This window comes from Natronobacillus azotifigens (assembly GCF_026805325.1).
GTDB classification, from domain to species: Bacteria; Bacillota; Bacilli; order Bacillales; family Amphibacillaceae; genus Natronobacillus; species Natronobacillus azotifigens.
Window position 1 is genome coordinate 1 of the sequence record NZ_JAPRAT010000017.1, and the last position, 81,296, is coordinate 81,296.

The following is an 81,296-nucleotide window of genomic DNA, read 5'->3' on the forward strand; positions in this document are numbered from 1 at the left end:
CCTCTGTCTGCGCTTTTCAAGCTTGCCAATCGGCGAGTTTTCTTTACATGAAATTGTCTATTACATAGGAGGCGATTTCTTCATATCGTTTACCAATCGGATGGTCGGCTTGATAAACGGATCCCCTAACTCCCGATTCTTCATCTGGTTGGCCAAGAGGTAATTGGGCAATCAACTTTGTTTTCAGTTCAGCTGCTAACTTCTCTCCTCCACCTTGTCCAAAGATATATTCACGCTGATTCGTTACCTTACTTTCAAAATAACTCATGTTTTCAATTACACCAATAATATGATGGTTTGTATTTCGAGCCATTTGACCTGCACGTGCGGCGACAAAAGCAGCAGTAGGGTGAGGGGTCGTAATAATTAACTCTTGTGACGACGGAATTATCGTATGAACCGCTAGCGCCATATCTCCCGTTCCAGGCGGAAGATCGAGTAGCAAATAGTCTAGCTCGTCCCATTCTACCTCCGTAAAGAAACTCTTCAGCATTTTCCCTAGACGCGGGCCACGCCAAATAACCGGCTCATTATCTTCTACGAAAAAACCCATAGAAATCATTTGAACACCATGTGCCGTGACAGGAACAATACGATTCCCCCGTAGCGTCGGTCGTTTGGTTACACCCATCATATCTGGAACACTAAAACCGTAAATATCCGCATCAATAATCCCTACTTTTTTTCCTAACCTAGCCAAAGCTACTGCGGTATTCACCGTAACGGTTGACTTACCTACGCCACCTTTTCCACTAGCAATCGCCAAAAACTTTGTCTTCAATTTTCCATTTAACAATGTCGGAGCTTCATCATCGACCGATTTATATCGTTTAATCACTTCTTCTGGTAGTTGAGCGAATCGCAGACCTACCGTTTGAAACCCATGTTGCTTTAATTTCGCTACAATTTCTTGCTGCAGATCCATCTGCTCTTTTGTGTTTACCTTTGCAAGAGCAATTTTTAAACTAACATGCTGTTTCTCTTCTTTTATTACTATTTCTTCTATGCCTGAGGTTTCAGCTAATGGTATAGCTAAAAACGGATCTTTTAATACCCCTATCTGTTCTATTACCTGCTCTTTCGTCAACAAATCGAAACAACCCTTTCTAGTTAGATACTCTAAAATGAGTATATCACATCCGGTTTGTTTCCATGAAATGCCGCGCTTTACAGATCTGGGGCAGTAAGAAAACTTAAAATGCCTTGATAAATACTGGCTGCCATTTGATCTTGGTAAGCATCTGTTCTTAATAACTCTCGCTCTTCCGGGTTTGACAAAAAACCAATCTCAACTAACGAAGCCGGTCGATTCGCATGTTTTAATACATAGACACCATTAATCGCTAAAGCATCACGATTCGTATTTTCTAAATTATATTTGATTTGTTCTTGAATCAGTTCAGCTAATTTCTTACTTTCGGATAGTGTTGGATGATAAAAAGTTTGTGCTCCTCTCCACCTTGAAGAAGGAAGGGCATTTAAGTGGATGGTGATAAACACATCTGGATCTTTCTCCTCAATAAATGCAACACGATTTTTTATATCCTCAACCTTTCTTCTTGATAATCCCGTTGTATCTTCCGCGGCCAGATCTTTGTCCGTTTCTCTAGTCAAGTAGACTAACGCCCCGGCCTGTTGTAAATAATCACGAATTTTTTCACTTACCTCTAAAGCAATATCTTTCTCAAACGTATCTTCATCGCCAACCGCCCCACCATCCGGACCACCGTGACCAGGATCTAAAACAATTTTCTTTCCAGCTAACGGAAGGTTCCACGATTCCCATGAATCAGCTGATTGTTGGATTGGATATCGAATCAAATATATTAGCAATATTGCTCCTATTATCCATAACAAAACTGATACCAAGCGCCTCACAACGATCACTCCCAATCCACTTCTTCTATTTAACTATATGGGACAACCGGAATTTTTAGAACGGAAAGGCGAAAACGCGGTCTCCAGTTTACAGCTCACTTAGCGGGCACATCAAGGACAAAGAAAAAGACTTCCAACGCCATTAGCATCGAAAGTCTTTCTACCTGAATTTTTTCCACTTCTATTTCATTTCTTCTATCCAATCCGTGATCCGCCCATATTGTTGTAGATTTTTATGTTCGGTTTTATGCGGATGTTCGGACAGATAGACAGCCTTCATTTCTAACAACAACGCCGGAGCAATCTCATTGATAAAATTATCACCAACAGAAATCATTTGTTCAAAAGGCAAGTCATAAGTTACATGTAGTTGTTCAAATAGCACCGTAGTTTTTGATGGTTTTCGAGCAGAAGAAATCACATGATCAAATACATTTGTCAAATCCAATTCACCAAGTAAACGATTTACATCTTCTCGGTCACTATTTGTCATCAATATAATGTCATGCTCTTTCTTTAAATCCAACAAAAATGTTCGCAGTCCAGGAATCTGTTCCAATTGAAACTGATCACTGACCATAAATTCCTTTGTAGCCATATAACTCGGTTGAGACTCTTTTACACCATAGTGTTTCGCGCAAGCAAACGGCAACCACCATCCATCACCTATCGCAACAATATTTTCAAAATCAAAAGAAACTTGTCCATCACCGTATAAGGAATCAAGATCGTCTACCGTACTACCATCCCATCGATGTGCCTCCACTACTTTTAAGGTCATCGGATCAATTGTTAATGATAAATCATGGTTCACATCATACGCCTTACCAATCTGTACAACATGATTACCTGCCTTCATTTTCTCGTAATCATTCCAATAGTCTTCCTGCTCAGCTGAGGTTACGTCCGCACTTAATAACTTTGCATAATAATCAAAGTGTTGACTACCTTCGTAAAGCGTGCCATCTAAGTCAAATATATATAATTTTTTCACAAAAAAACGCTCCCTTCTACGTTAGCCTGTTATTTAAGCTCTATGTATCGAGACTGAATCGTTCCATGCAGTGTCTTTGTAGCCGTCAAAACAGACGAATGCTTAAAAACATTCACCGGATCACCGGAAACTGTTGTGAATTTGACCCCTTGTTCTTGCAATAATACAGAAGCTGCTCCAAAATCCCATGGTCCCAACCCGTTAAAAATTGCAGCCTCAAAACGGCCAACCGCAACATAAGCTAGTTCCAGTGCAGCTGATCCAATACAACGAAAACCACGAATTTCTTGTACCATTTGTTGCAAAGGCTGCTCAGCCAAATAATCGTTTGGCGCTAACCAAAGGTGGTTCATTGCAATTAAAGCTTGCTCGTATGTTTTCTCTTCACCAAGCGGTTCTACTCTTGTTTCGTTCACATAAAGCCCATTACCTATTAAGACATGGAACATCTCGTCAGACATTACATCGTAGATAATACCTACAAGCGGTTCTCCTTCATGATACACACCAACAGAAATAGAGAAATTCCGTTTGTTGTGGACAAAATTTGTTGTTCCATCAATCGGGTCGACCAACCAGACCGTTTCTTTTTGCGGATCATATGCCGACTGTCCTTCAGAAACCCCTTCTTCTCCTAATAAAAAATGATCCGGAAAGGCTTCCTTAATTTTTTTCGAAAAGAAACGCTCAATTTCTTTATCCTTTTGTGTAACAAGATCAGCTGCAGATGTTTTATATTCCACTTCAACCTCTTGCACCACAGCTTGTCTTAAATTAGTTCCCGCTTCAAGCGTCCATTCTTTCGCTAGTCGATATAACTCATTAACATCCATCTTATGAACTCCTTTTTAAATATAAATAGAGATGAGGAATAATAATCCCTCATCTACATAACCGTTAAACCATTTTCTTACGTATTTTACCACTAATTATGTCAATCAAACTTACAAAAACAACAACTACAATTAAAATCATCCCAACTTCTTCCCAATTTCTCTGATAAGTTGCGAAAATAAGCGGGGTACCAATACCACCAGCACCTACAACACCTAATACGGTAGAGGCACGTACATCTATTTCAAAACGATAGATCGAATACGAAGAGAACTCCGGTAAAACTTGTGGTAGCACACCATACCAAATCGATTGGATACGATTTCCACCACTTGCTCTAATTGCATCGACATTACTCATATCAATCGACTCGATGACTTCTGCGTATAACTTCCCAAGCATACCAATGGAATTAATACTGATCGCAAGAACACCTGCATATGGACCAATCCCAACAGCCGCAACGAAAATAATGGCAAAAATCAGCTCCGGTATCGCACGAATGATGTTAAGAATAGCTTTGCCAACATAAGAAAAATTCCTTGAAATATTGCGCGCAGCTAAAAACGATACTGGAATCGCTAAAATCGTGGCAACAATTACACCAGCAAAAGCAATCGCAATCGTTTCAATCATAAGTTCTATATAACTCGGGAATTGTACAATATATTCCATGTTTGTAATTGGCACAATAAAGATCCGTCTTAGCGTATCTAAGGGCGAGGCGGCTGAACTAGAAACACCAAATGGCGTAGTTGCAAACGCCGCAATATACAACGCACTCAAGATTAGCAACGTTAAGCAAAAGTAAATTCTTCCTTTTCTTGTTGTCGCTTTTCGTAAAGCTACTTTCGGTTGTTCGCTCATTATTCTAATCGCCTCCTTATGCTATTACTCACAAAGTCAATCAATGAAATAGCTAAAAATGTTACGAGTATTATCGTTGCTACATTATCAAAATTAAACATGTTTAATTGCTGTCTTAGAATAATACCAATCCCACCTGCTCCAACAAAACCAAGTACTACAGATGCTTTCACATTAATTTCCAACACATATAAAGTGTAGGAAGCAAATTGAGGAAGGATCTGTGGCATGATTCCGAACATAATTACTTGGAGGGAATTTCCGCCGGAAGCCCTAATCGCATCTAGTGGTCCAGGATCGATCGCCTCGATCGTTTCACTAACTAATTTTGCTAAGATGCCCAGCGAAAATACGGTTAATGCCAAAATACCAGATACTGCCCCAATCCCTACTAATGCAACAAACAATACAGCAAGGATGATCTCAGGTATGGTTCGCAAAAAGTTAAGGAAAACACGAACACTTTGATAGAAATATTTATTTCGATTCACATTACTAGCTGCTAAAAAACTAAATGGTAGTGCAAATATCATCGAAAACGTTGTACTGAATAAAGCCATATTCCATGTCTCAATAAGACTTAATGCCACTCGGTTAAAATACCCCCAATTTGGCGGCCATAAGTCTTCTACTACAAACAGAAAGATAATCGGCAATCCTTCAATAACACGATCCGGATAGGCTCTCGTCTGAATAGCGGAAAGAATGTAAAGTCCAACGACAATGAATATTACAATCGCAAGATACCATTTAAAACGTTTAGGCGTGAGCGGATAGCGTTCTAACTCTGCTGCCTGCTTATTTCCCTGGTTCTGCATTAGGCTTCATCTCCTCCGAGAAGATCGTCATCTTTTATCGGACGACCATAAATTTGTTCAAATGTCTTCTCAGATACTTGATCGATTGGACCATCAAATACAACTTCCCCATCACGCAAGCCTATTATACGATCTGCATATTCCATTGCCATATCAATAAAGTGAAGGTTTACAAGAGTGGTTAAATTATCTTCTTTACTTACACGCTTTAAATCTTTCATTACGCGGTGTGAGGTTGGAGGATCTAAACTCGCTACAGGCTCATCCGCTAGAATCACTTTCGGTTGTTGAGTGAGGACTCTGGCAATACTTACCCTTTGTTGCTGTCCACCACTTAATTGATCTGCTCGCACATAAGCCTTTTCGCCAATTCCAACCCGATTCAAGTTCGCCATAGCTAATTGTAAATCTTCTTGAGGAAATAGCCCTAACATACTACGAAATGTTCCCGTATAGCCAAGACGTCCTGCCATTACGTTTCTTAACACAGACATCCGTTTAACCAAGTTATAGTTTTGAAAAACCATCCCAACATTGGTTCTTAGGTGTCTTAATTTTTTCTCTTTGAACGCTAAGATATCTTCACCATCTAATAGCAATTCACCGTCTGTCGGTGTTACCATTCGGTTGATACTACGAATTAATGATGATTTACCCGCACCAGACATACCAACAACAACGACAAATTCACCGTCGTTTATTTTCAGGTTAATATTTTTCAAAGCGTGATGTCCGTTTGGGTACACTAACGACATATCTTTAAATTCGATCAACTGTACTCACCATCCCAATCATTAAATTCTCTTTCCTATACAGAAAAGAAGCACCTAGTCATCACTACACATAGTTCATGATTCGTGACGACAGGCACTCTTTTATTTACAAATCATTAACAAATGAAAATTAATTTGAAAGCTCATCTTCGAATTGAGCGAATACTTCTCGTACGATATCATAGTCTGAAGATTCAGCTACTGCGATACCATCCCATGTGTAGATTTCATTCATTATTGCAAGCATTTCTTCATTTTCATTTAAACTCATGAATGCATCCGTAATTTGTTGTTTCAAATCATCGGAAAGTTCACTTCTTACCGAAATTGTATCATTTGGAATTGCATCTGTATATCCAATTACTCGGAGATCTTCATGAATATTAGGAAACTCTTCTTCTAATGTGTCACGAGCATCATTAAACGTTGTTGCAAAGTCTGCTTGACCATCAACTAGTTGCATCATTGCATTGTCATGACCACCAACTCTTAAGCGTTGGAAGTGATTATCTAAGTTTTCGATACCCATATCCATTAACTGTTTTGCCGGGAAAAGGAATCCTGAAGTAGATAGATCATCAGGGTACGCCCATACAAGCCCTTCAGTTGCTATTAAGTCATCTAGTGTTTCAATAGGAGAATCTGCCGGAACTGTATATTGTGCTACATAGAAATCGTCACCATGACGGATTGATTTTAAGATAACTTCTACATCGGCACGATCTTCTGCTTGAACAAAACCAAACGGATTTAAGAACCCGATGTCTACTTGTTGTGTTCTCATTGCTTCAATTAGACCACTAAAATCAGCCATAACTTCCGCACGAACAGGAATACCTAGCTCTTCAGAAAGAAACTCTTCTAATGGCTCGGCTGTTGTAGCAATATTACCTGCATCTTGTGATGGAATAAAACCCATTACTAGCTCGTCCACTTCATCTCCACAAGCTGATAAAGTAACGACACTTAATACTAATGCGAATAGAAAAACAAAACGTTTTAACAAAATAAATCCCCTCCAAGTATTTTATATTTCGCTCTTACAATATCCTATTATTATCTACAATTTTCTGTAAGTCAATGCGATTTACAAAACTTTTACGTAAAATAATTATTTACCCTGTTAGATCTCTTTACATGGATAAATACGGTTGCTAATTCCCATTATTAACCGACGGAAAATACATCATATATAACGAGAATATGCTAAAATTGTCAAAGAAAACTAACTCTAGGGGTGATCGTAAATTGACTGCATTTGAGAAATTGTATTCATTCGTTATTCTTTTTGCTGTGATTATCGGGTTAAGTGTTGGACAAGTAGGCCAGATTCGTACTTCTGCTGAACACTTCATCGTACCTTTATTACTTGTTATGCTATATCTTACTTTCATACAAATTCCATTTTCGGAGCTTAGACAAGCGTTTCAGAAAAAGAAATTCACCTACACTGCTCTCGCGTTAAACTTTTTATGGACTCCGTTCTTCACTTGGTTGCTAGCAATTTTATTTTTATCAAATAATCCAGAATTATACCTAGGATTTATCCTATTAATGATTACACCTTGCACGGATTGGTATTTGATTTTCACAGGAATTGCTAAAGGAAATGTGGCCGCCTCCGCAACAATTTTGCCTTTGAACTTGTTGTTACAAATAACCTTATTGCCACTTTACCTCTATATTTTCGGAGGTACAACAGGAATGCTTGAAATATCTTTTCTTGTCGAAAGTGTTCTCATTGTGTTATTTATTCCTCTATTACTGGCGATTCTAACAAATTATTGGTTGAAAAACAAACAAAAAAGAAGAGAAGCATTTCTTAGGAAAACAAGTACACTTCCCATTCTGTTTTTAAGTCTGGCGATTGTGGCGATGTTTGCCTCTCAAGGTCAACTATTATTTCAACACCTAGACCTGTTGTGGAAACTAATAATACCTATTTTGTTATTCTTTTTGATTAACTTTTTCATTGGTCAAAAACTTGGCCACATCATGTGTTTCTCTTATAAAGACCGTGCTAGTCTAAGTATGACTACTCTAGCTAGAAACTCACCAATTGCGCTCGCGATTGCAATGACCGCATTTCCCGATCAACCGTTAATCGCACTGACACTTGTAATAGGTCCATTAATAGAGTTACCGATCTTAACAATAATTACTCAAGTATTGTTGTTCAAAAGAAGAATTTCGATAAAGTGAAACTTCAATCACAGTGGGGGGTTTAGTTATTCCCCCACTGATTGTTAGCCCTAAAGGATGACCTAAAGGCCTTTGAACCATTCGGGGTGCTGGCGTCCGTTACTCACACTTAAATTACTTGCTTTTCTCGTTGTTTTGAAGTGGGAGTCTTACGAACGGTTGCTCCGGGATAAATGGAAATGTCCATTAATTAGTTTTTTTATCTATGATCATTTTCAAAAAAATTACATGGACAATTTACCTTTGGGCCACTCCTTGAATAAATTATCAAGAATATTTTCTAGGAGGATGAATTATGGAGAAAGTAGCACAACAACCGGAACATCTTGCATGGCATGAAACATTAGAAATTCATGAATTGGTAGCATTCCAATCCATCGGTTTATTAAAATTAAAAGATAGCTATGCAGACATAACAGCCCCCGCATTGAAGAACCTATACAAACAAGCGATAAACGGTTTGAGTACAAATGTGGAAGAATTACTTGCATTTTTCCCGAAAGCCCCTTATCACAGAAATGATACGACCGATGAAATCGATCGTAACGCCAAGCATTCGATTTATGTTGGAGATCTCTTAGCTTTATTTAAATCAGGCATTAAAAATTATGCGATTGCACTTTCGGAAACAGCAACTCCTTCTTTGCGAGAGGTATTAAAGAAACAATTCTGTTCGACTGTCGATATGCATGCAAAAATCTTTACTTATATGCAAAAAGAAGATTTGTATCCAGCTTACGACTTAGAAAAATTGTTAACAAACGATACCCAACTTGCAAAGAAGGCACTAAGCAAAACGTTTTAGTTAGCAGAGATAGGAAACGGTGAGCCTATTCATCCATTTCACCGTTCCTAATCATACATAAATTAATTGTCAACACAACCGAACAAACTGCCTTCTGATAAAGAAAAAGACAGTTTGTTTTCATAACATTATAAAGTAGCGTAGTAGGATTCCTTAGCTCCCCCTGATTGTTAGGGCTAAAACTGAAAGGCCTTTGAAGCCTCGGGGTCTAGTGTTCGTTCCCGCTTAATCTACTTTGATCTTCTTGATGCTTGGTAGTGATCGGGTTACGAACGATTACTCCGGATAAATTAAAATGGTTTACCGATTGTTGTAGGTCTTCGGCCATCTGACTAAGCGTTTCGGAAGAGGCTGCAATCTCTTCCATCGTTGCGTTTTGCTGTTGAGCTGATGCAGCAACGTTCTGGGTGTTCCCTGCTGCATCTACTGCAATTTTTTCTGATTCTCTTACCGAGTGTAACACCGATTCTGTACTTGAATTGATTTCCTCCATCGCAGCCGACACTTCTTCCACTTGTGTCTTCACATCATAGATCGCCTTTGAAATATCACCAAAAGCTGCACCAGCATTGTTAACTAAAACAATTCCACCCTCAATAGCATCTTTCCCTTCTCCCATATAGGTTACGGAATTTTTGATGCTTTTTTGAATGTCTGCAATAAGTGAACCTATTTGACCCGCAGCTGTGCCTGTTTGCTCTGCTAGTTTCCGAACTTCATCAGCTACCACCGCAAACCCTTTTCCTTGTTCTCCTGCTCGCGCCGCTTCAATCGCCGCATTTAACGCTAATAAATTCGTCTGTTCCGCAACATCGGTAATTAGGGCAGTGATCTTACCAATCTCCTCTGATTTCCCCCCTAACTCTCCGATACTCGTTACTGTACGGGTTGCCCTTTCATTAATTTTTTGCATTTGACCGTCCACTTTGTTAATTACCTGTGCACCTTCCTCGGCCTTCTCACTCGTTTTTGCCGCAGAGTCATTCGCCACTTCCATGCTAAGTGAAATTTGATCCATTCCTTTTGATATTTCCGATACCGTAGTAGTAACATAATTACTGCTCTCCACCTGCTTATCCGCACCCACTGCCATCTCTTGCATGGCTACAGCGATACTGTCTGTTGCTTTGCTTGTTTCTTCTGCACTTGCAGATAACTCTTCAGATGATGCAGCCACTTGTTCGGAAGTTTCTGCTACATCGTTAATCAATGTCACTAAACTATTTCTCATTAAATTATAGCTTTTAGCTAATTGACCAATTTCATCTAGTGATTGGTCCGTTATTGTCGCTGTGAAATCACCTTGACCAGCTTGTTCCATCGCACCAGCAACGTGTTGCAACCTTTTTTTCAGGCGCCTTGTAAATAAAATAACAATCATCATCACAACAAAAATGATTATCAACACTGCGATGCCAAAGGATTGAATCGTTTGATTGATTGTAGTATCAATAAATTGTTGGGAGGCACCTACATACCAAATCCCAATCACTTCCCCGTTTTGATCTCGAATTGGTTGATAGGCTGTTTGATACATATTTCCAACCACTTCTGCTTCGCCAAGATAAATTTCTTCATTAGTCAGTACTGTTTCAGCTACATCATCAGAGACTTGCGTACCAGTAGCCCGTTCTCCATTAATTTGAACATTTGTTGTCACTCGTGTATCACCAAGAAAAATCGTGACGGTTCCACCTGTCATGTCCCCAATTTCATCAACCAGTTCGTTATTATCATTAATTTGTAGCGATCCTTTAAATAAAACTCCATCTTGAACATTCCATGGTCCAGGATATTGTGCATCAAGATAACGATACCCCAGTTCCAAATCAGACTGCGCTTTATCTATCGCAGCTTCTTTTATCCCAGCAGTGATTTGATCTCTTGCAACCCATCCTAAAGCAATAGCTAGTAATACTATTACTCCCATTACTAATACATTGAGTTTCGTGCTAAACTTCCATCGTTTGATCAGGCCTTTCATCGTTCATCCCTCATTTCTCGTTTAGTTGTAAAGCACTTCTAATCTTCGTTCTGTTGAATAATGGTAGTAATAAAGTAAAACTCCAACAGTAGGGTTTCTTGGTGCTTGGTATTTCCACCCTGATTGTTATGCCTAAAAGACAATCGAAAGCCCTTAAATCCTTGGGGTGGAACGATAAGTTATTTCTACGTAAACAACATAGCTCTTCTTTAAGCGAGAATCGTGTAGGGGTTGCTTGGGGTGAGTCACAGAATATTTTGAACATTACTATATTTATATATAATACTACATAAATCGACAAAATCCTTCAAATTAATTTCAAGGTCCATTTTACCCCTCATTCGTTTCATCTGTATAGTACCTGTGAAGAATGATATAATCAGAGGAGATTATTGCAATGATTGGTTGTAGATTCTAATGTTTGCTGTATTTGTATAGGTATAAGTAAGAGAAAGGAGGGAACTTTATGGATTGGTTAACAGACTGGGGACCACTTATCCTCATTATAATCGTAGCAATTTTCGTTCTTCGGACCGTTGTTAGCTTTGCTATGAAAGTCCTTACTAGTATTGTTTTCTTAGCTTTGGCAGGTTTTGCTGTTTATTATTTTATTCTTTAGTAAGTTCTATAATTTTTATTTTGTCCATGAGAAGAGAGGATTGTCTTCGCATGTTAACTATTCTTATAAGCAAACGAAAAGATGATCCTTTATGAATGAGGATCATCTTTTCGTTTACCTGTTATACTTCTTTCATCAGATCTTTGCGTCTTCCTAATGATTATTAATTATGCTAGATAGATTCGGTTTCATATGGCTCTTGTATTTCCTGCGCGGCATAACGACTAGACTGACTGATAGCATTTGAGCCAGCGATAATAAAGAGTATGGATGGTATTAAGTGGAATATATTTACGAATAATAAGATAATACCTGAAACCAACAACCACGTACCAGTATTCTTCAATTGCACAAAATTATTAGCTCTTATCGCTTTTACCAACCCAATTACAAATAAAGTTATCGCAATTACAGTTTGGATTCCCGCAACAGTTAATCCAATTTGAAGGGCTCTATCCGTTAATGGAGCATCAAGCGGTTGATCATAATCCACCATTCCCCCAATGAAAAACGTCCCCATAAACATCCAAAACAGTGATCCAACCATCCCCAAAATTGCACCAATTAAACTCATAACAAAAACAGGTTTTTTATTCAATGTATTCTCCTCCCTTTTAGCAAATATAGTATACATACATTGCATTTGCATATTATAACATATTCCTGTTTTTTCTTTCCATGATTCATTTGAATCAATATTTCATTGTTCTTTTGGTAATCTATAGGGCGATCGAACCAAACTAGTGAGGCGTAGCTTATCCTTTGCCTGATTTTCGCATAACAAGGCAAGACAAGCTACAACTCTTTACTCTTTCTTACTACTAAACAATCTATTTTATCGAGATCTTCACTTCCTTCGTTATCCAATTAGGGTATCCGTTTAATCTCACATCAATTATGGTCTCTTCCGTATAAATGACCTTTTCAAATATTTGTAGGTCCCCCACCTGCTTCATCGCACTATCTAGTTGATTCTCAATCTCGTTTCCGTTCTGATCATATATTTGACCTAGTGGAAAATTAATATCTGCTACTGGCATCGTTAAAGCTAATTTGTTATTTTCATATTTCATGTCGATAAAAACCCCGTACGGATCATGCAAGATTTGCTCGTTTTCTAAATCGAGTCGTAAATAATTTTTTTCTTTTTCTACTGCTTGAATTTTAGAAAAAGCAAGTGTAAGATTATCTGGATTCTCAAAATAGTTACTTTGTAGGTACACTTTGTAGTTATTCTCTTCCATAGAACCACTAGCCGTAATACCGCCTGAAATCCCACTCCAGATTTCCCCGCTTTCGTTAACGATCGCTAAATCATCAATCGAAAAAATATGCATCGTATTACTTGGATCTGTTTGTAGCTTCACCTCCACACGTAATGGATGAATCGTTACTGATTCCACGTGAATCTTCTGATCGTCCACTTCAACTGTCTCATCAATGGAATAATACTTCGATTCTTTCGTTGCCAATGCTTCAAATGCTATTTCAAAAGTTTCCTCTACTTCCTCTCTACCGCTACTATTTTCCGCTACTATTTTCGTGGTAACCTTAAATTGATCAAAAGGTATTCGTTGTTCTGAGAATATTTCAACCACACCACTATACTCATCAAAGTTACCCTCTCCTGGCGAATAATAGGACATCGTATAGTCAGATAACTCTTGCCCTTCCCCGGATAGTATTTCAATTTCTTTTATTCTTAACTGTTCCCACGCTTTTTCGCTTTCGATTGTATAAAAGATTACCAAACCTTTTTCGTCTCGAATTACTCCATCAATAGTTAGGGCAAGCTCGTCTTTTTTCTCTGCTCTATTTAATATTTGATAATACTCATTTTCAATCGCCGCTTTCTGACCTTTATTAAACTGCACCAAAGAAATAAGCTTCTCCATCCCAGGAATGTTCTCCAATTGTTGCGCAAAAACGGGCGAGATATTTACTAATGTAATGACCGATAAAAAGAAGATTGCTGCAACAACTAACGTCCCGACACGATAGTGTACACGTTTCTTTTTTTGCTTAGCCTTATCTAGACCGATTTCCATTGCTTGATTCAATTCTAATTCTGTAACATCGAGCGCTTGATATTTGTTTCGCCATTCATTTAATTGTTCACTCATTGTAACACCTCTCCTTCATCTGCTAAATCAACTCTCAACATGGTTAATGCGCGATATAACCTCGTCTTCACCGTGCTTATCGGTAGATTCATTTGCTCTGCCAGCTCTGAAAATGTCATGTCGTGAAAATATTTTAAATAAATGAGTGCTTGATCATCTTGTTTTAATTGTTGAATGGCCTCTTCCAGCCAAATAAAAGTCGTATTATCGTATGTTGCTTCTTTAGCCAAGCTACGATCGTCGATCCAATGTTTTTCTTTCTTGATAACATCATTGCAATAGTTAATCATTATTCGAATCAGCCATGTTTTCACAAAACGCAACTCTCGTAATTGCTTCCGTTTCGTATACGCGCGATACGTTACTTCCTGGATCGCCTCAACTGCTCGTTCTTTGCTTTTCAAAAATGCCAGTGCTGTTCGATACAAATCGATTTTGTATTCTGATATAACTTGTATAAAAGCTTCATCATCCTTACGAAAATCTTTTTTCGTTATGTCGCCCACCAATGTCACTCCTCTCTATTTGTTTTCCTATTCATTAGACACGAGATTGGCAAATAAGTTTGCAAAAAAATAAAAAAATTTATTCTCTAATCAAAAATCCCGTGACATTGGTTTTCGGGTCTCACCCTTCCACGTCCATTTCTGGTGATTTTTTTGATTGTCTATCTATGTATTTGTTCGCGTCCTTGTAATGCCATTAAAAATAGCCTATACCCTAATAGAGTAAAAGCTATTTTACCGTGCAATCGCATTCCATTTTTTCTTACCTATTTACCCATGTGGTGGTTCCTCAAGAACAATTGTACAAGCAAAAAAGTCGTGAATCGAACGTCGATCTTCCCGATTAGCCACCATGAGGAGACTAACCATTCCAATGCCAATCATTGATAATGAAAAAGCGGAAAGTTCACGTAACAACATAATAGTTACAGTAACATCACTACCATCATCTTGAACAATTCTCACATTCATGATCTTTTTTCCTACCGTATAACCCTTCCAAATAACAGGTAGTATGATAAGGTAACTTAGAAAGAGGATTAGTACGATCGTTTGAGAAATAACTGTTATACCAAATACTAATACAATAAAAAGGTATAGCGGGACAAGTATAATAAGGTCATCTAAAAGAAGAGCACCAAATCTCGGTGCCATCCCCGCTAGCCGAAAATTCTCTACGATCTCCATTTCATCCATATGAACCCCTCCCAGAAACTTCACACGTACAATAATCATACTAATTAACAGGTTTTTACACAATTATTTTTTGCTAACATGGCTTTCCTTCCTATGGGATTCAATTACTAAGCCGCCACGGCGCTGGCAAAGCAAGTCTTTCCATTGGACGTTTATTCTCTTGTTCGTTAACGATATTTTCTAAAAATAACCGATGCCGATACAATGATTAAATAGATAACACTTGAAGTAACACTAGCTAAAACAACCCCTGTTAAGGCGATGTTCATCACGATGGATATAACGGAACTTATGACCGTGCCAATAACTAGTGATATCCCAGCCCATATTAGTACTTCTTTTAGAAAAAAGCTTTTTATCGCTTTTTCCGTCCAACCAACTACAAAGAACATGTGAAATTCGTCTTTACGTGCATAAATCAATCCTTGTATCGCCTCGAGCAGAACGAGTACACTTAACATAACAGTAGAAATGACAATGAGTATTCGGATAGATAAACCTTGATCGAAAACAAACATGCCCAGCGTTGTTTCCGTGGAGGTTGTCCATAGCTCATAAATGGAACCGATTTGTAAGTGTGTGATGCAAACTGCCAAGATTAACGCAAGCATGGTAGGTAGTAAAAGGTTTTTATAATAACGAATGCTGGCAAGCCATTTGTACTTATTGGAACGATCGTTTTGACGTGTATTCGAGTAAAATATCGTTGCAATTAGAATTATGCTGATAACCAAGAAGCAACCCAAGACGATAAGTGCCAATGAGCTTAACCTTAGACTAATAGCTAATCCCAAACTGAGTAAGATAGAGATGGATACGAGTAGGAGTTGCTCCATCATATTTTTGCTTCGTATCGTTCGCTGTTGCCATCCTAATGAAAGTAAAATATCATTCTCTTTATCTAAACGGTTACGTTCAAATCCCAGGTGACCAAAGAACCAAAAAAAGCCAAAAAGGCTAAACAAACCGATACTAAGTAACGTGTCTATCTCCCATGCGTTAGCCAATAATTGTGAGATACCTAATGTAGTCCAGGGAGAAACAACTTCTCCGATTCCTTCCACATTCATCTTTTCGCTTTTAAATGATGATCCTGCCACAATATCTACTACATACCCTGCATGTGATAATTCTGTTGCTAGTGATTCCATTCTTTCTTGCGCTTCCTTATTATATTTCGTTATGTGATTTAACTTAATTCTAATTGCATCAATAGGCTCGTCACCTTTTATCAGGCTAGCAGCTTCCATTGTCGTTACCCCGGCAGTTGGTGCGGCTAAAAAGCTTCCTGGCGTGATGGTAGGGGTTAACTCCTTACCATCCACCACTGTCTTCACTTCTTTCGTGCTATATATTCCGAGGGGACTCGAAGTTAAATCGTTCTCTTCTTCACCTGCTTGAAACGTCCCCATTTGCCATATCATAAAAGGTGCCTCCCAATCATATAAATAACTTTGGCCCGATTCTTCAACTCTTTTATACGCAGGTGGCGATCCTTCTTTTACAATTGGCACACTTATCTGATTGTTGTTAACAATATAATCGATTTTCGAAGCAGTATAGTATTTTCCAGAATCGTTATATAGCGTTCCTCCTTCCCCCTCTTTTAAAATTTCGATATTAAAATCCTCATCTAACTTTAAATGCGTACCATCAAAGGGACTTTGTAAATTTGTTAGGTCAAGATTGTAACTATCTTGAGGCACCCTTTTCACTGATTGCAAAAATTCGCTAAAATCTTGTAATTCATCTTGCTCTCGAAACTGCAGCTCATAACTAATTGTTTCATTTTCGGGTATATTAAATTGATCATATATTTCATCAAGCTTCATATCTAATTTTTCCACCGTTACATGTAAAGAAAGCGGAATACGAAAACTTTCCCGTTGTAGGATCGGTACTATTGGTGCATTTCCTCTAACTTCAGAGAAAGATTCGATTAAAAATTTTTCTTCTTCTGTATGTTCTCGAAATAGTTCAGAGAAGTCAATTCCTGTCAGTAAATGTTCACTTTTCGGATCAATAGCTGTTAATAAGTTATAATTTTGAGGATAAGAAACAGTCATTCCACCGTCAAATATACTTACGTCCATACTAAAGTCCGGATAAGTATCTTTCGAATATAGATAGTCGTTATCAATAAATTGAAAATAGTAGACACCACGGGGTGGAGTAACTGGATAGTCATTTACCCCATCACTTGTATAAAAGAGCCACTCAAAACGCGCAGGATAATCTAATGTGGGTAAGTCTATCGAAGCTGTGTTACTACAAAATAGCCTAAAGAAGCCACTGGAGCAGCAATCTCTACTTCTGGGTGATTTTTTATTTTTTCCCACTCTGCTATCGAGATTCCGCCTGTTCCATCCCCTATGTAATTTTCTTCTACCGTTTGTAAATGCTCTTCTATTATCGTTCTAGAACCTTCAGGCCTAACTAAGATATCATAGCTACCTCTGCTGTAGTTCTCCAAATTATCCATAACGATTACCTGTGTTTCTTTAGATGCCTGTATTCCATATGAAGTTAAGAGAAGGATTGTTGCCATGGCAATGATCGTTATTACTGATTTGAATTTCTGATTACGAATTCTCTTCCAACTTATCGCGAACATCCTTGACCCCCACCTCATTTAATGAGTGATTTTTCAACTCATATATTCTATCACCTTCCCTAGCTACTTCTTCATCATGAGTCACTACAATGATGGCGTGTTCTTTTTGCTTTAATGTATGCAAAATATGAAGAACTTGTCCTTTGTTATCGTTATCCAAGTTCCCGGTAGGTTCATCACAAATGATTAGTTTGGGATCATTAATTAATGCCCTCGCAATCGCTACTCTTTGTTTTTCCCCTCCAGATAAGGCCGAGGGTAATCGATGATAATACCCTTCACCTATACCTACTTGCTCTAGCAAACTTTTTGCTTTAGCTGTTAACTGTTCCTTTTTTTTATCCCTAGCTAACGGGAGAATAACATTTTCCAACACGCTATAATAGGGTAATAATTTAAAATCTTGAAAAACAAATCCGATATGTAGTCTTCTCACATTGGACCTTTCATCATTGGTTAATTGGTGAATTTCCATGCCATCCAATTCAATGGATCCTTGATCACCCCCCTGAATTCCCGCTATACAGTTTAAGAGCGTTGTTTTCCCTGCTCCAGATGGACCAACAATACTAACCCACTCTCCAACTCGCAACTGTAAAGAAATATTCCGAAACAAAACAACATCCGTGTGCTGTGATACACTTTTTTTGATATTAGTTAAGGTTAACAAAGCATAGATTCCTCCTTAAATAGAAGCATGAGTAAGATGAACAAATAGAAAATTACTCCGGAACGATACGGAATGTGTAAGCAGAAGTATGAGTTCATTAGAAGTAATAACTTAGAGGGGAACAGGTTCTTAGAAGTTGAGTATATTTCCGGAGTAGAAAAGACTTGATTTATATTGCTATGCACACACTGACCATTTTTGTATTTGTCTTGGTTAGTTAGGTGCGCTAATTTTTCCTGACATTGATGTAGTACCGTAACGCTTGTTACACTACTTTTAATATTCGGTGGTGGTGAATAAATGGACAACGGTATATATAAGAGAGAAATTTCACCCTCTTTTTTCCATTTTATGTACTATACAATGATACAGAAAAAAATGGAAAAAACAATGGATTTGATCGAATATTTTTAATTATTACATAAAGGGAAGCTGCAATCAGTGGGGTTTTTAGTTATTCCCCCACTGATTGTTAGCCTTAAAGGATGACCTAAAGGCCTTTGAACCCTTTGGGGTGCTAGCGTCCATTACTCCCACTTAAACAACTTGGGATTCTCCTTGTTTGGAAGTGGGAGTCTTACGGACGGTTGCTCCGGGATAAAGGAATCACGGTAAGCTTGCGAACCGATGATGACTTATCGTAGATTGCTTCGTGAAGTTGCCTAGTTTTTGGCGCTCGAATCTAGACGTGGCTATATCCTATAAGGGGAATTTATCCACAACTAACGAATGTTTTAATTTCCTAAATAACAAAAAAGCCTTCCGCAAAAGCGAAAAGCTAGTTTCCTTGCCATACTCTATGATGAAAGCCTTATTGATAACTCCGTTTAAACGTTTACCACCGTCATTTATAGAGTGAAACTTCAATCAATGGGGGTTTTTAGGTATTACCCACTGATTGGCCTTTGAACCATTCGGGGTGCTAGCGTCCGTTACTCCCACTTAAACCACTTGCTTTTCTCGTTGTTTTGAAGTCGGAGTCTTACGGACGATTGCTCCGGGATAAATCCTCACACCATTTCATCAACTCATCACATCATATTTCTCAATTAAGTTACTTAACTCTTGATTCAAGTGCGTAAGTTGTTCTGCAGATTCCGCAACATTTCCCATCACACGAACTTGTTCATCAATCGAAGAGGTAATTTCTTCAACCGATGCTGCTGTTTCTTCTGACACACTAGAAGCACTCTCTATTGCCGCACTCATTTCTTTATTATGATCTGTGATTGTATCAATCTCTTGCTTTACTAAGTTTAAGGAGCTAACAATGTCTTCAACAGAGAGGGATAGTTGACCAAACTTACTTCTCGTACTAATAACATCAGTGCTCAACTCTTCTGCTGTCTTCATCGTACCTTCTACTGTTTTCACTGTGCTAGCTGTTTCATTAACAATCGCAGAAACCACTGATTGTACTTGATGGGTCGCGCCCTTAGATTGCTCAGCTAATTTTCTGATCTCCTCTGCAACAACGGAGAACCCTTTACCATGCTCACCAGCACGTGCTGCCTCTATACTGGCGTTTAGTGCTAATAAATTCGTCTCTTCAGCAATATTCTCAATCGTATCCATCACTTTGGTAATTTCTTTCACTTTATCACTTAAATCCTTAATCTCATTGCTAACTTGCTGAGAAGCAGTTAAAGACTCGGCATTAGAAGTTTGGAGCCTTTCAATAATTTCACTTCCTTCTGTCGAAAGTGTTGCCGTCTTGGTCGTCAACGTGCTCATCTTTTCATTTTGCGATGCCATTGCAGTGATTGCTTTTGTCAAAAGATCTACTCGTGAGTTAATATCTTCAAGATCATTTGCTTGCTCTTGTGTCCCTGTGGCAATTTCGGCAATTGCTTCGCCAACTTCTTGACTACTAGCAGATGTTTCTTCAGATATAGCTGATAAATCAGTTGCTGAATCAAGTAGATGTGTACTTGTTTTTTGAACATTAGTAACTAAAGTCTTTAATTCCACCGACATTTTATTAAACGCTGTTGCTAATTGTCCAATTTCATCGCTAGATTCTTTAAGGTTTGTTTGATAGATCTTACCTTCCGCGATGTTATTTGACACATCTGCTACATTTTTTAACAGCTTAATTTTAGAGCGTGTTAAGAAATAAAACACCAATGTACTTAAAATGACCAATACAAATGTAGAAAGGAGAATAAAAGTAGATAGTGTGTTCAAGTCTTCATAAAATTCATCTTGAAAAACAACCATACCGATCGTCCAATCCCATGGTTCAAAATGTTGCATGTAAGCAGTCTTGTCTCGATAAGAACCATCTTCCTGTAAATCTGCATAGATCACATATTGATCTTCGATACCACTAGCTTGCCCAGCCGCCACCATCATGGCACGATTATTTCTCGTATGCTCATTGGGTGGTTCTTGGCCGACACGACTCGGGTGTATTTGTAACACATAATCTTGATCATAAGCTAATAAATAGCCATCTTGTTTATACGAAAATTGGGAGGATAAATAATCATAATTACCTTCTTCATTTACGGGACCACCTAAAACTAGCCGTGCTTGTTCTTGTGCTTCCTCTAATGAAAATATTCCTAATTCCACATTTTCATTCAAAAGCTCAAGGGATGCTAAAGAGCCGTCTACAATACTTTTCAAATCGCGTTCACCAGCTTCTAGCAATTGACTTCTTGCTATATAATAGCTTGTTGTTCCAACTAATGCTCCTGTAATGAGAATAATAACAGTAACAAGTAACATCAACTTTGTTGAGATTGAATGAAACATATTACTAAATTTCGACATCGTTTTTCCTCCTTTTAAGAAACCCTTTCTCTTTTTATCGACAAATTTAAACAAAATTCAATTCGTTTTCCCAATAAAAATCGACAATTATTTTCGGAGCTTTTTAAATAGGATATAAAACCCCTGCTTCTTTTCGAATGCAAGGGTTTTGTGCTGTGAATATAGGATCGTTTTGTTTAGTAATCGACTGTAAAAAATGCTTCAACATTTCCTATGAAAAATGTTTTACGTAACAAGCACATTGATGGATTCTATTCGTTTTTTCGCTAAATTGTTCAATATCGTCCCCAACATAATGAGCAAAGCTATTTACTAAAAATAAATCGGGAACCTTCGTGTGCATAATCTCATTCATTTGATTTCCTTTAAAATAGACATGATAATACGTTTCCGTCTGTGAAGAGTTCATTTTTTCATACCAATTTCGAACCCACTGGTCATCTCTTGTCCAGGCCTCGAAACGATTTAATTTGCGCTCTATCGCTCTTTTTTCCGCTTCTTTTAATAAGGCTTCTCCTATACCTCTTCTGTGATAGTCTGGGTGGATAGCAATATGAGAAATCATCCCCCCAAGTCCGCTTCCTTTAGAGCAAACGGTAGATTCCTCTTTTTCTTATTCAACATCAATTAGCCCAACAATTTGACCATTCAACTCTGCCACAAGTTTGATTGCAGGATTTTCATAATGTTCCTTCTTGTTTAACACATTATCAAATATGCAGTCTATAGAAGGATTAATTAATATTAATGATCCCAATACTGATATTTATAAAACTATATATAATGAAGGAATTAATCATTACAAAAACACTCATTAATACGAAAGACCACAAATGCTTTTAATTAATTTTTTCTAAAAGATCACTGTTTTCATAAAGTTTGTTGTTTTATAATAAAAATTATGATGTTTTAATTTGGAACAAGGTATTTTATGATTTAAGCAACTTCAGATAGATTCTATAGTAATTATGACTGTCGAAAAAAGGAGGAGTTGAATATGAATCTGTTATTGTTTATGGTTATTTTAATTTTTGTTATACCTATCTGTATTTTACTTCACGAGGTAGGTCATGGGATAGGAGTAATATCTTTTTCAAAATCTGATGTACATATCTATTTAGGGGTAATAAATGAGAATAATAAAGAAAACTTCAGGCTTGGAAGACTTCATTTTCACATTAAATGGGGTTTTGTAGGGTACGCCCATTGGGGTATGTTCTGTACTTATAGAGGATAATTATGTAAGTAATTAGTAAATAAAGGTGGTAACACGAGTTAAACCTCGTCCTTAGACATTACGTTTGTCTCAGAGCGAGGTTTTTTAATTTTTTTCCAGATAATCTTAGGGGGTATAATCTATTCTAATGTATTTAAATCAATGTTTATCTCGTCGCTTCGTTCATTTATAGCCTGGATTAACTCTGGCTCTGTCAATTCATCTAAACCAGTATCATCCAAAGGACTAACCTGTCTGACAAAGATATCGTCTACCTTATTGTACCTTCCTTGGGGACCACCGGTGCCCCCTAATACTTCGCCGAACTCGGAATCCACCTCATTTAAAAAGATAATATAGGTTTCTCCCACTTCAAATAATGGATCGTCATCAAATAGGAAATTTGGGCTTCCAGATTGAATGAAATTTATCTCTTCACCATAATCAAGGTTATCATAAAAATAATGGTTAATGGTTGCTTCATACTCTGTGAACTCAATAAACATATCTTCATCATATTCATGTTCTAAAACATCAACGATCTTAGTAACGGTGATATTTGCGATGATATCGGCTTCTTTAGCTGTTTGTTCAAGTGTGTATGTTGGTCGTGATGCATGCATAATTCTTGGCTCTGGATTCTCATCAGTCGATGCATTTTCAGGATTGTTGCATCCAACGAGTAACAATCCAACTACAAGAAAAACTAATAAGCTTCTTTTTCGCATAAATTAACCTCCTGATAAATTGTATTTATTGTGAATTTATCCAGTCGACTGCATTGAGTTCATCATAACTAGGCGTTTTTATCCAATTCGTTGTTGGGTCGGGACGCATAATTTGATAGGGATCATCAAAGTGTCCTAGCCCAAGCACGTGTCCAAACTCATGTGTTGCTACTGCATGTTGATCAGTAATGCTTAAATTCTGCATAAAATAATCATTGTAGATTATTCGCCATACTGTAACATATTGTCCACTAGTTGCTAAACGTTGGTACACAGCATACCAAGGAGATAACGAGGAATGAGTTCCTCCAATTGTATTTTGAGTATTAGTTCCTTCACTTAAAAAGACTTCACTTACTCCATTATTCCAACGACTACTTGCGGTATTGGTAATACTACGTTAATTTGTATTGTAATCATTTAGGGATGAGAGTTTTTCATATGGAATAACAAAACTTGCTCTTAACTCAGGACGATAACCCGAGTAAGTCCAATTTCCAACTGGCGGGTTATTAATTGTGTATGACGATACTTCATTTGTTAGAATGAATAATAATACTAAAGATAGTATAGTTGTAAATAACTTCTTATTGAATTTCAAAACTGATAATCTCCCTTCTAATATTAAGATTTAACGATTTAAATAAATAATAGAAATCATTGATCGTGATATTATAAGTTATGATTAACAAGCTCTGGGTGATTTGTGGAAACAACGGAATCCATAGTGAGGTAGCATTCTCAATTTGCGTCAGTGGGGAATAGTCATTTCATAAAGTGTTTACTACTTTTTATACAGGAAATTAAATCAATTCCTTCTTGAAATTATGTTACACATTATACATTAGTTTTAAAAAACATCAGCACCATCGACTGAATTAGTGTATTTTTAACAAAACTAGTTATAGTTCGACAAACAACTCAACTAAAGACTCTTTTCTTAAAATCTAGCTATTAATTTGACTTGGAAAGCCAGCAAAAAAATGTGTTTACTGGCGTTTAGTTTTGCTATTCAAAAATATTCAAATAAATATTTAGCTCTTCGTTCCGTTCAGGATTAATTCCCCCTTCAGTCAACCGTCTTAGACCGGTATCTCCTGTAGGAGTTAGCTGTCTTAAAAAATACATCATCTGATTTATTATACCTTCCTAACAGGCCGCCGGTCATAACCGAATTTGTTCCAAGGTTGGGGTGTTCATGATTATCTAAAAAAATATAGGTTTCGCCGACTTTGAGAAGTGGATCATCACCAAATCTCCAATTTGGTTCGCCAGCTTGTAAAACGTTTATTTCTTAATCGTAACCCGCCTTAATATAAAAAACTAACTAAAACATTTCCGACTAAGAAAGAAGCGAAACTTTGGGCTTTAGAAATGGAATTAGCGAAAGGGGAAGAAAAAGAACTTGCTCACAGAACAACGCCATTTGCAGAGTTCTTTGAGAATTGGATTTATCTTGTTAAGGTTAATGATGTCAAAGAAACGACATTTCAAAATTACATTCGTACTTTAGGGTTTATTAGAAACTTATTTCAGGATATCCAATTAAAAGATTTAAATGATATTGTTGTTCAGAAGAAAATTGATGAATATGCAAAAACCCACTCTCTCAAGACAACACATGAAGTGCTGCTTAAAATTAAAACATCTTTACGCGATGCATATGCTCGTGGTTATATTGCAAACGACTTTGCACCATTAGTAAAAACACGTGGTGTAAATCCACCAAAGCGAAACAGATCTTTATCTATTACGGATTTTAAAAGCTACGTAATTACGTTTTACAGCATCCAGAAGACGAATTAAACTTACTTGTATTACTTGCATTAGAAACAGGTATGCGACGTGGAGAACTACTAGCAATACGACCAGGGATCCTTTATGAATACGGAATGAAAGTTAGAAATTCCATCCGCCCTACTTCTGATGACACTTCGCTAAAGACACAAATTGCAAAATGTGATGTTTCTATTAACAAAGAAGTATATGAACTCATTCGTAAAATTCCTGTTAAAGAGAATGGTTATATTTTCAACTTTGGAGGTTTTAAACAGTCGGAACAATTAGCGGAGAGTTATTGAAGAAATTAGATATTAAGAAAACAACGTTTCACGGTTTAAGAGATACCCACGCGTCATTTTTATTTGCTCAAGACATAGATATTACTTATGTATCGAAACGGTTAGGACATATTAACATCCAAACCACACAAAATTATTATCTGGAATTAATGCCAGAAAAAAAACACCAGCAAGATGCTGATGCTTTAAATCTGTTAAATGCTTTATAAGATTAACGTTAATTTGCACCAACTTGCACCAAAAAACCTTTGCAAACGTTGGTATATCAACAAACCTATTAACGTTTTGAGAACTGAGGAGCTCTACGCGCGCCTTTAAGACCGTATTTTTTACGTTCCTTCATACGAGCGTCACGTGTTAAGAATCCAGCGCGTTTTAATACTGCGCGGTATTCTGGGTCTGCTTCTAATAAAGCACGTGCTACACCATGACGAATTGCACCAGCTTGTCCGGTGAATCCTCCACCATGTACGTTAACTAATACATCATAGCTACCTTCAGTTTCTGTTGCAGCTAATGGTTGTTTGATGATCGTACGTAGCGTTTCGTATGGGAAGTAGTCTTCCGCATCACGATTATTTACAGTAATACGTCCAGTTCCTGGTACTAAACGTACACGAGCAGTTGAACTTTTACGGCGTCCGGTACCGTAGTATTGTACTTGTGCCACTATTCGTTACCTCCTTTTAATTATCCGCGAAGTTCGTAAACTTCTGGTTTTTGTGCTTGATGATTGTGTTCTGATCCTTTAAATACGTGCAATTTCTTGCCCATTTTACGACCAAGGCTACCTTTTGGAAGCATGCCTTTAATAGTAAGTTCTAACATTTTTTCTGAATGGTTTTCACGCATTTCACCAGCCGTACGTGCTTTAAGCCCGCCTGGGTGGTTGGAGTGACGGTAATACATTTTATCGTTCAATTTATTACCTGTTAATTCGATTTTTTCCGCATTAATAATAATTACATGATCACCAGTGTCTACATGCGGTGTATACGTTGGTTTATGCTTGCCACGAAGGATGGAAGCTACTTCACTTGCTAAACGTCCAAGTGTTTGGCCTTCTGCATCAACTACAAGCCATTTGCGTTCAATGTTCGTTTCATTTGCCATGAAAGTTGTGCGCATGGTTCTTACCTCCTGTATATAAAATTCATCTTGTCTTGTTCATTTCCAAATACTATGAGTCGTTTGGTTTGATCTTATATTCTACACAATTAACTTTCCGGGGCTAATCGTGGTATAGAAATAAAATGCCATAAACCATCATATAATAACTACAGTCTAATGTCAACAGCTGTTCACCCGGTTACGTTGTTTTTTATGAAAAAAATCAACGATTTAGTGAAAATCAGACTGATAGTGTACTTTACTTAAGTATAAACCTTGAGGTGGCACGGTTTTACCCGCTTCCGCCCTTTGTTTACTATCTATAATCCTCTTCAACTTTTCAGCAGGATAACGACCTGTTCCGATCTCAAGTATAGTACCAACAATAATCCGTACCATATTATATAAAAAACCGTTGCCAGTGAACGTAAAAACGATCTTTCCTTCTTCCTTTTCGCATGATGCATGATAGATTTCTCGTACTTTACTTCCCTTGACCCCTGCCTTCGCTGCACAAAAGGCAGAAAAATCATGTTCTCCGATGAGATACTCGCAAGCCTTCTGCATTGCTTCGATGTCTAGTTTCCCTCTCACGTGATAATTGTAATTCCGCTGAAAAGGATCATGTTCCCGCTGATTGAACACCAAATAACGATATGTTTTTGCGGTTACATCATAACGAGCATGAAAATCATCTGCCACTTGCTTCACTTCTTTAACCAAAATATCATCTGGCAATAAAGCATTCAAGGCTCGCTTCCAGTTCTCAATCGGTATCGTTAACGTTGTATCAAAGTGAAACGTTTGGCCTACAGCGTGTACCCTCGCATCGGTTCGACCTGATGCTGTAATCAGAACAGACTTTCCTTTATGGATCATCTTCAATGCTTGTTCGATCGTCGATTGGATCGTTACTTTATTCGGTTGGACTTGATAACCAGCATAGTTTGTCCCGTCATAGCTGATCACGCATAAGTAGCGCATAGCTCCTTACCCCTTTAACTTCTTAATAAAAATAGCACGACAATAACGAAGGCGAATAATCCAAGTGCGATTATATCTTGCTTTCTAATCACTAGCTCCCGCAGTTTCGATCTTCCTTCTCCACCACGGTAACCTCTAGCCTCCATTGCCATCGCAAGATCTTCCGCTCGCTTAAATGCACTAACAAAAAGAGGGACCAATAAAGGTACAACCGCTTGAATTCGATCTTTTAGAGGGCCTGTTTTAAAATCCACCCCTCTAGATGCTTGAGCCTTCGATATTTTTTCTGTTTCCTGCATTAAGGTTGGGATAAATCGTAAAGAAATAGACATCATTAATGCTAACTCATGAACAGGAAACTTAATTTTCTTTAATGGGTGCAATAAACTTTCGATAGCATCGGTAATTTCAATCGGTGTTGTCGTTAACGTAAGTAAAGAAGTCACTAAAATCAGTAAAAAGAATCGCAACGAAATGGAAAAACCTTGAATAAGTGCACCGCTATAGATTGGGAAGGTAAAAACCTCAAATAATACCGTTCCTTCTCTTGTAACAATCAAATGTAAGACAAAGGTGAATATAATTAAAAACCAGACCGGTGTTAGTCCTTTCGCGATGAATCTAGCTTTTATTTTAGTAGATGCAGCTGTTGCAATCGCAAATAAGGTTAGCCAACCATAGCTTAAAGCTGTATTTGCGAAGAACACGAATACAACAAAGCAAAAAATGATCACGATTTTTATTCGTGGGTCTAATCGATGAATCCAAGAATCACCAGGGACATATTGCCCAATAATGATGGAGTTAGACATATTTCTGCTCTCCTTTCAGAATTTCTTGCATCAGACGCGCTAATTCTGTTAAGGTTTGTCCTTGATAAGGAATGGTTTGACCAAACTTGGCTTCAAAGGCTTGCAAAAATTGAATCACTTCGGGCACGTCGAGTTGAACTTGTTGAAGCTTGTCCTTCTCAACAAAAACCTCGTGTGGTAATCCTTCCATATACTTTTGACCATGATCCATGATAATCACATGGTCTGCATACTTCAAAGCATCTTCCATACTATGTGTTACAAGAATTGTTGTTAGGTTTTTCTTTTTATGCAACGTTGCAAACATATCCATAATCTCTTGTTGCCCTTTTGGATCTAGACCGGCTGTTGGCTCATCCAAAACGAGAACAGATGGCTCCAATGCCAAAACACCCGCAATAGCAACACGGCGCATCTGACCACCACTTAAATCGAATGGCGAACGATCCAACAAGGTTAAAGGTAAATGAACTGCCTCCATCAAAATAGGAATGCGACGATTAATTTCCTCTTCGTCTACACCAAAGTTTTTCGGGCCAAAGGCAATGTCTTTCGCAATCGTCTCTTCAAATAATTGATGTTCTGGATATTGGAAGACAATTCCTACTTGTCGACGCAATGCTTTTACTTTCGCGATTTTTTCTTCTGCACGAATATGATAGTCACCAATCTTGATCTCCCCTTTTGTCGGGCGCAGTAATCCATTTAAGTGTTGAATTAAAGTAGACTTCCCAGAACCCGTATGGCCAACGATAGCTACAAAAGAACCAGAATCAATCTGAAATGACAAGTCGATTAATGCTTTGTGTTCAAAAGGACTATTCGGTTGATACGTATAGCTTACTTCGTTAAATGATATGTCCATAGTGATTCTAATAGCTCCTTCTGATGTAATGGTTGTTGATCAAGTTTCACGTCGATCGCAATTAGTTCATTTGCTAACTTAGCAACAAACGGTACGTCCAATCCGATTGCTCTCAAATCCTTCTCTTTTGTAAAAACTTCACGAGGGAGCGCTTCTAACCATATCTCTCCTGCATTCATCACAATCACTCGATCTGCTTTTGTTATCTCATTTAAATCGTGTGTAATGGTTATCAAAGTTAGCGATTGCGATTCCCTTACTTGATTGATCGTTGCAAGTATTTCCTTTCTCCCTTTTGGGTCTAGCATTGCAGTAGCCTCATCCAAGATCATCACATGTGGAGATACAGCTAACACGCCTGCAATGGCAACGCGTTGTTTTTGCCCACCAGAGAGTCGGTGTGGTTCATGAAGAAGGTAATCACTCATTCGAACAGCTTCTAAGCTTTGTTCAATTCTCTTGAGCATTTCGTTACGCTCAACACCTCGATTCTCCAGTCCAAACGCAACATCGTCTCTGACGGTTGTGCCGACAAACTGGTTATCTGGGTTTTGAAAAACCATCCCAACATTTGTTCTTACATCCCAAATCGATTCCTCTGTTACTGGAATCCCATCTACAATAATCTCTCCCTTGTCAGGAAATAATAGTCCATTCATCAATTTTGCAATCGTCGACTTACCCGAACCGTTATGACCGATGATTGCCACCCACTCATCAGAAGCGATTGTAAAGCTTACGTTTTTCAACACCCAATCTTCTGTTTCACTATAACGAAAATAAACATTTCTAAATTCGACCCTATGTTTCAGCATTATAAACCCCCAGATATGTTAAATTATTTCCCCGGAAATGATCAATATCATTGAGGGAATATTTATTCGCTATTCTAGCTATTCATTTTAACATAATTCATTCCCTGACAAAGAAAATATTATATTATCTTACACTTGAAAAAGTCGTTCACCACCATATTGGCAGCAAACGACCGTGCTTCATGCATTGGCTTTCTTACACTAGCAAAAAAGGGCTTGGATTCACCTCAGATCGAGATTCAGTCCTGCCCTTACCCTTACATTATTAAGTTATACTAACTCAATAATCGCCATTTTCGCTCCATCACCACGACGTGGTCCAAGCTTTAAGACACGTGTGTAACCACCTTGGCGGTCTTCATAACGTGTAGCGATATCATTGAAAAGTTTTTGAACTGCATCTTCTGTTTCGCTAGCATCTTTTTTGTAAAGAAATGCTGCTGCTTGACGACGAGCATGAAGATCTCCACGCTTACCAAGCGTAATCATTTTTTCGACTGTTGAACGAAGCTCTTTTGCTTTCGCTTCTGTTGTTTCAAGACGTTCATGAATAATCAAATCAGTAGCAAGATTTCTTAGTAATGCTAAACGAGCATCTGTTGTTCGTCCTAGTTTTCTAGCCATAGATTATCCCTCCTTTTTCGGAATCTATCAAGGTTTAATATGACTACTCTTCTTTACGTAATCCTAGTCCTAAATCCACTAGCTTGTGCTTAACCTCTTCTAGAGATTTACGTCCTAAATTGCGCACTTTCATCATATCATCTTCTGATTTATTCGCAAGTTCCTGCACGGTATTAATACCGGCACGTTTTAAACAGTTATAAGAACGAACGGATAAATCTAGTTCTTCAATTGTCATTTCTAACACTTTTTCTTTTTGATCTTCTTCTTTTTCAATCATGATTTCAGCGTTTTGCGCTTCATCTGTAAGACCCACAAAAATATTCAAGTGTTCTGTGTAAATTTTCGCACCTAATGAAACTGCTTCTTCTGGACGAATGCTTCCGTCTGTCCAAACATCTAATGTCAATTTATCATAATTGGTAATTTGTCCGACACGTGTGTTTTCCACTTGGAATGTAGCACGTGACACGGGGGTGAAAATAGAGTCGACTGGAATAACACCAATTGGTTGATCATCATGATTGTTAGAATCAGCCGGGCGGTAACCTCGACCACGTTCGGCAGTCATTTTCATGCGTAAAGTTGCATTACTTCCTAATGTGGCAATATGGAGATCTGGATTTAAGATTTCTACATCACTATCATAAGTAATATCCGCAGCTGTTACAAGACCTTCTCCTTGTACATCAATCTCTAGCGTTTTCTGCTCTTCTGAGTAGATTTTTAATGCTAGTTTTTTTAGGTTAAGGATGATCGTTGTCACATCTTCAACAACGCCTTCAATCGTTGAGAACTCATGAAGCGCGCCATCAATCTGGACGGATGTTACCGCAGCCCCTGGAAGTGAGGATAATAGGATACGACGCAAGGAGTTTCCTAGTGTAGTTCCATATCCACGTTCTAGCGGTTCTACGACAAACTTTCCAAATGTAGCATCATCATTGATTTCTACAATTTCAATCTTTGGCTTTTCAATCTCGATCATTAATAAAACCCTCCTTCGAACGTCGAAACCCCGGTTAGACATTTGTCTAACCGAAATTCCTCAGGTAGGCAGTTCCCGTTTCTGCACTATGTTCTATTCGTATATTTTACGTCTGTCTGTTCGATGCTGTTGAGAATGGTCAAAATAGATGTTAATTATCTGAATTTCGGACGTTCTACTTTAAGCTATCATAATCCATTATAGACAGGCTGATGAAATCTATACGGATAAAATTATACACGACGACGTTTTGGTGGGCGACAACCATTGTGAGGAACTGGTGTTACGTCAACAATGGCAGTAACTTCTAATCCTGCCGCTTGAAGTGAACGAATTGCTGCTTCACGTCCTGCTCCAGGTCCTTTAACGGTAACTTCTAATGTTTTTAAGCCGTGTTCTTGCGCACCTTTTGCAGCTGTTTCAGCAGCCATTTGGGCAGCGAATGGCGTTGATTTACGTGATCCTCTGAAACCTAGTGCTCCTGCACTGCTCCAGCTAATCGCGTTACCTTGAACATCTGTAATCGTTACAATTGTATTGTTAAAAGTTGAACGAATATGTGCTATACCAGTGTCAATATTCTTTTTCACACGTTTTTTACGTGTATTCGTTTTACGAGCCATTAGAATAATAAACCTCCTTTAATGCTTATTTCTTTTTGTTTGCAACTGCTCTACTTGGGCCTTTACGTGTACGAGCGTTATTCTTCGTTTTCTGTCCGCGAACTGGTAGTCCTCTACGGTGACGAAGCCCTCTGTATGAGCCGATTTCGATTAAACGCTTGATGTTTAATGATACTTCACGACGAAGATCCCCTTCAGTTGTATATTCGCCAACTGCTGTACGAATGCGACCTAATTCATCTTCTGTTAAGTCACGAACTCGTGTATCTTCTGATACGCCAGCTTCTTTTAGGATTTCTTTCGCTGTTGAACTACCAACACCATAAATATAAGTTAATGAAATTACTACACGTTTCTCACGTGGAACATCAATACCTGCAATACGTGCCATTCTCGCCTTGCACCTCCTTATTGATTAACCTTGTTTTTGTTTATGCTTCGGGTTTTCGCAGATTACCATAACTTTTCCGTTACGACGAATAACCTTACATTTTTCGCATATTGGTTTTACAGATGGTCTTACCTTCATCATCCATACCTCCTCTAGTATCGGAGCTTATCATTATTTATAACGGTACGTAATACGTCCTCTAGTTAAATCGTACGGAGAAAGTTCAACCGTTACTTTGTCTCCTGGTAAGATTCGAATAAAGTGCATACGGATCTTTCCTGAAACATGAGCTAAAACGGTATGACCATTCTCTAATTCAACTTTAAACATTGCGTTCGGTAATGTGTCAGTAACAGTACCTTCTACTTCAATTGCATCGTCTTTCGCCATCGAGTTGATCTCCCTTCTTCACATTAGTCACTACCTCATTGACAAACTTTGATATAGCAAAACGCAGCTTACCATTTGTAACGCGACCAGTTTCCAGAAGGCTATTTTGAACCTCAGGAGAAACAAAATCCATCGGAATAATATGATTGAAATTTTTCTTCTTCGGCCGATCATATTTTCGTTTTTCTCCATCTGCAAGCAGAACAAAACGATCATCGACAATGTTAATGACAATGGCATATTGACCTGCTTCTCGTCCTTGCAAGATTTGAACAACTTGCCCTATCTCGGGACGCGACTCCGTATCATTCAAACATGATCACCTTCACTTAAGTTCTTGTTATCATTTAACATAACCAACTTATCCATTGTAAAACATGTTCAAAACGAGCATTAATTTTACCATGTTATGTGACAACCGTCCAATTATCCGCAAAAGTAGCTGCCTGACAAATTCCTTAATTACCAATGAAACATTGGATTTTCATGATCGATCATTTGCACTTTGATTTCAGCAGATGGAAATCATATGCGATATATTGGAAAGGCGGGCACCTGGTTTTGCTTGATTGAGACTTGCTTAATGAGATCTTAGTCTCTCTCATTTATGAAATAAGTGATCGAATCGTATGTTCTTGTTATATGAGCTTTACGGTATCGATCCTTAATTCGTTTATTTGGTGCAAATGCTACCACGATACTTTTTACTTTCTTATCCTGTATAAAACGGCTTTAAAAAAGAGTGATTCTCGTGGTAATAATTTTGCACGGTATAAGTCTATGCATATGTTTGAAGAATTTGATCAACATCTTCGAACACAGCATCAATGTCCTGTTCGCCATTTACGGAGACAAGATATCCCTTGTCATGATAGAAGTCAATTAGCGGTTGTGCTTGTTCTACGTTTACTTCTAATCGTTTAGTAACCGTTTCTGGACGATCATCCTCACGTTGGATTAACGTTGCACCATCGTGATCACATTTTCCATCCACTTTCGGAGGATTGTAATCGACATGATACGTAGCACCACATGTAGGACAGATTCTTCGACCGGTTAAACGATCTACTAATTTCTCTGTAGGTACATCTACATGAAGAACAGATTGTAAAGAACGCCCCATGTCTGATAGAAGGTTTTCTAGAGCCTCTGCTTGCGCAATTGTTCTAGGAAAACCATCTAACAAGAAACCTTTATCACAATCGGGTTTGCTTAATCGCTCCCGAACAATACCGATAGTGACTTCGTCAGGAACAAGTTCCCCTTGATCCATAAATGATTTTGCTTTTTTTCCGAGATCTGTTCCTTCCTTAATTGCTAATCGGAACATATCACCAGTTGAAATATGAGGGATCTGATATTTTTCTACGATTTTTTCAGCCTGTGTGCCTTTTCCAGCCCCAGGTAGACCCATAAGAATCAAATTCACTGCAATTCCCCTCGCTCTCGTCATTCCATAACAAATCAAGTGATTCGCTACTATTTAATAAAACCTTTATAGTGTCGTTTTACTAATTGGCTTTCCAATTGTTTCATTGTTTGTAGAGCTACCCCTACGACAATCAAGATACTTGTTCCACCAATTTGAATGGACTGTGGCAGATTAGCAATACTACCCAAAGCGAGTGGCAGCACAGCTACAGCTGCTAAGAAAAGTGAGCCCACAAAAGTTAAACGGTATAGTACACGCGTTAAGTATATTTCGGTTTTATTTCCAGGTCTTATCCCAGGAATATATCCACCTTGCTTTTTCAGATTCTCTGCCATTTGTTCAGGGTTTGATTGAACGAATGTGTAAAAATAAGAAAATGCAATAATCAACGCGACATAGATTACCATACCAATTGGTTGTGTGTAATCAAAAGTGGTTTCAATCGCATTAGCAAATCCTCCATCAAAGAATCCAGCTATCGTTCTCGGTGCCATAATAAACGAAACAGCAAAGATTACTGGAATAACTCCTGCTGTATTAACCTTTAAAGGCAAGTGTGTCGATTGACCACCGACTGATGAACGATTAACTAAGCGCTTTGCGTACTGGATGGGTATTTTTCTTAGTGCTTGTTGAATAAAAATAACACCAACCGTTACGGCAAGAACAACTAATGCAATTAAGGTAACAATGACAATGTTAATGAATAAATCATCACCTGTATTGCCACCAAAATATTGTTCATATATTTGATTCAGGTTGTTCGGGATTGCTGCAACAATTCCGGCAAAGATAATGATTGAGATTCCATTTCCCACACCGTGTGTAGTAATCTGTTCCCCGAGCCACATTAAAAATGCAGTACCCGCAGTTAAGACAATGGATATAATAATGAACTTTCCAACAGTAGGGTCTGCAATTAGACCACCACCTGCCATCGCATTAAATCCAATCGCCATAGCGATTGCTTGAATAAAAGCTAAGACAATTGTTGCATAACGGGTGAATTGAGCTAACTTTCTTCGACCAACTTCCCCTTGTTTCTTCCATTCAGCAAACTTTGGCACGATATCCATTTGCAGAAGTTGCATGATGATGGAAGCTGTAATGTAAGGCATAATCCCCATTGCAAGAATAGAGAAATTCTGTAATGCCCCGCCTCCAAATGTATTCAAAAATCCAAACACGTTTTGTTGATCATTCATAAAACCAATTGCTTCTCGATCTGTAAACGGAACAGGAATAAATGTACCGAGTCGGAATACAATTAGCATTAATAGCGTGAAAACAATTTTGTCTCTGATATCCTTGACACGTACGAAGTTGGAGATTGTACGGAACATTAAATCACCTCAGTTTGACCGCCCGCTGCCTCAATAGCTTCTTTAGCAGAAGCTGAGAACTTGTGAGCTTTTACAGTAAGTTTCTTTTCCACAGTACCATTTCCAAGAACTTTAATGCCGGCTTTTAGCTTGCTTACTAAACCTGTTTCAAGTAATAGCTCCGGTGTTACTTCTGTACCTTCTTCAAAACTATTTAATTTTGATAAATTAACTACTGCATATTCTTTACGGTGAATATTTGTAAAACCGCGTTTTGGTAAACGTTGGAACAATGGCATTTGCCCACCTTCGAATCCTGGACGAACACCGCCACCTGAACGAGAGTTTTGACCTTTATGTCCTCGACCAGATGTTTTACCGTTACCAGAGGACATTCCACGACCTACACGATTTCGCTCTTTACGAGCTTGTGATGGCTTCAATTCATGAAGTTTCATGCGAGCACCTCCTCTTTGCGCTAATGTGATTATAATTCTTTGACCGCTACTAAATGTGATACTTTATTAATAATACCTCGAACCGCAGGCGTATCTTCACGGACAACTGATTGGTTTATTTTGTTTAAGCCTAATGCTTTGACAGTTTGTTTCTGTGTTTCCGTTCTGCCAATAACACTGCGCGTGAGGGTAATTTCTAACTTATTAGCCATATGATTTCCCTCCCTATCCTAACAGTTCTTCTACTGATTTACCACGTAGTTTCGCTACTTCTTCAGCAGGTTTTAAGTCATTTAGTCCACTGATTGTCGCACGAACCATGTTGATTGGTGTGTTCGATCCTAATGATTTAGAAAGGATATCACCTACACCAGCAAGTTCAAGTACAGCACGAACTGGTCCACCAGCGATAACTCCAGTACCTTCAACAGCTGGTTTCAACAAGATGCTTCCTGCACCAAAGCGTCCAGTTGTTTCATGTGGAATAGAAGTTCCTACGATTGGTACTTTAATTAAGTTTTTCTTCGCATCGTCGATTGCTTTTTTGATCGCATCTGGTACTTCTTGTGCTTTACCAGTACCAAATCCTACATGACCGTTCTTGTCTCCGACTACTACTAATGCGGCAAAACGGAAACGACGTCCACCTTTTACTACTTTAGCTACACGGTTAATCGTAACTACGCGTTCTTCTAAGTCTAATTTATTCGGGTCGATATGAGTACGCAATATATGTCCCTCCTTTTACTATTAAAATTCAAGACCTGCCTCGCGGGCAGCATCTGCTAATGCTTTGATACGTCCGTGATATAAATATCCTCCACGGTCGAATACTACGTTTTTGTGGCCTTTATCTAATGCGCGTTTCGCAATTAATTCTCCAACTAATTTTGATGCTTCAACATTTCCGGTTGTGTCATTGTTGAATTCTTTATCAACAGTTGACGCACTTGCAAATGTTACACCATTTACGTCATCAATTAATTGTGCATAAATGTGTTTATTTGAACGGTATACGTTTAAACGAGGACGCTCGGCAGTACCGAATAGGTTCTTGCGCACGCGTAAATGTCTCTTTTTACGTACCACATTTTTATCTGGCTTTGTGATCATCTAGGTCACTCCTTTCTGATACCTAACTAACCTTGTTTAGTAGAAATAAGGTTAACTTGCCTTATTTAGCTGTTTTACCTTCTTTACGACGAACATATTCGCCTTCATAACGAATTCCTTTACCTTTATAAGGCTCAGGTTTACGAATCGCACGAATGTTTGCTGCAACAGCACCTACCAATTCTTTATCAATACCTTTTACGACTACTTTTGTGTTTGCTGGGACTTCAATTTCAATTCCAGCAGGAGTATCGATTTCAACTGGGTGAGAGTAACCTGCATTCACCACAAGTTTGTTACCTTGTTTTTGAGCACGGTAACCAACCCCTTGAATTTCAAGTGCTTTTTCAAATCCTTTGTGTACACCTTCAACCATATTTGCAACTAGGCTTCGAGTAGTACCATGTAAAGCACGGTGTGTTTTACTATCAGTTGGTCTTGCTACTGTTAATTCGTTACCATCGATGTTGATTGTCATATCCTCGTGAAGTTGGCGAGTTAATTCTCCTTTTGGACCTTTAACTGTCACCTTGTTGTTGTCATTTTTAACTTCAACACCTTCAGGGATTTCAATAATCTTAAGACCTATACGAGACATCTATCTGGCACCTCCTATCTTATTGAAAAAATTATTACCAAACGTATGCTAGCACTTCTCCACCAATAGCTTGTTCCCGTGCTTCTTTGTCTGATAGAATACCTTTTGAAGTTGATACGATCGCGATTCCTAAGCCGTTAAGTACTTTTGGTAGTTCACCAGCTTTCGCATAAACACGCAATCCTGGCTTACTAATTCGTTTAAGTCCAGTAATAACACGCTCATCGTTTGTACCATACTTTAAGAAAATACGAAGTACACCTTGTTTATTATCTTCTACGAATTCATAATCGCGTACAAATCCCTCACGTTTTAAAATATCTGCAATCTCTTTTTTCACTGTTGATGCAGGAAGCTCTAGCTTCTCATGGCGGACCGTATTTGCGTTACGAATACGAGTTAACATATCTGCAATTGGATCTGTCATAACCATTAAATATTACCTCCTTCCCTTATCGGGTTTTACCAGCTTGCTTTTTTGACACCAGGAATTTGACCTTTATAGGCAAGTTCGCGGAAACAAATACGGCAAAGTTTAAATTTACGAATTACAGAATGTGGACGCCCACAACGTTCGCAACGAGTATACTCTTGAACTTTAAACTTTGGTGTGCGTTGTTGTTTCGCAATCATAGATTTTTTAGCCACTATTTTCCCTCCTTGTATTAGCGGTCGCGCTTATTTTTGGAAAGGCATGCCAAGTTGAGTTAACAATTCGCGTGCTTCTTCGTCAGTGTTAGCAGTTGTAACGATAACGATATCCATCCCACGAACTTTACTTACTTGATCATAATCTACTTCTGGGAAAATCAATTGTTCTTTAACACCTAATGTATAGTTTCCACGACCATCAAATGCTTTGTTTGAGATACCACGGAAGTCACGTACACGTGGAAGTGATACATCAACAAGTTTTTGAAGAAACTCATACATACGCTCTCCACGAAGGGTTACTTTTGCCCCGATTGGCATACCCTCGCGCAAACGAAAACCTGCAATTGATTTTTTTGCTTTTGTGATTAGTGGTTGTTGACCTGAGATGAGTGCCAATTCCTCCACTGCACTATCCATTGCTTTTGAGTTTTGTACAGCATCTCCAACACCCATATTAATTACGATTTTTTCTACCTTTGGTACTTGCATTACAGAATCATAATTGAACTTTTCTACTAATGATGACACGATGTCATTTTTATATTTACTCTTTAGTTCGTTCATCGAGTAGGCCTCCTTTCGTCGCTAAGTTATTTATCTAACGCTTCACCGGATTTTTTAGCGATACGAACTTTCTTTCCGTCACGTTCTTCATATCCTACGCGAGTTGGCTCGCCGGATTTCGGATCAATCGGTAATACATTAGAAACATGGATTGGCGCTTCTTGAGTAAGAATTCCGCCTTGTGGATTATCTTGTGAAGGTTTCGCGTGTTTCTTCACAATATTTATTCCTTCTACAAGTACACGATCTTTTTTCGGATAAGCAACAAGAATAGTCCCTTGCTTTCCTTTATCTTTCCCAGAAATAACCTGTACTTTATCACCTTTTTTTACATGCATGCTAGACGCACCTCCTTACAAGGCTTTTCATTCGTTCTTCATTTTTTATGGTCTTACAATACCTCTGGAGCTAATGAAACAATCTTCATAAATTTCGCATCACGAAGTTCACGTGCTACAGGGCCAAAAATACGTGTACCTCTTGGGCTTTTATCATCACGGATAATAACTGCTGCATTTTCATCAAAGCGAATGTATGAACCATCCTTACGACGAACACCACTTTTGGTACGAACAATAACCGCTCTTACCACTTCACCTTTTTTGACAACGCCACCAGGTGTTGCTTGTTTCACCGAACACACGATAACGTCTCCGATATTCGCAGTTTTACGTCCTGAACCACCAAGTACTTTAATCGCCAATACTTCACGTGCACCAGAGTTATCTGCTACTTTCAAACGACTCTCTTGCTGAATCATACTGTGTTACCTCCCTTCGGAATCATTCCGAGCGAACTTTACGCTTATTAGATAATTACTGCTTCTTCTACTACTTCGACAAGACGGAAACGTTTAGTAGCTGAAAGTGGACGAGTTTCCATAATTGAAACGATATCGCCGGTTTTCGCTTGATTGTTTTCATCATGTGCTTTAAATTTCTTTGAATACTTCACACGCTTACCGTAAAGCGGGTGAAATTTATATGTTTCGACCAATACTGTGATCGTTTTATCCATTTTGTCAGACACAACACGACCAGTATATAATTTACGATTATTACGTTCAGTCATTTTGAGGCTAACCTCCTCTCAAGTTTACTAGTTATTTACACTAAGCTCTCTTTCGCGGACAACAGTTTTCATACGAGCAATGGATTTACGCACTTCTCGAAGACGAGCTGTATTCTCCAGTTGACCAGTAGCTAACTGAAAACGCAGATTGAAAAGCTCTTCTTTTAATGACTTGATTTTTTGTTCAATTTCGGCAGTGGTTAGTTCTCTGATTTCATTAGCCTTCATTGATTTCACCACCAATTTCTTCACGTTTTACGAACTTAGTTTTCACTGGCAATTTATGTGATGCAAGACGTAACGCTTCACGAGCTACTTCTTCAGAAACCCCAGCGATTTCAAACATAATCTTTCCTGGTTTTACAACTGCTACCCATCCTTCAGGAGCACCTTTACCAGAACCCATACGAACCTCTAGAGGTTTTGCTGTATAAGATTTGTGTGGGAATATTTTAATCCATACTTTACCGCCACGTTTCATATAACGAGTCATGGCAATACGTGCAGATTCAATTTGACGACTTGTAATCCAAGAAGCTTCTACAGCTTGCAATCCGTATTCACCGAATGCAACTTCTGTTCCGCCTTTTGCTTTACCTCTCATTTTACCACGGTGTTGTTTACGATGTTTTACACGTTTAGGCATTAACATAATGCGTGCCCCCTTCCTTACTTTTTGTTTTTAGTTGGAAGGACTTCTCCACGATAGATCCACACTTTAACACCTAGTTTACCGTAAGTAGTATCTGCTTCAGCAGTACCATAATCGATATCAGCACGAAGTGTGTGTAGTGGAACAGTTCCTTCACTATAGCTTTCCGCACGAGCCATATCAGCGCCACCTAAACGGCCAGATACTTGTGTACGAATACCTTTAGCTCCTCCACGCATAGCACGTTGAATTACTTGCTTTTGCGCACGACGGAATGAAATACGTCCTTCAAGTTGACGAGCAATGTTTTCTGCTACTAACTTAGCATCAACATCTGGTTTTTTGATTTCGACAATATTAATATGAACTTTTTTACCTGTTAGTTCGTTTAATGATTTACGAAGTGCTTCTACTTCTGAACCACCTTTACCAATAACCATACCCGGTTTAGCAGTAGAGATGGAAATATTCACACGGTTAGCTGCACGTTCAATCTCAATTTTCGAGACAGCCGCATCTTTTAAACGTTTTTCAACATATTCACGAATTTTAATGTCTTCATGTAATAAGTCTGCATAATCTTTACCAGCGTACCATTTTGATTCCCAATCACGGATAACGCCGACACGAAGTCCTATCGGATTAACTTTTTGACCCACAGATTATCCCTCCTTCTTTTCTGATACAACCACAGTGATGTGGCTCGTTCTTTTGTTGATCTGACTAGCTCTACCTTGTGCACGTGGGCGGAAACGTTTAAGTGTTACGCCTTCGTTAACGTATGCTTCAGATACATATAATTCATCTACATTCATTTCGTAGTTGTGTTCTGCATTTGCGATCGCAGAGTTTAATACTTTTTCAACAACAGGGCTAGCACCGCGTTGTGTGTTTTTTAAAATTGCAATGGCTTCTCCAACATTTTTTCCTCGAATTAAATCAATTACCAATCGAACTTTACGAGGAGCAATTCTAACAGTTTTTGCAACAGCTTTAGCTTGCATCAAGAGCGCCTCCTCTCCAATTAGCGTTTTGTTTTCTTGTCATCGCTCGCGTGCCCTTTAAAAGTGCGAGTAGGAGCGAATTCACCTAATTTATGTCCAACCATATCTTCTGTAACATAAACTGGTACATGCTTACGTCCGTCATATACAGCGATTGTATGCCCAACAAAATTAGGGAATATAGTAGAACGACGTGACCAAGATTTTACCACTTGTTTTTTGTCATCTTCGTTCAGTTTTTCAACTTTTTTCATCAAATGGTCATCTACGAAAGGTCCCTTTTTTAAACTACGACCCATACATAAACCTCCCTTCGTGATTGTAAGACGGGTGTTATTGCCCGCCGTTCAACCCCGTTATTTTTTGCGTTTACGTACAATAAACTTATCTGTTGTTTTGTTACGTTTACGTGTTTTCTTACCAAGTGTTGGTTTACCCCATGGTGACATTGGTGATTTACGACCGATTGGTGCGCGTCCTTCACCACCACCGTGTGGGTGATCATTAGGGTTCATTACAGAACCACGAACAGTTGGGCGGATGCCTTTCCAGCGTGAACGTCCTGCTTTACCTACACGAATCAATTCGTTTTCTAGGTTTCCTACTTGACCTACTGTTGCACGACAAGTTCCAAGTACTAGGCGAACCTCACCAGATGTTAGACGTACAAGAACGTATTTGTCCTCACGACCTAAAATTTGTGCTTGAGAACCTGCTGAACGAGCAAGTTGCCCTCCGCGTCCTGGTTTTAATTCGATATTGTGGATGATTGTACCCACTGGAATGCTCATTAATGGTAAAGCATTACCTGTTTTAATATCTGCATCTGCACCAGAGAACACTTCTTGACCTACTTGGATTCCTTTCGGTGCAAGAATATAACGTTTTTCACCATCTGCATAGTGAAGTAAAGCGATATTAGCAGTACGGTTTGGATCATACTCTATTGTAGCAACGCGTCCTGGTATACCATCTTTATCGCGTTTGAAATCAATCACACGGTATTGACGTTTGTGTCCACCGCCTTGATGACGAACCGTTAATTTACCTTGGTTGTTACGACCGCCACGTTTTGATAGTGGTTGTAGAAGTGACTTTTCAGGTTTATCTGTTGTGATTTCAGCAAAATCAGATCCTGACATGTTACGTCTACCATTAGAAGTTGGTTTATACTTCTTAATCGCCATCTTTATTCCCTCCTTCTCTAAATACGTTTAATTATACACTCTCAAAGAAATCTAGTTCTTTACTGTCTTCAGATAACTGAACAACAGCTTTTTTACGGTCTGGGCGATAGCCGCTGTGGCGTCCCATACGCTTTAATTTACCTTTAATGTTTGAAGTGTTGATTTTCACTACTTTTACATCAAAAATCAATTCAACAGCGTCTTTGATTTGTGTTTTGTTAGCTTTTGGATTCACTTCAAATGTGTACTTTTTATCAGCCATTTGATCGGCAGAGTGCTCTGTAATTACCGGGCGCTTAATAATATCACGTGGATCTTTCATTATGCAAGCACCTCCCCTGCTTTTTCCGCTGCTTCTTTAGTTAAAATCAGCTTGTCATGCGTAAGCAAGTCAATGACGTTTACTCCGCTTAACGGTAAAACTTTAGCATTTGGTAAGTTGTTAGCGCTTTTTGCAACTACTTCGTCTTTATCAGCTGTTACAATTAACGCTTTAACATCTACGTTTAATGCAGATAATAGTTTTACTACTTCTTTTGTCTTTGGTGTATCGATCGCTAAGCTTTCCAATACAACTAAACTATCTTCTTTCACTTTAGAAGAAAGTGCTGATTTTAAAGCTAGACGACGAACTTTTTTCGGTAATTTATAGCTATAGCTACGTGGTGTTGGTCCGAAAACAACGCCACCGCCAACCCATTGTGGGGAACGAATAGAACCTTGACGGGCACGACCTGTACCTTTTTGACGCCATGGTTTACGACCTCCACCGCTTACTGCTGAACGATTTTTCACAGCGTGTGTTCCTTGACGTCTTGATGCTTGTTGCATCACAACAGCGTCATGTAACACATGCTCATTTGGTTCAATACCAAAAACTGCATCGTTTAATTCTACATCCCCTACTTGCGATCCGCTTTGGTTATATAGTGCTACTTTAGGCATGACATATCCTCCCTTCAATTAATAATTAGTTAGCCTTTATTGCACTCGTAATTTTAACGAATGATTTTTTCGATCCCGGTACGTTACCTTTTACTAATAAAAGATTACGTTCTGCATCTACTTTAACTACTTCAAGGTTCTGGATTGTCGTTGTATAACCACCCATTTGACCAGGAAGTTTCTTACCTTTCATAACGCGCATTGGTTCAATAACACCCATTGAACCTGGCCCTCTATGATAGTGGGAACCGTGGCTCATCGGTCCACGAGATTGATTGTGACGCTTGATCGAACCTTGGAAACCTTTCCCTTTAGAAGTACCTGTTACATCAATTGCATCTCCAGCTTGGAAAACCTCTACGCTTAACTCTTGACCTACTTCATACTCGTCAAGGTTCACGTTACGGAATTCACGAATGAAGCGCTTAGGGTTCGTGCTCGCTTTTGCAGCATGTCCTTTTGCTGGTTTGTTAGAACGGTTATCTTTCTTATCAGCAAAACCTAATTGAATCGCTTCATAGCCGTCGTTTTCTAATGTTCTTTTTTGAAGAACTACGTTTGGTTCAGCTTGAATAACTGTTACTGGTGTTAATTCACCGTTTTCAGTAAAAAGTTGTGTCATGCCGACTTTGCGACCTAAGATTCCTTTCGTCATCCGTTACACCTCCTGTAAATTTCAATTATAATTTAATTTCAATGTCCACACCTGATGGTAAATCAAGACGCATTAATGCATCAACCGTCTGTGGTGTAGGACTAACAATGTCAATTAGACGCTTGTGTGTACGCATCTCAAACTGCTCACGAGAATCTTTGTATTTGTGCACCGCACGTAATACAGTATAAATAGATTTCTCTGTTGGTAACGGAATTGGACCCGATACCCCTGCACCCGAACGTTTCGCAGTGCTTACGATTTTTTCAGCTGATTGATCTAGAATACGGTGATCGTATGCTTTCAAACGAATTCTAATTTTTTCTTTTGCCATTATTTTCCCTCCTTCTCGCCCATTTTATAATAGACATTCTCCGCGAAAATTTCTTCGACTCCCAACCCATGGCAAAGGGTCCGGGTGTGCCAACAACCTTCCGCATCATCGCCTTTTATGACCAACATTTCATATTATATATAAACAACTATTGAAATGCAAGTTTTATTCATGTTTTTTTCGTATTTTTTCTAACCAATTTTTTCATTGATGTTTTTGAGGGGGAGGCAGTAAAAAAATCTAAGGGAAAACTTTCAACATTTTATTAATTACTCTTTATGTCACGAAGCCAGTTTACTAATTGGTTGATAACCTTCACCTGTTGTTCTTCAGCTGTGATACTAGCCTCATTATCTCCTTTTTGTGAACCATACAAACCGAATTGCGCATGATTTCCACCATCAATTTGATAAAATACTGCCTGTTTCGATAACAACTCCTTGCTCTCCAGTACTTTTTCTGGTGTTGACAAGCCGTCTTTCTCCGCATATATCGAGAGCATTGGAAGTTCGAGGGAAGGGAAGTCGTTACCGCTCGATGGATAAGAAGCTAGAAAAAACACCCCTTTGATCAAATCTAGATTTTCTATCGCGTAACTTGCCGCTGCTACACCTCCCAATGAGTGCCCACCAATATACCAATCCTCTATGTTCGGGTAATCCTCTATAAAATCATTGGCTTTATTGATATCGAAAATGGGTAAATTAAATCTCATTTCCGGAATGCTGACTACGTATCCTTGTTCACTTACCTTCATTGCGATATAGCTATACGCTTCAGGATCAACTTTCGCGCCCGGATAAAGAATCACACCAGTATCTACGGAAGTTTCTGGTTCAAAGATAATCCAACTTCCCTCTTTACGGATCTCTGTTACTCGCCGATATAGCTCTTCGCTTGCTTGATAGGTTTGCTGTGACCAAATATAAAAGCCAATAAAACCGATTCCGATCAAACTCCCTACTATTATGAATAGATATTTAACAATCCGCTTGCCCAATCTTTATCACCCTCCTCTTTGTAAGGGAAACTTCAATCAGTGTGAGTTTTAGGTCTTCCCCATTGATTGTTCGCGCTAAACGATGACCTAAAAGTCTTTGAACTAATTGACGGTACTACCGTGAATCTCTTCCGCTTAAATATCACTGGTTATTTTGTTACTATGAGTTTTACGAACAATTGATCCGAGAGAAAATCAATCCACCTTTATATAGTAGAAACTTTTCAGCTTAGATAAAGTTTCTCTTTGTCTTTACAGAAGTAAGGTAGTTGTTGTCGATAAACCAGGGAAGTTCACCCGGTCCTGTAAAAGCTTCTACACAGTGTCTGCGCGGGCATTCCGCACTCCAGTTACAGACGGTCGTTTTCCACCGGAGCGGCCTCAGCTAACTTGGTTAAGAAAAGCACTTTGCCAAGTGAATCTTCGGACTCGTGGGACTGCGATTACTCGCCCCATCAAAGAGATTCGCTTTTATCCCGTTGGAGTCGTCGTCTTTCACTTCTGATTCCCCATATTTATTTAAGATATCAAGAAGAGAAAATCTCTTAGGAAACATAAAGAAATGTGTGCAGATTGCTTAGAGAACGTCAAATTAAAGTTCTTTTTCTTTTTTGATTTTTTTGTGTTTTTCAAGTTTAAAAGAATCTAAGCTCTTTTCTTTATGCATCAAGAAAAATTTATCCTTTCTTATTGAAATCAAAAAATCCGATTCCCAAGATAGGAAATCGGATTTTTATCAACGTAGCGATTATTACGCTTCGATTCTAGCTACAACACCAGCGCCTACTGTACGTCCACCTTCACGGATTGAGAATTTTGTTCCATCTTCAATCGCGATTGGTGAAATTAAGTCTACAGTCATCTCAACGTTGTCACCAGGCATAACCATTTCCACACCTTCTGGAAGTTGGATTACACCAGTTACGTCCGTTGTACGGAAGTAGAACTGTGGGCGGTAGTTATCGAAGAATGGAGTGTGACGTCCACCTTCTTCTTTAGATAGTACATAAACTTCTGCTTTGAACTTCGTATGTGGAGTGATTGTACCTGGTTTAGCAAGTACCTGTCCACGGTTGATGTCTTCACGAGCTACACCACGTAAAAGTGCCCCGATGTTGTCCCCTGCTTCTGCATAGTCAAGAAGCTTACGGAACATTTCAACACCAGTAATTGTTGTTTTAGTAGGCTCTTCAGCAAGACCGATAATTTCAATCTCGTCACCCACTTTAACTACACCACGCTCAACACGTCCTGTAGCAACAGTACCACGACCAGTAATTGAGAATACATCCTCAACTGGCATCATAAATGGTTTTTCAGTATCACGGTCTGGACGAGGGATATACTCATCTACAGCATCCATTAATTCATAGATAGCATTAACATAGTTTTCTTCGCCTTCTAACGCTTTAAGCGCAGAACCTTTGATTACTGGTACATCATCACCAGGGAAGTCGTACTCAGATAATAGATCACGAACTTCCATTTCTACTAATTCAAGAAGTTCTTCGTCGTCTACCATGTCGCATTTGTTTAAGAATACAACAACTGCAGGTACACCTACTTGACGAGAAAGTAAGATGTGCTCACGAGTTTGTGGCATTGGACCATCAGCAGCAGATACTACTAAGATCGCGCCATCCATTTGTGCAGCACCAGTGATCATGTTTTTTACATAGTCAGCGTGACCTGGGCAGTCAACGTGTGCATAGTGACGGTTTTCTGTTTCGTACTCAACGTGTGCAGTTGAGATTGTGATCCCACGTTCGCGCTCTTCAGGAGCACCATCGATTTGATCATAAGCCATTGCAGTACCTACACCAGAACGCTTGTGTAATACTGTAGAGATTGCAGCAGTTAAAGTTGTTTTACCATGGTCAACGTGTCCAATAGTACCAATATTAACGTGGTCTTTGGAGCGGTCAAATTTTTCTTTACCCATTATATAGTTCCTCCTTTAAATAAATAAAAGTAATTTTTTATATGACATGTACGCTTGCTTAGAAACATAAAAATTATATTTCTAAGCTTACAATACAAGTTATACGTTAGAATTTCAAGAAAATCAATTATTCACCAGCGTTTTTCTTAACAATTTCCTCAGAAATACTTTTCGGTACTTCTTCATAGTGATCAAAGAACATCGTGTATGTTCCACGACCTTGTGTGTTAGAACGTAGCGCAGTTGCATATCCAAACATTTCAGCAAGTGGTACAAACGCTTTAACTACTTGCGCATTACCGCGTGCTTCCATACCTTCAACGCGTCCACGACGAGAAGTAACATCACCCATGATATCACCCATGTATTCTTCCGGAATAACTACTTCAACTTTCATCATTGGCTCAAGTAGGACTGGATTACATTTGTTTTTCGCATTTTTCAATGCCATAGAAGCTGCTACTCTAAATGCCGTTTCATTGGAATCGACATCGTGGTAACTACCGTCATAAAGTGTCGCTTTTACATCAATTAACGGATAACCAGCGATAACCCCGTTTTGAAGTGATTCTTTAATACCAGCTTCAACAGAAGGGATATATTCACGTGGTACAACACCACCAACAATGTTATTAACGAACTCAAAGCCAGCACCTTCTTCGTTTGGTTCGAATTTAACCCAAACGTGACCGTATTGTCCACGACCACCTGATTGTCGAACAAATTTACCTTCAACTTCAGCAGAGCCTCGGAACGTTTCACGGTAAGATACTTGAGGAGCACCAACATTTGCTTCTACTTTAAACTCACGCTTCATACGGTCTACGATAATATCAAGGTGAAGCTCACCCATACCTGAGATAATCGTTTGGCCAGTTTCCACGTTTGTTTCCGTTTTAAATGTTGGATCTTCTTCTGCAAGTTTACCTAAGGCAACAGACATTTTATCTTGATCCGCTTTTGATTTCGGTTCGATTGCAACCGAGATAACTGGATCTGGGAAGTCCATTGATTCAAGAATAACTAGACTCTTTTCATCACATAATGTATCCCCTGTACTTGTATCTTTCAAACCAACAGCGCCAGCGATATCACCCGCATACACACCATCAATTTCTTCACGAGAGTTTGCGTGCATTTGTAGGATACGACCTACACGTTCACGTTTATCTTTCGTTGAGTTTCTTACATAAGAACCAGACTTTAATGTACCTGAATAAACACGGAAGAATGTTAATTTCCCAACGAATGGGTCTGTAGCTACTTTAAATGCTAACGCAGAGAAAGGCTCGTTATCGTCAGCTTTACGTACTACTTGTTCTTCTGTTTCAGGAACGTGTCCTTCGATAGGTGGAATATCAACTGGAGATGGTAGGTAATCAATAACGCCATCAATTAATAATTGTACACCTTTGTTTTTAAATGCTGAACCACAGAACACTGGATAGAATTCAACGCTTAGCGTTGCATTACGTACAGCAACTCTTAATTCATCATTTGAAATTTCTTCACCTTCTAAGTAGCGCATCATTAGATCTTCATCTAATTCAGAAACTGCTTCTACTAAACGAGCACGAAGCTCTTCAGCCTTATCTTTATACTCAGCAGGAATTTCTCTAGATTCTGTACGAGTACCAAGATCATCTTCATAGAAGAAAGCTTCCATGTTAATTAAATCAATGATACCTTCAAAATCATCTTCTGCACCAATCGGGTATTGAACAGGGTGTGCATTTGCACCAAGTCTGTCGGAAAGCGTTCCAACTGAATACATGAAGTCTGCACCTGTTTTATCCATTTTGTTAACAAACACAATTCTTGGTACACCGTAAGTTGTTGCTTGACGCCAAACAGTTTCTGTTTGTGGCTCTACACCAGATTGAGCATCAAGTACTGTAACCGCACCATCTAGTACTCGTAATGAACGTTCTACTTCAACTGTGAAGTCTACGTGACCAGGAGTATCAATGATGTTGATACGGTGTCCTTTCCATTGTGCAGTCGTTGCAGCAGAAGTAATGGTAATACCACGTTCCTGCTCTTGTTCCATCCAGTCCATTTGTGAAGCACCTTCGTGTGTTTCACCAATTTTATGAATACGACCTGTATAGAAAAGGATACGTTCAGTAGCTGTTGTTTTACCGGCATCAATGTGTGCCATGATACCGATATTACGTGTTTTCTCCAAGGAGAACTCTCTAGCCATATGTCTTTCTCCTTCCTCTTAATCGGAATTCAATTATTACAAAAATAGTTTTTGCGATTGCACGATTCAACCTACCAACGGTAGTGTGCGAATGCTTTGTTTGCTTCTGCCATTTTGTGCATATCTTCACGTTTCTTGACAGCTGCACCAGTATTGTTTGATGCATCTAGAAGTTCATTTGCAAGACGTTCTTCCATCGTTTTTTCTCCGCGTAGACGAGAATAGTTTACGATATAACGAAGCCCTAGTGCTTGGCGACGTTCAGGACGTACCTCAACTGGTACTTGGTAATTCGAACCACCAACACGACGAGCACGAACCTCAAGAACTGGCATTACATTTTTCATCGCTTGTTCGAATACATCGATAGCGGGTTGACCACTACGTTCTTGAACAAGTTCAAATGCACTATAAAGAATTTTTTGAGCTTTCCCTCTTTTTCCATCAACCATAATTTGGTTGATCAAACGAGTTACTAGCTTAGAATTATATAACGGATCTGGTAAGACATCACGTTTTGCTACAGGACCTTTACGTGGCATAGTCTAACCTCCTTTCTGAAATCAATAACAAAATTTAACTTATTTATTTTTCGGTCTTTTCGTACCGTATTTTGAACGACCTTGCGCACGACCTTCAACACCTGCTGTGTCAAGAGCACCACGAACAATATGGTAACGAACACCTGGTAAATCTTTTACACGTCCTCCACGGATTAACACAACACTGTGCTCTTGAAGATTGTGCCCAATTCCAGGAATATATGCAGTTACTTCAATTCCGTTTGTCAAACGAACACGAGCATATTTACGTAATGCCGAGTTTGGTTTCTTCGGTGTAAGTGTACCAACACGAGTACAAACGCCACGTTTTTGTGGAGATGATTGATCAGTTAGTGATTTTTTGAAGCTGTTGTAACCTTTATTCAAAGCTGGTGAGTCAGATTTTTTGCCTTTGCTCACACGACCTTTACGAACTAATTGATTAATAGTTGGCATGTCTATTTCCTCCTTCCCTTGCGTTATTGTAATACCACACATCCAGGTGGTTCATTTATAAGCAAAAAACAAAGTCTTCACAGATTAACTTCTCTAATCTGTCAAAACTCTATTGCTTTATAGCTACCGTCGCTGTGCCCACTTCAATTCCACACGCTTTACCAAGTTTCTTTTTGGAATCCACTTGAGTATAAGTAATGTTCATCTTTTCAGCAAGTTGCGACACTTTTTTCGCTATCTCAGGATCAATATCCTGTGCGATAACGACTTCTTCCACCTCGCCACTTTTCATGGCTTTGACTGTTTGTTTCGTGCCAATGATCAGTCTATCCTTTGCTTGTGCTACTTTTTCATAAGACATTCGCATATCCTCCAAAGCAACAAGGATAACAGAAGCACCTTGAATATAGTACCACCCTCAAATTATAATGTCAACTTAAATATCTACATAATCAAGAAAACATTAATAGAATGATCCGACCTCAAGGTTACTTCTTTTCCACCCCTGCTTGTTAGCTTTTTATTGTAGTGTTGATTCGTCTACTGGTAATTCTTCTACTACTTCTTCAACAGATTGTTCCGTCTGAGCCTGGATCTTACGATATCTCTGCATACCCGTTCCAGCCGGAACTAATTTACCGATGATAACATTCTCTTTCAAACCTAGTAGCTCATCGCGTTTTCCTTTAATCGCTGCATCGGTTAATACTCTTGTTGTCTCTTGGAATGACGCAGCCGATAAGAAGGAATCTGTCTCTAGTGATGCCTTCGTGATTCCTAACAGCACTGGTCTTCCTACTGCAGGTTGTGTCCCTTCAAGAAGGACTTTTTTGTTCGCTTCTCGGAATTGGTGAATTTCTAATAAGGAGCCTGGCAAGACATCCGTATCACCGGCATCAGCAATACGTACTTTACGTAGCATTTGCCTTACCATTACTTCCACGTGCTTGTCACCAATCTCTACCCCTTGCATACGGTATACTTTTTGTACTTCTTTTAATAAGTACGATTGTACACCATCAATACCTTGAATTTTCAGTAGTTCTTTCGGATCAATCGAACCTTCCGTCAGTGCTTCTCCAGCTTTTACAGTATCACCCACGTTAACTTTTACGCGCGAACCATATGGAGCTGTGTACGTACGGGTCTCAATGTCTCCTTGTACGATAACTTCTTGTTTATCTTTCACTTCACTGATATCTTGAACGGTACCGTTAATCTCTGTTATTACCGCTTGACCTTTTGGATTACGCGCCTCAAAAATCTCTTGAATACGCGGTAAACCTTGGGTAATGTCACTTCCCGCAACACCACCAGTGTGGAATGTACGCATCGTTAACTGTGTACCCGGTTCCCCGATCGACTGTGCAGCAATGATACCCACTGCTTCACCAACTTCAACCTCTTGGCCAGTTGCAAGATTTCGACCGTAACACTTTTTACAAGCTCCATGTTTTGTATTACATGTGAACACGGTTCTTATCGTCACTGCTTCAATGCCTGCCTCGACAATTTGCTTGGCAACATCTTCATGAATGACTTCATTCTTATCAACTAAAATTTCCTTTGTTTCCGGATGGCGTACCGTTTGGAATGAAGTACGACCAATTAAACGGTCGACTAATGGCTCGATCATCTCTGTTCCTTCCGTAATCGAACGAACTGTTAAGCCTTTATCTGTTCCACAATCATCATCTCGAATAATTACATCTTGCGCAACGTCAACAAGGCGTCGAGTCAAGTAACCGGAATCGGCTGTTTTTAACGCTGTATCGGCTAGACCTTTACGCGCACCGTGTGTAGAGATGAAATACTCTAGTACGGTTAAACCTTCTCGGAAACTTGATTTGATCGGTAACTCAATAATTCTACCAGCCGGATTGGCCATCAATCCACGCATACCCGCCAACTGTGTAAAGTTCGACGCGTTACCACGTGCTCCTGAATCACTCATCATAAAGATTGGATTTCGAATACTTAATGATCTCATCAGTTTTTCTTGGATAACGTCTTTCGCTTGAGACCAGATCGAAATAACACGTTCATAACGCTCTTCATCCGTAATCAAACCACGACGGAATTGTTTTAAGACTTTATCTACCTTCTCTTGTGCTTCTTCTAAAATTTTCTCTTTTTCAGCTAATACCACAATATCAGCTACCCCTACTGTTATTCCTGCTTTTGTAGAGTATTTGAATCCTAGATCTTTCATCAGGTCAAGCATTTTAGAAGTTTCACTAATCTTAAATTTCTTAAACACTTCTGCGATAATATCCCCAAGAATACCTTTTTTAAACGGTAAAATGGCATCTCGATTTTCTAACTCTTCTTTAATGTTCGTTCCTTTTTCAACAAAATACTTATCTGGTGTTTTTACCTCTAAGTTTGTTTGTGTTGGTTCATTCATATATGGGAATGACTCTGGAAGAATATCATTAAAGATCAATTTACCCACTGTAGTTAAAAGTAGCTTCCCATTTTGTTCTTTCGTGAAATTGTCTTTTCCTAAGGATGCTACTTGCACCGCTACTCTCGTATGCAAATGAACATAGCCACTTTGATACGCAATCAAAGCTTCCGATAAGTCTTTAAAGACCATACCTTCACCGATCGCACCTTTGCGCTCTATAGTCAGATAATAGTTACCTAAAACCATATCTTGGGATGGTGTTACAACAGGCTTACCGTCTTTTGGATTCAAGATGTTCTGTGCTGCTAACATCAAAATACGTGCTTCCGCTTGTGCTTCTGCAGATAATGGAACGTGAACAGCCATTTGGTCACCGTCAAAGTCGGCATTATATGCCGTACACACTAATGGATGCAGACGAATTGCCCGGCCTTCTACTAGTGTAGGCTCGAAAGCTTGAATACCTAATCGGTGTAATGTTGGTGCACGGTTTAATAGTACTGGGTGTTCTCGAATAACATCTTCTAGAACTTCCCATACTTCAGCGTTCAGTCGTTCTATTTTACGTTTCGCAGATTTAATGTTGTGCGCTAAACCCCGCTCAACTAACTCTTTCATTATAAACGGTTTAAATAACTCGACTGCCATTTCTTTAGGTAAACCACATTGGTACATCTTCAAGTGTGGACCAACAACAATAACAGAACGGCCAGAATAGTCAACTCGTTTTCCTAATAAGTTCTGGCGGAATCGCCCTTGCTTACCTTTTAACATATGTGATAACGATTTTAATGGACGGTTACCTGGTCCAGTTACCGGACGTCCACGGCGACCGTTGTCAATCAACGCATCGACAGCTTCTTGTAGCATACGTTTCTCATTTTGAACAATAATACTTGGTGCCCCTAAATCTAATAACCGCTTCAGACGATTATTACGGTTAATGACACGACGGTATAGATCATTCAAATCAGATGTAGCAAATCGACCACCATCTAACTGAACCATTGGACGCAATTCAGGGGGGATAATCGGAAGCACATCTAAGATCATCCATGATGGATTGTTCCCAGAGTTTCTAAATGCCTCGATAACTTCCAATCTTTTAATTGCTCTGGTTCTTCGTTGTCCTTGCGCGGATTTCAATTCTTCACGCAAAAACTCCATTTCTTTGTCTAAATCAATGTCTTGAAGGATCTTTTTAATCGCTTCTGCTCCCATTTGCGCTTGGAAGGTTTGACCATACTTATCTCGATAAGCACGATACTCTTTTTCTGAAAGCAATTGTTTTTTCTCAAGCGCTGTGTCACCGGCATCCGTAACAATATATGCTGCAAAATAGATGACTTCTTCCAATGCTCTTGGTGACATATCTAAAACCAATCCCATTCGACTTGGGATACCTTTGAAATACCAAATATGCGAAACAGGGGCAGCTAACTCAATATGGCCCATACGTTCCCGGCGCACCTTCGACTTGGTTACTTCTACTCCACAACGATCACATACAACACCTTTATAACGTACTCGCTTGTACTTTCCACAGTGACATTCCCAGTCTTTCTGTGGCCCGAAAATCCTCTCGCAAAATAAACCATCTTTTTCTGGTTTTAACGTTCGATAATTGATGGTTTCTGGTTTTTTGACTTCTCCATATGACCAAGAACGAATTTTATCAGGTGATGCCAACCCTATCTTCATAAATTCAAAATTATTTACATCTAGCAAGGGGCTTACCTCCCTTTTAGTATGTGTTGAAAAGGTTGCAAATGAAAAGCGAAACCACCTTCCATTTGCGAACGCTATTAAACAACTTTTTCATCGAATGAAATTTCTTACTTCTCTTCTAACTCTAAATTAAATTGCTCGGTAGATTGATTCTCTTCTTCTTCTATATCACGAAGCTCAATTTCTTCTTCATCAGCAGATAGCATTTTTACATCCATACCTAAACTTTGCAATTCCTTAATCAATACTTTAAATGATTCCGGAATACCTGGCTCAGGTACGTTCTCGCCTTTCACGATCGATTCATACGTTTTCACACGGCCAACTACATCATCAGACTTCACAGTAAGAATTTCTTGTAGTGTATAGGCAGCACCATACGCTTCAAGTGCCCATACCTCCATCTCACCAAAACGTTGCCCACCAAATTGAGCCTTACCACCTAATGGTTGTTGAGTAACTAATGAGTATGGCCCTGTAGAACGTGCATGCAGCTTATCATCAACCATGTGTGCGAGTTTGATCATGTACATGACACCAACCGATACACGGTTATCAAACGCCTCACCTGATCTACCATCATAAAGAATGGTTTTGGCATCTCTAGCCATACCCGCTTCTTCAATGGTTTCCCATACATCTTCTTCTCTCGCGCCATCAAATACTGGTGACGCAACGTGGATACCAAGCTGTCTAGCAGCCATACCAAGATGCAACTCCAACACCTGACCGATGTTCATACGTGATGGTACTCCTAATGGGTTTAACATGATATCAATCGGCGTTCCATCCGGCAAGAACGGCATATCTTCTTCTGGTAATATTTTTGAAATAACACCTTTATTACCATGACGACCCGCCATTTTGTCTCCTTCGTGAATTTTACGTTTTTGTACGATATAGACACGAACAAGTTGATTTACACCTGGAGGTAATTCGTCACCGTCTTCACGATTGAATATTTTAACGTCTAAAACGATACCACCCGCACCATGAGGAACACGTAAAGAAGTATCACGCACCTCGCGAGCTTTTTCCCCAAAGATTGCATGTAGTAAACGTTCCTCGGCAGACAGTTCCGTTACCCCTTTTGGTGTAACTTTTCCGACTAACAAATCACCATCTTCTACTTCTGCCCCAACACGGATAATTCCACGTTCATCAAGATCACGCAATGCATCTTCACCAACATTTGGAATATCGCGAGTGATTTCTTCAGGTCCTAGTTTCGTATCTCGCGCTTCGGATTCATATTCTTCAATATGAATGGAAGTATAAACATCATCTTTAACCAAACGCTCGCTCATGATGATCGCATCCTCGTAGTTATAACCTTCCCAAGTCATAAATCCTACCAAGACGTTTTGACCAAGAGCTAATTCTCCGTCTTCCATTGATGGTCCATCTGCTAAAATCTCGCCTTTTGTAACACGATCACCGACGCGAACAATCGGGCGTTGATTGTAGCAGGTACCTTGATTGGATCGAATAAACTTTTGCAATTTATAACGAACCACATCACCTTGGACTTCTTTCCCATCTACTTCAGACAAACTTCGAATGCGGATTTCTTTTGCTTCGACACGCTCAACAATACCATCATGTCGGCAAATAACAGCGGCACCCGAGTCTTTTCCTGAAACATATTCCATTCCTGTACCAACAAGTGGGGAACGGGGTTGCAATAAAGGAACAGCTTGACGTTGCATGTTTGCACCCATCAATGCACGGTTAGAGTCATCGTTCTCTAAGAAAGGAATACAAGCTGTCGCTGCAGATACAACCTGCTTAGGCGATACGTCCATGTAATCAATACGATCACGACTAACAATTGTATTTTCCCCTCGGAAACGTGCAATAACTTCATCATCAATGAATGATCCGTCATCTGCTAAACGAGCATTTGCTTGCGCTACAACATAATTATCCTCTTCATCCGCAGTTAGGTAATCATAATACTCCGAAACTTTACCTGTTTCGTGATCAACACGACGATATGGCGTTTCGATAAATCCAAATTTATTTACTTTTGCGTAGGAAGATAACGAGTTGATCAAACCGATATTCGGTCCCTCTGGCGTTTCAATCGGACACATTCGACCATAGTGTGAATAGTGAACATCACGCACTTCAAAACCAGCTCGTTCACGCGTTAAACCACCAGGCCCTAACGCAGATAAACGTCGCTTGTGTGTTAATTCTGCTAATGGATTTGTTTGATCCATAAACTGTGATAACTGAGAACTTCCAAAGAACTCTTTTATCGACGCAATGACTGGTCGTATATTTATGAGTTGTTGTGGTGTAATGGCAGACGTATCTTGAATAGACATACGCTCACGCACAACTCGTTCCATTCGGGATAAACCGATTCGGAATTGATTTTGCAGTAATTCCCCTACAGAGCGTAGACGACGGTTACCTAGATGATCAATATCATCTGTATCACCAACGTCATGGAGAATATTAAAGAAATAGTTGATTGCAGCTAGTATGTCAGCTGGTGCGATATTCTTCACACTAGTGTCTACAGAACCATTCCCGATTACCGTTAAGACTCTTTCGCCATCCGGGTCAGTTGGATCAATGATTTTTACCGCTTGAAGCTTTATCTGCTCTTGTAAAACACCTTCATTAGGCTCCACATAGTATTCACCAATGCTTTCCTCTGCACGATCTAAGTATGGTAAAATCTTGTCTAATAAGCGGCGATCTAATTTATCACCTTTATCAGCTAATACCTCTCCAGTCTCTGGGTCGACTAAAGTTTCAGCTAACACTTGATTAAACAGGCGATTCTTAATATGCAATTTCTTATTCATTTTATATCTACCAACATGCGCTAAATCATAGCGTTTTGGATCAAAAAACCTTGAAATCATTAGGCTTTTTGCATTCTCGACTGTCGGCGGCTCTCCTGGACGTAAACGTTCGTAAATCTCCAGCAAAGCTTTCTCACTTGTTTCGGTATTATCTTTTTCTAACGTGTTTTTCAAATATTCATTATCACCGATTAGATCAATGATTTCTTGATCTGTGCCGAAACCTAAAGCTCTCAACAACACAGTGATTGGTAGTTTTCTCGTACGATCAATCCGAACGTGCACTACATCTTTTGCATCTGTTTCAAATTCTAGCCAAGCTCCTCGATTTGGGATGACTGTCGCGGTATAACCACGCTTACCATTCTTATCTATTTTTTTACTAAAATAGACACTTGGTGACCGAACAAGCTGGGAAACGATAACACGTTCAGCTCCATTTATTACAAACGTACCTGTGTCAGTCATTAGTGGGAAGTCACCCATAAATACTTCTTGCTCTTTTACTTCACCAGTCTCGTTGTTTAACAAACGTACTTTCACGCGTAGCGGGGCATTGTAAGTAACATCTCTTTCTTTTGATTCTTCTACAGGGTATTTCGGTTCCCCTAGACTGTAATCCACAAATTCTAGGGATAAGTTTCCTGCGAAATCCTCAATTGGAGAGATATCTTTGAACATCTCTCTTAACCCTTCTTCTAAAAACCATTCATAAGAAGCGGTTTGAATCTCGATAAGATTCGGTAATTCTAATACCTCACTAATACGTGCGTAGCTTCTGCGCTGGCGGTGTCGTCCATACTGAACTAGTTGACCTGTCAACTGCTTCACCCCTCAAATCAAGAATAAAAAACAAAAAAGCTTAAGCAATTATATTTTTGTTAAGCTTGTATACCTTTTCCGCCGAATTATTGATTCCTACTATTGACTTATACGGTGGAATAGGTATAATTTAATCAGAATAAAGTGTTCGACAATATTATCGAACATACTTGCAATAATGAGATTACAAGTTATTTATTTTGACATTTACTAATTGTAAATGGTACTGAAAACCTTATAAAAACAGTAACTAAGACATATGAAACGTCCCCAAACAAAGGCATACCGCCTTCACCTGCGTAAAACCTCACATACTTTTCCAAGTTCTATCCATCATTTCCGTTTTTATAAGCAATTATACATAAAAATTCACAAAATTACCTCTTGACAACAAAACGGCCTATTGGCATTTTTCAATACTATCACAAACACATTTTATAGTCAATCTTTTTATCAGGCTTACTTTGTTGCGCGAATAATTTCATAGCCCTTCTGTTTCTTCGCGATTTTAACTGTGGAAAATAACGCCTCTATTTTCTTTAAAGCTGATGGCGCGCCTTGCTTTTTCTGAATAACAACCCAAAGTTCTCCTTCTGGCTCCAAAAATTCATAACTATCCTCAAATATTTGATGAACTGTTTTTTTACCTGCTCGAATTGGCGGGTTAGTTAGGACTGCAGCGCAGGGTTGATTCGGAATTTGCTCAAACCGATCACTTAAGTAAAAGGCTACATTCTCAATACGATTATGCTTAGCGTTCTCACGCGCTAACCCGATCGCTCTTTCATTAACGTCACTCATGATGATATGCCTGTTCGGAAAACTTTTTGCGATGGATAGGCCAATCGGTCCGTAACCGCACCCTAAATCAACAATAGCACCTGCTATTTCTGGGGCTTCAAAGGTATCGATTAGCGTTTTTGAACCAAAATCTACTTCATTTTTTGAAAAGACACCAATATCACTTGTGAATTGAAAGGAATGTCCACGCAGATCATAGTTCCACGTTTTGGGGTTACTTTTCGATTGGGGCTGGTTGGTAAAGTATTGCTCTGACATCCTAGCACCTACCTTATTAAAAACATTATTCATACAACAATACGTAGTTTTATAATCGTCTTATCGTACAGGAACATCGTGGTGTGATCTTGTAGCTAGAATTACAACATCCAACAAACTTAGGTAGCATTTCATCGTAGAAAATTACTTGTGGAATTTTTAAACATCCACTAATACAAAGATAAAGCCCGCCTAAAACAATAGACGAGCTCAACTTGAACATTTATTACTTCAATTCTACTCCAGCGCCAACTTCTTCAAGTTTAGCTTTCATTTCTTCAGCATCTTCTTTAGAAACGCCTTCTTTAATAGCTCCTGGTGCGTTATCTACAAGATCTTTTGCGTCTTTAAGACCAAGACCAGTGATTTCACGAACAGCTTTAACAACTTTGATTTTTGAAGCTCCAGCACTTGTTAATACTACGTCAAATTCAGTTTGCTCTTCAGCTGCTTCTCCACCAGCTGCTCCAGCTGCTGCTACAGGTGCAGCTGCTGTTACACCAAACTCTTCTTCAATTGCTTTTACTAGGTCATTTAATTCAAGAACGGACATTTCTTTGATTGCTTCAATAATTTGCTCTTTAGACATTCTAATTTCCTCCTATTAATATAATAATTTTATCCTTCAACGAACAGTTACTTATTTAAATAGCTCGTGCTATGCAATTAAGCGCCTTGTTCTTCTTTTTGTTCTGCAATTGCTTTTGTTGCGTATGCAAAATTTCGTACCGGTGCTTGTAGCACGCTGAGTAGCATAGAAAGTAAGCCTTCGTAATTCGGTAAAGCAGCAAGTTCTTTGATTTGATCAATCGTTGCAATATTACCTTGGATTACGCCACCTTTAATTTCTAGTGCTTCATGATCTTTAGCAAAGCTGTTCAAAACTTTAGCTGGTGCTACTACATCTTCATTACTGAAGGCGATAGCTGTTGGCCCAACAAGCGCTTCGTTTAACTCTGAAAGTTCAGCTTCCTCGGCAGCACGGCGAGACATTGTATTTTTGTATACTTTAAATTCAACACCTGCTTCACGAAGCTTACTACGCAATTCTGTTACTTCCGCCACATCAAGACCACGGTAATCAACAAGGATAGTCGACTGACTTTCACGGAATTTGCTTGCGATTTCAGATACAACTTGCTTTTTCTTTTCAATAATCTTTGACATCGTTCCACCTCCTATTGACTAAACATCATACCGAAAGATCGAGCTATTTCTCCAAAGGTACTTAAGAAGAAAAAAACCTCACATCTTAAAGTAGACGTGAGGGAATTGTTTGAATCGATAAGACATACATAAAAGTATTATCTTTTTATCCAGACACCTCGGTAGGATATTAAGCTTGATAAAAGCACCTACTGTCTACGGTATAACGTATTATTTGATTTTTCAACATTTTTCATTATAGCTGTACGCTACAATAAAGTCAATAGTTCTTTTTATTTCGCTGCAAATGTTGATGGATCTACTTTCACACCTGGTCCCATTGTAGAGGTAACAGCTGCGTTGCGAACGTAGATACCTTTTGATGATTGTGGCTTCACTTTCATCAATGTACTTGCTAGCGCATGAAAGTTCTCCATTAATTGATCCAATTCAAAAGAAGCTTTTCCAATCGGAACATGAACGTTAGATTGACGATCAACTCGGTATTCTACTTTACCCGCTTTGATTTCTTTTACTGCTTTTTCTACATCAAATGTTACTGTTCCTGTTTTCGGGTTCGGCATTAGACCTTTTGGCCCTAAGACACGGCCTAATTTACCAACTTCAGCCATCATGTCTGGAGTTGCTACGATTACATCAAAGTCAAACCATCCTTGATTAATTTTGTTAATCAAATCTTGTTCTCCTACGTAATCCGCCCCAGCAGCTTCTGCTTCTTTTGCTTTATCACCTTTTGCGAATACTAAAACAGTTTGTGTTTTACCAGTACCATGTGGCAATACCATTGCCCCACGAATTTGTTGGTCAGCTTTTTTCGGGTCTACTCCTAGACGAAATGCCGCCTCTACTGTTTCATCAAAGTTTGCTTTCGCATTCTCTTTTACTAACGTCAATGCTTCTTTAATATCATACTGTTTTGTACGATCCACAAGCTTTAACGCCTCTTGTTGTTTCTTCGTTTTTTTAGCCATTATTATTTCCTCCTTGAATGTGGTTTTAACGGTTATACCTCCCACTTAAAAAAAGCGGATCCTATTCATCCAACGAACGAATGAACAGGCAACTAGCTGACTGCACTTCTAGTTCATCTGCCTACAAAAAGGTTGCGAAATGGTCAATAAGTCCATCACCGCAACCTTGTTCTCCAATACTTCTACACGACGGGAATTAGTCTTCGATCACGATTCCCATACTACGCGCTGTACCTTCTACCATACGCATAGCAGCTTCAACATCAGCTGCGTTTAAATCAGGCATTTTTGTTTCTGCGATCTCTTTTACTTGGTCACGCTTCAACGTCGCAACTTTATTGCGATTTGGTTCACCTGATGCAGTTTCAATACCCGCTGCTTTTTTAAGCAATACAGCAGCCGGCGGAGTTTTGGTAATGAATGTAAATGAACGGTCTTCAAAAACCGTGATTTCTACCGGAATAATCAAACCAGCTTGTTCTTGCGTACGCGCATTAAATTCTTTACAGAATCCCATGATATTCACACCTGCTTGACCTAATGCCGGTCCAACTGGTGGTGCTGGATTTGCTTTCCCTGCTGGGATTTGAAGTTTTACTACTTTAATTACTTTTTTAGCCACGAGACACACCTCCTTAAGTCCGTGATGTGGTAATAGGGCTTTGCCCTCCCACTCAATCATATGCTAATTAAACCTTATACTCGAGGCATAAAGAACATTAAAATTCTAGCATGTTACTAATAAAATTGCAAGAGCTCTATTGGATTATTACCAGAAATAATTCATTATAGTTTCTCAATTTGAGCAAAATCAAGTTCCACAGGCGTCTCGCGCCCGAACATATTCACATGTACTTTTACTTTTTGTTTATCTAAATCAATATGTTCAATAGAGCCAGTGAAGTCAGTGAAAGGACCCTCTTTCACACGAACACTTTCTCCTTCTTCTAAATCAATTTCTACCATCGTTTCTTCCATACCCATCCGCTTCAATATCATGTCTACTTCTTCTGGTAGCAACGGAGTAGGTTTCGATCCTGAACCTGCTGAACCAACAAATCCCGTAACTCCCGGAGTGTTTCGAACAACATACCATGAATCGTCCGTCATGACCATTTCAGCCAACACATAGCCAGGAAACACTTTCTTTTTAGCTACCTTCTTTTTGCCATTCTTAATTTCCGTCTCTTCATCTTCAGGAACTAAAATACGGAATATTTTATCTTCCATCCCCATTGATGCTAATCGTTTTTCTAAATTTGTTTTCACTTTGTTCTCATAACCAGAATACGTATGCACAACAAACCATTGTTTTTCCATATAAACGGTACAGATTTCGCACCTGTCCCCTCCTTTTTTAATTTTTTCCAATTTAAAAAACCCGCAACTATACGGGTTTGCATCTCCAACGAATCTATTCTTTCACATTATAGCATACAATAAGCTATCTTATTCAAAAAAAACATTAAGAATTTGTGTAATTCCTACATCTACAACTGCAAAGAAAGCGGTAACAAAAGCAACTGTTGCCACTACAGTGATTGTGTAGCGAGTTAGCTCACGTTTTCTTGGCCACGAAACTTTTTTCATTTCTCTAGACACATTTTTCAAAAAGGTAACGAGTTTCACAGGTAGAACCCCCAAACTTCTGGTATAATTTAATGATAATTACTAGTTTTACTTATTTCGTTTCCCGATGCAAAGCGTGTTCGTTGCAACGTTTACAAAACTTTCTTACTTCTAATCGATCTGATTTCTGTGTGTTCTTATTTGTCTGATAGTTTCTGCTTAGACATTGCGTACAAGCTAAGACAATCTTTTTTTGCATGTTGGCCTTCCTCCTATACAGAGGTTGTCATTTATTAATGTAGCACGCTTAAAACAAGCTGTCAACGCTTCAAATAGAATGAATTGCTATGATTGCTTTTTATAATTCCAGTTCACTAATTTGAAGATAGCGTTCTAGTTTGCGTTTCACTCGCTGTAAAGCATTGTCAATGGATTTAACATGTCGTTGTAATTCAACCGATATTTCTTGATAAGTACGGCCATCTAGGTATAGTGCAAGTACTTCACGTTCTAATCCACTTAAAACCTCAGCCAACTTTCCTTCCATATCGTCATATTTTTCTTGATTCACGATTAAATCTTGTGGGTCGTCAATCGTATCAGCATCTGCTAAGATATCTAATAAGGTGCGCTCTGATTCTTCATCATAAATTGGCTTGTCCAAAGACACATAAGAATTCAGCGGGATGTGCTTTTGTCTCGTCGCGGTTTTGATTGCCGTAATAATTTGGCGCGTCACACACAATTCTGCGAAAGCACGAAAGGAAGATCGTTTATCTCCTTTATAGTCGCGGATTGCCTTATATAGCCCAATCATACCCTCTTGCATAATATCTTCGTGATCTGCTCCAATTAAAAAATACGTTCTTGCCTTCGCGCGAACAAATGTCTTATATTTTTTAATTAAGAAATCTAAAGCTTGACTATTACCAAGATGTACAAGCGAAGTTAGCTCATCATCATCAAGCTGTTCTAGGTTACTATTACTGTTGTTAATATCCGGATGTATGATGCGCAAACCTAACTCCTCCTGAAAGATAGTATAGAAATATTATACAGTACGCCTTTGATTACCGTCAACTAGACATTTTTCATTTATTTCCTCTTCGCCATTTTTCAAAAACCTCCAAAACATCTTGTTTCAGAGGTATTTTGCTAGTAGCTTGCTGGGCTTTAAAAATTTCTAGTTCTTCGTTAATTTCTGCTTGAATGTTATTAACTTCCACCTGTAATTCTCTGGCGGATTTTCGATACGCTCCTTGCTGAAAGATCGTTCGTTGTTCCGTGTAATCAGAAGTAGCTACATAAACTTTTGTTTTAATATTCTTCAATTCTTTCACTAATCGTTCAATACACTGATCAGCGGTTTCTTGTTCTTTCGTATAGATAACTTCTATTTTGTATTGTTTTTGTTTTGTTTCCGTACCTCGAACTTCATAGGCATCGAAAACAACGATCACTCGATAACCTCGATACGCTTGATACTCTGCCATTTTTTCAATCAATTGCTGTCTTGCTTGTGCAAGATCTTTATCTTTTAACCCCTTTAATTCTTCCCAGTCTCCAATGATGTTGTAGCCATCAACTAGTAACACATCCATGATTTATTCCCCTAATGGGTTTCGTTTCCGGTAGATTTCATACATGAGTAAACTAGCCGCAACAGAAGCGTTAAGCGAGGATACTTGTCCTTTCATAGCTAAACGGATTGTCCAATCACATTTTTCTCTAACAAGGCGACTCATTCCTTTCCCTTCATTGCCGATAACTAGTGCGATAGGGATGCTACCATCCAATTCGCGATAATCTTGACTTGCTTCCGCTTCTGTTCCCACTACCCAGACATTGCGCTCTTTCAAAAGGTCTACTGTTTGCGCCATATTGGTAACACGAGCAACACGGACATATTCGATAGCACCTGCTGAAGTTTTAGCAACCGTTGCTGTTAAGCCGACAGAACGCCGCTTCGGAATAATTACACCATGTGCCCCAACTGCATCCGCTGTTCGTAAGATAGAACCGAGATTATGCGGATCTTCAATCTCATCCAACAACAAAAAGAACGGGTGTTCGTTTTTCTCTTCGGCAATCGAAAATAAGTCATCAATCGCGGCATAGTCATAGGCAGCAACAGAGGCTGCCATCCCTTGATGATTTCCTTCTACTAATTGATCAATTTTTCGTTTTGGAACTCGTTTAATAATCACACCATTTTCTTTTGCTAATGTTTGTATTTGCTGTGTGGCCTTTGCATTTATATGATCTGCAATAAACAGCTTATTAATGGAGCGACCAGATCGTAATGCTTCTGTAATTGGGTTTTTTCCAACAATCCATTCTTCAGACATGTGAAGAGTCTCCTTTATCGATAAATTCAATAGCAGTGTTAATTAATTGTTCTAATCGTTCTTTTTGTTCAGCTAAATAATGATATCCTAAAAGCGCTTCAAATGCAGAACTATATCGGTATGTTTGTATATCTGTGTTTTTCGGTACCGAACCAGACTTCGCATTTCTCCCACGCCTTACAATTGCTTGTTCTTCCTCATCCAATAGGTTTTCTTCCAACCAGTAACGTACCACTTTTGCTTGAGCCTTCGCAGAAACAAACTGAATGGCTGATTGGTGCAAATCATTTAATAATTGCAATCCACTTGCAATGAGATGTTCTCTTACGTATATTTCATAAATAGCATCACCAATATAGGCTAGCGCCAAACTTTTCATCTGTTTCACTTCATTGCGTTTCATTATTTACCCTCTTTTCCACCTTGTTCCTTGTGGAGTATCTTCTAAAATAATTTGCTGTTCTTTTAGTGTATCACGAATTTTGTCAGCTAACGAAAAATCCCGATCTTTTCTAGCTTGTTCTCTCGCCGCAACCAATCGGTCAACTTCTTCATCTACTAATTCATTGTCACTCGTTAACTCAAGTCCCAACACCATAAAAATTTCATCAAATAATGATTGAAATGCTTGCAAGACTTTAACTGAAGTTTGTTTTGATTGTAAATACAAATTCGCGTCTTTTGTTAAATCAAAGAGGACACTAATTGCATTTGCGGTATTAAAGTCATCGTTCATCTCCGTCATAAACCGCTGCCTTAGCTGATCTATTTTAGGTAACTCAAACTTATCATCCTCAATTAAATCCATACTGTTCTCTTTGCGATACACTACATTTTGGTAAGCATTACGAATTCGCTCTAAACCATTTTGCGCATTCTCTAATAACGTTTCACTGAAATTAATCGGGTTGCGATAATGAACACTTAAAATAAAAAAGCGTAATAATTGAGGGTCATATTTTTCGATCAAATCATGCGCCAATACAAAGTTACCTGTTGATTTGGACATTTTTTCATGATCAATTGTTATATAACCGTTATGAATCCAATAATTCGCAAATGTTTTTCCTGTACAAGCTTCTGATTGGGCAATTTCATTTTCATGGTGGGGAAACGTTAAGTCTTGCCCCCCTGCATGAATATCAATGGTGTCACCTAGGTATTTTCGCGCCATCGCAGAACATTCAATATGCCAACCCGGTCGCCCAGCGCCCCACGGTGAATCCCATGAAACTTCTCCTTCTTTCGCCTGTTTCCAAAGCGCAAAATCGAGTGGATCTTCTTTCTTTTCCTCTATTTGAATTCTTGCACCTGAACGTAGATCATCGATTGATTGGTGAGATAATTTTCCATAACCTTCAAAAGCCCGTGTTTTAAAGTAGACGTCTCCTTCAACGGCATATGCATAACCCTTCTCAATCAATACAGCAATAAACTCAATAATCTCATCCATACATTCTGTAACTCTCGGGTGTCGGGTCGCTTCTTTTACCCCTAGTGCTTTCACGTCCTCTTTATATGCTTCAATAAAACGTTCACCGATTTGGGATACGTCTTCGTCTAGTTCCTTCGCGACATTGATAATCTTATCATCAACATCCGTAAAGTTTAGTAAATAATCCACATGATAACCACTATACTCTAAGTATCTTCGAATCGTATCAAATACAATCGCAGGGCGTGCGTTACCGATATGAATATAGTTATAGACAGTTGGTCCACACACATACATACGTACTTTATTTGGCTCAATCGATTCAAATGGCTGTTTTTTTCTTGTCAGTGTATTATAAATTTTAATCGTCATCCTGCTTCACTCCTTTGATTTTTTCCATTTCTCTTTTTACTTGGATCAATTGATCGGTTAATTCTGCTAAACGTTCGTCAATTGGATCCGGTAATTTATGATGATCCAGTTCACCTTTAATGCGCTGACCGTTTTGAACGACTACATGACCCGGTATCCCTACTACCGTCGAATGATCAGGAACATCTTCTAAAACTACAGAACCGGCTCCTATCTTTGAATTTTCTCCGATTATTATAGAGCCTAAAACTTTTGCACCTGTTGCAATTAGCGCATTATCCCCTATCGTCGGGTGTCGCTTACCTTTTTCTTTCCCTGTTCCGCCTAATGTCACCCCTTGATAGATTGTTACGTTATTGCCAATTTCACATGTTTCTCCAATCACAACTCCCATCCCGTGGTCAATGAAAAAACGCTCTCCAATCTTCGCCCCAGGATGAATTTCTACTCCCGTAAAAAAACGACTGATTTGCGATATTACCCGGGCAATAAAAAAGAATTTTTTTCGATAAAACAAATGAGCAATCCGATGAGACCAAACGGCATGTAATCCGGAATACGTCAAAATGACTTCTATATAGGACCTTGCTGCCGGATCTTGATCAAAAATGACCGCAATATCCTGTTTCATTTGTTTAAATATTCCCATCCTGTCACCTCCACTATCAACTTTTACCTTACAACCAATTTACTCAACGATAGCCATTTCATCTAAAAAACAAACAAAAGCACAGAGCATCGGTCAAAAATGTAGCACCTGGAGCGAATTAATGAAGAGAAAGAAATCACAATAAGCCTATTAACCGATGATGACTTTAGATTGCTTCATGAAGTTGTCGGTCTATTTATTCCGAAGCATTATCCACCATTCAAAATTTCATTGTTTCCTAAACAAAAAAGGCGCCTCTATGTCATATCAACACAGAGACGCCTTTTGCGCGGTCCCACTCTGTTTAGGGGAATTTCCCCTCTACTTTGTTCTTGATAACGGTAGAAAACCGCTTGTGCCTACTCTTTGTTTCAGCAAAAGACTCTGAGGTGCATTTTCTAAGCGCTTGTCAAAAATCACTCGCAGCCAAAGGTGATTTCTCTCTGAATGAACAAGCTAGCCTATACTTTTCCTCGTCCTTGTTTTTTACATATTCTCTTATAACGTTATGCTTCTAGCGGAAAAATGTTACTTACAATTTCCCTAATACTTGATCCAAACGTTTTGTTACAACTTCTTTCCCTAGTAAATGAATCGCATTAGGAAGTTCAGGACCATGCAGTTGTCCCGTTGTAGCAACACGGATTGGCATGAATAATTTCTTCCCTTTTTGCTGTGTCTCTTTTTGTGTCGCCTTTACCGCAGCCTTAATCGATGCCGGTGTCCAATCCTCGATGGCAACTAATTGTTCTTTGTATACAGCTAACACCTCACTTACCTGCTCACCATTTAAGACTTCTTGTGCATCTGGAGTGTATGTGATCTCTGTCTGAAAGAATAATTCTGTTAATTCGACGATTTCCGCACCGTAATTTAATTGCTCTTTATAAAGCCCAATTAATTCCAGCGCCCAATCTTTCGTCGTTTCATCCATGTCTTCTGGAAGCTTACCTGTTGCAATTAAGTGAGGTAATGTTAATTCTACCACTTGTTCAAAATCAGCTTTTTTCACGTATTGATTGTTCATCCATTTTAATTTTTTCGGGTCAAAGATTGCTGCCGATGTAGACAAACGTTCTGGATCAAACATCTCAATAAACTGTTCTTGCGTAAAAATTTCCTCTTCTCCGACCGGAGACCAGCCAAGTAAAGATATAAAGTTAAACATAGCTTCAGGTAAATAACCAAGATTTTTATATTGTTCAATGAATTGCAGAATGTGTTCATCTCGCTTACTCAACTTTTTACGATCTTCATTAAGAATAAGAGTCATATGACCATATTGAGGTGCATTCCACCCAAATGCATCAAAGATCATCATTTGCTTAGGTGTGTTGGATATATGCTCTTCTCCACGTAAAACATGAGAAATCTTCATGAGATGATCATCGATTGCTACAGCAAAGTTATACGTAGGTACACCGTTCTTCTTCACCATAACCCAGTCTCCAAAATCAGCCGATTCAAAGGTGATGTCTCCACGAACAATATCCTGAAAAGTATAAGTCTTATTCTTCGGAACACGGAATCGAATACTGGCTTCTCTTCCTTCAGCTTCAAATTGGGCTATTTGTTCCGCTGTTAAGTTAGAATGTGCACCGGAATACTTTGGTACTTGTCCATTCGCCTTTTGCTCTTCTCGCTCTGCTTCCAACTCTTCTTCCGTCATATAACATTTGTATGCAAGGTCCCGCGCCAATAAATCATCTACATACTCTTGATATATCGCTAATCTTTCCGTTTGACGATAAGGACCATACTCACCACCAATATCTGCTCCTTCATCCCAGACAATGCCTAACCATTTCAGATATTTTAATTGACTTTCTTCTCCACCAACAACATTTCTTTTTTCGTCTGTATCTTCTGTGCGAATAATGAATTTTCCACCTAAATGTTTTGCATATAAATAATTGAATAATGCCGTTCGTGCATTACCAATATGTAATTGTCCAGTTGGACTAGGAGCGTATCGCACCCGTACATCATTTGTCATCTGTTTCGTTCCCCTTTCAGTCGAACAATGTCGCTACATCTATTCTATCATTAATTTAAATTCCTTGCTCTTGTCTGTTAATTGTTAGGTTCAAAAAAATGCACCGATCAATATTTGGTCACGTCTTAAATCTCTTTTAATAGAACCACTGCTTGAGCCGCGATCCCTTCTTCTCGTCCAGTAAATCCTAACTTCTCTGTTGTGGTTGCCTTAACATTAATCTGATCAGAATCTACCACTAATATTCGTGCTATATTTTCTTTTATTGCTTGAATGTGTGGTGCCATTTTTGGATACTCTGCGATTACCGTACAATCGAGATTGGCTAACTGGTACCCTTTTTCTTTCACCAACTCCCACACATGCGCGAGCAATTGTTGAGAATCCGCATCTTTAAAAGCTGGATCTGTATCTGGGAAATGCTTTCCGATATCTCCTTCTCCAATCGCACCTAAACACGCATCCGCAATCGTATGTAACAAAACGTCTGCATCAGAATGACCAATCAATCCTTTATCATGGGGAATTGTAATTCCACCAATGATACACGGCCGCTTCTCAGCAAATTTATGCACATCAAAACCTTGTCCTATTCGGAACATCCTATACTTCTCCTTTCTTAACCCAACAACAGTCGAGGTGAGCTGAGTTTTATTAAAAAACAACTTTATCAATAGGGGTGTTAGATCCGGTCGGTTCGGGATATATAGTTTGCCTGCTTCAAATCTTCCGGTGTAGTTATCTTAATGTTTTGGTAACTACCCTCTACAATTTCTACGGGATGACCAATTCGCTCTACCAATGACGCATCATCTGTCCCATAAACACCCGCCTGTTTTGCTGCTACATGCGCTTGCCAAATCCGTTCAAAAGTAAATGCTTGTGGTGTTTGGGCCGCCCACAAAGTCGTTCGATCTAGCGTTGTTAGTAGTTCATTGTTTTTTTGCTTAATTGTATCTGTTACTGGTACCGCCAGTAGTGCAGCTTGCGATAGAGAGGCTTGCTCTGCTAGCCGATGCAAATCCGCATGCCGAACAAAAGGCCTAGCACCATCGTGGATGAAAATAATTGCTTCTTTATTTGTGAGGTTCTTCAATCCTTGATAAACACTGTCTTGGCGCTCTTTTCCACCTATCACGAGATGTATTGATTTTTTCCATTCATATTGGTTGAGCAACTGATCCATCCGTTTACGTTCAGCCTCACGTGTCACCAAAAGAATTCCCTCACACCAGTCATCTTTATCGAACACTTCCAATGTATGAACGATTAATGGTTTATCTTCTAACAAAATAAATTGCTTGTTCTCTCCGGCCTTCATTCTTTTTCCCATACCAGCCGCTAAGACGATCACTACATATTTTGTCATCTTTACACTCCAAATTCTTAGCATTACGCCTTCATTATTGGTTTCCACAATAAAAAGTGATAACATTCGTTATCACTTTTTATCTTTCTTTATCTGTTATACCTCTTTTATTGCGCTTTTTCAAGTGATTTTGGTTTAGCAAAGATCATTCTTCCCGCTGATGTTTGAAGAACGCTAGTAATCAGCACCTCAATAGTGTCTCCAATATAATCTCTACCTTCTTCAACAACGATCATCGTACCGTCATCGAGATAAGCAACTCCTTGGTTCTGTTCTTTACCATCTTTAATTACTTGTACAACCAATTGTTCACCTGGTAAAACTACTGGTTTAACCGCATTGGCTAGGTCATTAATATTCAATACTTGAACATTTTGAAACTCACAGACTTTATTCAAATTAAAGTCGTTTGTGACGACAATTCCACCCATTACCTTTGCTAACTTCACCAGTTTACTATCTACCTCTTGAATTTCTTCAAAGTCACCATCATAAATCTCCACATTAACCGGGAGGTCCTTTTGCATACGATTTAACACATCTAAGCCCCTACGTCCTCGATTTCGTTTCAAGGCATCCGAAGAATCTGCGATATGCTGCAATTCTTCTAATACAAACTGCGGGATCACGACAGTACCTTCTAAAAAGTGTGTTTGACAAATATCTGCAATTCGTCCATCAATGATAACACTCGTATCTAATATCTTTTGTTTCGGCATTTCTTTTTCTTCTTCAACTAGTACACCTTTTTGATCTTTATCTTTTTTCGCAAGGGTTAAAAAGCCCATAAATTCATCTCTACGCTTAAATCCTACTTGAAACCCTAGATAACCTAATAGAGCCATCACAAACAATGGAACAATTTGTGATAGGATAAAGATTTGAATTTCTTGAATCGGATGGTTGATAATGTACGCAATTACCAAACCAATAATTAAACCTAAACTCCCAAAAAACAAATCTGCTAATGGTGCTTTTAATAATAAATCTTCGAGGAACTGAACAAAATGAACAATATGATCAACTAGCCAAAACGATAATAAATATATAATAATTGCTCCTGAGACTAATCCAACATATGGTGCTACATAAGTTGAGTCAATCCATGTCCCTCTCGTAAACTCCATCAAACGAATTAATATTGGTAAATATAAATATCCAGCAGTACCTCCTGCAATCACGATAAATAATTGCACAAATCTTTTTAGCACTACAGTCACCTCCTATCAGTTAGTATCTCCAATTCTAAAAGATTTAATCGAATCTATAATTATTTTTTCTTCTAAGCTACTTTCTAATTTATTCGTTCCCCTTTTTTACTGATCAAAGGTAGCTTTTAAGGCTTCTTGTACGCTATTAACTCCTATTATTTCAATAGAATCAGGGATTGTCCAACCATCCATGTTTTTTGCTGGAATGATTGCTCGTTTGAATCCTAATTTAGCAGCCTCTTGTACACGTTGATCAATTCTTGACACCCTTCGTATTTCACCAGTCAAACCAACTTCTCCGATTAAAACATCATTCGGTTTACAAGGTTGATCTTTAAAACTTGAGGCAATGCTTACGGCTATCGCCAAATCTATGGCCGGCTCATCCAATTTCACTCCACCAGCAACCTTTACATAAGCATCTTGATTCTGCATGAGCAATCCTACTCTTTTTTCCAAAACAGCCATCAATAATGGAACTCGGTTATGATCGATTCCCGTTGCCATTCGCCTTGCTTGTCCAAAGCTCGTCGGAGAAATCAAGGACTGTATTTCAACTAGCACAGGTCTGGTACCTTCCATCGATGCTACTACAGCAGACCCTGCAACTCCTTGAGAGCGTTCTTCTAAAAATATCTCTGAAGCATTTGATACTTCTCTTAATCCTTCTTCTTTCATTTCGAAAATACCCATCTCATTTGTGCTACCAAACCGATTTTTCACGCCACGGAGAATACGAAACGTATGGTGTCTTTCGCCTTCAAAATAAAGAACTGCATCAACCATATGTTCCAATAATCTTGGACCTGCAATGGCACCTTCTTTTGTAACATGTCCTACAATAAATATTGGTACATGTTTTGTTTTGGCAATTCGCATAAGTTCACCTGTGCATTCCCGAACTTGTGCAACACTACCAGGCGCACTCGTTACCTCTTCTTTAAAAATGGTCTGGATGGAATCAATGACGATAAAGGAAGGCTCTAGTTGATCAATTTGACTAGAAATAAGCTGCAAATTGGTTTCTGATAGTACATACAATTGATCAGATGTTACTCCCAACCGATTTGCCCTTAGTTTCGTTTGTCGCGTAGATTCTTCACCAGAAATATAAAGGACACGAACTTGCTTGTGCGCAAGTTGATCAGACACTTGTAATAACAGTGTTGATTTTCCAATTCCCGGATCTCCACCAATTAAAACCAATGAACCTGGTACTACACCACCACCTAAAACACGATTAAATTCAGGCATGTCTGTTTTAATTCTCGTTTCATCTTTTGACTGGATAGCAGTGATGCTTTCTGGTTGCTGATTACTTCCTAAACTGATTCCCGTGTGCTTAGAAGAAATGTTTGTTTCCAATTCCTCTACTAGCGTGTTCCAATTGTTACAGCTCGGGCATTTTCCCATCCATTTTGGAGAGCCGTAGCCACATTCCTGACAAACATATTTTTTTTTGATTTTTGCCAATTATCCTCGCCCCTTCCGTCCATTATACCTTAAATACCATCCGCGTAACGTTACATGTTAATGAATTGTTTGTGTAAATTTAATGTAATTTAATTCTAACAGTATCATTGTAAAAAGAAAAATCGGAAGAATAAAATATTCTTCCGATTTTATACAGATTTTTTATGAGGATTTAATCCAAAATAATAAACTTCCCTTTACTATTTAGACCAATTCTCACTTTTTCTCCTTTTTTAATCTCATCTCGCAACAGTGCTTCCGATAATAAATCTTCTACATTCTTTTGAATCGAACGACGCAGAGGTCGCGCTCCATATTCTGGATCAAATCCTTCTGTAGCTATTTTTTCCACCGCTTTATCAGACAAATGGAAATCTATGCCTTGCTCAACTAGACGTTTTTGTAATTGTTGCAACATGAGCGTAACAATGTCTTTCATATGTTTTTTCTCTAGAGAGTGGAAAACAATCGTTTCATCAATTCGATTGAGGAATTCAGGACGAAAGGCTTTCTTCAACTCTTCTGTCACTTTTAATTTCATATCCTTATAATCTGCTTCGTGATCATCGATCGTAAAGCCAACATATTTGTTTTGCTTTAACTCACTTGCACCAACATTGGAAGTCATGATTAAAACCGTATTACGGAAATCTACCAGACGCCCTTTCGAGTCCGTTAATCGGCCATCCTCTAATACTTGAAGTAAAATATTAAATACTTCTGGGTGTGCTTTCTCAATCTCATCTAGTAAAACTACCGAATAAGGTTTTCTTCTAACTTTTTCGGTTAGCTGACCACCTTCTTCATACCCTACATAACCTGGAGGCGATCCTACTAAACGTGAAGTTGTATGTTTTTCCATGTATTCAGACATATCTACACGAATCATTGCATCTTCATCACCAAACATGGATTCGGCTAATGCTCTGGCTAACTCTGTTTTCCCTACACCAGTTGGCCCTAAGAAGATAAAGGAACCGATTGGACGTTTCGGATCTTTTAATCCAGCACGGGCACGTCTAATGGCTTTAGCAACTGCATCAACAGCCTCTTCTTGACCTATTACACGATCATGTAGTACAGACTCTAAATTTAACAATCTTGTACTTTCATCTTTGGTTAAAGCAGATACAGGTACTCCTGTCCACGTTGATACAACAGAAGCGATGTCTTCCACAGTTACCTCAGAATTCTCTTGGCCTTGTTTCTCTTTCCATTTTCCCTTTGTAGATTCTAATTCCTTCTTTAACTTCTGCTCACTATCTCGTAAAGAAGCTGCTTTTTCAAACTCTTGACTTTGAACGGCTGCATCTTTTTCCTTTTTAATTTCCGCCAAACTTTGTTCAAGCTCTTTTAAATTTGGTGGTGCTGTATAAGAACGTAGACGCACTTTAGAAGCCGCTTCATCAATAAGGTCAATTGCTTTATCCGGTAAAAAACGATCCGTTATATAACGGCTAGAAAGACTCGTTGCCGCTTCGATCGCCTCATCTGTAATCGTTACACGATGATGCGCTTCATAACGATCACGTAAGCCCTTTAAGATTTGAACCGATTGTTCTTGGGTTGGCTCATTAACTTGAATTGGTTGAAAGCGACGTTCTAATGCAGCATCCTTTTCAATATACTTGCGGTACTCATCTAAGGTTGTAGCGCCAATACATTGAAGCTCACCACGTGCAAGAGATGGTTTTAAGATATTCGATGCATCAATTGCCCCTTCAGCACCACCCGCTCCAATAAGGGTATGCAATTCATCAATAAACAAAATAACATTGCCTGCTTGACGAATTTCTTCCATTACTTTTTTCAAACGATCTTCAAATTCACCTCGGTATTTCGTTCCAGCAACAACTGTACCCATATCTAATGTCATTACACGTTTTTCTCGTAAAATTTCTGGCACTTCATTGTCGACAATTTGTTGCGCCAAGCCTTCAGCGATTGCCGTTTTACCTACCCCAGGCTCACCAATTAAAACTGGGTTGTTCTTCGTTCTTCTACTTAGAACTTGAATCACTCGTTCGATTTCTTTTCCCCGACCAATCACTGGATCAATATTCCCCTCTTTCGCAGTCACTGTAAGATCACGAGCTAAAGAGTCTAGTGTTGGTGTGTTTGCTGGCGTAGATTGGCCATTTCTGCTTTGGTGTTTTCTAGTCGTTTCATTACTGCCTAGTAACTGCAGAACTTGCTGACGTGCTTTATTCAGGCTTACACCGAGATTATTTAATACCCTAGCAGCTACTCCTTCGCCTTCCCGTATCAGCCCTAACAAGATATGTTCTGTTCCCACATAGGTATGACTTAGCTTGCGTGCTTCGTCCATGGAAAGCTCAATAACTTTTTTTGCACGAGGGGTATAATGAATCGTCTTAGACCCTTGTTGCCCCTTTCCAATCAATGCTTCCACTTCTTGCTGAATCTTCTCTGTTTCTAACCCAAGACTACTTAGCGCCTTGGCAGCAATCCCTTCACCCTCACTGATTAATCCAAGCAAAATATGTTCTGTACCGATGTTATTATGCCCTAGTCGAATTGCTTCTTCTTGCGATAATGCTAATACTTTTTGCGCACGCTCTGTAAATCTTCCAAACATCATATTACATTCCTCCTAGCTCATCCTTTTTCTAGACTTAAACGCTCTCTAATGATTGATGCTCGCCTAATATCTCTTTGTTGTGCATTCAATGTTTCTTTCGCATATTGTTGAAGAAACCCTGGTTGGGTTAGAACCATTAATTCATTTAAAATTGTTTTTGATAAATGATCAATATAGCCGACATCAATACCTAACCTAAGATCGGATAAGCAAGTTGCTGCTTCTTTGGACTCCATAATCCTACTATATTTTAACGTTCCATATGAACGAAAGATACGATCTTCTAAACGCAACGCTGATTGCTCTACTAGCATTTTTCTTGCAAAACGTTCGCGCTCAATCATTTTTTCAACTACACTTTGAAGGTCTTCGATGATATCTTGCTCTGATCTGCCTAGGGTAATCTGATTGGAGATTTGATAAATGTTCCCCAAGGCTTCACTTCCTTCACCATACATACCTCTTACCACTAATCCTAGTTGATTAATCGCTGGAATCATCTTACTCATTTTTCTTGTCAACGTTAATGCCGGTAAATGCATCATTACCGATGCGCGCAATCCTGTCCCTGCATTGGTAGGACAACTCGTAAGGTAGCCACGTTTTTCTTCAAAAGCATAATTGATTTTTTCCTCCAACCAGTCATCAAAACGAAAGGCTTCTTTTAACCCGCGATCTAATTGTAAACCTGGAAAATATAATTGCAATCGAATATGATCTTCCTCATTGATCATTAAAGATACTTGTTCATTATTAGAAATTAAGACGCCACTCTCTAAGTCTTTTTCGACTAGATGAGGACTTATCAAGTGTTTTTCTACTAGTACTCGTTTCTCTAATGCTTGCATCTGCTCCATCGAAAAAAACTCTAGATTTTCATATTGTTCAAAAGACTGATTTTCAAAGTGAGTTTTTAACGTATTAGAAACGACAGATAACTTTTCCTTGTTGGCCGTCAGAGGAAAAGGAACATTTGAAAAATTTCTTGCCAATCTAACCCTTGTACTCATTACAATATCATTATCAGGTCCATCCTCTTGCATCCATGGACTGATTGCTTCATTGATAAAAGATTGTAAAGACACTATGCCTCACCATCCTTGTTACGATCTTCCACAACTGTCTCTTGATCGATAGCTTTTATCTTATCACGTACTTCTGCTGCTTCTTCAAATTTCTCTTGTTCAATGAGTCGTTGAAGTTCTTTTCGATAATCATCCAAAAGACGTTTCTTTTGCAAATTAACGTACTGACGCTTCGGAATCTTGCCACGATGGACGGTATTTCCACTGTGCACTCGTCTAAATATCGGATTAAGGTGCTCAGAGAACTCTCGATAGCATTCACCACAACCAAACTTACCAATTTTCGCAAACTGTTGATAAGATATTCCGCAATGTTTACATACTTTATGCGTAGCTTCCTGTGTATTTGATTCTTGATGATTAGTAAATGTGGAATTAAAATTAAATAGACCAGATAACAAATCATGAATAGAGTATGTTTCTTCGTCTGTTTCTAGATAACCTTTTTCTTGTGCACAATGTTGGCACACGTGAACCTCTGTTTTTTTCCCATTGATAAAGTTAGTTAAATGTAATGTTGCAGGACGCTCATGACAAACTTCACAATCCATTCACGATCTCTCCCTTCAACTAGACAGATATTCAATTACTGATTAACTTATGAAACGATTCATACTTCAAATTTTAACGTAGTTAGCATTGCAGTCATCACACGCGATCTTACTTCATCACGAATAGGAAGATTAAATGCCAATGTCTCACGAGTAATCACACTAATCATAATCTTTGCTTCTCTTTTTGTAATGAGCTTGTCTTCTAACATTCGTTCAATCACTGCTATTGCTGTTTGTTGTGTGACTTCTGGTTGGACAAGTTCAATGATTTCATCGATTAATTCTGATTTATCTTTATTCATAATCTTCGTAATTCGAATATAACCGCCACCACCGCGTTTACTTTCCACCAAGTAACCTCTTTCTATCGTAAAACGGGTATTGATCACATAGTTAATTTGGGAAGGAACACAGGCAAACTGATCAGCTATCTCGCTACGTTTAATCTCAACAATGTTATGGGTATTGCGTTCAATAACTTTTTTCAGATGTGCTTCAATCACGTCAGAAATGTTGTGCATTGGCCTCCTCCTCATTGACTTTGACTATCTTTGACTATAAGTATATTATACCTAATCAAAAATAACTTGCAAACAAAAAAACACTGTCCATACATGTTGCTTATAATTCTTTTACTTGTTTCACTTCTTCGATGTCTAGAATTTGATGATACAATGTAGCTTTGTTTGTGCTTTTCCCTATTTCAATCTTTAATTGAATAACAGGATCAAATTCATTGTCATTATTTATTTCTACCTGTTTTATCTTCAAATCAAACTGATTTAATTTAACAAATAATTTCTCAATGTCCATAATAGAACGAATAGAAATTTGGAAAATAGATCTTTGAGCATTTTTAGCTAATATTCTTTCAAAATTATTTAAAAAGATTAAGCTTAACAGAATTATTATAGTCGAAAGTACTGCCACTTTATACATGCCAGCTCCAACAACAAGCCCTAATCCCGCAACTGCCCAGATAGAGGCAGCGGTTGTTAAACCTCTAACTGTCATTCCGTTAACAATAATTGTTCCTGCACCTAAGAACCCGATCCCACTTATCACGTAGGAGGGAACCCGGGCTGGGTCAAAACGAACAGCATCTCCGTAATTATCTAAATACTCCGTAAAACCATATAGCGAAAGTAGCATCATCGAACAAGAACTAACACCTACTAATATGTGCGTGCGAAACCCTGCGGAATGCTTATTCATTTCACGTTCAAAACCAATTAAACCCGATAAAACTAATGCAATAATAATTCTTGAGCTCATTAATATAAATTCTTGATCAAAGATAGCATTTATCATTTGTCCCATATTTTTTTCGTTATAATAACGAAATACACCTTCTTTCACATAATAATAACTACATACTTTAAGGTTATGCTTTCGTTTGCCCTATTTATAAATAAAATAGCATATTTTCTTCTTTTATTTAAAGAAAACAGACCACCATTTAAGGCGGCCTGTTTTCCATCTGATCATTTATTCTTTTAACCAAGAAACTGATAGAGTACCGTAACCAGTGTGTACGCCAGCAACAGGAACTAGTGTCTCCACTTTAAATTTAACACCTTCATATAATTGCTCCAACTCTTCTTTCCATTTCAACGCTTCTTCTTTAACACCAGCATGTAGGATGCACATTTCCTTAAACTTTTTCTCTTCTATTGCTTGTTCGATGATTTGAAATACTCTTCGTACAGCCTTTTTCTTGCTTCGTATTTTGTCTTCTACGATTACTTTTCCATTCTCAAATTTTAATAACAAGTTAATATTGAGTAAGTTAGCAAAAACAGTCTGCGTTGTTGATACTCTTCCACTTCTTTTTAGCTGCTCTAAGTTTCTCGGCAACAAGTACATTTCTGTTTGGTCTGGGTATGTTCTAAGTTTTTCAACAATCTGCTCATATGTTTTACCCGCTGCTTGAAGTTCAATACCGTTCGAAATCATTTTCCCTAAAGCATAGGAACCGATTTTAGAATCAATAACCTCAACAGGAAAGTCATACATTTTTGATGCACTAATAGAACTTTGGTAAGTTCCTGTTAACGCACTAGAAGCATGAATAGCAATGCCTAAATCATATTCGTCTTTTAATTTTTCATATAATTCAACAAACTCGCCGTATGGAGGTTGACTAGTTTTAGCTCCCTCCCCATGCTCTCTTAATAATTCATAAACTTGATTTTTGGTAATATCAATGTCTTCACGGTATGAGATATCATTAATATTCACAATCATAGGTAGTACATGGATATTATGTTTATCAATAAACTCTTGAGATAATCCACATGTACTGTCCGTTATCCAAGCGATTTTTTTCATTTTTAAGTTTCCCCTTTTTGATGGAATTTATATTAATACTTGATCTTAGTAACTACTATTAAGATACCACACATTCCTATTGAAATGATAGTGAATTTTCTAATATGACAGTATATAAGTAAAATTATTATTTAATAGTGTGTACACGTTTGATTTATAGTAAATATATTTACCCTTTTTCGGGTTTTTAAAACAATTATCGTGAAAACATAAAAGAATTTTTTTAAAATAAAAAACCTTTCAAGAAGAATAAAATCTCTTGAAAGGTTTTTCTTTTTTGCATAGCGACGTCCTACTCTTGCAGGGGCAAGGCCCCAACTACCATCGGCGCTGAAGAGCTTAACTGCTGTGTTCGGCATGGGAACAGGTGTGACCTCTTCGCTATTGTCACTAAACATTA

The 81,296-nt window shown here is 38.7% G+C and carries 96 protein-coding genes, 1 rRNA gene and 2 other annotated features; of the genes, 7 read left to right on the top strand and 90 right to left on the bottom strand.

What is annotated here, in order from left to right; all coding sequences use genetic code 11:
* Window positions 1-43 precede the first annotated feature (43 nt).
* From OWO01_RS09320 to OWO01_RS09355, 8 genes are all read right to left on the bottom strand, one after another.
* The gene (locus tag OWO01_RS09320) at window positions 44-1,090 is read right to left on the bottom strand and encodes an Mrp/NBP35 family ATP-binding protein (protein ID WP_268780187.1); all 1,047 of its coding nucleotides are present in this window, start codon (window positions 1,088-1,090) and stop codon (window positions 44-46) included.
* A gap of 77 nt (window positions 1,091-1,167) precedes the next feature.
* Window positions 1,168-1,878 carry an N-acetylmuramoyl-L-alanine amidase CwlD gene (cwlD, locus tag OWO01_RS09325; RefSeq protein WP_268780188.1) on the bottom strand — a complete coding sequence of 237 codons (711 nt, stop codon included), beginning with the start codon at window positions 1,876-1,878 and terminating at the stop codon, window positions 1,168-1,170.
* A gap of 181 nt (window positions 1,879-2,059) precedes the next feature.
* Window positions 2,060-2,872: an HAD family hydrolase gene (locus OWO01_RS09330; protein ID WP_268780189.1), complete on the bottom strand. Its 813-nt coding sequence runs from the start codon at window positions 2,870-2,872 to the stop codon at window positions 2,060-2,062.
* A 29-nt stretch (window positions 2,873-2,901) separates the two neighbouring features.
* Entirely contained in the window at window positions 2,902-3,705 is an 804-nt protein-coding gene (locus tag OWO01_RS09335; protein ID WP_268780190.1) for an inositol monophosphatase family protein, read from the bottom strand.
* Between the two features lie 64 nt (window positions 3,706-3,769).
* Entirely contained in the window at window positions 3,770-4,573 is an 804-nt protein-coding gene (gene phnE / locus OWO01_RS09340; protein WP_268780191.1) for a phosphonate ABC transporter, permease protein PhnE, read from the bottom strand.
* Window positions 4,573-5,391: a phosphonate ABC transporter, permease protein PhnE gene (gene phnE, locus OWO01_RS09345; RefSeq protein ID WP_268780192.1), complete on the bottom strand. Its 819-nt coding sequence runs from the start codon at window positions 5,389-5,391 to the stop codon at window positions 4,573-4,575. The genes phnE (OWO01_RS09340) and phnE (OWO01_RS09345) overlap by 1 nt, the downstream gene beginning before the upstream one ends.
* Entirely contained in the window at window positions 5,391-6,164 is a 774-nt protein-coding gene (gene phnC / locus OWO01_RS09350; RefSeq protein ID WP_268780193.1) for a phosphonate ABC transporter ATP-binding protein, read from the bottom strand. The genes phnE (OWO01_RS09345) and phnC overlap by 1 nt, the downstream gene beginning before the upstream one ends.
* Window positions 6,165-6,294: 130 nt before the next feature.
* A complete protein-coding gene (locus tag OWO01_RS09355; protein ID WP_268780194.1) occupies window positions 6,295-7,170 on the bottom strand; it encodes a phosphate/phosphite/phosphonate ABC transporter substrate-binding protein in 876 nt (291 codons plus the stop codon).
* Between the two features lie 242 nt (window positions 7,171-7,412).
* Between OWO01_RS09355 and OWO01_RS09360 the strand changes: the two genes are divergently transcribed.
* Together OWO01_RS09360 and OWO01_RS09365 are read left to right on the top strand one after the other, a co-directional pair.
* Complete coding sequence (locus tag OWO01_RS09360; RefSeq protein ID WP_268780195.1) at window positions 7,413-8,366, top strand: arsenic resistance protein; 954 nt, start codon at window positions 7,413-7,415, stop codon at window positions 8,364-8,366.
* Between the two features lie 295 nt (window positions 8,367-8,661).
* Window positions 8,662-9,171: a spore coat protein gene (locus OWO01_RS09365; RefSeq protein WP_268780196.1), complete on the top strand. Its 510-nt coding sequence runs from the start codon at window positions 8,662-8,664 to the stop codon at window positions 9,169-9,171.
* A 208-nt stretch (window positions 9,172-9,379) separates the two neighbouring features.
* On the opposite strand, the gene OWO01_RS09370 is transcribed toward OWO01_RS09365, so the two are convergent.
* A complete protein-coding gene (locus OWO01_RS09370) occupies window positions 9,380-11,155 on the bottom strand; it encodes a methyl-accepting chemotaxis protein (protein ID WP_268780197.1) in 1,776 nt (591 codons plus the stop codon).
* Window positions 11,156-11,621: 466 nt separating this feature from the next.
* Here OWO01_RS09370 and OWO01_RS09375 point away from each other — a divergent pair, with 466 nt between their 5' ends.
* A complete protein-coding gene (locus tag OWO01_RS09375) occupies window positions 11,622-11,774 on the top strand; it encodes a hypothetical protein (RefSeq protein WP_268780198.1) in 153 nt (50 codons plus the stop codon).
* A 172-nt stretch (window positions 11,775-11,946) separates the two neighbouring features.
* Here OWO01_RS09375 and OWO01_RS09380 read toward each other — a convergent pair whose 3' ends face one another.
* The 9 genes from OWO01_RS09380 to OWO01_RS09420 all read right to left on the bottom strand — a co-directional run bounded on the left by OWO01_RS09380 (window position 11,947) and on the right by OWO01_RS09420 (window position 21,726).
* Window positions 11,947-12,372, bottom strand: a complete 426-nt coding sequence (locus OWO01_RS09380) for a hypothetical protein (protein ID WP_268780199.1) — start codon at window positions 12,370-12,372, stop codon at window positions 11,947-11,949.
* A 232-nt stretch (window positions 12,373-12,604) separates the two neighbouring features.
* Window positions 12,605-13,897, bottom strand: a complete 1,293-nt coding sequence (locus OWO01_RS09385) for a DUF4179 domain-containing protein (RefSeq protein ID WP_268780200.1) — start codon at window positions 13,895-13,897, stop codon at window positions 12,605-12,607.
* Window positions 13,894-14,403, bottom strand: a complete 510-nt coding sequence (locus tag OWO01_RS09390; RefSeq protein WP_268780201.1) for a sigma-70 family RNA polymerase sigma factor — start codon at window positions 14,401-14,403, stop codon at window positions 13,894-13,896. The genes OWO01_RS09385 and OWO01_RS09390 overlap by 4 nt, the downstream gene beginning before the upstream one ends.
* Window positions 14,404-14,673: 270 nt before the next feature.
* Window positions 14,674-15,099, bottom strand: a complete 426-nt coding sequence (locus tag OWO01_RS09395) for an RDD family protein (RefSeq protein ID WP_268780202.1) — start codon at window positions 15,097-15,099, stop codon at window positions 14,674-14,676.
* Window positions 15,100-15,266: 167 nt separating this feature from the next.
* A complete protein-coding gene (locus tag OWO01_RS09400; RefSeq protein WP_268780203.1) occupies window positions 15,267-17,192 on the bottom strand; it encodes an ABC transporter permease in 1,926 nt (641 codons plus the stop codon).
* Window positions 17,193-17,350: 158 nt separating this feature from the next.
* The gene (locus OWO01_RS09405; protein WP_268780204.1) at window positions 17,351-17,713 is read right to left on the bottom strand and encodes a hypothetical protein; all 363 of its coding nucleotides are present in this window, start codon (window positions 17,711-17,713) and stop codon (window positions 17,351-17,353) included.
* Window positions 17,682-18,383, bottom strand: coding sequence for an ABC transporter ATP-binding protein (locus OWO01_RS09410; RefSeq protein ID WP_268780205.1), 702 nt, complete (start codon window positions 18,381-18,383; stop codon window positions 17,682-17,684). Before OWO01_RS09410 ends, OWO01_RS09405 begins: the two co-directional genes overlap by 32 nt.
* Window positions 18,384-19,406: 1,023 nt before the next feature.
* Window positions 19,407-21,161, bottom strand: a complete 1,755-nt coding sequence (locus OWO01_RS09415) for a methyl-accepting chemotaxis protein (protein ID WP_268780206.1) — start codon at window positions 21,159-21,161, stop codon at window positions 19,407-19,409.
* 211 nt (window positions 21,162-21,372) lie between these two features.
* On the bottom strand, window positions 21,373-21,726 hold the full coding sequence (locus tag OWO01_RS09420; protein ID WP_268780207.1) for a GNAT family N-acetyltransferase: 354 nt from the start codon (window positions 21,724-21,726) through the stop codon (window positions 21,373-21,375).
* A gap of 432 nt (window positions 21,727-22,158) precedes the next feature.
* Between OWO01_RS09420 and OWO01_RS09425 the strand changes: the two genes are divergently transcribed.
* Entirely contained in the window at window positions 22,159-22,398 is a 240-nt protein-coding gene (locus OWO01_RS09425; RefSeq protein WP_268780208.1) for a hypothetical protein, read from the top strand.
* Window positions 22,399-22,517: 119 nt separating this feature from the next.
* On the opposite strand, the gene OWO01_RS09430 is transcribed toward OWO01_RS09425, so the two are convergent.
* Window positions 22,518-23,105 (bottom strand): hypothetical protein, encoded by a 588-nt coding sequence (locus OWO01_RS09430; protein ID WP_268780209.1) that lies wholly within the window; start codon window positions 23,103-23,105, stop codon window positions 22,518-22,520.
* Window positions 23,106-23,130: 25 nt separating this feature from the next.
* Window positions 23,131-23,379, bottom strand: coding sequence for a matrixin family metalloprotease (locus OWO01_RS09435; RefSeq protein WP_268780210.1), 249 nt, complete (start codon window positions 23,377-23,379; stop codon window positions 23,131-23,133).
* A gap of 1,100 nt (window positions 23,380-24,479) precedes the next feature.
* On the opposite strand from OWO01_RS09435, the gene OWO01_RS09440 reads away from it, so the two are divergent.
* Genes OWO01_RS09440 through OWO01_RS09450 form a run of 3 tightly spaced genes read left to right on the top strand, consistent with a single transcriptional unit; the run spans window position 24,480 to window position 25,395 of the window.
* The gene (locus OWO01_RS09440; protein WP_268780211.1) at window positions 24,480-24,911 is read left to right on the top strand and encodes a tyrosine-type recombinase/integrase; all 432 of its coding nucleotides are present in this window, start codon (window positions 24,480-24,482) and stop codon (window positions 24,909-24,911) included.
* Window positions 24,912-24,943: 32 nt separating this feature from the next.
* Window positions 24,944-25,186 carry a hypothetical protein gene (locus OWO01_RS09445; RefSeq protein WP_268780212.1) on the top strand — a complete coding sequence of 81 codons (243 nt, stop codon included), beginning with the start codon at window positions 24,944-24,946 and terminating at the stop codon, window positions 25,184-25,186.
* Entirely contained in the window at window positions 25,183-25,395 is a 213-nt protein-coding gene (locus tag OWO01_RS09450; protein ID WP_268780213.1) for a tyrosine-type recombinase/integrase, read from the top strand. The genes OWO01_RS09445 and OWO01_RS09450 overlap by 4 nt, the downstream gene beginning before the upstream one ends.
* A 68-nt stretch (window positions 25,396-25,463) precedes the next feature.
* Here OWO01_RS09450 and rpsI read toward each other — a convergent pair whose 3' ends face one another.
* The 70 genes from rpsI to rrf all read right to left on the bottom strand — a co-directional run bounded on the left by rpsI (window position 25,464) and on the right by rrf (window position 81,291).
* Complete coding sequence (gene rpsI / locus OWO01_RS09455) at window positions 25,464-25,856, bottom strand: 30S ribosomal protein S9 (RefSeq protein WP_268780214.1); 393 nt, start codon at window positions 25,854-25,856, stop codon at window positions 25,464-25,466.
* A gap of 20 nt (window positions 25,857-25,876) precedes the next feature.
* The gene (gene rplM / locus OWO01_RS09460) at window positions 25,877-26,314 is read right to left on the bottom strand and encodes a 50S ribosomal protein L13 (RefSeq protein ID WP_268780215.1); all 438 of its coding nucleotides are present in this window, start codon (window positions 26,312-26,314) and stop codon (window positions 25,877-25,879) included.
* Window positions 26,315-26,527: 213 nt separating this feature from the next.
* A complete protein-coding gene (gene truA / locus OWO01_RS09465; protein ID WP_268780216.1) occupies window positions 26,528-27,280 on the bottom strand; it encodes a tRNA pseudouridine(38-40) synthase TruA in 753 nt (250 codons plus the stop codon).
* Between the two features lie 14 nt (window positions 27,281-27,294).
* Window positions 27,295-28,092, bottom strand: coding sequence for an energy-coupling factor transporter transmembrane component T family protein (locus tag OWO01_RS09470; RefSeq protein ID WP_268780217.1), 798 nt, complete (start codon window positions 28,090-28,092; stop codon window positions 27,295-27,297).
* Complete coding sequence (locus OWO01_RS09475; protein WP_268780218.1) at window positions 28,085-28,957, bottom strand: energy-coupling factor ABC transporter ATP-binding protein; 873 nt, start codon at window positions 28,955-28,957, stop codon at window positions 28,085-28,087. The genes OWO01_RS09470 and OWO01_RS09475 overlap by 8 nt, the downstream gene beginning before the upstream one ends.
* Window positions 28,933-29,772, bottom strand: a complete 840-nt coding sequence (locus OWO01_RS09480; protein ID WP_268780219.1) for an energy-coupling factor ABC transporter ATP-binding protein — start codon at window positions 29,770-29,772, stop codon at window positions 28,933-28,935. Before OWO01_RS09480 ends, OWO01_RS09475 begins: the two co-directional genes overlap by 25 nt.
* 270 nt (window positions 29,773-30,042) lie before the next feature.
* On the bottom strand, window positions 30,043-30,396 hold the full coding sequence (gene rplQ / locus OWO01_RS09485) for a 50S ribosomal protein L17 (protein WP_268780220.1): 354 nt from the start codon (window positions 30,394-30,396) through the stop codon (window positions 30,043-30,045).
* A 43-nt stretch (window positions 30,397-30,439) separates the two neighbouring features.
* Window positions 30,440-31,384, bottom strand: a complete 945-nt coding sequence (locus tag OWO01_RS09490) for a DNA-directed RNA polymerase subunit alpha (protein WP_268780221.1) — start codon at window positions 31,382-31,384, stop codon at window positions 30,440-30,442.
* 233 nt (window positions 31,385-31,617) lie between these two features.
* Complete coding sequence (gene rpsK / locus OWO01_RS09495; RefSeq protein ID WP_268780222.1) at window positions 31,618-32,007, bottom strand: 30S ribosomal protein S11; 390 nt, start codon at window positions 32,005-32,007, stop codon at window positions 31,618-31,620.
* 25 nt (window positions 32,008-32,032) lie between these two features.
* Window positions 32,033-32,398: a 30S ribosomal protein S13 gene (rpsM, locus tag OWO01_RS09500; protein ID WP_268780223.1), complete on the bottom strand. Its 366-nt coding sequence runs from the start codon at window positions 32,396-32,398 to the stop codon at window positions 32,033-32,035.
* 24 nt (window positions 32,399-32,422) lie between these two features.
* Window positions 32,423-32,536, bottom strand: a complete 114-nt coding sequence (gene rpmJ / locus OWO01_RS09505; protein ID WP_017473641.1) for a 50S ribosomal protein L36 — start codon at window positions 32,534-32,536, stop codon at window positions 32,423-32,425.
* Between the two features lie 33 nt (window positions 32,537-32,569).
* On the bottom strand, window positions 32,570-32,788 hold the full coding sequence (gene infA / locus OWO01_RS09510) for a translation initiation factor IF-1 (RefSeq protein ID WP_003464670.1): 219 nt from the start codon (window positions 32,786-32,788) through the stop codon (window positions 32,570-32,572).
* Entirely contained in the window at window positions 32,766-33,101 is a 336-nt protein-coding gene (locus OWO01_RS09515) for a KOW domain-containing RNA-binding protein (RefSeq protein ID WP_268780224.1), read from the bottom strand. Before OWO01_RS09515 ends, infA begins: the two co-directional genes overlap by 23 nt.
* 465 nt (window positions 33,102-33,566) lie before the next feature.
* The gene (locus OWO01_RS09520) at window positions 33,567-34,217 is read right to left on the bottom strand and encodes an adenylate kinase (RefSeq protein WP_268780225.1); all 651 of its coding nucleotides are present in this window, start codon (window positions 34,215-34,217) and stop codon (window positions 33,567-33,569) included.
* A gap of 50 nt (window positions 34,218-34,267) precedes the next feature.
* Complete coding sequence (gene secY, locus OWO01_RS09525) at window positions 34,268-35,563, bottom strand: preprotein translocase subunit SecY (RefSeq protein WP_268780226.1); 1,296 nt, start codon at window positions 35,561-35,563, stop codon at window positions 34,268-34,270.
* Entirely contained in the window at window positions 35,563-36,000 is a 438-nt protein-coding gene (rplO, locus tag OWO01_RS09530; protein ID WP_268780227.1) for a 50S ribosomal protein L15, read from the bottom strand. Before rplO ends, secY begins: the two co-directional genes overlap by 1 nt.
* A 29-nt stretch (window positions 36,001-36,029) precedes the next feature.
* A complete protein-coding gene (gene rpmD / locus OWO01_RS09535; protein ID WP_268780228.1) occupies window positions 36,030-36,212 on the bottom strand; it encodes a 50S ribosomal protein L30 in 183 nt (60 codons plus the stop codon).
* A gap of 13 nt (window positions 36,213-36,225) precedes the next feature.
* The gene (gene rpsE / locus OWO01_RS09540; RefSeq protein WP_268780229.1) at window positions 36,226-36,729 is read right to left on the bottom strand and encodes a 30S ribosomal protein S5; all 504 of its coding nucleotides are present in this window, start codon (window positions 36,727-36,729) and stop codon (window positions 36,226-36,228) included.
* A 21-nt stretch (window positions 36,730-36,750) separates the two neighbouring features.
* A complete protein-coding gene (rplR, locus tag OWO01_RS09545) occupies window positions 36,751-37,113 on the bottom strand; it encodes a 50S ribosomal protein L18 (RefSeq protein WP_268780230.1) in 363 nt (120 codons plus the stop codon).
* A 61-nt stretch (window positions 37,114-37,174) separates the two neighbouring features.
* On the bottom strand, window positions 37,175-37,711 hold the full coding sequence (gene rplF, locus OWO01_RS09550; protein WP_268780231.1) for a 50S ribosomal protein L6: 537 nt from the start codon (window positions 37,709-37,711) through the stop codon (window positions 37,175-37,177).
* 34 nt (window positions 37,712-37,745) lie between these two features.
* Window positions 37,746-38,144 (bottom strand): 30S ribosomal protein S8, encoded by a 399-nt coding sequence (gene rpsH, locus OWO01_RS09555; RefSeq protein ID WP_268780232.1) that lies wholly within the window; start codon window positions 38,142-38,144, stop codon window positions 37,746-37,748.
* A gap of 29 nt (window positions 38,145-38,173) precedes the next feature.
* Window positions 38,174-38,359, bottom strand: coding sequence for a 30S ribosomal protein S14 (gene rpsN, locus OWO01_RS09560; RefSeq protein ID WP_003156488.1), 186 nt, complete (start codon window positions 38,357-38,359; stop codon window positions 38,174-38,176).
* 30 nt (window positions 38,360-38,389) lie between these two features.
* Window positions 38,390-38,929, bottom strand: coding sequence for a 50S ribosomal protein L5 (gene rplE / locus OWO01_RS09565; RefSeq protein WP_268780233.1), 540 nt, complete (start codon window positions 38,927-38,929; stop codon window positions 38,390-38,392).
* A 26-nt stretch (window positions 38,930-38,955) separates the two neighbouring features.
* Entirely contained in the window at window positions 38,956-39,267 is a 312-nt protein-coding gene (gene rplX, locus OWO01_RS09570) for a 50S ribosomal protein L24 (RefSeq protein ID WP_268780234.1), read from the bottom strand.
* Window positions 39,268-39,320: 53 nt separating this feature from the next.
* Window positions 39,321-39,689 carry a 50S ribosomal protein L14 gene (rplN, locus tag OWO01_RS09575; RefSeq protein ID WP_268780235.1) on the bottom strand — a complete coding sequence of 123 codons (369 nt, stop codon included), beginning with the start codon at window positions 39,687-39,689 and terminating at the stop codon, window positions 39,321-39,323.
* Window positions 39,690-39,736: 47 nt separating this feature from the next.
* Window positions 39,737-40,000: a 30S ribosomal protein S17 gene (gene rpsQ / locus OWO01_RS09580; RefSeq protein ID WP_067842455.1), complete on the bottom strand. Its 264-nt coding sequence runs from the start codon at window positions 39,998-40,000 to the stop codon at window positions 39,737-39,739.
* Window positions 40,001-40,027: 27 nt separating this feature from the next.
* Complete coding sequence (rpmC, locus tag OWO01_RS09585; protein WP_018934219.1) at window positions 40,028-40,228, bottom strand: 50S ribosomal protein L29; 201 nt, start codon at window positions 40,226-40,228, stop codon at window positions 40,028-40,030.
* Window positions 40,218-40,652, bottom strand: coding sequence for a 50S ribosomal protein L16 (rplP, locus tag OWO01_RS09590; protein WP_268780236.1), 435 nt, complete (start codon window positions 40,650-40,652; stop codon window positions 40,218-40,220). The genes rpmC and rplP overlap by 11 nt, the downstream gene beginning before the upstream one ends.
* 17 nt (window positions 40,653-40,669) lie before the next feature.
* Complete coding sequence (gene rpsC / locus OWO01_RS09595; protein WP_268780237.1) at window positions 40,670-41,311, bottom strand: 30S ribosomal protein S3; 642 nt, start codon at window positions 41,309-41,311, stop codon at window positions 40,670-40,672.
* Window positions 41,312-41,314: 3 nt separating this feature from the next.
* Window positions 41,315-41,656, bottom strand: a complete 342-nt coding sequence (rplV, locus tag OWO01_RS09600) for a 50S ribosomal protein L22 (protein WP_268780238.1) — start codon at window positions 41,654-41,656, stop codon at window positions 41,315-41,317.
* A 20-nt stretch (window positions 41,657-41,676) separates the two neighbouring features.
* Window positions 41,677-41,955: a 30S ribosomal protein S19 gene (gene rpsS, locus OWO01_RS09605; RefSeq protein WP_268780239.1), complete on the bottom strand. Its 279-nt coding sequence runs from the start codon at window positions 41,953-41,955 to the stop codon at window positions 41,677-41,679.
* Window positions 41,956-42,012: 57 nt separating this feature from the next.
* A complete protein-coding gene (gene rplB / locus OWO01_RS09610) occupies window positions 42,013-42,843 on the bottom strand; it encodes a 50S ribosomal protein L2 (RefSeq protein ID WP_268780240.1) in 831 nt (276 codons plus the stop codon).
* A 31-nt stretch (window positions 42,844-42,874) separates the two neighbouring features.
* On the bottom strand, window positions 42,875-43,165 hold the full coding sequence (gene rplW, locus OWO01_RS09615; protein WP_268780241.1) for a 50S ribosomal protein L23: 291 nt from the start codon (window positions 43,163-43,165) through the stop codon (window positions 42,875-42,877).
* Complete coding sequence (gene rplD, locus OWO01_RS09620) at window positions 43,165-43,788, bottom strand: 50S ribosomal protein L4 (protein WP_268780242.1); 624 nt, start codon at window positions 43,786-43,788, stop codon at window positions 43,165-43,167. Before rplD ends, rplW begins: the two co-directional genes overlap by 1 nt.
* A gap of 25 nt (window positions 43,789-43,813) precedes the next feature.
* Window positions 43,814-44,443, bottom strand: a complete 630-nt coding sequence (rplC, locus tag OWO01_RS09625; RefSeq protein ID WP_268780243.1) for a 50S ribosomal protein L3 — start codon at window positions 44,441-44,443, stop codon at window positions 43,814-43,816.
* Between the two features lie 25 nt (window positions 44,444-44,468).
* Window positions 44,469-44,777 carry a 30S ribosomal protein S10 gene (rpsJ, locus tag OWO01_RS09630; RefSeq protein WP_017473665.1) on the bottom strand — a complete coding sequence of 103 codons (309 nt, stop codon included), beginning with the start codon at window positions 44,775-44,777 and terminating at the stop codon, window positions 44,469-44,471.
* Between the two features lie 265 nt (window positions 44,778-45,042).
* Window positions 45,043-45,777, bottom strand: coding sequence for an alpha/beta hydrolase (locus tag OWO01_RS09635; RefSeq protein WP_268780244.1), 735 nt, complete (start codon window positions 45,775-45,777; stop codon window positions 45,043-45,045).
* Between the two features lie 751 nt (window positions 45,778-46,528).
* A complete protein-coding gene (tuf, locus tag OWO01_RS09640; RefSeq protein ID WP_268780245.1) occupies window positions 46,529-47,719 on the bottom strand; it encodes an elongation factor Tu in 1,191 nt (396 codons plus the stop codon).
* 127 nt (window positions 47,720-47,846) lie between these two features.
* Window positions 47,847-49,925 (bottom strand): elongation factor G, encoded by a 2,079-nt coding sequence (gene fusA, locus OWO01_RS09645; RefSeq protein WP_268780246.1) that lies wholly within the window; start codon window positions 49,923-49,925, stop codon window positions 47,847-47,849.
* 71 nt (window positions 49,926-49,996) lie between these two features.
* Window positions 49,997-50,467, bottom strand: a complete 471-nt coding sequence (gene rpsG, locus OWO01_RS09650; RefSeq protein WP_268780247.1) for a 30S ribosomal protein S7 — start codon at window positions 50,465-50,467, stop codon at window positions 49,997-49,999.
* Window positions 50,468-50,506: 39 nt separating this feature from the next.
* Window positions 50,507-50,923: a 30S ribosomal protein S12 gene (gene rpsL, locus OWO01_RS09655; protein ID WP_268780248.1), complete on the bottom strand. Its 417-nt coding sequence runs from the start codon at window positions 50,921-50,923 to the stop codon at window positions 50,507-50,509.
* 109 nt (window positions 50,924-51,032) lie between these two features.
* Window positions 51,033-51,284, bottom strand: a complete 252-nt coding sequence (locus tag OWO01_RS09660; RefSeq protein WP_268780249.1) for a 50S ribosomal protein L7ae-like protein — start codon at window positions 51,282-51,284, stop codon at window positions 51,033-51,035.
* Between the two features lie 159 nt (window positions 51,285-51,443).
* Window positions 51,444-55,061: a DNA-directed RNA polymerase subunit beta' gene (gene rpoC / locus OWO01_RS09665; RefSeq protein WP_268780250.1), complete on the bottom strand. Its 3,618-nt coding sequence runs from the start codon at window positions 55,059-55,061 to the stop codon at window positions 51,444-51,446.
* 107 nt (window positions 55,062-55,168) lie between these two features.
* The gene (gene rpoB / locus OWO01_RS09670) at window positions 55,169-58,705 is read right to left on the bottom strand and encodes a DNA-directed RNA polymerase subunit beta (RefSeq protein ID WP_268780251.1); all 3,537 of its coding nucleotides are present in this window, start codon (window positions 58,703-58,705) and stop codon (window positions 55,169-55,171) included.
* Window positions 58,706-59,164: 459 nt separating this feature from the next.
* Window positions 59,165-59,764 (bottom strand): class I SAM-dependent methyltransferase, encoded by a 600-nt coding sequence (locus OWO01_RS09675; RefSeq protein ID WP_268780252.1) that lies wholly within the window; start codon window positions 59,762-59,764, stop codon window positions 59,165-59,167.
* 226 nt (window positions 59,765-59,990) lie between these two features.
* On the bottom strand, window positions 59,991-60,353 hold the full coding sequence (gene rplL / locus OWO01_RS09680) for a 50S ribosomal protein L7/L12 (protein ID WP_268780253.1): 363 nt from the start codon (window positions 60,351-60,353) through the stop codon (window positions 59,991-59,993).
* A 77-nt stretch (window positions 60,354-60,430) separates the two neighbouring features.
* On the bottom strand, window positions 60,431-60,931 hold the full coding sequence (gene rplJ / locus OWO01_RS09685; protein ID WP_268780254.1) for a 50S ribosomal protein L10: 501 nt from the start codon (window positions 60,929-60,931) through the stop codon (window positions 60,431-60,433).
* A 61-nt stretch (window positions 60,932-60,992) separates the two neighbouring features.
* Window positions 60,993-61,150, bottom strand: a sequence feature (ribosomal protein L10 leader region).
* A gap of 53 nt (window positions 61,151-61,203) precedes the next feature.
* Entirely contained in the window at window positions 61,204-61,902 is a 699-nt protein-coding gene (gene rplA / locus OWO01_RS09690) for a 50S ribosomal protein L1 (RefSeq protein ID WP_268780255.1), read from the bottom strand.
* A 196-nt stretch (window positions 61,903-62,098) separates the two neighbouring features.
* The gene (gene rplK, locus OWO01_RS09695; RefSeq protein WP_062321740.1) at window positions 62,099-62,524 is read right to left on the bottom strand and encodes a 50S ribosomal protein L11; all 426 of its coding nucleotides are present in this window, start codon (window positions 62,522-62,524) and stop codon (window positions 62,099-62,101) included.
* A 164-nt stretch (window positions 62,525-62,688) separates the two neighbouring features.
* The gene (gene nusG, locus OWO01_RS09700) at window positions 62,689-63,222 is read right to left on the bottom strand and encodes a transcription termination/antitermination protein NusG (RefSeq protein WP_268780273.1); all 534 of its coding nucleotides are present in this window, start codon (window positions 63,220-63,222) and stop codon (window positions 62,689-62,691) included.
* A 129-nt stretch (window positions 63,223-63,351) separates the two neighbouring features.
* Window positions 63,352-63,531 (bottom strand): preprotein translocase subunit SecE, encoded by a 180-nt coding sequence (secE, locus tag OWO01_RS09705; RefSeq protein ID WP_268780256.1) that lies wholly within the window; start codon window positions 63,529-63,531, stop codon window positions 63,352-63,354.
* A gap of 52 nt (window positions 63,532-63,583) precedes the next feature.
* A complete protein-coding gene (rpmG, locus tag OWO01_RS09710) occupies window positions 63,584-63,730 on the bottom strand; it encodes a 50S ribosomal protein L33 (RefSeq protein WP_268780257.1) in 147 nt (48 codons plus the stop codon).
* 99 nt (window positions 63,731-63,829) lie between these two features.
* The gene (sigH, locus tag OWO01_RS09715; RefSeq protein WP_418936211.1) at window positions 63,830-64,483 is read right to left on the bottom strand and encodes an RNA polymerase sporulation sigma factor SigH; all 654 of its coding nucleotides are present in this window, start codon (window positions 64,481-64,483) and stop codon (window positions 63,830-63,832) included.
* A gap of 79 nt (window positions 64,484-64,562) precedes the next feature.
* Window positions 64,563-65,072, bottom strand: coding sequence for an NYN domain-containing protein (locus tag OWO01_RS09720; RefSeq protein WP_268780259.1), 510 nt, complete (start codon window positions 65,070-65,072; stop codon window positions 64,563-64,565).
* 3 nt (window positions 65,073-65,075) lie between these two features.
* Window positions 65,076-65,819, bottom strand: coding sequence for a 23S rRNA (guanosine(2251)-2'-O)-methyltransferase RlmB (rlmB, locus tag OWO01_RS09725; RefSeq protein WP_268780260.1), 744 nt, complete (start codon window positions 65,817-65,819; stop codon window positions 65,076-65,078).
* The gene (locus OWO01_RS09730) at window positions 65,812-66,222 is read right to left on the bottom strand and encodes a Mini-ribonuclease 3 (RefSeq protein WP_272506086.1); all 411 of its coding nucleotides are present in this window, start codon (window positions 66,220-66,222) and stop codon (window positions 65,812-65,814) included. The genes rlmB and OWO01_RS09730 overlap by 8 nt, the downstream gene beginning before the upstream one ends.
* Window positions 66,223-66,225: 3 nt before the next feature.
* Window positions 66,226-67,626: a cysteine--tRNA ligase gene (gene cysS, locus OWO01_RS09735; protein WP_268780261.1), complete on the bottom strand. Its 1,401-nt coding sequence runs from the start codon at window positions 67,624-67,626 to the stop codon at window positions 66,226-66,228.
* Entirely contained in the window at window positions 67,616-68,275 is a 660-nt protein-coding gene (gene cysE, locus OWO01_RS09740; RefSeq protein WP_268780262.1) for a serine O-acetyltransferase, read from the bottom strand. Before cysE ends, cysS begins: the two co-directional genes overlap by 11 nt.
* 271 nt (window positions 68,276-68,546) lie before the next feature.
* Window positions 68,547-68,764: a binding site (T-box leader), on the bottom strand.
* Window positions 68,765-68,807: 43 nt separating this feature from the next.
* Entirely contained in the window at window positions 68,808-70,271 is a 1,464-nt protein-coding gene (gene gltX / locus OWO01_RS09745; RefSeq protein WP_268780263.1) for a glutamate--tRNA ligase, read from the bottom strand.
* A gap of 125 nt (window positions 70,272-70,396) precedes the next feature.
* Window positions 70,397-70,873, bottom strand: a complete 477-nt coding sequence (ispF, locus tag OWO01_RS09750) for a 2-C-methyl-D-erythritol 2,4-cyclodiphosphate synthase (RefSeq protein ID WP_268780264.1) — start codon at window positions 70,871-70,873, stop codon at window positions 70,397-70,399.
* A gap of 80 nt (window positions 70,874-70,953) precedes the next feature.
* Complete coding sequence (ispD, locus tag OWO01_RS09755) at window positions 70,954-71,640, bottom strand: 2-C-methyl-D-erythritol 4-phosphate cytidylyltransferase (protein WP_268780265.1); 687 nt, start codon at window positions 71,638-71,640, stop codon at window positions 70,954-70,956.
* Between the two features lie 107 nt (window positions 71,641-71,747).
* Window positions 71,748-72,851 (bottom strand): PIN/TRAM domain-containing protein, encoded by a 1,104-nt coding sequence (locus OWO01_RS09760; RefSeq protein ID WP_268780266.1) that lies wholly within the window; start codon window positions 72,849-72,851, stop codon window positions 71,748-71,750.
* A 105-nt stretch (window positions 72,852-72,956) separates the two neighbouring features.
* Entirely contained in the window at window positions 72,957-74,324 is a 1,368-nt protein-coding gene (gene radA, locus OWO01_RS09765; protein WP_268780267.1) for a DNA repair protein RadA, read from the bottom strand.
* Between the two features lie 172 nt (window positions 74,325-74,496).
* Window positions 74,497-76,926, bottom strand: a complete 2,430-nt coding sequence (clpC, locus tag OWO01_RS09770; RefSeq protein WP_268780268.1) for an ATP-dependent protease ATP-binding subunit ClpC — start codon at window positions 76,924-76,926, stop codon at window positions 74,497-74,499.
* A gap of 17 nt (window positions 76,927-76,943) precedes the next feature.
* Window positions 76,944-78,011: a protein-arginine kinase McsB gene (locus OWO01_RS09775; RefSeq protein WP_268780269.1), complete on the bottom strand. Its 1,068-nt coding sequence runs from the start codon at window positions 78,009-78,011 to the stop codon at window positions 76,944-76,946.
* Entirely contained in the window at window positions 78,011-78,562 is a 552-nt protein-coding gene (locus OWO01_RS09780) for a protein-arginine kinase activator protein McsA (protein ID WP_268780270.1), read from the bottom strand. Before OWO01_RS09780 ends, OWO01_RS09775 begins: the two co-directional genes overlap by 1 nt.
* A gap of 59 nt (window positions 78,563-78,621) precedes the next feature.
* Window positions 78,622-79,086 carry a CtsR family transcriptional regulator gene (locus tag OWO01_RS09785; RefSeq protein WP_268780271.1) on the bottom strand — a complete coding sequence of 155 codons (465 nt, stop codon included), beginning with the start codon at window positions 79,084-79,086 and terminating at the stop codon, window positions 78,622-78,624.
* Window positions 79,087-79,186: 100 nt separating this feature from the next.
* Window positions 79,187-79,840: an MgtC/SapB family protein gene (locus tag OWO01_RS09790; RefSeq protein ID WP_418936212.1), complete on the bottom strand. Its 654-nt coding sequence runs from the start codon at window positions 79,838-79,840 to the stop codon at window positions 79,187-79,189.
* Between the two features lie 213 nt (window positions 79,841-80,053).
* Window positions 80,054-80,896, bottom strand: coding sequence for a DegV family protein (locus OWO01_RS09795; protein WP_268780272.1), 843 nt, complete (start codon window positions 80,894-80,896; stop codon window positions 80,054-80,056).
* A gap of 279 nt (window positions 80,897-81,175) precedes the next feature.
* Window positions 81,176-81,291, bottom strand: a 5S ribosomal RNA gene (rrf, locus tag OWO01_RS09800).
* Window positions 81,292-81,296: the final 5 nt, after the last annotated feature.

Excerpts from the sequence above, each read along its gene's own strand:
- rplD (WP_268780242.1), bottom strand. The coding sequence starts at position 43,788 with ATGCCTAAAGTAGCACTATATAACCAAAGCGGATCGCAAGTAGGGGAT.
- OWO01_RS09335 (WP_268780190.1), bottom strand. The coding sequence starts at position 3,705 with ATGGATGTTAATGAGTTATATCGACTAGCGAAAGAATGGACGCTTGAA.
- fusA (WP_268780246.1), bottom strand. The coding sequence starts at position 49,925 with ATGGCTAGAGAGTTCTCCTTGGAGAAAACACGTAATATCGGTATCATG.
- OWO01_RS09445 (WP_268780212.1), top strand. The coding sequence starts at position 24,944 with ATGCGACGTGGAGAACTACTAGCAATACGACCAGGGATCCTTTATGAA.
- rplB (WP_268780240.1), bottom strand. The coding sequence starts at position 42,843 with ATGGCGATTAAGAAGTATAAACCAACTTCTAATGGTAGACGTAACATG.
- OWO01_RS09730 (WP_272506086.1), bottom strand. The coding sequence starts at position 66,222 with ATGAAACGCAATGAAGTGAAACAGATGAAAAGTTTGGCGCTAGCCTAT.
- rplW (WP_268780241.1), bottom strand. The coding sequence starts at position 43,165 with ATGAAAGATCCACGTGATATTATTAAGCGCCCGGTAATTACAGAGCAC.
- OWO01_RS09440 (WP_268780211.1), top strand. The coding sequence starts at position 24,480 with ATGGAATTAGCGAAAGGGGAAGAAAAAGAACTTGCTCACAGAACAACG.
- rpsL (WP_268780248.1), bottom strand. The coding sequence starts at position 50,923 with ATGCCAACTATTAATCAATTAGTTCGTAAAGGTCGTGTGAGCAAAGGC.
- OWO01_RS09415 (WP_268780206.1), bottom strand. The coding sequence starts at position 21,161 with ATGTCGAAATTTAGTAATATGTTTCATTCAATCTCAACAAAGTTGATG.
- tuf (WP_268780245.1), bottom strand. The coding sequence starts at position 47,719 with ATGGGTAAAGAAAAATTTGACCGCTCCAAAGACCACGTTAATATTGGT.
- OWO01_RS09470 (WP_268780217.1), bottom strand. The coding sequence starts at position 28,092 with ATGTCTAACTCCATCATTATTGGGCAATATGTCCCTGGTGATTCTTGG.
- phnE (WP_268780191.1), bottom strand. The coding sequence starts at position 4,573 with ATGAGCGAACAACCGAAAGTAGCTTTACGAAAAGCGACAACAAGAAAA.
- OWO01_RS09420 (WP_268780207.1), bottom strand. The coding sequence starts at position 21,726 with ATGATTTCTCATATTGCTATCCACCCAGACTATCACAGAAGAGGTATA.
- infA (WP_003464670.1), bottom strand. The coding sequence starts at position 32,788 with ATGGCGAAAGACGATGCAATTGAAGTAGAAGGTACTGTTACTGACACA.
- OWO01_RS09430 (WP_268780209.1), bottom strand. The coding sequence starts at position 23,105 with ATGCGAAAAAGAAGCTTATTAGTTTTTCTTGTAGTTGGATTGTTACTC.
- OWO01_RS09720 (WP_268780259.1), bottom strand. The coding sequence starts at position 65,072 with ATGGATGTGTTACTAGTTGATGGCTACAACATCATTGGAGACTGGGAA.
- rplR (WP_268780230.1), bottom strand. The coding sequence starts at position 37,113 with ATGATCACAAAGCCAGATAAAAATGTGGTACGTAAAAAGAGACATTTA.
- rpsK (WP_268780222.1), bottom strand. The coding sequence starts at position 32,007 with ATGGCTCGTAAAACGAATACACGTAAAAAACGTGTGAAAAAGAATATT.
- rpsQ (WP_067842455.1), bottom strand. The coding sequence starts at position 40,000 with ATGACTGAACGTAATAATCGTAAATTATATACTGGTCGTGTTGTGTCT.
- rpsM (WP_268780223.1), bottom strand. The coding sequence starts at position 32,398 with ATGGCACGTATTGCAGGTATTGATGTTCCACGTGAGAAACGTGTAGTA.
- OWO01_RS09365 (WP_268780196.1), top strand. The coding sequence starts at position 8,662 with ATGGAGAAAGTAGCACAACAACCGGAACATCTTGCATGGCATGAAACA.
- rpmJ (WP_017473641.1), bottom strand. The coding sequence starts at position 32,536 with ATGAAGGTAAGACCATCTGTAAAACCAATATGCGAAAAATGTAAGGTT.
- cysS (WP_268780261.1), bottom strand. The coding sequence starts at position 67,626 with ATGACGATTAAAATTTATAATACACTGACAAGAAAAAAACAGCCATTT.
- rpmC (WP_018934219.1), bottom strand. The coding sequence starts at position 40,228 with ATGAAGGCTAATGAAATCAGAGAACTAACCACTGCCGAAATTGAACAA.
- OWO01_RS09405 (WP_268780204.1), bottom strand. The coding sequence starts at position 17,713 with ATGTTCGCGATAAGTTGGAAGAGAATTCGTAATCAGAAATTCAAATCA.
- OWO01_RS09375 (WP_268780198.1), top strand. The coding sequence starts at position 11,622 with ATGGATTGGTTAACAGACTGGGGACCACTTATCCTCATTATAATCGTA.
- secY (WP_268780226.1), bottom strand. The coding sequence starts at position 35,563 with ATGTTCCGTACAATCTCCAACTTCGTACGTGTCAAGGATATCAGAGAC.
- OWO01_RS09395 (WP_268780202.1), bottom strand. The coding sequence starts at position 15,099 with ATGGATGAAATGGAGATCGTAGAGAATTTTCGGCTAGCGGGGATGGCA.
- OWO01_RS09480 (WP_268780219.1), bottom strand. The coding sequence starts at position 29,772 with ATGCTGAAACATAGGGTCGAATTTAGAAATGTTTATTTTCGTTATAGT.
- phnE (WP_268780192.1), bottom strand. The coding sequence starts at position 5,391 with ATGCAGAACCAGGGAAATAAGCAGGCAGCAGAGTTAGAACGCTATCCG.
- rplA (WP_268780255.1), bottom strand. The coding sequence starts at position 61,902 with ATGGCTAAAAAAACGAAGAAACAACAAGAGGCGTTAAAGCTTGTGGAT.
- rpmG (WP_268780257.1), bottom strand. The coding sequence starts at position 63,730 with ATGCAAAAAAAGATTGTCTTAGCTTGTACGCAATGTCTAAGCAGAAAC.
- OWO01_RS09780 (WP_268780270.1), bottom strand. The coding sequence starts at position 78,562 with ATGGATTGTGAAGTTTGTCATGAGCGTCCTGCAACATTACATTTAACT.
- nusG (WP_268780273.1), bottom strand. The coding sequence starts at position 63,222 with ATGGAAAAACAATGGTTTGTTGTGCATACGTATTCTGGTTATGAGAAC.
- rplJ (WP_268780254.1), bottom strand. The coding sequence starts at position 60,931 with ATGTCAAAGATTATTGAAAAGAAAAAGCAAGTTGTATCTGAAATCGCA.
- rplP (WP_268780236.1), bottom strand. The coding sequence starts at position 40,652 with ATGTTAATGCCTAAACGTGTAAAACATCGTAAACAACACCGTGGTAAA.
- rplF (WP_268780231.1), bottom strand. The coding sequence starts at position 37,711 with ATGTCTCGTATAGGTCTTAAGATTATTGAAATCCCTGAAGGTGTTGAA.
- OWO01_RS09790 (WP_418936212.1), bottom strand. The coding sequence starts at position 79,840 with ATGAGCTCAAGAATTATTATTGCATTAGTTTTATCGGGTTTAATTGGT.
- rplE (WP_268780233.1), bottom strand. The coding sequence starts at position 38,929 with ATGAACGAACTAAAGAGTAAATATAAAAATGACATCGTGTCATCATTA.
- OWO01_RS09400 (WP_268780203.1), bottom strand. The coding sequence starts at position 17,192 with ATGGACGTAAGTATATTTGACGGTGGAATGACTGTTTCTTATCCTCAA.
- gltX (WP_268780263.1), bottom strand. The coding sequence starts at position 70,271 with ATGACAAATGATGTACGGGTGCGATACGCTCCTAGTCCAACTGGACAA.
- rplO (WP_268780227.1), bottom strand. The coding sequence starts at position 36,000 with ATGAAACTTCATGAATTGAAGCCATCACAAGCTCGTAAAGAGCGAAAT.
- rpsS (WP_268780239.1), bottom strand. The coding sequence starts at position 41,955 with ATGGGTCGTAGTTTAAAAAAGGGACCTTTCGTAGATGACCATTTGATG.
- rpsG (WP_268780247.1), bottom strand. The coding sequence starts at position 50,467 with ATGCCACGTAAAGGTCCTGTAGCAAAACGTGATGTCTTACCAGATCCG.
- OWO01_RS09490 (WP_268780221.1), bottom strand. The coding sequence starts at position 31,384 with ATGATCGAGATTGAAAAGCCAAAGATTGAAATTGTAGAAATCAATGAT.
- ispD (WP_268780265.1), bottom strand. The coding sequence starts at position 71,640 with ATGACAAAATATGTAGTGATCGTCTTAGCGGCTGGTATGGGAAAAAGA.
- rpmD (WP_268780228.1), bottom strand. The coding sequence starts at position 36,212 with ATGGCTAATAAGTTAGAAATTACCCTCACGCGCAGTGTTATTGGCAGA.
- rplM (WP_268780215.1), bottom strand. The coding sequence starts at position 26,314 with ATGCGCACAACTTTCATGGCAAATGAAACGAACATTGAACGCAAATGG.
- rplQ (WP_268780220.1), bottom strand. The coding sequence starts at position 30,396 with ATGGCTAGAAAACTAGGACGAACAACAGATGCTCGTTTAGCATTACTA.
- truA (WP_268780216.1), bottom strand. The coding sequence starts at position 27,280 with ATGCGCTACTTATGCGTGATCAGCTATGACGGGACAAACTATGCTGGT.
- clpC (WP_268780268.1), bottom strand. The coding sequence starts at position 76,926 with ATGATGTTTGGAAGATTTACAGAGCGTGCGCAAAAAGTATTAGCATTA.
- OWO01_RS09795 (WP_268780272.1), bottom strand. The coding sequence starts at position 80,896 with ATGAAAAAAATCGCTTGGATAACGGACAGTACATGTGGATTATCTCAA.
- rpsJ (WP_017473665.1), bottom strand. The coding sequence starts at position 44,777 with ATGGCAAAAGAAAAAATTAGAATTCGTTTGAAAGCATACGATCACCGT.
- OWO01_RS09370 (WP_268780197.1), bottom strand. The coding sequence starts at position 11,155 with ATGAAAGGCCTGATCAAACGATGGAAGTTTAGCACGAAACTCAATGTA.
- OWO01_RS09660 (WP_268780249.1), bottom strand. The coding sequence starts at position 51,284 with ATGTCTTATGAAAAAGTAGCACAAGCAAAGGATAGACTGATCATTGGC.
- OWO01_RS09385 (WP_268780200.1), bottom strand. The coding sequence starts at position 13,897 with ATGAGTGAACAATTAAATGAATGGCGAAACAAATATCAAGCGCTCGAT.
- rplX (WP_268780234.1), bottom strand. The coding sequence starts at position 39,267 with ATGCATGTAAAAAAAGGTGATAAAGTACAGGTTATTTCTGGGAAAGAT.
- rplC (WP_268780243.1), bottom strand. The coding sequence starts at position 44,443 with ATGACGAAAGGAATCTTAGGTCGCAAAGTCGGCATGACACAACTTTTT.
- rplL (WP_268780253.1), bottom strand. The coding sequence starts at position 60,353 with ATGTCTAAAGAGCAAATTATTGAAGCAATCAAAGAAATGTCCGTTCTT.
- rplN (WP_268780235.1), bottom strand. The coding sequence starts at position 39,689 with ATGATTCAGCAAGAGAGTCGTTTGAAAGTAGCAGATAACTCTGGTGCA.
- OWO01_RS09475 (WP_268780218.1), bottom strand. The coding sequence starts at position 28,957 with ATGGACATATCATTTAACGAAGTAAGCTATACGTATCAACCGAATAGT.
- OWO01_RS09425 (WP_268780208.1), top strand. The coding sequence starts at position 22,159 with ATGAATCTGTTATTGTTTATGGTTATTTTAATTTTTGTTATACCTATC.
- rplV (WP_268780238.1), bottom strand. The coding sequence starts at position 41,656 with ATGCAAGCTAAAGCTGTTGCAAAAACTGTTAGAATTGCTCCTCGTAAA.
- OWO01_RS09675 (WP_268780252.1), bottom strand. The coding sequence starts at position 59,764 with ATGTCAGAGCAATACTTTACCAACCAGCCCCAATCGAAAAGTAACCCC.
- ispF (WP_268780264.1), bottom strand. The coding sequence starts at position 70,873 with ATGTTCCGAATAGGACAAGGTTTTGATGTGCATAAATTTGCTGAGAAG.
- cysE (WP_268780262.1), bottom strand. The coding sequence starts at position 68,275 with ATGGGAATATTTAAACAAATGAAACAGGATATTGCGGTCATTTTTGAT.
- rlmB (WP_268780260.1), bottom strand. The coding sequence starts at position 65,819 with ATGTCTGAAGAATGGATTGTTGGAAAAAACCCAATTACAGAAGCATTA.
- OWO01_RS09785 (WP_268780271.1), bottom strand. The coding sequence starts at position 79,086 with ATGCACAACATTTCTGACGTGATTGAAGCACATCTGAAAAAAGTTATT.
- rpsH (WP_268780232.1), bottom strand. The coding sequence starts at position 38,144 with ATGGTTATGACAGATCCAATTGCAGATATGTTAACTCGTATTCGTAAC.